The organism is Celeribacter neptunius, assembly GCF_900113955.1.
GTDB classification, from domain to species: domain Bacteria; phylum Pseudomonadota; class Alphaproteobacteria; order Rhodobacterales; family Rhodobacteraceae; genus Celeribacter; species Celeribacter neptunius.
Genome location: NZ_FORH01000010.1, coordinates 1 through 111587, shown reverse-complemented (window position 1 = coordinate 111587; position 111587 = coordinate 1). Strand labels below are relative to the sequence as shown.

Here is a 111587-nt window from a genome sequence, read left to right as displayed (position 1 = left end):
TAGTTCATTGTTTATGAAATTTGCGATCCGGCCCAAGAACAAGCCCGGAGGCGTTGCCAGAGCGAGAAGGTCAGCCATGCTCAGGAGCGGCATACGCTGACGGATGCCATAAACAAGCGCGGCAATGGTTACTCCAGCAAACCCACCATGAAATGACATTCCCCCTTGCCAGACCTTCAGAATTTCTAACGGATTGGCAAGATAGAACCCGCGCTGATAGAACATCACGAACCCTAACCGCCCGCCAACGATCACCCCGATGATAATCCAGGTCAAAAGATCCTCAATTTGGCGCGGTGTTAGCGGGGCGCCCGATGCAGGCCACAGAGCGGCGCGTTTGACCGTGGCAACACAAATTCTCCAGCCGACGAGAAGGCCGATGATATAGGCCAACGCATACCAGCGGAGAGTCAACGTAAACGTGCCGATCTCAACCGAAAATATATCCGGCCCGATATTTGGGAACGGAAGTGCGGACAAAGGCATGGACATTCTTTCTAGTCATTCGGGTGAGGTCGGATCGTGCACATACGCCGTTCGTGCTCTCTCATGGTTTGTTCATCGCGAGTGAAGCTTCCGCGGGCTATTGGCCCGACTGGAGTTCTTCCAAGGACTGCAAAATGACACTTTGGCGCGGGTCTTCGGAGGAAACGGGCACCAATAGCTCTTTGGCTCGACTGTACGCGTTCAAGGCGAGGTCAGTTTCGCCGAGCACCCTGTAGGCCCTGCCAAGACGCATCCATCCATCGATATCGTCTGGTTCAGCCTCAAGGCGTGTTGCCAAACGTTCCACCATGGATCGGATAAATGCATCTCGATCGACATCATCCATCTGGCTGGCCGCTTCGACATCTGCAGCAGTGGGGCCGGGCGAATTGCCTGACATTACTGGAGCATAATCCGACAAACTGATAGGCGCTCGGCCTAGTGCCGCACCTATCCGGTTTGCTTCCGCGACAAATGTTTCCATCCAGGGTGCGAACCCATCCACTTCGTCCAATCGCGTGAGAAGACGATTGTAGGCCTGCTCATTCGCACCCGCTTGCGCAAGCCCGACAGCATCGTAAAAAGTTCCAGCAGGATTGGTCGGATCGAGCTCAAGTGCTCTTGCAATGGCCCGCTTCGCTTGGGGTGTCACGATCCCCTGTTCGGAAACGATGAGAGCTTCCGCATAGATCGAAAACACAGCAGAATCGGCATTCATGGATTGTGTTGCACGCTCGTAGGCCGATGCGGCATCCGAAGCGCGGCCCAATTTCATGAAGGTCTGTCCAAGGAGCATCCAGCCCTCCAAGGCTCCGCCTTCTGAATCCGCCTGCAACCGCTGCAATAGCTTCTGCGCCAACGCTTCGATTTCACGATTTTGCGCGACCTCTGCCTGGCGATCCTCGAAAGCGATGCTGGATAGGTTTGGCGCTCCAGCAAAACTGTAATACCCCGCCGCGAACAGCGGCACAAAGACCGCAGCAGCCATGAGTATGACCCTGCCGCCGCCGCTGGATTCCCCGGTGTTTTTTACTCTCCCCACGGAGAGAACCCGCCGCTTGATTTCCTGTCGCGCCGCATGCGCCTCTGCGACTGAAAGCAGGCCGCGTTCAGCATCCCGATCGACTTCAGACAACTGGTCCTTCAAAACTGCGAGAGTCCTGTCTTCGGCCGGACCTTGCACCAAGGCAGGCTTCCACGCCGAAGCCGCAACAATCCCTGAGGCAGTCAAGGCGAGGACTGCCATTGCAATCCATATCATCGGTGGTCCCCTTCGCTGGATGAAGTGAAAATGCGTGCGACCTCGGCCTCCTCGTCATCGCTCAGGTCTGCGATTTTTTTTCTTTTTCGAGAGCCCATCAGGATGCCGCCACCGATCCCCAGAGCCAAGAGCCCAAGGAGTGGGGGGGTAAACCAGAGAGCGTAGGTCTCGGGTTTAAACGGAGGCTTCAGTAGAACGTAGTCGCCGTATCTCGCTTGGATGAAAGCAATTGCATCTTCGTTCGTGTCACCCGCAACCAACCGTTCCCGGACCAAAAGTCGTAGGTCGCGCGCAACGCCGGCGTTCGAGCTGTCAATATCCTGATTTTGGCAAACTACGCAGCGAAGCTGCCTGGAAACCTCCCGTGCCCGAGCCTCGAGGATTGGATCGGAGAGGATTTCGTCGGGCTCAACAGCCTGCGCAGACATTGGCATGATGAGTGCCAACACAAGGAAGAAACTACGCATGTCAGCTCCTCTCCTCTAACACACCCGCTTGTCGGAGAGCTTGGCGAAAGGCTGATACAGCCTCTTCACCGACGATCGGGCCGACGTATCGGTAGAGCACCGTTCCATCGCCTCCGACAATGAATGTCTCGGGCACACCCGAAATCCCCCACTCGATCCCGGCACGACCTGACAGATCCGAGCCAATACGTTCGTACGGGTTCCCGAGATTTCGAAGCCAATTGACCGCGTCTGCGGGTTGATCCTTGTAGTTGATCCCGAACAAACGCACGCCATCGCGCTCAACCAAAGCGCTCAGAACCGCGTGTTCGGCACGACAGGGAACGCACCAGGAAGCGAAGACATTGACGACGACTGGCGTTGGGTTTCCGAGCAGGTTTTCCCGAGACAGTCCCTGTACATCAAGACCCGGCACCGGCCCGAGATTGAACGAGGGAGCTGGCTGAGAAATGAGAACCGAAGGAATCTCGCTTGGGTCACGATTGGGATTCAGGCCCCACAAGAAAAATCCGCCGACAATCACTGCCAGTACCAAGGGAATAATCGCTACAGCTCGTTTCATTGCTCACTCCGCTGCGACCGGTTTCGTGGATCGTGCCTTGGAGCTTTGGGGTGCCCCGACACGGAAGCGGCGATCGGACAAGGACAGACTGCCGCCTATGACAAGCATGGCCGCACCCAACCAAAGCAAGCCGACGAATGGCTCATAGAGAATACGCAGAGTCCAGGCACCGCTCTCTTCGGCTTTGTCCAGAGAGGGTTCCGTGATCGAAGCGTATAGGTCTCCCGCCAGGGTTGACCGTATCGCCGATTCTGTTGTCGTACTTTGTGCGACCGGATAGCTGCGCCGCTCAGGTTTGAGAGCCGTCACGAAAGAGCCGCCCCTTTCGACGCGCAGGGTTCCCTGATCCGCAATATAGTTCGGGCCACGAACGCGCTGCACACCTTCAAATGTGACATCAAATCCCGCAATGTTGACACTCGTGCCGGGCTCTACAAATGCGATCTCTTCAGATTTCCAAACCGAAGAGCCAATCATGCCGATCATCAAGACCGCAACTCCCGCATGAGCGAGCGTCATTCCATGCGCCGCGCGGGGCAAATTGCGGGCACGCCGGATGCTTTCCTGGAGCGGAACCTCGAACAAACGAACCCGCAGCGCCCATTCACGTAAGGAAGCAAAAAACAACCAAAGCGCGATGAGGATCGAAAGATATGCCAACACGGGCCCGCCTTTGGCGAAATACCAAATTGCGAGCGTTGCCAGCACCGCCAGCACCACCACGAAGCGGACACGTTGAAGCACTCCGACCAGATCGGCTCGTTTCCAGGACAAAAACGGCCCGAGACCCATGACAAAAACCAAGGGGAGCATCATTGGTACGAACGCGCCATTGAAGAACGGCGGACCGACGGAAATCTTGTCACCAGAAACGGCTTCGAGAAACAGCGGATAAAGCGTACCGAACAGAACCGTGCCAGTCGCTGTAGCCAGGATCAGGTTGTTTAGCAACAACCCTGCCTCTCGACTAATCGGCTTAAACAACCCGCCACCTTCCATCATTGGCGCCCGCCACGCATAGAGTGCAAGTGAGCCACCAATTGAAATCGCAAGCAGGCCAAGAATGTATAGGCCTCGCTCCGGATCCACGGCAAAAGCATGCACAGAGGTCAGCAAGCCAGACCGAACCACAAATGTGCCGAGGAGTGACAGCGAAAACGTCAAGATCGCGAGCAGGATTGTCCAGCTTTTGAACGCGTCACGCTTTTCAGTGACAATCGCCGAATGGAGAAGTGCTGTCCCGAGAAGCCAGGGCATAAAACTGACATTTTCAACCGGGTCCCAGAACCACCATCCACCCCAACCCAGTTCGTAATATGCCCACCACGATCCGAGAGCTATCCCCGCAGTCAGGCTGATCCACGCGGCCAGTGTCCAGGGTCGAACCCATCTTGCCCAGGCTGTGTCGATCCGTCCCTCGATCAAGGCTGCGGCTGCAAACGAAAAGACGATCGAGAAGCCGACATATCCAAAATACAGCAGCGGCGGGTGCATCGCGAGGCCGATATCCTGGAGCAGAGGATTGAGGTCAGCGCCATCAAGCGGCGGAGGAAAGACGCGCTCGAACGGATTGGATGTAAAGAGAAGGAAGGACAGAAACCCGACGCTGATCCATGCCTGCATTGCCAAAGTTCGCGCTCGAAGTGTTTCCGGTAGGTTTGAGCCGAAAGCAGCAACCGCAGCACCGAAGATGGTCAGAATGAAGACCCAGAGCAGCAACGATCCTTCATGACTTCCCCAAGTCGCCGCGACTTTGAAGATCATTGGTTTCAGCGAATGCGAATTGTTCGCGACGTTCAAAACAGTGAAATCAGAGACAACAAAAGCGCGCATCAAGGCGGCAAAGGCAAGTCCGACGAAGACGACCTGCCCAAAAGCAGTTGACCGGGCTGAACGCATCCAGAGAAGATTGCCCCGGGCCGCGCCGAAAAGAGGAATAGTCGATTGGACGATGGCCAACGCCAATGCGAGGGCCAGCACAAAATGGCCGAGTTCCGGGGTCATAGGAGCCTCATGATCTTTGGCAGTGGGATCGACTGGTGATCAGTTTCTCAGTCGTCTAAAGCGGCCTTGCGCTTGCGATACTCGTCTTCATCAATCTCACCGCGCGCGAAGCGATCCCTGAGAATGTCCTGAGCACTAGACCCGGAAACACGGTCCTTTTCGCTGAACCAGCGAACGGCGAAGAATATCAGCGCAATAATCACGCCCCAGAACACGATCATCATCAGCCCTCCCAGCATTCCAAATCCACCGCCCCACATGTGGCCGTAATAATCTCCGCCTGGGTCCGCCATGGCGGCCGTCGCGAACAGCGTGAATGCTGCGGTTGTGTTGGTAAGTCTAAGCATGTCGGTTTCCTTTTCTGTCATTTCATGTTTCAGCAACTGGCAATCGAATTGTCGCGATAAGCCCGCCGTCCGGGTGGTTCGCCAGACTGATCTCCCCACCCTGCGCGCGAAGAATGGACCTTGCGATCGACAGGCCCAGCCCATGCCCGCCGGTTTCCAGAGATCGGCTTTCTTCAAGCCTGAAGAATGGGTCAAATACGCGTTCCAATTCTGCGGTTGGAATCCCCGGCCCTCTGTCAGTGACGGAAATTTCTATTTCCCCATCGGCTGATATCCAGCCCAGCGTTGCGGACCCGCCGTAGCGCACCGCGTTCTCGATCACGTTTCGCAATGCCCGTCGAATGGCATTGGGGCGCAATCGAACCGTGACTTCGGGGCCGTCAGAGAGCACAAACGGTACGACCATATCCCCCCGCAGAGCTTCTAGGAACGATTGCAGGTCAACATCCTGCATTGGTTCGTTCCCTGAGAGACCTTTCGCGAAGGTAAGGGTTGCTTCCACCATCGACTGCATTTCTTCGACGGTTGCGACGAGACTCTCTCGGGTTTCGTCTTCCTCTACCATTTCTGAATGTACTCTCATTGCGGTAAGCGGAGATCGAAGATCATGTCCAAGGGCCGCCAGAACCCTCGTTCGGTCGGCAACGAACCGTGTCAGCCTGTCCTGCATGCGGTTGAAACCAGCGGTCAGCTCCCGAACCTCCTGGGGTCCCCGTTCTGGCAACGCGTCTATGTCTTCTCCACGCCCCAATCGTTCCGACGCCCCGGCCAATCGCCGCAGAGGGCCCAGCAGTCCGGTCATGACAAACCAGCTCACTGCGACCAACAGGGCCATTGCCGTCAGACCAAATGTCAGCATGGAATAAAGCGGCCACTGGATCGGCGGACGCTCAAAGCGCGTACTTACGTTCAACCACTGGCCACCGGCGATCGAAATTGAAAGGTTCATCTCGATAGCGGACAGTTCACCTCGCATCATGGCCAAGTGCATCTCGGTCATTTCGTGCGACAGGTTCGGTAGCGGCAGGATCGCGCCTTGGATCTGGTGAAGCTCTACACGAATGTCGCGACTGTAGCTGTCGTTCAGGAGTGCGCGGACGCGGGTTTCAACCAACCCGCCATCCGAATGGTCGCTATGTTGCACAAGCGGCTTCGTCCCGAGGTCAAAGCGAACAAGGGGCGAGTTCGCCGCGCGGATAATTGATGGGCGCAGGTCAGCGGGTGCCTCTTCAATCAAGCGCGCAACATTTGCCGCTCGTCCAGCTGCCTCAAACCCAAGAGCAGCCCGTATGGCGAGGCTTCGTTCATCGGCGAAGAGCCACAGGCTGACAAACTGTGCGATCCCCAACGCGATAATGATGAGAAGAACGAGTTGGATCCGGAGAGATCGTAGGAGCCGCCAGATCATTCGGACACCTCGACGTCGACCGACAGGCAGTAGCCGCCGCTTCTGATCGTCTTGATAATACGTGGACGGAGAATGTCGGGCTCGAGCTTTCGCCGAAGGCGCGAAATCTGGTTGTCAATTTTCCTGTCCAACGGACCAGCGGAAATGCCCTGAGAAAGATCTAGCAACTGATCGCGGCTCAACACCATCCGAGGGCGCTCCAGAAGGACCGTCAGCAGTTTGAATTCTGCGACCGTAAGAGCGGTCTCTTGTCCCGCGTCGTCGAGAAGCACCTGCCGGTCTACATCCAAGGTAAGGTGTGCAAAGCGGACTTTGCGGCCGCTCAGAGATCCGGTGAAGGCTTCTTTGTGCTCGCTTCTTCGCAGGACGGCTTTGATCCTCGCAAGGAGTTCGCGTGGATTAAACGGCTTGGGAAGATAATCGTCCGCACCGATCTCCAAACCGACAATACGGTCCGCATCTTCACCGAGCGCGGTCAACATGATGATCGGCAGTCGCCCTTCGCTTGACAGACGTTGGCAAACGGAAAGGCCATCCTCGCCAGGCATCATGATATCCAGGACCAGTAGGTCGAAGCTTCCGACAGCCAGCTTCGCGTCCATCTCCGCCGCATCCTTGGCAGCGGTTGCTCGCATGCCATTCTTTTCCAGATAGCGGGTTACACTTTTCCGGATCTGTTCATGGTCATCCACGACGAGAATATGTGGCGCGTGTTGCATGGGGCCCTTCTAAAGCATTGGAAATCAGACGGTCAGGTTCCTTTTTGTCGCCAATTGTATCAGCCCCTGTCCATTGCGACAGACGGATACAAATCCACGGGTGTACGTCCTTACATTCAAATGTTTGATGCCAAGTTGTATGAGGTCAAAAGAAGGAAAGGCTTCAAAATGTCCTACTCAACAAAAATTTCTACCGGTCTTCTGGTTGCCGTTCTCACAGCAGGTGCTGCGCTCGCCGATGACAGCCATCACCAAGCTGCGGGCGCTGAAAGCGTCTCTCCCAATGTACTTGCTCAACCGATGGCAGGGACGGGCGGGCCCGGAATGCTGATGGGTGGCGGCATGATGGATCCCAGTCAGATGGCCGAGCATCTTCAGATGATGCACGGCATGATGCGCATGATGATGCAAATGCATTCGGGCATGATGAGCGGAAACGGCAGCATCATGGGACCAAGCACAACCGGTCAAGGTATGTTCCCGATGATGGGGGGCAACATGATGTCAATGTTCGATATGGATGGAAACGGCGCAGTGTCTCCCGAAGAGGCGCATGAGGGCCTTCAGTCGATGCTGTCGGACTATGACGCCGACGGTAACGGCACGCTCTCGATTGACGAATTCGCGTCGCTTCACGCCAAGGCGATGCGCGAGACCATGGTCGATCGTTTCCAGATGCTCGATGCTGATGGCGACGGCCAGATTTCTCAAGGCGAAATAGTCGCCCCTGCCGACAACATGGCACAGGGTATGACAGCAAATCCCGGAATGATGACGGACCAAGACAACTGAACCCCGTCGTTCAGAATTTCCCCATTCAGGCAAGCCCGTCAACGGTTCGGCGCTTTGGGTTTGCCTGAACAAGATCGAGAGGGCTCAAAATGAGTTATACCTACAACAGACATCTGCCCAATACGGCGATTGATGATGCGGAGATGCGCCTGCGCGAAGCCCTGAAAGAAAAGGGATTTGGTGTACTGACCGAAATCGACGTCCAGGCAACAATGAAGAAAAAGATTGACCGCGACATGGATGGATACCGCATTCTGGGTGCGTGCAACCCTCATATGGCATGGGAGGCCATTGGGCTGGAGCCCCGTATAGGATCGATGCTGCCTTGCAACGTGATCTTGCGGACGGTCGAAAACGGCACTGAAATCAGCGCTGTTGATCCTGTGGCTTCGATGGCCGCTGTCGAGAATGAGAAGCTGCACGAAGTCGCCGCGCAGGTGCGCGATATGCTGCGATCTGCGGTTGACAACGCATAAACTAAACTGAGGAGGCAGACCATGCTGAGCCGCCGTCAAACTTTTGGCCTGTTCGCATCGAGCACCTTGCTTGCCTATTCGCCAGCTTGGGCTGACAACCATGACGTATGGGCGCTCGATACTCTCCATGATGCGCTGAAAAGCGATTTGGCAAGGCTTGTGGACATCCGCAGACCCGAGGAATGGCAAGATACCGGCGTCGCGGAGGGGGCGTGGCCAATCGACATGACCCATCCGCGGTTCGGGGAGCGCCTCTTCGCCGCCCGCGATCTTGCTGCGGGACGCCCGGTCGCCCTGATTTGTCGGACCGGCCATCGCTCAGGTCTCGTAATGAGCAAGTTGCGTGAAGCGAAAGCTGCCGGCTTTGTTGACGCCGTAGGCGGGATGCTTGGCGCCCCGGGGAGATCCGGCTGGATCGAGCAAGGTCTGCCGACAGTAACAAGAGAAGCCGCACTGGCCGCCCTCCCAAGTGAGCTAGCGTGAGACACAAGCTATACCATGACCAATCGTAGAGCCTTCATCGCCGGCTTGGCTGGCCTGCCGTTTGCCACAGGTCCGCTGGCGGCCATCGCACAGGAGAGTGTCAGGGCGTTGGCTATGCCACCATTGCTCGACGCAACCCGCGATCGGCATTTCCGTCTGACTGCCCAAAAGGGCAAGACCGATTTTACAGGACTGGGCGGCGGCGAAACCTGGGGGTTCAACCAATCCTTTTTGGGGCCTACACTACGTCTTCCCGCAGGAGCTTCGACGCAAGCACAGATCGACAATACGCTGTCAGAGAAAATCTCGGTGCACTGGCACGGTATGCTGATACCCGGCGAAGTTGACGGCGGCCCACACCAGACGATTGAACCGGGCACGACTTGGTCTCCCGAACTGGATCTGACACAACCACCCGCTACTCTTTGGTACCACTCGCACGTTCATGGCGACACCGGACGACAAGTTCAAAGGGGATTGGCCGGTGTGATCCACGTTGATGACGGTCGGGACGATGCTCGGGGTCTCCCGATCTCATACGGCGTCGATGATTTGACATTGGTTCTGCAAGACCGCCGGTTCGACCGGCAGGGCCGCATCGATTATGGCCTGTCTATGCCAGATCAGATGATGGGTTTCATGGGAAATGTCATTCTTGTTAACGGTCAGCTAGGCACCCAGGCTGTCGTCCCTCGCGGTATTGTCCGTTTGCGCTTGCTCAACGGCTCGAACGCGAGGATTTATCCCCTATCGTTTTCTGACCGTCGCGAGATGCACCTCATCGCGACGGACAGTGGCTATCTTAATCAACCTGTCGCAATTGAGTCCCTCGTGATCGCTCCCGGCGAACGATACGAAGTCCTCGTCGATTTTTCGGGAGGAGAGGCTGGCACGCTGGTATCCTCTGCAAATCCCAATCAGATGATGGGTGGGATGATGGGCGGCGCGAGCACTGCTGGGGGGAGCTTCGTAGTTCTACCCTTTGGTGTGGATGTGAGACTTCCTGCCCGCATTCTGGAAATACCCGCCGACTTGGGCGGCGTCCTGCCTGACAGTGAGGCCCGATCAGTCAATACACGTCAGATCACACTCGATATGCCAATGGGGATGGGCATGATGATGCGTAGGTCGAATGATCGGTTTGCGATCAATGGGCAGTCCTTCGACATGGGGAGGATAGACTTGTCTCTTTCGAAGGGGGCGACCGAGATTTGGCAAGTCTCCTCAAACATGATGATGCACCCGTTTCATGTTCATGGCGTGAGGTTTCAGGTGCTCGCCGAAAACGGAAAGAAACCAAGCATACAAAATTCTGGCTGGAAGGATACCGTGCTCGTAAATGGCCGTGTCGATATCCTGGTCAGCTTTGAGCAGACGGCAGATCGCGCCAATCCCTTCATGTATCACTGTCACATCCTTGAACACGAAGATGGAGGAATGATGGCGCAGTTCACGGTCACATGATCGTGCAAGCATGGGGATATGGTCGCCTGATTGGTTGTTTGGCGATAGCAACTGTTCTGTCTCTTGCAGTTTTCGGCCTTTTTTCGGGCACGGTTTCTCTGAGCAATCTTGGGGTCGCCTTTTCACAGGCTGAAGTGCAGCGCCATATTGAAAATGCCGGAGCCGTTGGCCCCCTCGCGGTTATTGCACTCATGGCCCTCGCGATTGTCGCAAGCCCCATACCGAGCGCACCAATCGCACTAGCCGCCGGGGCTGCATTTGGCCACTATCTCGGAGCCGCCTACGTAGCCATAGGCTCGGAGCTCGGTGCTACAATCGCATTTGTCATCGCGCGAAAACTCGGTCGAAGCACAGTTCGGCGTTTTTTGGGTAAATATTCAGAGTTCGGGCTGTTGGGGTCGCAAAAGGCTCTGATGTTATCAGTGTTTGCGTCCCGCCTGCTTCCATTCGTTTCTTTCGATGCAATCAGCTATGTTGCGGGCTTGAGCCAACTTCATCTATGGCGCTTCATGCTGGCAACTTTTGCCGGGATTTTGCCGGCGAGTTTTGTTCTTGCCCATTTTGGAGCTGTGGCCATGTCAGGGGATTGGGGAACGGCTGAATGGATCACGATAGGACTTGGGGTTGTGACAGCACTGCCTTTTGTCTTTTTGACCCTCAAAAATAGAAAGCAGATCGACGATGAATAGCGACTATAAAGCGGGCAGCATTTCTCTTTGGGATGCCGTCGCCATGGGGACTGGTGTCATGATTGGCGCCGGAATTCTGGCACTCACAGGCCAAATTGCGGAACTGGCCGGCCCTACCTTTCCACTTGTGTTCATCGTTGGAGCCATCGTTACAGCCTTCAGCGCTTACACTTACATAAGAATGTCCAATGCCTACCCGTCAGCTGGCGGAATTGGAATGATCCTGCAAAAGGCCTATGGACCAACCGCCGTAGCCGCTGCAGCGGCTTTGCTTATGGCTCTGTCAATGGTCATTAACGAAAGCCTAGTCGCACGGACCTTCGCAAACTATTTGCTCCGTGGACTGGGCATTGCACCAGATGGCTTACTGGTTCCGGCAATAGGCGTTGCTCTCATTATCGCAGCCTATGTCGTCAACATCTCGGGCAACCGCTCTGTAGGCTGGATTTCCCAATTGCTCGCCGTACTGAAAGTTGGCGGTATCACTCTGTTTGGGATCTCTGCGCTTTGGGCCGGCGGGTTTACTTTTGGCACAACAGGAGATGGAACAGCTTCACAGGGTCTCAGTGGATTTGTTGGTGCCACAGCGTTGGCAATTCTGGCATTCAAAGGGTTCACGACAATCACCAACAGCGGCGCCGAGATAGTGGACCCACACCGCAACATCGGACGCGCGATCATCATTTCATTGGCGGTCTGCGTAGTGGTGTATCTCTTGGTAGCATTTGCGGTGGGAAGCAGCTTGCCGCTTGGCAAGATCGTCGAAGCAAAAGACTATGCGCTCGCGGAAGCGGCAGCACCGTCCCTTGGGGAAACGGGCTTCTATCTGACCGTCGCGCTCGCTTTGATCGCAACTGCATCAGGCGTGATTGCCAGCATCTTTGCGGTATCTCGTATGTTGGCAATGCTGACAGAGATGAAATTGATCCCGCACAGTCATTTTGGGATGTCAGGCGGAGTCCGCGACCATACACTGATCTACACAGTAGTGATTGCGAGCCTGCTGACCATTCTCTTCGACGTTAGCCGAATAGCTTCTATGGGGGCCTTCTTTTACCTTGTAATGGATATGGTTATTCACTGGGGAGTGTACCGAAACCTTAGGGCCGAGCTTTCTGCGCATGGATGGATCATGTTGACTGCAATCGGTCTCGACGCGATCGTGCTTGTCGTATTCGCTTCACTAAAGTGGCAGAGCGATCCAATGATTGTAGTGGTCGCATTCGCGATCATGGCTTGTGTATTGATCTTTGAGCATTGGTTTCTTCAGCGCACAAAAACCGAGCCACATCAACATGATCACAATGGGAATTGAGTGCTCGCGTGATGACCAGGTATCGAAGCAGTAATTCTTAGCGCTTCCAACATTCAAATTGGTCGGGTTTGAGCGATTTTGAGATCCACTTTGCCGATGTGTAGGACTACTTCCGTTGCCTCAATGCCGGGCGCCAACGCGCGTTTCACGAGGTCAGTGAAGACTATGGAAGACTGGTCGAGCCATTGAAATGAGGAAACGCAAGAGCTTAACCGCCGTCGAGACCCTCGTAGTAGACGAGCGCGGGCATGTTGCGGCGCTGGTGCACGATGCGCAGGATGACTGCCGCCCCATCCGCGGCATCTAGCCGCTTGTAGAAGATCACGTGACGTTGGCAGTTGACGGACCGCATCCCCGGAACGAAGAGACTCCTGTCCCGACCCCGGTCGGGATCCCCGGTGATCTGCTCGAAGGCGTTAACCAACTGGCGGTAATAGACGAGCCATTGATCCCTACCCCAAGTTTCGACGGTGTAGGCACGGATCTCTTCAAGGTCGGCCCTGGCCCGACCGGAAAGCCGAATAGTCATGTGGGTCAGCGATCAAACGCATCCGGTTCGAAGGCATGAGCATCGAACTCGGCGAAATCCCCATTTTCGGCCAGGGAGGCTGCTTCCTCTAGGTCGGCCTTGAGGGAATAGAACTGCCGGGCGCCATCCTTCTCCATCAGCATCCTTACGCCGGCGCGCACGACTTCGCTCAGATTGGCGTAGGCGCCGGACTCGATCTGCGCCTGCACATATTTCTGCATCGGTTCGGTCAGGTGGACGTTTGGCATCAGACTCTCCTATCCATGCTCAATCGTATCAGATACTGACATAGATATTCAAGCTCATGCTCGATCCCAACTTGGGCCCCAAATCGGCTCGCTGGCTGCTCCCGCCCTTCTGATCCCGGATTCCATGCGGAGAGCCGGGCCCGGCAGTTTCCCGATACAGCCCTTCCCGAGGCCACGAGCGCTGCGCCACGCGGTTTGGAGGGCTCATTCGATCTGTCCTTCCGTGACCACTTTCGCGGCCACATTGGAACACCCAATTTCCCCTTTGTAACAGACGTTTGTTTAGCAGCTAACGTGAAAGGGGTCCGCAATTTTGGCCACTTTCAAGACGCAGAAGCAGCCAGAACCGGCGTCAGATCTTGGAAGCGGTCAAGCGACACAAGCGAACAGTCGCAAGCAACCATCAATCAAATCTTCTTGCTATCATTAATGTTGTTTCGTATCGCTGCACCATTATAGATGGAGTCGGCATCATGAAGCACGTGATCCACAGCGTGGCAACAGCCACGGCACTAACCATATCCGGACTAATGGCCTCGTCAGGTCCGGCTCAAGCCTATCAGGTCGACTGTGCAATCCTCCTCTGCCTTGCGGGCGGCTGGCCTGCCTCCGCGCCCTGCGCGCATGCCAGAGCGGTCTTCATTCGGCGGATCACACCATGGCCGATCGAGCCGCCCTTACAAATCTGGCGGTGTCCGATGGGTGTGTCGTTCAACGATCCCAGCCCGATGTCGCCTATGGAACGCCTTAATGACACCACGTTCCGCGATCCGCCCGAACCGCAGGAATCGACTCCGATACCCCTTGTTCACGTCCAAGCAGATGAGCAAGCTGACATCGACATCTCAGGCGACGCCTTTGATTTCGTGCGCAGCATACGGGTCTATCACATCCAGTACCGCCAGCATGAAAACCGAGATGGCGACTGCAATCGCAGCGACTCGACGCGATTGGGGTCCTACGGCGTGCAGGGCGACTACCGATGGACAAGATCCACCGTGGGCCAGGTGCCAGCCGCATCCGGCCTGAGCATCCCGAATGGATGTGGCAGCTACTTCTACCGTTCCGTCTTCGTCGACTGGCGTGATCACGCCGGGAACTATGGTTCTGAAGAAGTTCGCTACTGACAAAATCTGCGCGCGGTTTTGCCGCGCGCGTCATCTCAACCCCGCACGTAAGGCTGTGCAAAACCCCCGAAAAGGAGACGACGCCAGACCGTGAAGCCTGACGCCGTGCTAGAAAACTCCGTGAACAAGAGTTTCCTAGCGCACCGCTAAAACACCTGCAACCAGCAAAGTTGTTTTGCTGGCAAGAATGTTGTTGTCTCACGACATGGCGTCGGTTCTCCAAGGAGACCTCGACCATGGAACCTACGACCGGCCTGATCCTGCGACGGATCACGCAGACAAATCTCTCTGTTGCAGCGCACAAGCTTGCTACCCTCATCCTCGATGCCATCGCCTGGAAGGATGGCTACAACGGTTTGTCGCGCGGAACGGCAGCCTTCACCCTCTCTGCCCTAGCGGAGAGGATGGGTGTTTCACGACAATATCTTTCGGTTCTTTTGAGCGAACTTGAGACGTCGGAGTTGCAGCTCGAGCGGGCGAAGCCGAATGGCAAGTTCGCGCCCTGGATCTTTCGGTTTTCCGCCTTCGACAAGGAGAGTGAACCCCATGATCTCGTGTCAGGTGAAGACGACACATCACTATCTAGAGATAATAATAACAAAACTATCTTCTCAGGGCTGATCGATATCACCGCGAGTTCGAACGTTTTTCAGACCAGTTGGGCAGAGCTCATCAAAGCGGCGAAGGCCACGTTGCCCTGCTGGAACATCGACACCCAGGTCATCTGGGATCGCTTCCTCGCCTTCAACCGATCCCGAGGCAACGGCAGGGTGCCGGCCGGCTTCCTGCTTGGCTTCATGCGCCGATGGCGAAATTCGTGGGGAACTCCAACTTGTCCCGCGGTCAAGCCGCCCGCGAGACCAATAACGGATCCCAAAGAGCGCGAATTGCTGAGACAGATGCAAGCCGCACCAACTGCGAACCGCCAGTTCCACGCGTCCGACTTGTGTCGCTTGATCGGACACGCTGCCTACGAAGCGCGGGTACTCGATGTGATCCGCAAGTTTGGGTGCCAGAGGTTTTCAGCAACTTTGGCGGTGCACGGACGGGCGGTGTTTGCTGGCGAGATTGCGCGGTGACTTTCACTCAGTTGGCCAATCAAGCTCGACTTCAGCCAGATTGTGGGCGCAATAGCCGGTGTGGTCGCGCAGTGAGTTCTTGAAGCACTGCATCGGCTTGAAGCCATGTGCCTTCCTATCCGAGGGGCCGAAGCCGGAAGGGATGGCCTGAATGTCGTATGAACGGCGGTTGCCTGAGAAAGGACTCCCGTCTCCCGCTACAAGCGGCGGTTCAGCGACCGGAGTTGATGATTGCCAGCCGAAGGGGCAATCCAGTTGGGGAGGTGAAGTCGCTGTGGGCGGCTTCGACGGCCACGTCAGCGCAGCCGCTTCTTCATGCGCTCGATCTGCTCGGGCGAGCCCTCGAAGCTGTAGCCTTCGCGGGTCTTCTTCATCCGCACGCCGGGACCGGCAGCCTTCTTGAGGCTGTCTTCAACGTGCTTCTCCATGCTGCGCGTCAGCTCACGCTGAAGCTGGGCGGCAGAGGCGATCTTGCGGCCATTGAACCGCATTTCGATGCGAGCCATCGCGTCGTTCCTTTTCTGTTAGCCCTTCGGAGGGAAGGGATCGTTGCCGTAGGTGTTACGCTCGCGGATGCGACCGTTCTCGCCGTGGATCAGCATCTCGCTGCCCTGGCGCATGGCGGATTCTCGCGCGGCCGCGATGGCCTCGCGCTGCGTGCCATGGACGGAAGACGCGCGGGAGTTGCCCGCCCCCTTCACTGCCCAACCGCCCTGATGCGGCACAACATGCTGATTTTTCTTAGACATTTTAAGCTCCATATGTCGATTTCGGTTGACGATTCTGCCAACCTTGTGTTTAAATATAGATTAGGAAATGGCGCTTATCAACCAAAACAACAACCGCCGGGAGAGGACCATGTTCGGACAAAGGCTCAGGCTTGCCCGCAAGCGGGCTGGCCTATCCATGCAAGCTCTCGCCGACCGCGTGACCCCAAGCGTGTCGGCGCAGGCCATCAGCAAATACGAAGCGGACAAGATGATGCCGTCCTCGTCGGTGTTGGTCGGCCTCGGAAAGGCGCTCGGCGTGTCGCTGGATTTTCTTGTCGGTGGCCAGGTCGAAGCTCTGGAAAGCGTCGAGTGGCGGAAGAACTCGACTGCCTCGGCGCAGGATCGCGCGATGGCGGAAGCCATCGTGATCGAGAAGCTCGAAGACTATCTCGCCATCGAGGACATCCTCGACCTGCATCCGGCTGAAGACCCGTTCGCCGCGCTGCGCGTGGACATGGTAGCCGATGAAGAGGCCATCGACGCCAAAGCGCGGGACGTGCGGCGCGAGTGGAAGCTCGGGATCGACCCCATCCCAAGCATGACCGCCCTGCTCGAAGACAAGGGGCTCAAGGTCATCGAGGCCGATCTACCTGAGCGCATCAACGGGCTGGCTTGTCATGTTGAGCGGGCGGAAGGTGCACCGACTGAGGTGATCGTCGTCTCGCGGCACACCAACGTCGAGCGCAAGCGCTTCAACCTCGCCCATGAGCTCGCGCATCGGATCATCATCGAGACCGGCAATGTCGCGCTGAAAAAGGAGCCGTCCATGCACCGCTTCGCGGGGGCGTTTCTTATCCCGCGCGAGCATCTGGAAGAGGAAGCTGGCCGGAACCGGCACGGCATGACCTGGATAGAGATCATGCGGCTCAAGCGCACCTACGGAGTCTCTGCCGCCGCGATGCTCGTGCGGCTCGGCCAAGTGGGCATTCTGTCGAAGAGCGCTGTGGAATATGCGTTCAAGACCTATGCGCGAAGCTGGCGGCGCGAAGAGCCGGAGCCTATCGGTCCCGGTGAGGGTTTCGCGGCCTTCGAGAAGCCGCAACGCTTCGAGCGCCTCGTTTGGCGCGCGCTCGGCGAGGAGTTGATTTCGCCTGTTCGCGCTGCCCAGATGCTCGGGCTCCCTTTGAGCGTTGTCGAACGTGACATCAGGGGGCCGCGTGACCAGTGACCTGTATCGTCGTCAATGATGCGTCCTGCCTGATCGACCTGAAGAAGGGAGAGTTGCTGCACGTCCTGCTGCGGCTGCCCTATCGGTTCATCGTGCCCCTGCCCATCCGTGAGGAGGAGCTCCTCGACTTCACGGCGCAGGAATGGCGGATGCTCGAAGATGGTGGCCTTGCCACCTATGATCTGCCGGGCGAAGAGGTCGCGCGGGTTTTCGCACTGAAGCGGGAACATAGCCGCTTGTCGGCCAACGACTGCTTCGCCCTCGTGACGACAACCTGCCAGGAGAACGGTATCCTCCTGACCGGCGACAACCTGCTGCGCAAGGTGGCCACCGCCCGCGCCGTGCGCGTTCATGGCGTACTCTGGATCATTGACGAACTGCACGCGGCCGGTGTCTGCGAGGTCGAGCTTCTCATCTCCGCGCTGCAGGTCTGGCGCGCGGATGATGCTGTCTTCCTGCCCGTGGCTGAGATCGACAAGCGGCTGCGCCGTCTCAGCGCATAGCTGCAGAGATTGCCGATCATCTCACCTTCTGGGCATAGGTCTATGGAGGACAGAAGTGCGTCAAGGAATTCGGAAATCCCATCAGCAGCATTCAGTTCGCGGTGCACCACATCCGATAGCGCCCTTGTCTCGTTACCTCACGGATTAGCCCTCGCGCTTCCATCCAAGCAAGGTTGCGCTGAACGGCAGTTCGACTGGCGCCTGTAATGGCCTCGGCCATTGGCGCAGAAACGAGTGGCCATTCCGTAAGTGTGGCGAGCAGCGCCGGAGGGGTCTTACCCGAGAGCGGCGACATTTCGGTTTCTGCCCGCACAAACCAAGACTCAATGTCATCTAGGTAACGCATCGCAGTCAGGCACGACGTCGCCATTCCCTCAAGCCAGCGAGCGAGGCGATCGACCGGCGGGCCACTAACACGGAGCCCCCCTGCCCCGCCCATGGCGAGCGGTGCGAAGATGGCGCCGCTTCCATCGCTGGCCGCGATCCTGGACGCGGTGACGGCGTGTCGCGTTGCCCTTAAATCTGAGACACGACGCGTTCGGGGATATTTTTTGCCCTTAATTATGAGATTCCACTGCCATCGCGCCTATGCTTTTCGCGCGCTGCCGGGCGATGTAATCGACCGCGGCAAGCAGACGTGGCTCCTTATCGAAGGCGCGCAATAGAGCAACCCTTGCATAGTCGTCGATGCCGGAGCTTGAGATGGCCGCTTTGACCAGTGGACGGGATTGGGCTGCATCAATTGCAGCAAGGCAAAACAGCCTTACTTCCAGCCTGTGGCCCTGAAGAGCGTGTAACGGATCTCCGCGGAAGGCCTTTAATGATATGGCAAAGGTGACCGCGCGCATTGCGCGCCGAAGTTGCTTGGAGCTGCGTAATCGCGCGGCGTATTCAAGCCGCGCGGCGCCGTTGCGCGCACGATTTATCAGCTTTTCGGGCATCTGTTCGCCACTGGCCTTGCCGAGCGTCGGTACAAGTCTCGTCCCACAAACCTGGCAGTCGAATGCCCAGGCTCGCCTCCAATGCTTGAGCGAAAGGCCCTCTCTGGAGCATTGCAGGCAATGCTGGAATGGTATCTGGGCCGTCAGCGAGGCTTCTCGTGTCGCCATTGCTGGGAAGGTCAAAGATCGCACAACATCTGGGTCAATCCGTGCGGCGTTGGCAATCTTCGCCGCCGCTGCCGCGTCGATGTTGAAGTCCAAGGACGTGCCATGAGTTGTATCGATTTCGATATGGGCCAGCAGTTCCGCATCATCACAGTAGTTGGCCGCCGCCAGCCGAGACAACCAACCTGACAACAACTCGTCTGGCAGCGGCGCGACAGTCTTGGGCAGCGGGTGCGGCTTCACACCCCGGACTTCTCGAGCCGCCGATGGGGGTTCGCATGGCGCGACCAAACCGGCGTCCATTTTACGATTGCGTCATCGGTGATGCATTCATCACCTGTTACAATGGCGTCGATGGAAAGATCCTTGATCAGGGCGAAAATGCGCGAGGTCACCCCACCGGTCAGTGCAAGTATCTGCTTGAGTGACTTGACCTTCAGGTTGGACTTCTTTTCCAGTGGCATGGCAGCAATAAGGGTCTGGATCATGTCCGAGAACTCGGCATCGTCGCGCCAGTTTGGCAAGTGATGTTCGTCCAGCCGTCGGGCAAGCTGGATATCACCACGGATGGCGTCGACGGCCTCGCTGACCCCAAGACAGACCAGTGACACCTCGAGCTCATTGCTGAGATAACGAAGAACATTGAGAAAGCGTCGCTGTTCGCGGTGGGTCCCGGCCAAGAGGTTGTGGACCTCGTCGATCATGATCATCCGCAGGCCAAGGTCGCGCAAAAGCGCAATAACACGGACTTCGAGGGAGGCCACATTTTGAGCGCGCGCGCCCAGTGCCGTGGCCGGTGCCCCGACGGACGCCAGGATGTGCAGATAGAACCGCCGTTCGTCGGGAGCTGGCGGTGCTTGTAACAGCAAGAGCGGCGTTCGCGTAATTCCCGATGCTGGGTCATATTCCGGTGCATATCTGCGCGACAGGTTGCGGGCGATCATCGTCTTGCCGATCCCAGACGCGCCATGCACAAGAAGGCCAGGCATACGGGTTTGCCTTGGCGCTTCGATCATACCCTGCAAACGGTCCAGAACTTGTTCGGCCCGCGGAAAGCCAATCCAGATATCCGATTGAATGAGGGCGATCCGACCGTCTTCCTCTGTTGTCCCTGCCCTCAATTCACCATCTCTCCACTTTGAACAATGGGCGCGATGTATCACCCGTGTCGATCGGGCGCAGCCTTTCGGTTTTCGAGACAGCCGAGTTGGTGCCCTCCAATGTCCCTTTTCTTTCACGGGATCGGCGTTCGGCCTTCGTTAGGCCCCGGCTTTCAAACTCGATCTGGCGTTGCTGTCGGATCAGCTCAGCCAGGACCAGCTCATTGGACCCGGATTTGCCAAGGGCACGGGCCTTCCTCATGGCTTCGCGATATTCCCAGAGCGGCACGGGCGGAATTTCCAAGTTTCTGTAACGCGCCTCAACATATCGGCCATCGTCCAATTCGACCCAGATCATTGAGATATCGCGAGGGTCGTAGCGAACGACCACCTTCCCATCCCCGCGCCCAATGTGGCCTGCAAGCGCATCCGACCAGTACCGTATCTGGAACAGATGGATGCCGTCACGCCTGACCTTGCGCAGTTCGCTCGGCAAGAAGCTCACCCGAAAGGCTTCCATCTCGAAGGGGATGTCGCCCATCATTTCCTCTGAGAGCACCTCCCATTTGGCGACGGGCGTACAGCCAAGACTTGAATGAATGCTGTTGTTGTAGCGGCAGATTTCCAGGGCAAACCAGCGATCAAATTCGCCTAAAGTCATCGCGGCCATGCCTTCGGCATCGTAGTCGCCCTTGGCCACGACCGAGGATTGCGTTGTTCCAGGCAACAGGTGCACGGCCCCCATCATCGTGCCGATCAATCGTTCGATGTGCCCTCCGAAATGAGGACTGCCTGGCGGCCGATAGACCAGATCGATCCCCCATTCCGCACATGCCGACCGAAAGGCATGCGACCGGAAATCGCGCCCGTTATCGACGTGGATGCTATGTGGTTTACCCTGCGCGGGCCAAGGAACATTGCACACCAATTCCGCCAGAAGTTCCGCCTTGGGGGCCACAGCCTGTGTCAGGCAAAGCGCCACCGACAGACGCGAAGGAGCCTCGAGAGAGGTGTAATATCCGGTCACCATCCGCGTTGCGACGTCGATCGCCAGCGTGACCCAAGGCCGCCCAATTGGTTGGCGTTCAAAACTGTCGACGAGAATGATGTCCGCAGGCGTATGGTCGATTTGCACGACCTCCAGTGGCCGGTTTGCCTTGTTGTCGCCTACGACCGGCGCAAATTTCTGGCGGGCCGCCTTTGCGCCTTCGCGTGCCTTGGCAATTGCGCGGGCGTCCATTGCATCCAGCCTGCGCTGAACCGTCCGACGCGTCGGCGGTTGCAAGCCCTCCTGCCAGCAAGCGCTGCGGATTTCTGTCACGACGCGCGACAAGCTCGAACGCTCCCGGCGCAAGAAATAGCGGCGAAGGTGCTCCTCGATTACCGCTTCGACTTTGCTGGATATTAACATCGTCCCGGTCGGGCGGCCCCGTTTCCGCGGAGCCAGAGCGCTGGTGCGCCCACCCTCTTCCGCCAACCGTTTTATCCAACGCCAGACCGTCGCCCTGCTGACACCAAGCTCCCAAACGGCGTCATTGATGCCACGTTCCAGGCTGCCAGTCCCATTGAGATATGCCTGAACAAGAGGGCGCAGCACCGCGGCCCTGCGCGCCTCTTCAGCACCAACGGCAACGGAGTCTTCGCCATCATCATTCATCGATATTTGCCGCAAATGTCTGTGAACCCTGTCTCAGGCTTAAGGGCAAAAATATCAGAATTAAAGGCAAAATCTCATATTTAAGGGCAAAGATCAGCCGTTGATTTCGTTGGATTTCCCATCTCACAATTAAGGGCTACGCGACATCTATCGACGCGGTGCAATGTCCGCAGTTCATGTCCGGCACGCTGAACCTGATCATCACGATCTCCTTCTTACTGCTGCCATCTAGGCCGTCCCCCTATGGGAAGGTCAATGCCCGAAAAAATTCCTCGATGCATCTGTTGACCTTCCAGCGAATGGAACCCTTATCTCTCGGAGGACCAGGATCAGGAGTCACCCATGTCGGATTCGCATACCCTTCGACTTTCCCTGCAGAACATGTCCTGCGCCTCTTGCGTCGGGCGGGTGGAGCGTGGGCTTTCCGGCCTGCCGGGCGTCAGCGACGTTCGAGTCAACCTCGCCAGCGAAACCGCTCAGGCGCAGATCGACGCGCCAGAGCGCATTTCGAACATCGTCGAAAAGCTGGAAGAGATTGGCTATCCGGCCCGTAAGCAGAGCACTCGCCTGAACGTGGCCTCCATGTCCTGCGCGTCCTGCGTCGGTCGGGTGGACAAGGCTTTGGCGGCGATGCCAGGCGTGCTGGCCGTGAACGTCAATCTGGCCTCGGAAACTGCGACGGTAACGTATCTCGAAGGCGCGGTTGCGGTTGCAGACCTGCTGAAGGCGGCGGGTGACGCAGGCTATCCCGCGACCTTGCCGCAGGACAGAGAGGCGGAAGACACGAGTGTCCGGAAGGATGAAGAGGCGCGGATGCTGGCCCGCAGGACCGCCCTGGCGGCGGCCCTCACCCTGCCGGTGTTTCTGCTGGAAATGGGCGCGCATCTGATCCCCGGCATGCATGGTCTGATCGGCGACACGATCGGCCATCGAGCAAGCTGGCTGATCCAGTTCGTCCTGACCACGGTGGTTCTGCTCTGGCCGGGGCGCAGCTTCTACACGCGCGGGTTTCCAGCCCTGCTCAAGCGTGCGCCGGACATGAACAGCCTTGTCGCGGTCGGCACTTCTGCCGCCTATCTCTATTCTCTCGTGGCGCTATTCGCGCCCGCGCTGCTGCCCGAACGGTCGCGTGCCGTCTATTTCGAGGCGGCGGCGGTCATCATCGTGCTAATCCTGCTGGGCCGGTGGCTGGAGGCGCGCGCCAAGGGCCGCACCGGCGCAGCGATCCAGAAGCTGCTGGGCCTTCAGGCCAAGACCGCCCGCGTGCTGGTGGACGGAGAGCCTGAGGACGTGGCCATCGAGCGCATCGCCGCGGGCGACATCCTGCTCGTGCGCCCCGGAGAGCGGATTGCCGTGGACGGTGAAGTGACCGAAGGCAGCGCCCGCGTCGATGAGAGCATGATCACCGGCGAGCCGGTGCCTGTCGCCAAGTTGGTGGGCGATCCCGTCACCGGCGGGACCGTCAACGGTTCCGGTGCCTTCCAGTTCCGTGCGACACGCGTGGGAGCGGATACGACGCTGGCGCAAATCATCCGCATGGTCGAAGAGGCGCAGAGCGCCAAGCTGCCGATCCAGGGGCTGGTCGACCGGATCACCCTGTTGTTCGTGCCGGCGGTCATGGCGCTGGCGCTGCTTACGGTTATCGTCTGGCTGCTGGTCGGCCCCTCGCCCGCCCTGTCCTATGCCCTCGTTGCGGGTGTATCCGTGCTGATCATCGCATGCCCTTGCGCGATGGGGCTGGCCACGCCGACCTCGATCATGGTCGGCACCGGCCGTGCCGCTGAAATGGGCGTGCTGTTCCGCAAGGGCGATGCGCTGCAACAGCTTTCGACAGTGGATGTGGTGGCGCTGGACAAGACCGGCACGGTGACCGAAGGGCGCCCCGAACTGACCGATCTGGTGCTGGCCGACGGCTTTGAACGGGCCGAGGTGCTGGCCCTGGTCGCGGCGGTCGAGGCGCAGTCGGAACACCCTATCGCCGAGGCCATTCTGCGGGCGGCGGAAGCCGAGACGGTCACTCGACACGACGCGCGGAACTTCACCTCCATCACGGGCCACGGTGTCCGGGCCGAGGTCGCAGGCCGCGACGTGCTGGTGGGGGCCGACCGTCTGATGACGCGCGAAGGGGTGGACATCGGCGCGTTGGCCGACGCCGAGCGCCGCCTGGCTGAACAGGGCCGCACCGCGCTTTATGCCGCCATCGACGGGCGGGTGGCCGCCGTCATCGCCGTGGCCGATCCGGTAAAGCCGTCCAGCGCGGCGGCCATCCGGGCGTTGCACGATCTGGGCCTGAAGGTCGCCATGATCACCGGCGACAAGCGAGAGACGGCAGAGGCCATCGGCCGCGAGACCGGCATCGACCATGTGATCGCGGGCGTGCTGCCCGATGGCAAGGTGGCGGCATTGGACGATCTGCGCGGCCCGAGCCAGCACATCGCCTTTGTAGGCGACGGCATCAACGATGCGCCCGCGCTTGCTCATGCGGACGTGGGCATCAGCATTGGCACCGGCACCGACGTCGCCATCGAATCCGCCGATGTGGTGCTAATGTCGGGCGATTTGCGCGGCGTGGTCAACGCGCTGGAAGTGTCGCGGCGTACGATGCGCAACATCAGCCAGAACCTGTTCTGGGCCTTCGGCTATAACGTGGCCCTCATTCCGGTGGCGGCGGGGCTGCTCTACCCGGTGTCGGGCCTGCTGCTGTCGCCGGTGCTGGCGGCTGGGGCAATGGCGCTCAGCTCGGTCTTCGTACTGACGAACGCGCTGCGCCTGCGCCGCGTCCGCCCGGCGATGCAGGAACAGGCGCAACCCGGCTCTGCCGCCAACCTGTCACCAGTCCCGGCTGAATAAGCTCAAGGAGGAAACTATCATGAACATCGGAGACGTGGCCGACATGTCCGGCCTTCCCGCGAAGACCATTCGCTACTACGAGGACATCGGGCTGGTCGAGCCGCTGCGCAGTGCCAACGGTTATCGCAGCTTTCGGCAGAGCGACGTCCACAAGCTGGCGTTTCTCGGCCGGGCGCGCGCCTTGGGCTTCACCATCGAGGACTGCCGGAGCCTGCTGAAACTCTATGCCGACACCGACCGCGCCAGCGCCGAGGTCAAGCAGATCGCCGAAGAACACCTCGACCGGATCGACCGGAAAATCGCAGAACTGACCGAGATGCGCGCGACGCTGTCGCACCTTGTCGATGCCTGCGCTGGCGATCACAGGCCTGATTGTCCGATTCTCGCAGATCTGGCTATGGAAGAGGATAAGACCCGGACCGCCAGGGCAGCGGATTAAGATATGTCCCGCAGCGGGCAGCGCCACCCATAAGGTGCGACTGGCTGCAGCTTTTTCGGAACATTCCAGCGCGGGAAAGTTGTTCTACCTCTATACTTCACGATTTCGAGAGAGGACAACTTCATGTCATATGGCCGCTTTTTCGCGATGATCGCGACATCTACCGTCGTCATGTTCGGTCTGATGTATCTCAATACCTACCTCTGGACGCATGTGTTCTGGTCGGAAACGCGGGTCTACATGGCTCTCCTGATGGGTGCCACCATGGCGATCATCATGCTGGGCTTCATGCTGTCGATGTATTCCAGCAAGACGGCTAACGCCGCCATCTTCATCGGTGCCGCTGTGGTCTTTGCCGCCTCGCTCTGGCTGGTCCGCAGCCAGGTGACGGTGGGCGACACCAGCTACATGCGGGCAATGATCCCGCACCACTCGATCGCGATCATGACCTCCAGCCGCGCCGATATCTCGGACCCGCGCGTGCGCAAGTTGGCGGATGAGATCATCTATGCGCAGGACAAGGAAATCGCCGAGATGCGTTATCTGGTGAACGATATCGACGCCAATGGTGACAGTCCGGCACAGTCAGAAAGCGGACCGGCGCAGATCGTGAGCCTTGACGAGGCGCTGTCCACGGCGGAGATCACCATTCTCGATCTTGAATTCCTGACCCGGGAGGACATCGCACAACTCTTCCCGGACGGCGCGGCGTGCACGTTCACCTACACCACCACAAGCAGGCCTGCGCTGGCGGTGGGCCGCATCGACGGTGGGAGTGTAGCTCTCGCCAAGATCAGCGGCGATCTGGTGCGGCTGGAGGCTGGCGACGCCGGAAGCACTTGGGGCAAGGAAGGCATGACAGTGGCGTTGAGCGCGCCGAGCGGAACCGGCACATTGGCCGCAAATAGTGGCGAAATGCAGGACGCCGATCTCGTTCTCGAACTTGGGCCCGGTCTGCGTGCAGGGTATCGCGGACATTACGGTTGCGGTGCCTGAACCAGAAACTGGAGGAAACACCATGCCGAAAGACGCATCGAAAACAGCCCAACTCTACCGGATGGTCATGCTGGATCACCTTTGCCCTTATGGTCTCAAGTCCAAAGACCTGCTCGAACGGGAAGGGTACGAGGTCGAGGATCACCACCTGACGACACGCGAGGAAACTGATGCTTTCATGGAAAATCACGGGGTCGAGACCACGCCGCAGACCTGGATCGGCGACAAGCGCATCGGCGGCTATGACGATCTGCGGGTCCATTTCGGCCTTGACGCACCGGAAAGCGAACGCTCGGACACCTCCTATCAACCGGTGATCGCGATCTTTGCCGTCGCGTTTTTGATGGCGCTCGGCTTGTCATGGTACAGCTTTGGAACCATCCTCAGCCTGCGCGCGCTGGAATGGTTCATCTCGATCTCGATGTGCTTGCTTGCAGTGCAGAAACTTCAGGATGTCGAAAGCTTTTCGACCATGTTCCTAAATTACGACCTGCTGGCGCACCGCTGGGTGCGCTACGGCTATCTCTATCCCTTCGGAGAGGCCTTCGCCGGTATCCTCATGGTCGCAGGGGCGCTCACCTGGCTGTCGGCACCCGTGGCCTTGTTCATCGGCACCGTCGGCGCGGTTTCGGTCTTCAAGGCGGTCTATATCGACAAGCGCGAGCTGAAATGCGCCTGCGTCGGGGGCGACAGCAAGGTGCCGCTCGGTTTTGTCTCGCTCACCGAGAACCTGATGATGATGGTCATGGGTATCTGGATGCCGATCCGGGTCTACCTGATCGGCTGACGGCACCGCGACCTCTACAGAGGCGCGGCGTGGATGACATTGATTGGCGGAGATAATCCCTACACTGCAGCCATCACACCTAGAGCTGGTTCGAGATTCGTCACCCGATCGTCGCGAGAAAGGGAAACGTCCCCAGCAGCCAATAGGCAAACCGTGACAATTGCCCGGTCATGATGGCAACTCCCATGATGATCATGGCAACACCCGCGCCCTTGTAGAGCCAGCGACCGGCTTTGCCGATCTGCCTTACCCGCGCGGCGATGGCGTCGGTGAAGAGCGCGGCCAGCAGGAAAGGCACCCCCAGTCCAGCGGAATAGATCGACAGCAGCCAGATGCCGTCCGACATGCCGCCGGAGGTCGAACTGAGCGTCAGGATTGCGCCGAGGATCGGACCGATGCAAGGTGTCCAGCCAAAGGCGAAGGCCAGTCCCAGCACGTAGGCCCCAAACGGGCGACCGCCGGGAATGTCGAGATTGAAACGGGTATCGCGCGAGAACGCATTGAGACGAAAGACACCCAGCATGACCAGTCCGAACAGAATGATGATCGCGCCGCCGAGATAGTTTAGCTCGGTGCGCCATGTCAGCAGCAGGGATCCGAGCGCGCTGGCCCGGGCCCCGAGGGCGACGAAGACCGTCGAAAAGCCCAGGACAAAGCAGGCACTCAACCCGAGCGCCCCGGCGCGCGCCCGCAAGCCGACCGACCGCGTCGTGCGCAAATCTGGTTGCCCTGCGATGTACGAGACGTAGCCAGGCACCAGTGGCAGGACACAGGGCGACAGGAACGAAATGGCACCCGCCAGGAAGGCCGCGAAGATGCCGATGCCGGAAATATCCATCATACATCACGATCGTTGTTGAAAGGCCGCCAGACCCACCAGAACGCGACCAGCGGTATCACGATCCATTGCAACACAGGTGACAGGCCCGCATCGAGGATCGGAATGATCGGCATCAGGTCCGAATAGGCCCAGGCCGCGCGGATCACGATGTTGAGCCATTCGCTGAACAGCGTGTATCCGAGCCCGAACACCACCGTCAGGACGGTCACAGACCGCCGCGTCGAGGCGACCAGGGGCCAGCCCCGGCCCGACAGCATGAGGGCAAGCATCAGCGCGCTCATGGCGATCAGGATATCGCCACCCGTGCAATGGACGGCTGCGAAGACAATCTCACCCCAAGTGCCCTCGTTCCAGATCGTGTAGAGCGGCATATGCGCGAACTCCCAGATCAAGTTGGCCGGGATGATCACCGCAAAATACCGACGCAGAGCTGTCAGGGAAACTCCGTCTGTCGAGGACAGCCTGACGCCAGTCGCGACGACACTCATTGAAACACACCTGTCAGCCGGTCCCACCAGTTGGGCTCCCGGCGTCGATGCTGGGCGTTGTTGATCAACTCGCTGACATAGAGGATCAGGTTCACGTTCTTGAAGTCCATGCCATGGAATTTTGCAGCGAACCGCCCGCCGATGTCCACGACATGGGTGACCGCTCCGTGCATCATCATGTCGCTGTCGGCGGTCATCGTGAACTCCAGCCCATATTCCCGCGCCAGAAGGCGCGTCGCGTCATTTGCCTGATCGGATCGTTTGGTCAGAATGACCCAGTTGCTCGGATCGAGCCCATGCCGGTCCGCGTAATCGCGCAGACGAGCCCGATGACATCATCATGCTCGGTCAGCGTTTCCTTGAACATTGGTCTTCTCCTTTTCACTTGCGTTGCCGTGACCGTAGAGATCGGCGTTCTGATGAGCGCGATCCTCATGCTCAAATTCGAGACTGGAATGGCTGATGCCGAACTCTTCCTTCAGCCGCTTCTTGATCGCGCTCTTGATCTCTTCGATCTTCGACCAGCCCTCGGCTGCCACGACGACATGGCAGTCGAGCGCAGCCTCGTGCTCTTGCATTTGCCAGAGATGGACGTAGTGGACGTCGGCGACGCCTTCGACTTTCCGCATCGCTTCGACGACGGCCTCGTTGTCGATGTCCGGCGGGCTCCCGAGCATCAGGGTTCGGATTGGGCCGCCTATTTCAGTGAAAGACAGATACAGGATGTAGATCGCGATGCCGATGGTGATGGCAGGATCGACCCAACGCATGTCGTAAAGGATGATCAGCGACCCACCGACGATAACCGCGACCGAAGCAAGCGCGTCCGACAGGTTATGCAGGAAAAGCGCGCGGATGTTCACGCTGCCCTTCTGCATCGAATAGGTCAGCATTGCGGTCAGCGTGTCGACCACAAGCGCAATTCCACCGAGAATGACGACGGTCCACCCCATGACTTCGGGTGGATCAATCATGCGCATGCCACCTTCGTAGATCAGATAGAAGCCGATCACGATGAGGGTGGTGTAGTTGATCAGGGCCGCCACGATTTCGACCCGGCCATAGCCGAAGGTCATGCGTTCATCGGCCGGGCGGCGCGCGATCTTGCGTGCGGCGAAGGCAATGACAAGCGAGGCCATATCGGAAAAGTTGTGCAGCGCATCGGCGATCAGTGCCAGACTGCCCGAGAATATGCCCCCGACGACTTGCGCAACGGTAAGTAGCCCGTTTGCCCAGATGGCGATGGCAACCCGCCGGTCCCCAGAATTCGGATCGATAGGCGCGTGCCCGTGGTCATGTGGCATTGGCAGGCTCCGCGTGCGCGTGTGTCGCGCGTCGGTCAGTCTTCAGGCGACCGCTGCGAAAACCACGTACGCGCGCATTCATCCAGTGGCGGATGATATGACGGTAAAGGGCACCACGCAGCCATCCAAAGGATTGCTCATGGGACAAATAGAAGGCGTCCGGCGTATCAAACACGCCGAAATCTTGCACGATGCCGGATTTCTGAATGTAGGTATCTTCTCCGTTCCAGGTGACGGGAGGCGCGCCAAGGCAATCCGTGCCCGCGCCATAACCGCAGAGACTGTCCGTGTCCGAGAAAGACGTTTGCAGGACTGTCAGGAAAGCGTCATCCAGGATGAAGCCTTCGAGGTTGAACCAAGCACCTTGATATTCGATCTCAACCCATGAGTGGAGAATTTCTTGCGGAGCAAGCGGATACACCAACTCTGGGACAACACCGCGCTGCAAGCCTTTGTGGATCGTAAACCCATGCAACCGGCAACGAATGCCAACACCACGCAGCAACGCCATCAAGAGCGTCCCTTTGGTATTGCACTGCCCGTAGCCGTCGGAAAGCACCTCGGAGGCGGGGATGTCGTCAGCTCGATTGTATCCGAACGCGATTTCATTCCGAACGAAATCATAGGCAGCTCCGATCCGATCGTATTCGGATAAGCCGCGCCAGCCGCGGGTCTCAATTAGATGCGCAAGAGGCGCGGCATCAAAATCCAGTAATTTGGTGGGTGCAAGTAGGGGGTCGGTCATCTGCAACGGAGTCGCTCCTCGAATCGTCTTGGAACAAGCCTAATTACTATAGTCACTATAGCTTCAACCCTTTCTTTCAGAAAGAATCTCCCGCAACTATTTGCCCGTATGAACTGCTTTGTGGTGTTCGCCGTGTGCGTCGCGCAGAATGTCGATACCTCCCCAGGCCGCGATCCCGGCGACAATCACGCCGACGACGAGGTCCGGCCAGTTGGTTCCCAGCCAGGCGACGAGGCCGCCAGCCAAGACGATTCCGAGGTTCGCGGCGAAATCGTTGTAACTGAAGGTGTTGGCCGCGCGGATGTTGACGTCCGGATCTTTGAGCTTAGCGAGCAGCCAGACGCAGACTGCGTTGATCGCCGCCGCAAACAGGGCCATGGCGATCATGATCGTCCCGAGCGGATCTGACCCGCCGATGTAGCGGCGCCATGCATCGTAGAGGATACCAGCGGCGAACAGGATCAGCAGCCCGCCGGAAACGTTCGCCGCCCCGCGTTTCCATTTGTCGGATCGGGACAAAGCGAAAAGGCTGATCGCGTAGACGAAGCTGTCGGAGAGGTTATCGAGCCCGTTGGCGATCAGGGCACTTGAGTCGCCGAAGGCGCCTGTTGCGAAAAAGGCCACGGCCAAACCGATATTGAGCGCCAGAACGATCCAAAGCGTCCGTCTCTCCATTGAATTTTGTCTAGCAGCCATTTTGTGGTTCCAGCCTGTGTTGTACGACACATTAACTTCTGCGGCTGATCTGCGTTCCAGCCGGAATGTTGGCTGAATTCCTTCAGGCCCCGATTTCCTCGTGCTCGGTCAGGCATTCCGAATGGTCCCGCAACACCTCAAGCACCTTGCAGTCTCCCGTCCGCCCGCCGCTGCATTCGTGAACCATGCGTTTCAGTTCCGTGCGCAGCGCCTTCAGGCGGGCCATGCGCTGCTCCACCTGTTTGAGCTGGCGACGCGCGATGGCATCTGCCTCGTCGCAGGGGCGGTTGGGATGGTCGCTGAGGTCGAGCAGCTCGCGGATCGCATCGAGCGAGAAACCGAGTTGCCGCGAATGGCGGATGAAGGACAGTCGGTCGAGCTGTGCATTGTCGTAGCGCCTCTGTCCGCCTTCGGTCCTGCCAGGTTCGGGCATGAGTCCGATCTGTTCGTAGTACCGGATGGTCTGCACTTTTGTGCCAGTCTTCTTTGACAGAGTACCGATCGTGAGCATTTTCGCCTCCATGAAAAAGATACAGTTTGTGTAGGTTTTGCCGTCGGAATAAACAAGTGTCGGATTCACAGACGCGTGAGTTCAAGCTATACCATGATTTCGTGCTTGAACCTCTAGCGGCTAGAGGATGTATCCGCACATGCAATAAGAATCAATAACAGGCGAACAGGATTGTCCCTTACATCGGCACAGAAGTTTCTTTGGGTTTTGGCAGGCGTGGCAGCGCTTGCCTTCGTATGGCTTTTGCTCTGGTCCGACTATCGTGCCGACCGCGCCCGAACCGACGCCGAACCGCCTTTTTTCGCTAAATTCGAACTGACGGACCACCAGGGTATGGTTCGAACCGAGGAGGACTTTGCGGGGCGCTGGATGCTGGTGTTTTTCGGCTTCACCAACTGTCCCGACGTCTGCCCGACGACCCTGTCAGAGGTCGCGGCGGTGATGGACGGTCTGGGCGACGATGCCGCCAAGGTCCAGCCGATTTTCATAACAATCGACCCCGAACGGGACACGCCCGCCGCACTCGCCGAATACGTCCCGCTGTTCGATGCGAGCATCATCGGGCTGACGGGCACGCCGGAACAAATCGCCGCCACATCCGAGACGTTTCCGATCTTCTTTGAACGCGTCGAAGAGGCTGCGGCGCCGGATGGTTACACGATGGGCCACACGTCGCATCTGTTCCTCTTCGATCCCGACGCGGGCTTTGCCGACTCCTGGCCCTACGGCACCCCGGCCGAAGAGATTCTCGCCGATCTGGAAGAGAGGATCTGATCGACATGAACCGCATATCCGGAGAAACAGCCCTCGGGCTGGCATGGATCATCGCGCTCGTCGCCTCGCTTGCCGTGCTTTTCATCGGCGAGGTGCTGGGGCAGACGCCCTGTGTGCTGTGCTGGTTCCAGCGCGCCTTCATGTTTCCCTTGGCCATTATCCTAGGGCTGGGCCTTTGGTGGCGGGACGGCCGTGTGGGGCGCTACGGCATCGCATTGGCGCTTGGCGGCGGCGCAATCGCCCTCTGGCACATGGGGCTGTACGTCGGTCTTGTTCCCGAACGCATCCAGCCCTGCACGGCCACCGGCCCCTCTTGCACCGATGACAACCAACTGGTCTTCGGCATCCCGATCCCGCTGATGGCCCTCGCCGCCTTCGCGCTGATCGGGGCGCTGTCGGCCCTTTCATTGAAGGACACACGAAAATGAACCGACGCGCCCTGATCCTGTCCGTTCTCGCCTTCGGCGTCGCCGGTTTCGGCGGAACCACCTGGTTTGCAACCCGCCCCGGCCCGGTGGCCGAAGCGGAGCCTGTTGCGCCGGAACTCGCGGACGCGATGATCCGCCCCTACTCGCCCATCCTCGGGCCTGCGGAAGCGCCCGTCACGATCGTCGAATTCTTCGATCCGGCCTGCGAGGCCTGTCGCGCCTTTCATCCCGTCGTGAAGGACATCATGGCCGAGCATGGGGATGCTGTCCGCGTCGTGATCCGCTACACGCCCTTCCACGGCGCGGCATCCGAGGAAGCGATCCGCGTGCTCGAGGCGGCACGCATGCAGGACGTTTACGTGCCGGTGCTTGAGGCCGTTCTGCGGGAACAGCCGAGATGGGCGTCGCACGGTGCCCCGGCGCCCGGCCTGATCCTTCAGATCGCCGCCACGGCCGGACTCGATGCCGAGGCCGCGCGCACGCAAATGATGGCGCCCGATGTCGTGGCGATCCTGAACCAGGATCGTGCCGACGTCGAGACCGTGGGAATTCGCCAGACGCCCACATTCTTCGTGAACGGCAAGCCGCTCGATCCATTCGGGGAGGCAGAATTGCGTCGTCTGGTGGCCGCCGAAGTCGCTGCCGCGCAAAGCTGAATACAAAGGGCAGGATCAGAACGATGAAAAAGTATATTTTGACCAGCACACTGGCGGCGCTTTTGACCCTTGGAGGGTTCTCAGCGCCCGCGCTGGCCGGACCCGAGGATGTTGTCGTCGAGAACGCGTGGTCCCGCGCCTCCATCGGGATGAACCGTCCCGGGGCCGCTTACATGACGATCCGCAACACTGGCGACGAGCCAGTGACGCTGATCGGCCTTACAACGCCGCTCGCGATGATGCCCGAAATTCACGAGACGAAGACAAATGCCGAAGGTGTGAGTTCCATGAACCCGGCGGGGGAGATCGCGATCGCCCCGGGCGAGAGCGTCGCGCTCGAACCGGGGGGCCTGCACGCAATGCTGATGCGGCTGCAAGAACTGATGACGGAAGGGGACACCTTTCCGCTGACCCTGCTTTTCGAAGACGGAGGCGAAGTGACGGTCGAGGTGCCGATCCTCGGAATCGCCGCGCGGGGGCCAGAGGACTGATGCGGCGACGGGCGATCCTGGGGTACGGGGCGGCTGGTGTCGGGGCGGTCGCCCTGATGCTCTTCGTCGGTTGGTGGCAGGTCGATGGACCCGGTGGACCTGAACCTGTCGGGCAGCGGCCTGTGGCCCTGACCGAGATGGATTTCCGTCTGACGGATCATGAGGGCAACGCGGTCGGGCCGGAAACCCTGATCGGTCGCCCGACGATGGCGTTCTTCGGCTTCACCTACTGTCCCGATGTCTGCCCGACCACGCTCTCGGACATTTCGGGATGGCTCGACGATCTGGGAAACGAGGCCGACGAGATGAACGTGGTTTTCATCACGGTCGATCCCGAGCGCGACACTGTCGAAACGATGGCCGAATATGTCGGCTACTTCCATCCTGCGCTCCGTGGCTGGACGGGGCCGGAAGAGCAGATCGCGCGCGTCGCGGACGGCTTCCGCGCCACCTACGAGCAAGTACCGACGGAGAGCGGCGATTACACGATGAACCACACCGCGAGCGTCTTCCTGTTCGCAGCCTCTGGGCGGTTCGTCACCATGATCGACTATCACGAAGCCAGAGAATTCGCGGTGCCGAAGATCCGTCGCGCGCTGGCAGAAGAAATGGAGGGGGCGACATGAGGCTCAGAACTTTGGCGGCGGGTGTCGCAATTGCGGGGACGGTTTCGGGAGCGGCTATCGCCATCTCTGATCTTTTGTCGAAAGAACCCGTGCCGCCGGAACTTGCCCAGGCAGGTAGCTGGATGCCCCAAGGTCCTGAAGCCCCTAGAAACGTTGACATCCTCGTGACGCTGCCCGCGACGGCATGGGCAGAGGATGCACCCGACCTCGGCTCCCTACCCCTTCTGCAGGTCGCGTTCGCCGACAGGCCGGTAAGCGCGATCGAGCCACCGCTGTCGACGTGGTCGCGCGACATTGCACCTGGCGAGACGCTCGATTTCTTGCTGTCCGAAGCTGGACTTGCGGCACCTGACAGAGCCGAAGTTGCCCTCGCGCTTGGCGCGGAATACGATCTGCGACGGCTGCGGCCGGGGCACTCGGTCACTGTTGCTTCGACCATGGACGGCAGCCCCCGCACCGTCGCACTTGCCGTCGAGGACGGGGTTCGGATCGAGGTGGTGTTCGGCGAGCGGTTGTCCACACAGGTCGTGACTCCGGATCCGGAGATCGTAACCCTTGCCGGCGAAGCGGTGATCGACAGCTCGATCTTCGCGGCACTCGAAGAAGCCGGCATACCCGCCCGTTTTTCCGTGGACCTTGCGCAGATGCTGGGTGGGACCGTGGATTTCCGCCGCGAGATGGCCGGCGGCGAAGCACTAAGGCTTCTCTGGCGTGAGGCGCGGGTCGGCGAGGACAGGATCGGACAGCCCGAACTCGCCTTCGCCGCACTGGAGATCGGCGGTTCGCTTTACGAGATCGTATGGCCGGACGACGGCAGCGGTCAGGCGACGATCTACGTCGATGGCGAGGTGCTGCGCGTCTTCGCACAGCCGGTCGAGGGTGCGCGCCTCAGCTCGGTGTTCGGACGCCGCACGCATCCGGTCTTTGGCAACGTCCGGATGCACACAGGCGTCGATTTCGCAGCGGCACGTGGGACACCGGTTCAATCGACGGCACCGGGGCGGGTTAGTTTCATTGGCTGGCGCGGTGGCTATGGCCGTGTGGTCGAAATCTCGCACGGCTCCGACACCATGACGCGCTACGCGCATCTGAGCGCCGTGCCGGAAGACCTGGCACAAGGCCAACGCGTTGCGGCGGGAGATGTGATCGGCCGCGTCGGCGCGACTGGCACGGCGACAGGTCCGAACCTGCACTACGAAGTCCTCGTGGATGGGCGCCCGACTGACCCCCTCACTGACGACCGGCTCGCCGAAGCAGCTGAGAGCGAAGCGGATGATACCGCCGCGCTCTCGCGTCTGGCCGAGGCGCGGGCGCTTCTGAATGAAAACCTCGGCAGCGAGATTGCCGAAACGACAACCGAAAGGCTCTGACCCATGAAACGCATGACCCAAGCTCTTGCCATCACGCTCGCCCTTTTCCCGGCGGCCCAGGCCCTCGCAGAGGCAACGGCGATCGACGTCCGCAAGACGAACGGTTGCGGCTGCTGCCTCTCGTGGATGAACCACCTCGAAGAGAACGGTTTTGTGCCGACCGGCCAGGACATGTTCGGTGGGTCGCTGGTTCGCTTCAAGCTCGACAACGGCGTGCCGCAGCGCATGGTCTCCTGCCACACCGCGCTCATTGACGGCTACGTGATCGAAGGCCATGTACCGGCCGCTGACATCCGCCGCCTTCTCGATGAGCGCCCGGACGCAGTCGGTCTCGCCGTGCCTGGGATGCCCTATGGCTCGCCCGGCATGGGGCCAGAAGACGACCGCGAGGCCTATGATGTCTTCCTCATCCGCGAGGACGGGTCGACGGAAGTCTTTTCGAGCTACGGCGAAGGATAACCTGGCCCGCCCATGGAAAACCTCTCTCCGATCATGCTCGGCTTCCTCGGAAGTCTGGCTGCCGGATCGCTCACGGCAGTCGGAGCAGTTCCCGTGTTGTTTGGACGCATCCCGTCGCGGGCCACACGCGATCTGTCGCTCGGCTTCGCTGCCGGTGTGATGCTCGCCGCTTCCTTCTTTTCGCTGATCATCCCGGCATTGGATGCGGCCGAGCCGATGTTCGAGAACGGCGCGATGCCTGCGGCCATCGTATGCGTCTCGATCCTCTTGGGCATGGGGGCTGTCGCGCTGATGAACGAAAAGCTGCCGCACGAGCATTTCAAGACGGGACGCGAAGGGCCCGAAGCGGCGTCTTTGCGGCGGGTCTGGCTTTTCATCATCGCGATCACGATCCACAACTTCCCCGAAGGCCTCGCGGTCGGGGTCGGCTTCGGATCCGGAGGTATGGAGGGCGGTTTGCCGCTTGCTGTCGGCATCGGGCTTCAGAATGCGCCCGAAGGATTGGCCGTCGCTGTATCTCTGCTGGGCGAGGGATATCCGAAGCTGCGCGCCTGGGGCATCGCGGCGCTGACGGGCATGGTCGAGCCGATTGGCGGCCTGCTCGGGGCCGGGATCATCACGCTGTCGGAACCGCTGCTGCCATGGGGACTGGCCTTTGCCGCGGGCGCAATGCTCTACGTCATCAGCCACGAAATCATCCCCGAAACCCATCGCAGCGGCCATCAGAACAGGGCGACGCTCGGTCTCGCAGTCGGGCTCGTTCTGATGCTGTTTCTCGATGTCTGGTTGGGATGAGGCAATGTCATCATACAAAGTATCTGCGATGATCGGCGTCTTTGCAGCGCTTGCTGCGTTCGCGATCGATCAGATCACCAAAGCCATTGTCGTTGCGAATGCCGTCACTTTAAGCGCCGGGATTTCCGTGTTTCCGGGATTCAACCTCGTCTTTTATCGTAATGACGGCGTGACTTTCGGGATGCTGGGCGGCGCTCCGTGGTGGAGCCTCATCGCTCTCGCTCTTGCCATCTGTGTTTGGCTGGGGGTTATGCTGTTTCGCGCCGAAAATGCGGTCGAAACACTTGCCTATGGCGCGATCATTGGCGGAGCCTTGGGCAATGTTATCGATCGTGTGCGGTATCGGGCTGTAACAGACTTTCTCGATTTCTACATTGGCACAACACATTGGCCTGCCTTCAACATGGCCGATATATTTGTTGTCAGTGGCGTGGGGCTCTTGCTCGCCGCGCCATGGATCAGCGCGCGGCGTTCGATCAAGTCGTGAAACCGAAAATTCTGAACCGCATCGCTCTGCGCCACCGTTTGCTTTCGCGGATGACGCTTGGTTTCGCCGCCGGGGCGCTGACCGTTCTGACTTTCCCGCCTTTCTCGCTTCTCCTGCTCGTTCCCGTTGCCTATTCCGCGTTCTTTGTCGGTCTTCGCGATCTCTCCCTAGGGCGTGCTTTCCTCGTCGGCTGGGCGTTTGGTCTTGGCCAGTTCGGTTTCGGGATTTCGTGGATTGCAGAGAGTTTCTACGTCGAGGCCGAGCGGTTCGGGGCGATGGCGATCCCGGCTGTCGCGGGATTGTCCGCAGGTCTCGCAATTTTCCCAGCCATTGCCGCAGCGCTCTTCGCCGAAATCGCGCGGCGCGGAGCCCTGGGTAGTCTCCTCGCCTGCCTCCTGTTCACGACCTCCTGGACCGCGACCGAGTGGTTGCGTGGTCACGTTCTGACAGGGTTTCCCTGGAACCTCGCCGGCTACGCACTTGCCGACTACGCCGCCCTTCGCCAGACCGCCGCCTGGGTCGGAAGCTATGGGTTAAGCTTTCTCAGCGTGTTCGTCGCGGCACTTCCCGGCGCGGCTGTCATGACGTCCGGGCGGCAACGATTGACCGTTTCGCTCATGGCGCTGGCCGGCATCGCGACGATGTGGGCTGTCGGTACGCTTCGCCTCCAGTCGGATGCACAACAGCCACCCGGTGTCGACCTGCGCATCGTCCAGGGCAACATTCCACAAGAGGAGAAATGGGCGCCCGAGAACCGCGAGGCGACCTTCGCGCGCTATGTTGAGCTTTCAACCCAGCCCGGCGATTTCGACGTTCTTCTTTGGCCGGAAACCGCCTTTCCGGGTTTCCTCGATGAGGATACGGAGGCGCGGGATCGCATTGCCGCAGCGCTACCAGACGGCAGCATGCTGCTCACCGGGGTGCCGGACCGTGTACCGAGCGAGGATGGCACCCGATATTTCAACACGGTCCAGGCTTTTGGCGAGACCGGCAGAATCCTGACCGGATACGCGAAACACCATCTCGTACCCTTCGGCGAATATGTGCCATTCCGTGGCTGGTTGCCCATCGAGCGACTCACGGCGGGTCTGGGCGATTTTACGCCCGGACCGGGCCCGCGAACGCTTGCGCTTCCGGGTGTGCCCCTGGTCGCCGTGGCGATCTGCTATGAGATCATCTTCCCAAGCCATGTGGTCGACGACCTGTTCAGGCCGGACTGGATTTTCAACGCGACAAACGACGCCTGGTTCGGCACCAGCATCGGACCCGAGCAGCATCTGGCTTCCGCACGGATGCGTGCCGTAGAGGAAGGCCTTCCTGTCATCCGAGCCGCGAATACGGGCATCTCCGCGGTCATCGACGCGAACGGTGACCTCGTCGCGCGGCTCGGCAACGGAGAAACCGGTGTAATAGATGCGGCTCTGCCCTCTGCTCATCCGTCAACGCTATATGCGCGCTTCGGCGACTGGGCGCTGCTGGCTCTCATCTTCACTACTTGGGCCGTGGGACTGGCTGCAGGTCTGGTCGGCACACACCGGTGCAACAAGAGAACACGAACGGAGAAAAAGTCATGCTGGTAATCGCGGGCATTGTCGCGGGTGCGATCTGGGGTGGATATCTGGCGCGACGCCGAAAAGGAAACCGGCTGGATATCCTCCAGTATGCGGCGAGTTCGGCGATCGCCTTCGGTCTTCTCACCTATTTCGTTTCGGTGGTCCTCTTGCGCATCTTTGCATGAGAAGGGTTTCGAAACGGCACCGACGTGAGACGTCTTTTCAACATATTACTGTACGGGTTCTTGGCGATCTGTATCACGGCATCGGTTGGTTCCGGGTTGGTCTATTTTCTGCTGAGCGCATCCGTTCCCGACTACAACGAGGACTTCTCGGTAGCAGGCTTAGGTGGACCGGTCGATATTCTGCGAGATGCCTCGGCAATCCCGCACATTACCGCGAGTTCCGCCGCGGATGTCTATTTCGCGATCGGCTTCGTTCATGCGCAAGACCGACTCGGTCAGCTGTTAAGGGCAAGGCGAATGGCCGAAGCTTCTTGGCCATCCGATGAGACATTGTCCGTTGCGCCAGCGGTCTCAGACGCGCTCGAATCCTATGCCGCCGGCGTCAATGCGTGGCTCGAGCTGGTGTCGGCGGGAGGGCGCGGCAGAGGCTCGCCGGAACTGTTGATCGCAGACGAACGGTCGATCGATGCCTGGACACCTGGCGATAGCCTGAGGATTGCCCGGTCTTTTCTGAATGGCCTGCGACCGGAAAGCGCACGGAAAGGAACGCCGAGCTTATCAAGTGCAATTATACCGTCGGATCGACCAAAAGTGCTCGAACTATTTGCGACTGATCCGCAGCAGCGCCTCGATGCATGGGCGATAGACGGTGACCGAACCGCTGCCGGGACACCAATTCTCGCCGCCGATATCAGCGGTTCCCTGTCGCTGCCCTCGGAATGGTATCTCGCCGATCTTCAGTTTTCGACAGGGCCGGCCATAGGGGCCACGATGCCGGGCGTACCTTTCGTTATTGTCGGTCGCAATACGCGCGTCGCCTGGGCCTTCCGGTCATTTCCCGTGCCAGACGAGGAGGCACCAAGGGGGCCGTCACCCGTGCAGGCGGCAGGTTTCCTGACGATGCTGGAGCTGTTCACGCGTTCGGCCGACGCGACCGATGCCATCGGAGTTGCCGCAGACATGTTGCCGAAAGGCATGGAGGCATTGGCCATTGACCGAGAGACCGTTGCCCGATGGCCAAAAGAGGAAGCCGTACGAGCGTTGTCATTTCGCGACATTCGACTGGCGGAGCTTGAAGCGCGGCAATCGATCTTCTCGACTGAAGGCGCCATCGGTGTTCAAAGGGACACCGTAAGTACCGTGGCGCGAACCCTGCTGCCCCTGATGGCGAAGGAGCTTTGGTTCGTGCAGTCCAGAGACAGCATCGAAGGCACCGATGCGAACGACCTTCGTCGTGAACTACTGGACAGGCTTGCGTCGTGGAATGGCGACATGGATCGCTATTCACCGGAACCTCTGCTGTTCTGGACTTGGCTCCGGGCTTTGCAGCAGCGCATTTTGAAAGACGAATTTCCGGCAGCGCAGCAACTCTGGACCCGTCCGAACCCGAACTTTCTTTATGCGGTACTCAGCGATCGTCGCGGTAGCGCAATCTGGTGCGACATCCGCCTATCCTCACCTCGCGAGACATGCGAGGAGCAGGTTCGCGTGGCCCTGGATGATGCCCTTGGCTGGCTGGTCGATCGATATGGGCGCGATCCCTCGACGTGGACCTGGGGGGAGGAGCATAGATTGGACATGCAGTGGTCGCCGATCAGTTCACGTGGGTTGCTGACCAACCTGCTGTCCCTTCAAGCGCCGATTTCAGGCGATCCGTTTACGCAATTCTTGACATCATTTGGTGTTGAAGAAGACCGTCCATTCCTTGTGAGTGCCGGAAGCAATTTTCAGGCGGTCATGTCGATATCGGAAGCAGCGGGATCATACTACATCACGCCCGCCGGACAGTCGGGACATCCGCTATCTCGATTCTACGACAATCTCTTTCCCTCGTGGATACAAGGCGAATACCTCGCCATGTCGACCGATCTGTCACTGGCCCGTGGCGGCGCTTCCGGGATCTCGCGGCTCACACCGGCTACCTCCGACAACCCTCGGATGAGCGAGGGCCAGAGCGAATGATCACAAACTTCTTCTTCCTTTACGACCCTTTCGGCTATGTGCTGTCACCGGTGTCGCTCATTGTTGTCGGTCTTACAGTATGGCTGTTTTTGCGTGGGCTCAAAATACACGCTCGCTGTCTCGGAAGGGTTTCTGGTTGGCGTCGAACCGCCTTCTTTGTCGGCCTCGCGGCCGTCCTCGTCGCGACGAATGGGCCGCTCGCGCCATTGGGGCACAGTCTGTTTTCGGTACATCAGGTCGAGCATCTTCTTCTGCGACTGGTAGGACCGCTTCTTATCGCGGTTTCTCAGCCCTGGCTTGGCCTTCAAGCCGGATTGAAAAGGGAATGGCGCCGACGCCTTGCCGCGATTGGGCGTGCGCGCATCCCGCGATTCTTGGCGCTTCCTGCATCTGCCACCTCCTTGTTGATTGGTGCGCTTTTCGTCTGGCAGATCCCGATGATCTACGCCCTTACACAACGTATTGCGGCGATGGAAGCGCTGGCACATCTGTCTATGGTGCTTGCTGGGCTTTGGTACTTTGCTATGCTGTTCGATCTGCGTGATCCGCCTGAAGGAGCGCGGCGCGGCGCTCGGCTGATGTCAGGGTTCGTGGTGATCGTTTCCAACATCTTTCTGGGCTCCCTGACAACGCTCAAGGAGGTGCCCCTCTATGGATCAGAAATCATCGCAGCGAGCGGTGGTCGACTTCGCGCCCTGGCTGACGAGACAATCGGTGGCTACGTAATCTGGGTCCCGTCGTCGATGGTTCTCATCGCGGCAATCATTCTGGTGCTGAACGGCTGGAACGCGGCGGAGGAACGGCGCTGGACGTCCCGCTACGACCTGATGCGCCAATCGAATGCGGCGGCGCTCGAGTTTCCGGAAACCGCGGAGGAACTGCGTCTGAAAGTAGAGAAGCCGAACCGGGACATGGGCCGTACGCTCGCCCTTGGCGCATTCTCCATGTTCATGGTTGTCATGATTACCGTCGTGACCATCGTCTATGCCCTCGGATAGATTGAATTCGACATGAGACCAGACGCATTCTTCTCCGCTAGGGCCCGCCTGTTTCGCCACTGCCACGGCTGGACACATATTGTAGTGTCCTTACGCGTACCGGGTGCTTGCGCTGGCCCCCGGCGGCGAGCGTCACTTTAGCCGTGATCGCCATCGAAGTGATCAACGTGGCCCTGTGCCGACGATTTTCCTGATCTGACGGAAGATCATCTCCTCCCATCAGGCGTAGATGTCGATCGGTGTTCCGTCTTTCACCATTGCATAGATGTCCTCGATCTGCCGATCTGTGACCGCGATGCAGCCAGCTGTCCAGTCGCGGACATCCGTTGGGTCGATCCCTGGGCGTGGACCACCATGGATGAAGATGTCGCCGCCGGGGGAAAGGCCCTGCGCTTCAGCGAAGGCTATGTCGGCCTCATTCGGATAGGAGATGCCAACCGAAAGATGATACGTACTGTCGGGGTTGCGCTTATCGACTACGTAAGCGCCCTCAGGGGTCCGGCCGTCTCCCTCGAATTGCTTGTGACCCTCAGGAGCGAAACCCAGCCCGACCGGATAGGTTTGCAATACGCGATCGGCTCCGTCCAGAACAAGCAAACGCTGCCCCTTGTAAAGCCGAACACGGGTCACCTCGGGTCCGCCATAGCTGCGGAACTTGCTGGCACAGCCAGACAAAAACGCTGCCAACCCGCCCAACAGGACGGCGCGGCGGGGAAATCGGATGGTTTTCACTGCTCGATGCCTCTTTCGTGAGGTCTGATATGGACATTACGTTACCTTGCAAATGCTGCGTGATCAATGTCCGTGGGCAAGCGCGGCCTTTGCGATCTCTGGACCAACCTGCTCACCGCTGAATGCCTTGCGGGCCTACCGCAGCGCCTTGAGGGCGACCGGCAGGGAGGCCACGGCAAGCCTTAATCGAACAACTCGTGAAGCCAGGATTTGCGCCGATAGCCGTGCTTTCCGCGCCGGTAGCCGCGATCATCGTCGTAGCCGCGCGGCTCAGGCACCCGCTGAGGCGCCACATCGGGTGCCGAACGCTCGATGATCTTGTCCAGTTCGCCCCGGTCGAGCCAGACACCCCGGCAATCGGGACAGAAGTCGATCTCGATCCCCTGGCGGTCGGTCATGCTCAAGGGCACCTCGCAAACCGGACACATCATCCTGCCCTTCACGCTCATGTCTCGTCTCGGCTCCTTTCCGGGTTCTCCCAGTTCAATGACCATGTGCCAGCGCCCCTTTGGCCAAGCCTTCGCCAACCTGTTCACCGCCGGACGGCGGCGCCTTGGCCTCTTGGCTGTTAAGCAGGCGCAGGGCGTTGGCCACCACCAGCAATGACACTCCTACGTCGGCTGCAATAGCGCCCCACATCGATGCCAGTCCGAACGCGGTAGCGACAACGAAAACGCCCTTGGTCGCCAAGGAAATACCGATGTTCTGATGGATAATCGACATTGTCCGGCGCGAATGACCGATCAGCCAAGGCACCTTGCCGAGGTCGTCGGTCATCAGGGCAATATCCGCCGTCTCGATTGCCGCGTCCGAACCAACAGCGCCCATCGCGATGGCGTAATGCGCGCGCGCCATGGCGGGGGCGTCGTTCACCCCGTCGCCGATCATGGCCACCATGTCATGCGTTTCGACCAGTTCTTCGATGGCTGTCACCTTGTCTTCGGGCAAAAGCTCGGCACGGACCTCGTCGATGCCGACCTCGGCTGCAACGGCGCGCGCTGTCCGCTCGTTGTCGCCCGTCAACATGACGATGGTCTTCACGCCTTGCGCGTGGAGCTGTGCCACGATGCCCTTGGCGTCGGGGCGGATACGGTCGCGCAATTCCAGGATGCCGGTCACGCCGGTGTCGTCGCCCACGGCAACAAGGGTGCTGCCAGCCCCTTCGATGCGGTCGCGCAGATCCTTCGGAATGGCGTCGCCGAAACCCTTCTCCTCGGCAAACCGGTCGGACCCTAGCCAGATCGACCGGCCGTCTGTGCGTCCTTCAAGTCCCCTACCGGGAACGGTTCGGGTGTCTTCCGCGGCGGACACATTGATGCCGTCGGCTTCTGCCCGCGCGAGAATGGCACGCGCCAAGGGATGCGAGGAACGTGCCTCCAGCCCAGCGGCGAGGGTCATCAGATCTTGCGCCGATGCTTTGCCCAGCGGATGCACCGCCGCCACCTCGGGCTCGCCCATGGTGATCGTGCCGGTCTTGTCCATGGCCAATGCAGTGGTCTTGCCCGGTGCCTCAACATATGCACCGCCCTTGATCAGCACCCCCGCCCGCGCAGAGGCGGTGAGTGCAGCGACGATGGAGACCGGTGTCGAGATGACCAGAGCACACGGGCAGGCGATCACCAGCAGCACGAGTGCATTGTAGAACCAATAATCCCAGGCCCCACCGAAAATGAGCGGCGGCAACAGGGCAATTGCGATGGCGAGAGCCATGACGATAGGCGTGTAGATGCGGGCAAATTTCGCCACCCACTGCTCCACCGGCGCGCGGCGGGCATGGGCGTCGCCGACCATGCGGATAATCTTGGCCAACACGGTGTCCGAGGCGGCCTTCGTGGCGCGCACCGTCAGTGTGCCTTCGCCGTTGATCGTACCGGCATAGACATCGTCGCCCCGTTCCTTTGGGACCAGCGCACTCTCTCCGGTGATTGGCGCCTGATCGACGGCCCCTGCCCCATCGACAACCTCACCATCCAATGGGATGCGGTCTCCGCCGCGCACGACGAAACGTGCGTTGATAGCAACCGCGGAAGCCGGTACGTCCGCTTCCGAACCGTCATCATAAAGAATTCTTGCCGTCGGCGGCGCCAGGTCCAGCAGAGCTGAAACCGCATTCCTCGCACGCCCGACGCTCCAGCTTTCGAGGAAAAGCGAGAGCGAGAAGAAGAACGCAACCGTCGCCGCCTCGAAAAATTCGCCGAGGCCAATTGCACCCGCGACTGCGACTACCATGAGCAGGTTCATGTCGGGCGACAGCCGCCGTGCGGACGACCATGCCTTGGGCGCCACGAGCCAAACACCGAACAGGATCGCAACCGCGAATAGCCCTGCCTCGACCAGTGGCATCGGCGCTTCGCCGTGCCCTGCGAAGAGGCCGAGTGCCCCCCCCATGCCGGTCTCGATGATGTGCCACAGAAATCCCGCGGCCCAGAAGCCGCCACTGAGCGCCGTAAACAGCCGCTGGCGTGCAAGATGGGCCGCCTGGTCGACCGACGCGTTTTCGGCATCCCAGGGCTTGGCGGTCATGCCGGTGCTTGCGACCAGCTCTGCAATTTCGCCGTCCGATACACTCTTGGCGCTGTCGAGAATAGTCATCCGTCCATTGATCACGTCGAACGCGAGATGCTCGGCCCCGCCGATCTTCGGGCCGACCACCTTGTTCAGGATTGCTACCTCCTCGGCGCAATCGAGGCCGGACACCTGAAAACTGCGCCCGCCCGCTGGCGCGGGCGTCGTCGGAACGATGTCGCCGCACGTTCCGGCGCTCCCGCAGCAGCTGCCGCCGCTTGTCTGGGCATCTTCGGCGTGATCGTGGTCGTGACGATGGGTGTCGGACGGCATGAATGGACCTCTGGATTCGGGTGCTTTACCATGACATAGCCCCTACAGTAGCTAGAGCTTCAAGAGCAAAATACGGTGGTATTTCAGTTTGTTTTATTGCTAGAGGATGCGGCGACCGGCTCCATCACGCCTTGAGGCATGAACAGCCGCTGCAAAGAAAAACAGTCACGAAAGGAAGCTTGATGCGGGTTTTGATGCTGAAGCAAAAAATGATGGTTGCAGTGGTGCTGTCGCTTACGGCCGGATGCGCAGTCCAGCCGACTGGGCCAGGCGACGCGGCAGACCAGCGGGGCAACGTTCCCGAAGCCGTGATTGCAATGGCTGCCCCGGATCAGGATGTTGCAACCGCGCGCTTGGTGCCCGAGGACGGGTGCTACTGGTACGAACACAGCGGCCCCGTTGAAACGACCTTGCTGCCGCTGCGCACGGCGAACGGCAACCCTATCTGCGTCGCGCGGGAAGTGTGACGACGACCCGCACGTCACATCAATGCGCTGAGAGCTAATTACCTCATTCAACTTCTCGCGGTAACGCTGTCCTCAGCCGAATAAAGATGTGCTGTCGATCCGATCTCGACGTTCGGATAAAGCTCGTTGATGTGTGCCATAACCATCCGCACGCAACCCGAACTCGCACGACCGCCGATGCTTCTCGGATAGGGTGTGCCGTGTATCCGAAGATAGGTGTCGCGATCACCGACATAGAGATAGAGCGCCCGCGATCCCAAGGCGTTTTGAGGCCCGGGTTCCATCCCGTCGGCCCATCTTGCGTTTTCGGGATCCCGCTCGATCATATTCTGTGTCGGCGTCCAGTGCGGCCACCTGACCTTGCGCTTGATGTTATAAACACCTGGCTCGTAGAGGTTGCCCCGCGCGATCGCCACGCCGTAGCGCATCGCGGTTCCACCCTCCTCAATGTGGTAGAGATACCGCGCGACCGCATCGACATGGATGTCTCCCGGCACGAGGCCGTCCTTCGCGTCCACACGCTGAGGCAAGAAACGTGGGTGTAGTCCCCAAGGGTTTGACGTGGCCGGATCGAAGCCGGGCGGGCTGACTTGCGCGTCCCATTCAGCCTTCTGCGCCTCGGTGGGCCAGCTATCGGCAAACACAGGGTTGGCCACAGTCGCCGAAAAGAGCGCTGTTGTCGTTTGAATGAAGTGTCGTCTTGTCAGCATGTCGTACCCTTTCGGTTCCCACCGGCGATCAATGGCAAGAACGATATACATTCTCGTCGACTAGATAGGACTTCTAGTGGCTAGAGGTTCAAGGGCAAATTTTCGTGAACGCATGCACGCGACCCTGGTAGCACATGCTTGCCTTGCGGTCGGGTTAACGGCCAACCAGGTCAGGTCCGAATTAGCGTGGTAAAGCGGGAGTCGGGGGGCGGAGTAGGACAGATTTGCCGAATTGGTCCCCCGGTGGATCGGCTTTGGTCGAAAGATACTATCCTGACACCCTGTCGAACTTCACCCGCCCGTGTCATTGGCCGAAACTTCGGCTTGGAACTCACGTTGTCGCTCAGGCCAGGTGCTCTTGATGTAGACGAGGATCGCCTCGATCTCTGCGTCTGTCAGATCCTCTCCGAAGGCCGGCATGTCGCTCTCGTATCCCGGCACGACGGCACCGACCCCGCCTTTAGTGATCTGAAAAAGCATGCGGTCTGAATGGTGCCAGGTGTGGCCTGTGTCATCATGCGGCGGGGCCGGCATTCTTCCGGTGTCAAGACGACGACGCCAATCGGGCTGGCCTTCAAGGTTCGCACCATGGCAACTGGCGCAGTTGTCCGCATAAAGCTGTTGCCCTGCCGTGACCTCGGATGCAAGCACGGGCTCTCCCAAGAACGTCAGTCCCTCGACACGCGGGTCCACCGGTTCCGATTGGGCCAGCACCACAACGCCGGTGGTCGCGAGCGTGGACACTAGGGCAGCGAGGTGCACTGACCGCCTGACCGTACCCTTCGCCAGTCGGTTTTTCGGCCCCTTATTCATCGGCATAGATTGAGATTCCTTCCGGGCCAAAGGCGTAGGTCCTTAGCGTGCCTGACTTGACCGCAGCCATCCCGGGTGCATTCGCGGGCATTCCCGGCAAGGTGATACCCGTTATCGCCGGACGGGTTTCCAGCAGCCGCTCGATGATGTCGACGGGGACGAGACCGCTGACATAGTAGCCGTCGATTTCGGCCAAGTGGCAGCCGATGCCCTGGGCGGGCACACCGACTTCGACCGAGCGTTTGTCGAAGTCGCGGTCATCCACACGCGTTACGGTAAAGCCGTGTTCTTCGAGATAATCCCCATAGGCATCACAGCAGCCGCAGCCCGGATCGCGCCAGATGGTGATCTGCCTTTCGCTGCCCGTCAGACCGGGCGCCACATCGCCTGTCGCTTGCGCCCAAGCCGATGTGGTCAGGCCCACCATTCCGACAATGCCGCTGCCAATCAGACCAAGCGCGTTTCTTCTCTGCATCATTTTCTCCATCATAGTTCTCCTGTTTCGATCCAGGTTGCGCCGCCGTCACGGCTGAATTTCAAGATGCCGCCCAACAGGGCAGCGATGTAGGTCTCGTCTCTTGGATGAACCGCAACAGCGGTCGCAGCTTTGCTGGCCCGCTTTTGCCAGATGACTCCGCCGTCCTGCGATGCCCAGAGGCCCGAACGCAGAGCGGCATACATCACTTCCGGCGCCGAGGGGGCACTGGCCAGCGACAGGATCGGTTGACCGCCTGGCAATGGCGCTTCGGACGGTGGGGCTTCACCCGCAACCAATGCGTCCATCGCGTTGCCTGGCTGCACGTCCTGCCAGCGACAAAAGCAATCGGGCACCCGCGCAAGGCCAACCTCGGTGCCCGCATAGATCCAGATCCCGCCCATGCCGGTTTCAAGCTCGACCGAAGCCAGAGCAAGAGGTTCGCGCTCTGCGTCGTCGAGCCAGGGGCGGTCCATGGCGAGCGACCAGGTTGCGCCGGCGTCCTCGCTCTTCCACAATCCGTCGCCGCGAACCGAGGCATAGATCATGTCCGAGTTCCGCGAGGCGATGGCAACGGCATTGATCTCTCCGTCAGGCAGCCCAGCGTCGCTGACGCGCCACGAAGCGCCCCCATCTTCGGAAGTGCTGACACCGCCCACGGCGAGCCCCGCAACCACACGGCCGGGCCGGTCGCGATGGGTCGCCAGCGACAGCACGTTCCCCGGTGTCTCTGCCGCGGTCCAAGTCCGGCCGTCATCGTCACTGACGAACAGCCCTCCTCTCGCCAGCAGAATGGTATCGCCATCAAAGGCAAGTGCCGCTGGATCACCATCGCTCGCCGCGAGTGCGAACCCCGGCAACATCGAAGCGACGCCGATACTGAGTGCCGCGGTGAGTACCTTGCGCCGGTTTGGCCGACATCCAATCTCAATCGACTTCAATCTGCATGCTCCTCTGCTCATGCGACGCGGATCACGCCCATCATCCCGGCCGCCTGGTGCTCAAGGATGTGGCAATGGAACATCCAGTCTCCGGGATTGTCGGCGACCAGGGCGATTTCGACCTGCTCGCGCGGCGCGATCAGCACGGTGTCCTGCCATTCACGGAATTCGGTCGGCACGCCATCGCGGCTGATGACGCGGAAGGAGTGGCCGTGCAGGTGGATCGGATGGTCGAAGGCAGTGGCGTTCGTCATTTGGAGGATATGGCTCGCGTCGCGCTCCAATGTCAGGAAGGGATCGAGCATGTGCCCTTCGGCCGCGACGCCATTGACGAACCACATGCCGCCACCCACAACGCCACCCATCATTCCGCCCATCATGCTGCCGGACTGGCTCGGGCCCATCTGGCGCTCGACCATGGCGCCCATCATGCCCCCGGTGAACAGGATTTCGTGACGACGGGCTGCGTTCAGATCAGGTTCGATCAGTGGATTGGCTGGAAGGGCAATTTCCCATTCCGGCGGCGTGGCACGCAGGGGCGTTTCGTCAAAGACGACATCCAGCAGGTTAAATTCATTATCGCGATAGGCGCGGTCGACGATTTGAAGCGTGGTTCCCGGGTCGGCAGGGCAATCGAGCATTATGTCGGCACGCATCGCCGGGCCCAGAACCACGACACCGTCAGGCGCGGCGTGCGGGGTGATCGGCTGGCCGTCGAGCGCAATGATGCGCGCGGAAAGGTCGCCGAAGTCGAGCGCGAAGATGCGGGCGTTGGCGGCATTGATCAGCCGCAACCGGATGCGTTCGCCTTGCCGCACCACGAAGACATCGGGAACACGCCCATTTATCGTGACAGTATTGCCCAGACGGCCCGCATGGCTCATGTCCATGGCTGCGCCGAAGTCATCCGCAATCGCCGCGTCCCGCGTCAGCCGCCAGTCGTCAAGCAGCCAGGTGACATCGCGGTCGACCCGCGGCGGGTTGGATTCGTCGATGATGAGTGGTCCGGCCAGCCCACGTCCGACCTGCTCGAAACTGCGCTGGTGGGGGTGATACCAAAAGGTCCCGGCATCGATCGCGTCGAACTCGTAGGTGAAGGTTTCTCCGGGTGCGATCGGCTTCTGCGTCAGGTGTGGAACCCCGTCCATCGCGTTCGGCAGACGAAGTCCGTGCCAATGGACGGTGGTTTCCTCGTCCAGACCGTTTGTGACGACGATGCGCAGCCGATCGCCTTGCCGAACCCGTAGCTCCGGGCCGGGAACCTGACCGTTGAAGCCCCAAACGGGGGTTGCGGGATAAGGTTCTGGGACCAGCCTTGCCTGTCCCGGCGCGGGGCGCAGCGAAAAGCTGCGGATTTGCGGCTCGGCGCGCAGAGGCTTTCCGAAAGCCGCGGCGCCGAAACCCGCCAAGGATGTTGCAAGAAAAGATCGGCGACTGAAACGGGAACTGATTTGGTAGGACATGGATAAACACTCTCTGATTTCACTGTACGCCGCCAAAGCAATTGCTCAGCGACGTTCATGGCCCCGCGCAAACGCCCATTTGGGGGCGTCCGGCACGGAGAAACACACGAAGCGCAATCAAGCGCCGTGTGTCAGATCAGAGGTAGACTCGAGGAGGTTGTTTGGCCGGGGGGCCAGATATTCCGTGCGGAACGTCCATTGGCCGGATTTCATGGGCCGCGGCGGCAGCGATCGGGCTGGTGCCAGCCGGAATCGAAAGAAGAGCGGCCATTCCCGCGGCATTGCACACAAAATCACAGACGGAACCCATCTTACCGTCTTCCAAGCTGCCGCAGGCGTCGCAATCGTCCATCGCCATCATGCCGCTGTCCGTGGAGACCATTGACGAGGCCATGGCAATTGAGCCCGCAGACTGCGCGACCGCGCCGATGGCAAAAGCCACCAGCGAGAGAATGCAGATAAGGCGCGCCCAACGTCTCATGATCTTGATCTACTACCCGCGCGATCCGAATGCCAGCGGCACAAAATCACGTTTCTTGGAACATCCAAAGATTGGCTCGTTCAAATCCTCGGCCAACCGACTTGTTGCAGCGGCAACCACCTGCCTATGACCGCTGGGCAAACGCCGCGAACAGGGCAAGCGTGCGCTCGCTCACATGATGCTCGATCCCTTCGGCATCGCGTTCAGCCGTCTCGGGGTCTAGCCCGAGGCTCAGGAGAAAGCGCAAGACGATCTCGTGGCGGTGCCTGCATTCCTTGGCAAGCGCCCGGCCTTCCTCGGTCAGAAAGACCGAACGGTATTTCGCGCGAGTGATCAGGCCGTCCCGCGCCAGACGGCCAAGGGTTTTGGCGACCGTCGGCGCGGTCACGCCCATCCGGGCCGAAATATCGACCGGTCGGGCTTCGCCGTTCTCGTGGATCAACTCAGCGATCAATTCGACATAGTCTTCCGCCACCTCGCTGCGCCGCGCCTCGCGCACACCGATGAAGGCCTCGGCGCGGGATTCGACCGCACGTGCCTCTGCCTCGGTTGATTCAAGGTTCTCATCATCAATCATGCCGTCACCCTCGCACGATCAGGATTGACTCGTAAAGCCTGAGCGATGATTATTAGCCTATGCTAACTTTTTGCGCCGGGACTTTGGCCTGCGTGTCATCTGAAGGGACAACGTCCATGCCTGTCGATACCAGCAAGCGAGGGCGCGAGGTGTCGTCCGCCGTGGAGACATCGCTGCCCACAGCGCCACCTGGCGTCGTCACGGAGCCAGTTTCGGCGTCGCGACGCGCGTTGTTGGTCGGCGGTCTGGTGGCTGCCGGCGGAGCGGCCGTGGCCGCGAGCCGCGCGCAATCCCAGGCAACGCCCGACCCGATGGCGGGGCATGCTATGCCCGGCGGGGCGGTCGATCCGTATTCGGCCCATGACAGTGGCATGGCGCATGGTAACATGACGATGGTCGGCCAGGTCGACCACGCCCGGAACGGGTTCGACCCGACGGCCATGCTGACCGACTGGGAGACCGGTCGCACCGAAGTTCTGCCGGATGGGCGCACGTTGCGAACGTTCGAGGTGGACGCCATCGACATGGAAATCGAGATCGCTCCCGGCGTGTTCTTCCCCGCCTGGACGTTCGATGGCCGCGTTCCCGGCCCCGCCCTGCGAGCGAAGGAGGGCGAACGGCTACGGATCGTCTTTCGCAACCTTGGTTCACATCCCCATTCCATGCACTTTCACGGCATTCATTCAGCGCGCATGGACGGTGTTCAAGGCGCCGGGCTGATCGATCCGGGCGAGGAGTTCGTTTACGAATTCGATGCCAAGCCCTTCGGCTGCCACCTCTACCATTGCCATGCCCTGCCACTGAAACGGCACATGCACAAGGGCATGTACGGCCTTTTCGTGGTCGATCCGGATCCGGCGCGCCACCCCGAATTTGCGGCCGTTGCGGCGTCGCGTGTGCTGGGCAGCCCGGAAAACGCCGAATGGCAGGAACTGGCGATGGTGATGAACGGCTTTGACACCAATTTCGATGGTGAGAACGAGGTCTATGCCGTAAACACGGTCGGCCAAGCTTACATGAACGCGCCGATCCGGATCGACAAGTCGCGCCCGGTGCGCATCTACCTCATGAACGCGACCGAGTTCGATCCGATCAACTCGTTCCACCTGCATGGGAATTTCTTCGACTATTACGACACCGGCACCCAGCTCACGCCGACCCTGCGCACGGTCGATGTGATCATGCAGTGTCAGGCGCAGCGCGGCATCCTCGAGTTCAGCTTCGCCGATCACGAGGACGGGATGTATATGTTCCATGCGCACCAGGCCGAGTTCACCGAACTTGGCTGGATGGGCTTTTTCGACGTGCGAGAGGCCGGAGCATGACCGATCATATCCAACGCAGCCGCCCGCCAATGACCCGCCTGCTTCTCGTCCTCGTGCCGCTGGCCGTCATGCTGGGGGCTTTCGTGTGGATTGCCTCGCTCGATCCGCTGCGCGGCTTCAACAATGGCGCGCCCCCGGTCGAGGCGTTGACCGTCGAACGGACGATCCTCGATGGGTCGGGGATTTCGCTCAGTGTGCGCGCCGGCGGATCGGAAGCAATGGTGGTCGCGCAGGTCGCAGTGGACGACGCCTACTGGACCTTCACGCAGGAGCCCGCGGGGCCGATTGCCCGCGGCGAAGCGGTCTGGTTGCGAATTCCCTATCCGTGGGTTCTCGGCGAGGCCCATCGCGTCAACCTGCTGACCAACACGGGCGCGACCTTCGGGCATGAGATCGGGGTCGCCGTCTCGACGCCAAGCGCCACCTGGGGGCAACTCCGGCTGCAGGCAGTGATCGGAGCGATCGTCGGCCTATTGCCGGTTGCGCTTGGTCTCATGTTCTTTCCGGCGATGAAGGGCGTCGGGCGAAGCGGGATGAACTTTCTGCTCGCACTGACGGTTGGGTTGCTGGCCTTCCTGCTGATCGACATGACTGCGGAAGCGGTGGAGTTGTCCGGCGATGCGGCGGCGATATTCCAAGGTTCTGCCATGGTCTGGCTGGCGGCGCTTACAAGCTTTCTTCTATTGATGGCTATCGGGCGCTGGCGCGGCAATCCGGAAGGCATCGCGCTTGCGTTCTACATTGCCCTCGGGATCGGGCTTCACAACTTCGGCGAAGGGCTGGCAATCGGCGGCGCATTCGCCGCCGGGTCGGCGGGGCTTGGAACTTTCCTCGTCCTAGGCTTTGCCTTGCACAATGTCACCGAGGGCATAGGCATCGCCGCCCCGATGCTTCGTGCCCGGCCAACGCTTTGGACGTTTGCCGCTCTGACCCTGCTCGCCGGTGGCCCGGCCATCCTCGGAATGTGGGCGGGCAGCCTTGCCTATGCGCCGCAATGGTCGGCACTGGCACTCGCCGTCGGAGCGGGTGCGATCCTGCAAGTCATGGTCGAGGTCAGCGCCTACCTTGTACGTCAAAACGCCGACAGGCAGGCGGCGCTGATGTCACCAGCCGTACTGGTCGGGTTTCTGGGCGGCATCGCCTTCATGTACGCGACGGCGGCATTGATCAAGATCTGAGCGGTGATCGGCTGTTTCGGCTTCATGGGGCGGTCGCCCAGCTCTATAAACTGACCCCGTCTGTCCACGGGTAGATCGCAATTTTCGTGCCCCAGTTTTTGCGCCCAAGAGACTTATTCTTTCGTGATTTCGAAATAAAGAATTTGAGGCTAGAGCGACTAGAGGATCCCACAGATAGGTGAAAACACCGCAAATCCATCTGACTACTATTTCTGAGCCGCACGTCGAAATCGACTGTCTCATATTTTTGGTCTGTCACGATTCTGGTCCTCCGTTGAACTATCAACAAATGTTACGCACCAAAACGAGTGCTTCTTTAGAGGTGTTTCATGGCATCGCCCGCCACATGCGGAAACGCACCTGTTCGGTCACCTCGCGGATTAGACCTTGCGCTTCCATCCAAGCAAGGTTGCGCTGGACGGCGGCGCGGCTGGCACCGGTCAGGGTCTCGGCCATTGGAGCGGAGACGACGGGCCATTCGGTCAGCACCGCGCGCAATGCAGGTGGTGTCTTGCCAGAGAGCGGTGCCATCATGTTGTCCGCCCGCGCTGACCATGCCTGGATATCGTCGAGGTGCCGCATCGCGGTCAGGCATGCTGTTTCCATTCCCTCGAGCCAACGCTGCAAGCGCTCGGCAGGTGGGCCACTGGCGCGCAGCCCCCCTGCCCCGCGCATAGCCAGAGGCGCAAAGATGGCCCCCCCATTCAAATTCGGGCCTTCGCTCGCGGCAATGCGTGCGGCGGTAACCGCCGCTTCCATCCGGTCGTCCTGTTGCCCGAGGCCCGCAAGGTTCCAGAGGTGAAACCCCATGCAGGCGCGTGTAATCGAATGCAGGTGGGCGGCTTGCGCCATCAGGTCAAGCCAACCGACCGCGCGATCCGCAAAGGGCTCGGCTTCATTGGCCATGTTTTCAGGGTCACGGCGATCGAGGAAAGCGGATAAGTCCACCTCTGGACCGGGACCGCCTGTCAGACGGCGCACCGCCCATCCGACACGCGCGAGCGCTGCGGTGTCGTCCTGCACCCCGGACAAGCGCATGGATATCCAAAGCGCCAGCCGATCCGGGCCAATTCGGTCACCCACAAACCAGCTGAGGTCTGCCGCCTCGATCAGGGCGAGCCTGAGCCGCCAGCCTTCCGGGCCACGGTGCAGACGGTCATCCAGCGCGCCAATCCGGCTAGCCACACGGGCAAGACGGGCGGCATTACCTGCCTCTGCCTTCCGCCAATCGTCGAGGACTGCGGTTTCAGGCAGCTCTGCCCTCGGTCTGGGCGGCAGATAATCCGGCTCCACTTCTATTGGACCGGGCAGGAACCACAGGTCGTCCTCGGACGTCTCTTCAATCCCCTCCGCATCAACTAGAGGATCGTCCAATTTACTATACTGCGTAGGTACTTGAGGCTTCATATGTGCAAAATATGGCGCTTTTGCATTTTACCAAAGTGTTTTGTTAGGGTGCGCCTGCACACCCTATATAGCACGCGCGCGCGGTGGTCTGCGATATCTCTCTGATCGCGCTCAGCATATGAAAACCAAGGGGTTTTTGATTTGCAGCACCACAAAGAGCGCCCTTGCCTCTGTTTACAAACGGTCGTTTATTGGTGGTACATAAAATTGCAAACGGCCCAGTTTCATGCCGCTGATTGGCTATGCGCGCGTCTCCACCGAGGATCAGACCCCCCTGCCCCAGTCTGAGGCACTGCAGTCTGCGGGATGCGCCGAGATCTTTGAAGAGCACGCCTCGGGCGGCAATCGCGCGCGGCCCGTGCTTGCACGTGTGCTGGAGCGGATTGTCAAGGGCGACACGCTGGTCGTCGTGCGGATCGACCGGCTTGCGCGGTCTTTGTCGCACCTACTTGAGGTGATCGAAAGACTGGAAGGCAAGGGGGCGTTCTTCCGCTCGCTCCAGGACCCGATCGATACTGCCTCGCCCCAGGGCAAGTTCACGTTGCAGGTTCTGGGCGCTGCGGCTGAGTTCGAACGCGCTCTGATCCGCGAGCGTACCAAAGCCGGACTTGCCTCGGCACACTCAAAGGGCCGCGTAGGCGGCAACCCAGGTCTTCGCGCCAAGGACCCTGAAGCGCTGCGCAAGGTGCGGGTGGCTCGACAGGACGGCTACATGGAGCGCTTGAACGAGACAGCGCAGGATTGGGTGCCCCATGTGCGCCGCTTGCGCCCCGATATGGCTTGGGAAGACGTCCTCCGGATTATCAATGGCCCCCTGCCCCCAGATCGCCATTGGACCCAAAGCCGCCTGCTCCGCGCCGTGAAGGCATATGTGCGCGACGGCTTTCTGCCTGATGAAGTTCTTGGCCGCGCCGGACGACGCGAAACTGACGATCGCCTGCCTGCGATAGTCGCTGCGATCAAAGGTGCTGACCCCGAGATCACCTTGCAGGCAATCTGCGACCGACTGGAATCCATGCGTGAGCGCACCCCTCGCGGTCGTACCAGCTGGCAGCCTTCCTCAGTCAGAATGCTGCTGGAGCGGGCAGAGCGTCTCGGCCTTTTGTAGGCGCCAATGGTCGGCAAACCACTCTGTTCGCTCGGCCCAAATCTTCCAGAATCATCACCTCAATTGGACGAAAGCCACGTAAATATCCAACAAAGCCTTGGGGTTAGTTCGCGCGAGCAGAAAATATCTCGAAGGGTATCGGCTTCGCCAGAAACGGTCTTTATCGTTGTTAATCAATGCGTTATCTGTCGCAAGCCCCGCGCGACCAAATTGGTGCTGTGGATAACTTTTCCACTACATCTAGATTCTTCTTGCCGGACACAGATGTTCGTGGCATCTCCATTCTGACGGCAAAACGCGTCAGACGCGGCTTCGACCGTCAGAACGACAAAGAGCCTTAGCAAAGGCCATGAGAGGCGGCAGAACATGGATGATCGAAATACGGGCTACACGCAAGGTATAGGCTCTTCCGACATCGGAGCATTCGCAGACAGTCTTGCTGAGTCGCTTGACCGGCAGATGAAAGTTGCGTTCGAGCCAGAAGAACGCAAGTCCTTGCGCCGCTTCAGCTCGACCGAGGTCGCCGAGTTGCTGCGCGTTAGTACGTCGAACCTGCGCAACCGCCACAAAGATGGCAGCTTCCCAGAAGTTCACACTGACGGTCGCGGTCATAGGTTCTACACGGCCGAAGAAGTTGACGACCTCCGCAACATTTTGGCGCGGACAGGCAAAAATGCTGACGCGTACAGACCTGGCCGCCGAGACGGCGACCGTCTTCAGGTCATTTCGGTCGTGAATTTCAAAGGCGGTAGCTCGAAGACAACAGCGACGATCCATTTGGCACACAGGTATGCCCTGCGTGGCTACCGCGTGCTTGTGCTGGACCTCGACCCACAAGCCAGTTTGACGACATTTTTCGGCTACCGGCCTGAGCTCGAATTTGCCGAAGGCGGCACAATCTACGACGCATTGAGATACGATGATCAAGTTCCGCTCTCGGAGGTCATCCAGAAAACATACTTCCACAAGCTCGACATGGTCCCGGCTGGCTTGATGTTGTCCGAGTACGAAACCGAGACAGCGAATGCCCTTGCGCGTAGGGTTCAGCCGATTTTTGCAGAGCGTCTTGCTCTGGCGCTAGAGGAAGTCGACTCAGACTATGACATCGTGCTGATTGATTGCCCTCCGCAGTTGGGCTTCCTGACATTGACAGCATTGGCAGCGTCCACGGGCTTACTTGTGACGGTCGTCCCCGGCATGCTCGACATCGCTTCGATGAGCCAGTTCCTCAAACTCGCTTCGGAAACGGTCAAAGCCGTCGAAGAGGCGATTGGACGACATGTCACTTGGGACTTCGTAAAGTTCCTGATCACACGCTACGAGCCGTCGGACGGACCACAAACGCAAATGGCCGGGTACCTGCGTTCAATCCTTGCGGGCCAAGTCATGACTGAACCGATGCTGAAGTCGACAGCCATTTCTGACGCCGGCATGACTCAGCAAACCATCTATGAGGTAGACCCGAGCCAGCTCATTCGGAAGACCATTGATCGGGCTTTGACCAGCGTGAACAGCGTTGCCGATGAGCTGGAGCAGACAATCCAAATGGCATGGGGGCGTCGCTGATGGCTCGAAATATCTTCAACCAGCCACCGAAAGACGAGAAAGAGTCGGCAGCCTCCTCCCCTGCCCCGGTCAAATCCTCGAAGCTACCTGGCTCGGTTGGCGGATTGCGGGATTCTCTCCGGGAAATCACTGCCAACTCAATCCGAGATATCGAACCCGACCGGATCGATATGGATGGTCTCCGGGATCGCCTGATCCTGGAAGATAGTAGCATTGAAGATCTCGCCGAAAGCATTCGCAAGCATGGTCAGCAAGTGCCGATCATGGTTCGCCCCTCTGACCAACCGGATCGATACCGCATCATCTACGGGCGTCGTAGACTTGCAGCCATTCGAAGAGTTGGTGGAACCGTCAAAGCGATCGTTCGAACGCTCGATGATGATGCTTCTCTGATCGCGCAAGGTCAGGAAAACAACCTGCGGCTGGATCCGTCCTTCATTGAAAAATCTCTTTTTATCAAAGAGATGCAGGAGGCCGGTTACAAGCCTGGCGTCATTCAGGACGCCCTAGGCCTCACCCGGCAAGGTGTGTCGAACCATCGTGTAGTCATCGAGCAGCTGCCTGACGAACTTGTCCGGCTTATCGGCCCGGCTCATGGCGTAGGTCGACGCCAATGGGGTGATCTTGCTGCACTTTCAGAGAAGGTTCCGCTTGTCGACATTGCGCTTGAGACACTTGCCTCTCTGCCTGACACCACTCCAAGCACGGACAAGTTTCAAGCCGTCTATGTTGCTTGCTCCAGCAAGGCGCGTGGCGCAGCCAACCAAAGCGCCCGTGGCCAAACGACCGTGGTAAAGGACAATAGTGGTAGCCCTGTCGGCACACTTTCAGTCGATGGCAAGTCGATCGCTATCAAGATCACCCGCAAGGACAACCCGGAATTCGGCCAATGGCTCGAAGAGCGCGCGGAAACCACGCTGCGACAGCTTTTTGAACAATGGCAGAATGAGAGAGGCTCGGGGAGCTGATCCCCGGTCATAACCAAAAACACGAGCAGAGGAGAAAGGCGAAGACCGAAAAGAAAAGAGCCCCCCAAGGTTTCCCCCGGAGAGCCCTCATCATCTGATTTGCACCTGTGATGTAGCAATCTCCGACATGCCGGTCAAGAGTCACCGATTCGGTGGACGTCTTTTTGTTGCCTTTTCTCGCCAAAAACAGCGAGAAGAGCCGGGGAAGTTGTGGGCCGCAACGGTCGTCGTTCAACAAACATGGCATTCACAAAGCTTTCCGTTCAGACCTTTGGCGTCGGCAAGGGCACCCCCCCCACGACCACACCTGAAACCGACATCTGGGCAGTCTTCCGCGCGCTCAGAGATAGTCGCTGCCTGTTCGGTCTCCGTCCAGGACATGTTCAAACGCTCCAAGCGATGCTGAGCTTTCTCAAGCCTGGGCATGGCGACACAGTCTTCGCTTCCAACGACGAGATCTGCCGTCGAGTTGGCGGGATCGATGAACGAACCCTCCGTAGGCACATCGATCGCTTTGTTGAACTCGGTTTTATGAAGCGCCACGACAGCCCAAATCGCAAAAGATACCGAGTGAAGTCGTCCGAAGGTCAGTCCATTAGCTATGGCTTGTCGCTGGCTCCGTTGCTCGCGCGTGCCGGCGAACTACTTGCAACAGCCCAAGCGATGGAAAACGCTCGTCGGGATCGCGTGTTTTTGCGAAAGCAAATCCTAACCAAACTTGCGCAGATCGACGAAGCTGACCCCGAGAACGAACTCACTCATCAGGTACGCCGAGTTCTTCGGAGGAAGCTCTCGATCACGGAGTATCGTGCTTTGCTCGGCGAACTGGAAGCTCAATGCAAACAGATGTCCACCGCGGTGGACGCACCAGAAACAATGAAACTGCCCGCCAATGACGGGCAAACTGTCCGCCACCATTCTAAGTCTAAAAAAGAACAAAAAGATTTAGAAAGCGGGACCGACAGCGAAACACTTCCCCTGCAAACACTCACAACCGTTTGTGATCAAGCTACATCGTTCGCGACGAACTCACTTAGAAACTGGCACGATGTCGAAAGCCACGCCAGAACGCTCGCTCCAATGATGGGAATCCACGAAAGCACCTTCGAAAAGGCTGCTAGAAAGATAGGCTCTCAAAAAGCATCGTGCGCCATCTTCATAATTCTCCAGATGAGCAACCGCATCCGAGACTTCGGAGCGTATTTCCACAGCATCACGCTCGGTCGCAGAGAAACTGACTTCAACCCATCAGTGTTGTTGGAGAGGCTTTCTCGTTCTGGGGCAGCTACTGCGTGATGTCCACCGCGGTGGACATGTTGAGAGGTAGAGATGGGCTGTGAAAGGGTTGACGGGAAGTGAGATCGGGAGAGTGGCTTCCGGCGCCCGTCGTGGAGAATATCTGATGGCGAAATCTACCCAGAAAGTCACCCTGTCCCCGTCCCGGGATATCCCCTTCGACAAACTCGTTCTGAGCCAGTCCAACGTCCGGCGCATCAAGGCTGGCATCTCGGTTGAGGAACTGGCCGAAGACATCGCCCGCCGCGGGTTGCTGCAGAGCCTGAGCGTTCGGCCCGTTCTGGCGGATGATGGATCCGAGACCGGCAAGTTCGAAATCCCCGCTGGTGGTCGGCGCTTCCAGGCCCTGTCTATCCTCGTGAAGCAGAAGCGTCTGGCCAAGACGACGCCCATTCCCTGCATCGTACGGGATGCCACTTCCGCGATCCTCGCCGAAGACGACTCGCTCGCTGAGAACATGCAGCGCGCAGCCCTGCATCCGCTCGATCAGTTCCGCGCCTTCGTTGCTTTGCGGGAGAAGGGTCAAGGCGATGAAGAGATCGCGGCCGCTTTCTTCGTCACGCCGCAGGTGGTCAAACAGCGCCTGAAACTCGCCGCCGTGGCCCCTGCCCTGCTCGAGCTCTATGCCGAGGACGAGATGACGCTGGAGCAGCTGATGGCCTTTACGGTCAATCCGGATCACGAGCGCCAAGTTCAGGTCTGGGAGGCAATTCGTTCGTCCTGGAATAAAGAGCCCTATCAGATCCGGCGCATGTTGACAGAAACCTCGGTGCGGGCCTCTGACCGTCGTGCTGTCTTTGTCGGCGTCGAGGCGTACGAGACGGCTGGTGGCACCATGTTGCATGACCTCTTTCAGGGCGATGACGGCGGCTGGCTGGAAAACCCTGCCCTGCTCGATCGTCTGGTCAGCGAGAAGCTTCAGGCTGAAGCCGAAGCGATTGCGACCGAAGGTTGGAAATGGATCGAGGTCTCGCTCGACCTGCCCTATGGCTATAGCCACGGTTTGCGGCGGCTGAGCGGAGACCCGGCGCCGATGACAGATGACGAAGGCGCGGCCCATGCCAAGCTGCTTGCCGAGTACCGGGCGCTCGAGGAGGAATACGAGGGCCAGGATGAATTCCCCGAAGAGATCGACGCGCGTCTTGGCGAGTTGGAAGTCGCGATGGAGAAACTCGATGCCCGGCCGCTGATTTTCGACGCGGAGGAGATCGCACGGGCAGGGGCGTTTGTGACGCTTGACCGCTATGGCGAGCTTGCAGTTTATCGGGGCTTCGTGCGGCCTGAGGATGAGCCTCGGGAAGACGCCAATGTCCACAGCGGTGAACTGGCGGCAGACGGGCAGCGCGCTGAGCTTTCAGCGCCGAACAGCGTAGATGGTATCGGCAATGGCACGGTGATCACTGCTGCCGGTCAAGCCCTCGGCGCGAACGTGCCCGAAGACGAGGACGACGGTGCCTTGAAGCCCTTGCCTGAGCGGCTGGTCATGGAGCTGACGGCGCACCGGACATTGGCACTGCGCGAAGCTGTCGGTCGCTCCCCTGACGTCGCGTTGACGCTTCTGCTCCTGAGGCTCGTCAATGATACCTTCCGGACGTCCAGTTCGGTCGGCAGCTGCCTCGAGGTCTCGGTACGTCACGTCTACATGTCCGCGCAGGCGAGCGATCTGAAAGACAGCGTGGTGGCCAAGCTGGTGGACGATCGCCACGCGGAGTGGGAGGCCGAGTTGCCGCTCGGCGACGATGCCGCGCTCTGGGACTTCCTGACCTCCCTTGATCAAGGGAGCCGGCTGTCGCTGCTCGCGCATTGCCTCAGCTTCGGGATCAACGCGCTCCACGAGAAGGTGAACCCCTATGGTGCCGGTATCACCGCCAGCGGTTTGACCAAGCGGATGACTCAGTCCGACTTGGTTGCACAGGCGGTCGAACTCGACATGGTCGAGGCAGGTTGGGAGCCGACTGCCGATACCTACCTGAACCGCGTGCCCAAGGCCCGGATCCTCGAGGCCGTGCGCGAGGCGAAAGGGGAAGGCACTGCCCAACTCCTCGATCACCTGAAGAAGGGCGAGATGGCGACTGAAGCCGAGCGTCTGCTGAAAGACAGCGGCTGGTTGCCGGAGGTTCTTCGCCGTCACGATCCGGCGGTACTGGACGGTGCAGAAGGGCAGGGGGCGTCTGAACCCGTTTCCGACATCGACCAGACCGAGGATGTCGACCTTCCCGCCTTCCTCACCGCTGACCTGCCGGGTGATGATGCGTCGATGATGGCTGCGGAGTGATCTGAGTCATCCGAGGGCGGGAAAACCCGCCCTCAATCTCATAAATCTCAACAATATCAACTAGATGAATGAAAAATCACGCATTCAGGATGAGGAATCATGTCTGCAACGACCATTCTCGACACCGCGCCCCTGGGGGCGCTCATTCGCTACACCGACAACAGTCCGAAACCGCCCGCGCGGTTCACAAAGAAGCTCGCGGCCTGGGAGCGCTCGAACGGCGTCGGCCGTCTTGTCAAGAAGGAGCCACCGCGACCCTATCCGACCTGGACTGCGCCGGCGTCGTTCACGCTGCACGAGGGGAATTTCTCTTCGGACGGGGTCATTCTCGTGACGATCATGCGAACGCATTCGGCTGACAGCGCCTTGACCTTCGAGGTCGCTGAGGAACCACAGCCCGGGCAGGTTCGCGTCCTTTTGGATTTCGGCGGTTGCACGGAGCTGCTCCACCTGGCCGAGTCTGTCACGGCTGCCGAGCTCTGGATCGCCAAAGAAGGCTATCGCAATGCGCGGCTGGAGATTGTCGGCGAAGAAGGCGCTGCTAGGGCAGGGGGCGCGGAGCTTGCCGCCTGAGCCTACGTAGAACCCAAGGGGCCCGCCAAAGCGCGGGCCTCTCACCCATCACGACCCTGTCCCGCGAGATCGCGGGGCACCATAGGTTCCAATCCAACACGGAACTAGATCTGGTACCAAATGTCTGCCGGGAGGCTGGCAGCGATGACATCAGTGGAACATACGGCTCCAGTCAGCGGTCGCACCATCCCCCGCTCGCCATTCCCTTCCTTGCCCCGAATCCTGTCTTCGAGATCAACCCGCGAGGGGGCGGACTACGGGCGAACCCGTGCCGCCGGGTGGATTCGGACGAGCCGAACGCACCCGGTGATGTCAGCCAGTCTTCGGGCCTGCGAGGTCCTGTCGCGCGGGGGATGGTCCCCCGCCTCCAAGACAGGAGCCAAACAGATGTCCCGCAAAGATGCTCACGCCTTCGCCGCCTCCCTCGCCGCCACGCTCATGGTTTCGATCGTCGTCTTCCAGGCCGGGGATGGAACCTATGGCGCTGTCCCCGCCGATGAGATCGACGGCGACGAGGTCGTGATCGTCTCGGAATACGATCCTTTCGGGTGAGGCTTCGGCCTCACGTTTCAGACGGCTCGGGTTCGGAGCAAGGCTCCGATCCGGGCCTTTCGCCTGTCCACCGTTCCGGCTGACCGGCAAAATGAGCCGACGATGGTCGGCATGCCTTTGCATAAAAACGAGCTCGAGCGTCAGCCAATCTGGCTTTGCCCAGACATCAGCGGTCAATTGCAGTGCCATGAAGACCGCTTGAATATCGTCAGGGTTCGTCGGAAACTGCGTCGTATTTGGTTCAGGTCACGTCGCATGCTCTACAAATCATTGATTTCCTTATACGGTTCATCGCTTGCGGGTAGATCGGCTCCTGCTGACGACCTTGTTTGGCACTTTGCGCCGTCCGAAGATCTGAGGCGCTTTCGCGAGTATGCGCTCGATGCCCTGCAGCAAGCGAAAGTGTACCTGCTCGACCATATGGCTGCAGCCTATGCCGATACGCTTCATGACGCAGTCGCCAAGCAGGCTTCGGAAACCGGTCTTCCCGCAATGGCCATTCTGGGTGAGGTAAAGCTCCCTGCCGACGTTGTTTGGGTCGAATTCGACGATCGAGAGCTGGGTGTCGCGCGCTTTGAACGGGCTTCACCTGTAACGAGACATGACGACAAACCCGTAGGCACTGGTCTACGCGGCTATCTCATCGATGATCGTAACAAGGGCCACTTGCGCATCACGATGTTCCATCGCCGCGAGAATTCGCGGGTCGTCGATCCAATCTGCGCTTTGCTCGTGAAGCGAATTCCGACAGGCGAGTTGAACTACGACAACGTCGAAGTCGAGTTGAGCCGTTCCATGGTCGAATTCCGTGTGCGGAGCGGTGATACGATGGAAATGATCAACGGTCGGCGCACGGTGCACCAAGTTGAAACAGGCTACGACCTGTTCATCCCTTACGCGCTCTTTGCGATGCTGGTTTCCCCGGACTTGGGTGGCATCATTCCCACGGAAAACGAGACGTTCACAGCCAAGGATGCCAAGACCGCTCGAAAATTCGGGAAGTCCTGGATTCTAGGTGCGCAGAAATCCCATCTTACAATCCGCATTGGTCCGCAGGCCGCGGCTCACATGCAGGAGCGGCAGGCTCGCCTTGAGTTCGAGCGTCAGGTCCAGGACGGGCGAAGCGGCCCTGTTCGCCATTGGGTGAGCGAACATGAGCGGCGCTATCGCAGCGGTAAAGTTGTGTTGGTGAAGGGGCACCACAGAGGGCAATTGCCTGCGCCTAATCTGCCAACGCGTGTGATGGGGCCGAAACCCGAGGCAACGATTTTCGAGTTGGACGCAGTTGATCGGTCCGACCCAGACTGAACCCGGAGTTTGCCGCGCGGTCATGTCGTCAGCCGTCAATCTATCGCCGCCACATCGACGAACCCCCGTAGTTTTCGGCCGTGACCTGACCAGGTCGGCGCCAAGAGCTCAGGGAGCCGGAAATCCAACAATGTTGGCGCAAAGCGGTATCCGCTCTCCCCGATCAGCTCGGCCAGGAAGTGGCCCATACCATGGCGATGGCTTCCGCCTTCGCGCAACCTTTCGCCATCTGCCAATCCAAGACCGTGAAGAATGCCCCGGCGACTTCCTTCTGCATTTTCTGTCCGCGTTAAGCGACAACGTCCCGAGATCCCACTCAGCTAGTGGGTGCGGTCCGTGTCCTGAATATTCCGGTATCGATAGCCTGTCGCGGCAAGGCCCTGCATTTCCCAGCGGGGAAGGGCAGGGGGGCGAGAGCCGGTGATGGACACTTGCGCCGCTGGTGGGGAGTTGGGCTTTGGGTCAAACAGTCCCGATTGGCAAGGGGACATGGTCTAGCAAGGGCTCCCCGCATCTCTCTGTCTTCTGGGCCATCCCTTCGACTGACAATCCCCTAATCCCGTTCGGGCTCTCGCGCGCAACCCCGCGTCAGTCCGGGCCGTGTTGGCCGCCTTTGGCGTCCTGCCCGCTCCACCCCGGTCCTTTGGGGGTTTCCGGTGTCCATGCTGTCCACCGTGCACGCGTCACCCGACGGGCTTTTTCAGGGTCTTGTCGAAGGGACGGTCCCGAAGACAGGACACACAGGAGCTTATCATGCAGAACATCGTCATCCTCGCCGGCAACATCGGTCAGACCCCCGAAGTCCGCACCACCCAGAGCGGCACCAAGATCACCAACTTCAGCCTCGCCACCTCGCGCCCCCGCCTCTCGGAAGGCCGTGTGATGCGCGACGAGAACGGCTACCGGGTCATGGACACCGAATGGCACCGCATCACCTGCTTCAACGGTCTCGGCAAGACGGTCGCTGAGCATTGCGAAAAGGGCATGAAGGTCCTCGTCCACGGCCGCATCCACTACACCAAGTGGATCGACAGCATGGGGAACGACCGCTACGGCTGCGAGATCATTGCCGAGAAGGTCGACTTCCTGAGCCGCCCGAAGTCGGCCGAGAACGAAAACCCCGAACTGGTCGACCGCGACGATGAGATCCCGTTCTGAGGAACGGGGTCTCCCCCCCTCAGGCCCGGCGGGGAAACCCGCCGGGTTCGCTGCACTGCTACAATGTAGCTTCGAGCCCACTTTGGCCGATGATGCAATGCAGCTATCTGCCGAGCAGTGCACGCATTAACGGGTTCGTCATGGCAATGTCGGGCATGCTTTCCGGTCGGTATGGAATATTGAATTTGATCAGGTCGTCGGACTCGCGCGACGCTTCGACACCAATGCTCTCAGCCATGTCCTCTAAGATATCGCCGATTGCCTCGAAGGCATCCAAATTCTTCCATCTCCCAAACTCGTTCCAAAGCGCCTCCTGCATTTCAATCAAGCGTTCGTAGAACGGAGAAAACCACCCAAACTCAGCCTCATCGGTGAGAGCAGGCGGATGCGTTTCTGGGGTTTCCTGCGCTGCTGCAGCACCCACAAAGTAAGATGAATACTTCAGCAGATCGCCGAGCTTCCCATATACTTCCCCTACAATCTGCCCAACATCCCCGTGGGTCCGATATGCCTTAATCAGCTCACAGCATTGGCCCCTGGTATCGCCCAACACCTTGACCAAGGTTTCGAGGTAACCCTCTACGGGATCATCTCCAATGGAGCCGGCGATGCGGCATACAGCATACTCATCCCACGTTGCCAGAATAACCTGCCAGCGCATGTTATCTAGGATATTGCTGTGTGTTTTCTGAAGAAGAAACCCGGGGAACGACTTGTCAAATGCTGCTGTCACCTCCACATGCGCGCATTCGTGTGCAATTAGGTGAAGTGATTGCCAAAAGTATTCGGTTTCCTCCCCAGGTCCTTCTAGGATGCTGAGCGCGTAGTTCGCGTTAAGTACTAGATGCGTTTTGATCACACCGTCGCGAATTACCGTGGGCGCCATTGCAACACCGATGGCGACACCTTTGGTGGCGGTGAGTGTGTAGGTTGTCTCATATCCACGATCAAGATCAGCCAGTGCTTCGTCGTAGTCGAAGGCGACCGTCACGCCATCCAGGTTAGTTAGGTCGATGGATTGACTGATGACGCTGAGAACGGAATGCAACTTGTACATCGCCTCCTTGGCGTAGTCCTCGTCTGGAAACATTCTGGCGGAAAACTGAAGGTCGCTCGGAATCGTAATGCCTTGTGGCAGTTCGTCGGTCTTGCCCTCTTCATCCTGCAACTTGCTCACCTTTCACCCCCTAAGTCTGAGATTCCCACGCACATCTAGAGATGGACACATACTGCGCTGGAACAACCGAATCTGGGTAGGAAATTCGGCGATTGCGCAATCGCAGCGAGCGCCCGCTTCGTCCCGCATTGCCGCCGCTCGTGCCTCTTTTGAAGAGTGAGAGAAAGGCTGATTGCTTTCGCGACAGGTTAAAGGCTGGGAGAGTGGCTCCCGGCGCCTGTCGCGGAGGAATGCCGATGGGCGTTGTGGAAGTTCTGGATCCGGTACAGCCGACGCGGGCTGGTGGCTGGAAGGTGGATGTGAGCCGGGGTGAGCGGAACGGGCGGGTGTCGTCCGAATGGTTCAACCGGCCCGATGACGAGCGGTATCTGTCGCTCGACGATCTCTGGGCGAGCGTGAAGGGTCGCTCCGAGCGCAGCCGCAGCCGCGTGGTGCAGACAGCGGACATCCGCGTCGAGGCCGCGCGCGACAGCGCCGAGCGATTGCATCTGGTCCTGCCGAAGGCGCATGAGCCGGTCGTGCCTACCCATTGGGCGTTTGGCCAGCTTGCCAGCATTGTCGGCGCTCCGGCCTCCTACCTGCGGCAGCTGCCCGCGCCGCTGGCGGGGATCAACCTGCAGTACGGTCTGACAAACCACCGTGCCGAGCAGGTTAAGACCTTCGAGACTGAGGATGGCCGCACGGAACTGCGCGCCGTCACCGGTCCCGACTACGGCCGCATCCACGACTTCGAGCTTGTCGAGGCGGTGCAGCGCATCGCGGGCAATGGCACGAGCGATACGCGCTGGAAGGTGCCGGGTGTGCTGGATTGGTCGACCGGGGTCTACAACCCCGATGTCGAGATCAGCCGCGACACGACCACGCTCTACGCCTCGGACCGCGACGTCTTCCTGTTCCTCGTCGACGATCGCAATCCGATCGAGGCGGGCAAGCTGGCGGACGGCTCTCCCGACCTCTACTTTCGGGGGTTTTACTGCTGGAACTCCGAGGTTGGGGCGAAGACCCTCGGTATGGCGAGCTTTTACCTTCGGGCGGTGTGCCAGAACCGCAACCTTTGGGGCGTCGAGGATTTCCAGGAGATCAAAATCCGCCACTCGAAATACGCGGCCTCGCGCTTCGCCCATGAGGCGGCCCCGGCGCTGACGCGGTTTGCCAACTCCTCGCCGCAGGGGTTCGTGAATGGGATCAGGGCGGCACGGCAGCAAGTCGTGGCGCGCAGCGACGAGGACCGCGCGGATTTCCTGCGCAAGCGCGGCTTCTCGAAGGCCGAATCCGGCAAGATCATCGAGAAGGTGCTGATGGAGGAAGGCCGACCGCCGGAAAGCATCTTCGACTTCGTGCAGGGCATCACGCGGCTCGCGCGAGACAAGACCCAGCAGGATGCCCGCCTTGATATGGAAGGGCGCGCCAAGAAGCTCCTCGACCGGGTCGGCTGACGCGAAGCCCGGCACAGCGACCGCCTGCATCCGCGGCGGTCGCGTTTTCCTCTTCCACATGCACGCCACCGGCCCCGCCCCGAGAGGGAAGGGGCGTCGAGGTGGGTAACTCAGCGAGACCCCCATGACCCCCCAGGAAGAAACCGTCATCCTCGAGGCCCGAGACATCCTCGGCCGCTATCTCAGCCGAAACCCCGTCATCGACAGCTGGCAGGCGCTTCTTGACTATTGCGCGCTGACGGTGCGCGGGCCGATCGAGCGGTTCCACGTTCTCTATCTCGACCGCAAGAACTGCATCATCGCCGATGAGCTCTTGTCGATCGGCACGGTCGACCATGTCCCGGTCTATCCGCGCGAGGTGATCAAACGGGCTCTGATGCTGAACGCCAGCGCCCTGATCCTGATCCACAACCACCCGTCGGGAGATCCAACGCCGTCGGAGGCCGATCTCAGCATGACCAAGGAGATCCAGAAGGGTTGTCGCTATCTCGGCCTCACGCTGCACGACCACATCATCGTCGGCGCCGGGACGGAACTGAGCCTGCGGGCCCTGGGCAAGCTCTGACGCGCCTTTCGTACCCGCCGCCGTCGCCCCTTCGAGGAAGAGGGCGGCGGTTCGGTCTTTGACGGTTTGAAGCGGTGAGAGAGGCTTTCCGCACCGTCGGAGATATGCCCATGTTCGACCTTCCTTGCCAAACTCAGCCGGAAACGCAGAACACAAGTTTGCCGCCGAGCCTCCTGACCGATTTTAAAGATCAAGACTTGCCGTTTGCGCTCACGACGACTTGCCATACGCCCGGGGCTCTCATGTCCGGGCAGGCACACCCCATGGTACTGGAGCGGTTTGCCACGCTGGCCGAGGCCATGCAGGGGGCAATCGTTCACGCCGAAGATATCACACCTGAAGACGCTCCGCGCATCCTGGCAATCCTCGATCGGGAGGGCCGTCTCGTTCTGGCCGGAGCTACCTGTGATGGCGGGGTCGCATGGTGCCACCCGGTCTCGGATGCCGCCGAAGCCCGCGCCGTCGTGTCCGAGGCAAGCCAGACCCGCGCGCAGGCCATGCGGGCGGCCGAATGGCATGAACATGGCCTCGCGCGACGGCTGCGGCACCACGCCGACGTTCTCGATGCCCGTCTTGTCGATCCGCTCTGGCGTGTCTTCGCGTCTCGCGCCCTGCAGATCGCGGCGTGACGCCCGAGAGTCAGAGAAGGGCTGGGGAGGATGTGAGCCTAGGAGGACGAGAGAGAGCCTCGGGGTTCAGATCCATTCCCTCATTTCGGAGTTTCCAATGTCCAAGATCGAACCCACTCTGGCCGCGCCGATGGCGCCGTCCAGGATTGATTTCGCCGCCGTGCTGGCTCGGCAGTCCGAGCGTGACGCGCGGATCGCAGCTTTGCGTCCGGCCAACAAGGAGCGCCTCTTCGATGGCCTGACTGCCGCGGGCATCACCCATGTGACCGTGAGCTTTGACGGCTATGGCGATAGCGGCCAGGTTGAAAGCATCGAAGCCTACGCTGGCGACGCCGAAGTCACTTTCCCCAAGACCCAGATCGCCTATGCCGCATTGACCTGGGACGACCCCGAAGTCGAGATGCGGGCGCTTTCGCTCGAAGATGTCGTGGAGCAACTGGCGTACGACTTGCTGTCTGACACTCACGGCGGTTGGGAAAACAACGACGGGGCCTACGGCGAATTCTGCTTCGACGCGCGCGCTCGCTCCATTCACCTCGAGTTCAACGAGCGCTTCACCTCGTCCGAACTCTACACGCACGATTTCTGAGGGGGCGGCGATGGCACATCCCTACCACCACGCCCTGTCCTCGGTGAAGAAATGGGGCGGCACGGTCGAGGATTTCCTCGCCGTGCATTCCTGGTTCGACCAGAGCAAGGAGATCACAGCCGATTTTCGGCACCGGGCGCTGCGCCACCATGCCGAGGGCATCTTCATGGCCGAGACCATCTTTGGTCAGACCCTCACGCTCTCGACTGGGCGCATCATCCCTACCCGGTGGGTCGGCGAGCAGCATGTTAAGGAGGACCTCGGCTTCATCCCGAGCTTCGCCGATTGGGTGAAGGCCATTCGGCCTGAGCCTTGGATGGGTCGAACCGAACGGATCGAGGCACAGGTCGATCCGTATCTCGCTTCGCCCGTAGTCGAGGTCATGTGACATGACCGATCCCACTTATCGACGTCTTGGCTTGCCGCCGGCCGCTTCGCGACTGGCAGTGGTTCGCGCGGCGGTCCGGGCGCTACACCCCGACACGCGCGCTGTTTGCAGTCTCCGGCTGGCGCGCAAGCGCTTCTACCGGCAGATGCTCTGCGCTCATGCCGCACGACAGGCGGCGGGCGACACGTCGACCGGCTGATCGTTCCCAACTACCCCTTCATCCCAATCGATCGCCCGGCCTCCTGGCCGGGTCTTCCCCATTAAGGAGGTCCCCATGGCGGATTACTTCACCCATTTCTCATGCCTGATCGACGTCGGCAGCCCCGACAAGGCCGCCCGCGCGCTCGCACTGTTTCAGGAACTTCGCGCTGCGGATCAGGACGCTGACGACCCAGATGTCGCTGGCTTCGATCTCGTGCACCAGGATGCCCCCGAGGGCAGCAGCCTCTGGATCCATGACGACGAACACGGCGATGTCGAAGCCGTCATCCGCTTCGTCTTGCGGCTCGCCGAAGACCTCGACCTCACCGGCCTTTGGGGGTTCCAGTATGCTCTGACCTGCTCCCGGCCGCGGCTCGACGCCTTTGGCGGCGGTGCGCATGCCATCGATCTCGGCGCTCGTAAATCCATCGGCTGGTCCAGCACGCAAGAATGGTTGGTCGCGGCGCTGAACGGGGAGGACGCCGATGCCTGAGATCATCTGCGCCACTGTCTACCAGTTCCCCGAGCTCTCGGATGCGGCCAAAGAGAAGGCCCGATGCTGGTATCGCGACCTCGGGCCCCACGACGACTGGTGGGACGCGGTCTATGAAGATTTCGAGCGGGTCTGCGAAATCCTCGGCATCAGCCTGAAGACCACGCCCGTCCGCCTGATGGGCGGCGGGACGCGCCAAAAGCCATGCATCTGGTTCTCCGGGTTCTGGAGTCAGGGCGACGGGGCCTGTTTCGAAGGATACTGGTCCCACGCCAAGGGCGCGGCCGCGCGCATTCGGGACTACGCGCCCACGGACGCGACGTTGCACGGCATCGCCGACCGGCTGCAGGCCATCCAGCGGCGAAACTTCTACCAGCTCGCCGCCGAGGCCAGCCACCGTGGTCGCTACTACCATGAATGCACCATGTCGGTGGACATCACGCGGGACAGCGCGACCTGGCAGCCGCCGACTGAGGACGTGGAACAAGTCGTGACCGAGGCGCTGCGTGATCTGGCCCGCTGGCTCTACCGCCAGCTTGAAGCCGAATACGACCACCTCACCTCGGACCAGGCCATCGAGGAGGGTATCATCGTCAACGCGTATACGTTCACGGAAGGAGGGCGGCGGTTCGGGTGAGCTGATCTCGTTCCACGCTGACAAGCGGGGGCTAGTCTGTTGTCAGTCGGCAATGCTCACGGCTTCTGCCGCACGACCGTCATGACCCGGGAATATTGTTTGATCCAGATGGCCTTATCTGGGCTCAACCATTTGATCAGTTCCATGATCTGACTATACTCAGCGGTGATATTTCGATGAAGAATTGGTTCATGATGAAAGACGCGGTTGCGAAATTCACGGACATCGTCACAGCGCTTGTATAGTTGTGCATAGGAAACAGGCCCCGGCAGGTGAGGGAAGTCTCCATGCAGATTTGCCCAGAAGACGGGTTCGTGCCTTGGCAGCAGCATTTTCACCCAGAATCCAAAATTAAGCTCTGCGGTCATTCGCCCTGAGGTAACCGCGCCCGTTGTGACGAGCTTGTCGCGTGCTGTTTTTACTATGCGCTTGCCGTGGCTCTTGATCTGCAAGAGAAAGGCAGGGTCATCCCACCATTGCGGACCATAGAGCGCGATGAGGCGAACGACGATTATGTTCCTTAGACTGACCTCGGCTGCGCTCAGTACAGGGAAGAAAGCCTCACTGAGCTGAATGTTCCAGCCATAGAGGGCGAGAGCGCGATCTGGATTGTGACCAGCAGCAACGAGGTACTTCGTGAGGCGTTCTTGAGAAATTATATTTGTTACCAAGTACTTAATGCTCCGATCGACTGTTCGCACGACTTTCACACTGCGCTTGACAGTCGTGCGAAGATACCCATATATGAGAGCAATCGAAGGCAAAGTCAGGCCTTCAAACCCTTAGAAGCCCGCGACAGCCGTTACAGGTCCTCGCGGGTTTTCGCTTTTTATACATCTACTTACGGAAATCCAAGAAGATTTGGCGAGGCAAACTCTCAGCCCAATATGGTGCGGTGGCGCTTGGTCATCCCACTATTCTGCTTCTAGTCGACCTTCACCAGGAATAGCTTTTCCAAGCTCAGAGTTATGACGTGTGAAGATACCGCAGGCCTGTGACCCCGTTCGTCGGGGGGCGAGCGCCCCGTTCCTGTCACTTGTTCCCGTCGATCCACTTCGACATGAGCCCCTTGTCGCGGAAGCATTCGTCCGGTACGGCGCGCCTTTTGATCCGGGCGAGTTTCTCAGCGAAGGCCACCTGCTTGGACGTGGGCAGCTGGTCCATGTCCGATACCGGCTTCAGCTGGGCCTGAGCCTCGATCCAAGCGCTCAAAGAGCTGAACCTCCCAGGGCAGGAGCGTCCGGTTGCGCAGGGCGAGCGACCGCGCATAGGCAATCTGCTTGGGCGTTACGGGCAGGACGTGCTTGGTGCTTTCCATGGTGAAACCCCCTTTCTGGCTTGGCTCCAAAATAGAACATAACAAGAACAACATCAAGCTAAGCGTCGGGAACACTTTGGTGCGAGAGGGAGAGAGGGGCCGGGAAAGATCAGGTCCGAGGCTGCCCGAGAGAGGGTGTCCGGGCCTGATCCTGTCCTTCATTCCGGAGTTTCCCGATGACCCATCTTGCCCCCGTTGCGCAGGCGTCCTTGCCTGCGCCTATTGTCCCGTTGGCAGCAAATCCTGCCCCTGCGATCGTTGCTGTTGCCGAAGCGCTGCAGCCCGATCTGGCGCAAGGGCATCAGATCGACGCGCTGCGCCTGCGCCGCGAGATGGAACATGCCTTTGGCGGTTCCGATGCGACCGGTGCCTGGGACTGGAAGCTCGCCTATGAGGCGGGCGAGGTGGCGCTAATCCTCTTCCTGCGAAAGTTCGGTCGGGCGCTGCTCGCGCGTGCCGGCGCGCCTGCGGCGCTCTTGCCGATCCTCGCCAAGGTGGCAGGCCTCTTGCCCACGCACACCCGGCGGTCGGAAGAGATGGAGCGCTTTCAGCAATTCTCGACGCCGCTGCCCATGGGGCTCGCGGCTGTGGCGGCAGCACAGATCACGCCCCGTGATCTTGTCCTAGAGCCGTCTGCCGGGACCGGGCTCCTGGCGATCCTCGCCGAGATCGCCGGCGGCACTCTGGCTCTGAACGAGTTGGCGGACACCCGCGCCGACCTTCTTCGCTTGCTGTTCCCGGGCCGACCAGTCACGGGGTTTGATGCCGCGCAGATCGACGATCATCTCGATGCCTGCTCAAGCCCGAGCGTCATTCTGATGAACCCGCCCTTCTCGGCCCAAGCCAATGTCGATGGTCGGTCGACCGAGGCGACGGCCCGACATCTGCGCTCGGCCCTTGCGCGCTTAGTTCCCGGCGGACGGCTCGTCGCCATCACCGGAGCCGGTTTCGCGCCGGATGCGCCTGCCTGGGCCGAGACCTTCGGCCGTCTGACCGAGACCGCCCATCTCGTCTTCACCGGCGCGGTGTCGGGCGCGGCTTTCGCCAAGCACGGCACCAGCTTCGAGACGCGGATTTCTGTCTTTGACAAATGCCGCGGCGGTGAGCCGGGCGGCATCACCGCAGACCTGCGCCAACCCACATCCTCGGACGTGGCACATCTGATGTCCCGGGTCACTGCCGAGGTTCCGCCGCGCCTCGAACTGGATCTAGCTCCTGCTGCGGGGCAGGGCCATTCTTCCCCCTTTCCGGGAAATTCTCACCTCACCACCCGCAAACCCGTCCGCCGACCGCACGCGACCTCTGCAGCCAATCCGGCGAAGCCTGAAACCCAGACTGAGGCCGAGGACCTAAACTACGCACTCCGCGACGCCGCCGAGGACGAAGACGCCGCACGGCTGTCCGATGCGATCTACGAGACCTTCCGTCTGCAGGCTATCGACATCCCAGACGCCGCATCGCACCCGACCAAGCTTGTGCAATCGGCGGCCATGGCCTCTGTCGCACCGCCGAAACCCACGTACCGCCCCAAGCTGCCCCCGGCCGTCCTGCGCGACGGCCTGCTGTCCGACGCGCAGCTCGAGACCGTCATCTACGCGGGCGAGGCGCATGGCGCGCATCTCACTGGGTCTTGGACCGTCGATGAGACCGGAGACGTGGTCTCCGCTGCACCGGACGATGCCGCTGACGCCGTCCGCTTCCGCCGCGGCTTCTTCCTCGGCGATGGCACCGGGGCGGGAAAGGGCCGTCAGTCGGCCGGGATTCTGCTCGACAACTGGGCCCGAGGAAGACGCAAGGCGCTCTGGATCTCGAAGAGCGACAAGCTTCTGGAGGATGCGCAGCGCGACTGGTCGGCGCTTGGCCAGGAGCGGCTTCTGGTGACGCCGCTGTCGCGTTTCGCACAAGGGCGCGACATCCCTCTGACCGAGGGCATTCTCTTCACCACCTATGCGACGCTGCGCTCGGAAGAACGGGGGGCCAAGAAATCCCGCGTTGAACAGATCGTCGACTGGCTCGGGACGGATTTTGACGGGGTGATCATCTTCGACGAAAGCCATGCCATGGCCAATGCCGCCGGGGGCAAAGGCGAGCGGGGCGATACCATGGCATCGCAGCAGGGCAGGGCGGGTCTGCGCCTGCAGCACAAACTTCCGAATGCCCGCGTGGTCTATGTCTCGGCCACGGGCGCGACGACGGTCCACAACCTTGCCTATGCTCAGCGTCTCGGGCTCTGGGGCGGGGAGGATTTCCCCTTTCAGACCCGGTCGGAATTCGTGGAAGCCATTGAGGCTGGCGGGGTCGCGGCGATGGAGGTTCTGGCCCGCGACCTCCGGGCGCTCGGCCTCTACACAGCGCGGTCGCTTTCCTATGACGGTGTCGAATACGAGATGCTGGAACATGCTCTTAGCTCCGAGCAGCGCGGCATTTACGATGCCTATGCCGGGGCCTTCGCCATCATTCACAACAACCTGACCGCGGCGTTGGAGGCGGCGAACATTTCTGGCGCGGCCGACGGGCCGAGCGGGTCGGGCACGCTGAACCGCCAGGCGAAATCCGCTGCGCGGTCAGCCTTCGAGTCAGCCAAGCAGCGCTTCTTCGGCCATTTGCTCACCTCGATGAAGACCCCCATGCTTATCGCATCCATCGATGCAGATATGGCTGCGGGTCACGCGGCGGTCATCCAGATCGTCTCGACGGGTGAGGCACTGATGGAACGCCGCCTGTCGGAGATTCCGACCGAGGAGTGGAACGACATCCGGGTCGACATCACGCCCAGGGAATACGTTCTGGACTACCTCGCCCATTCCTTCCCGGTGCAGCTCTACGAGCCTTTCACCGACAGCGAGGGTAACCTCTCGTCGCGCCCCGTCACGCGCGACGGCCAACCGGTGGAGTGCCGCGAAGCCGTCCGCCGTCGTGACGCGCTGATCGAGAAACTGGCTTCGCTTCCGCCGGTGCCGGGTGCACTCGACCAGATCGTCCAGCGCTTCGGCACGGATCTCGTGGCCGAAGTCACGGGGCGCTCGCGGCGCATCGTGCGGAAGGGCGAAGGGCATTCGGCACGGCTCGTGGTGGAGAACCGGGCTGGAGCCGCGAACCTCGCGGAAACCCAAGCCTTCATGGATGACGAAAAGCGTATCCTGATCTTCTCGGATGCCGGCGGCACCGGGCGCAGCTATCACGCCGATCTCGCGGCGAAGAACCAGCGCCTGCGGGTCCACTACCTCCTGGAGCCCGGCTGGAAGGCAGACGCGGCGATTCAGGGCCTCGGGCGCACCAACCGCACCAATCAGGCGCAGCCGCCGCTCTTTCGGCCGGTCGCCACCGATGTGAAGGCGGAAAAGCGGTTCCTGTCGACCATTGCGCGACGTCTCGACACGCTTGGCGCTATAACGCGCGGCCAGCGCCAGACCGGCGGGCAAGGGCTGTTCCGGCCCGAAGACAACCTCGAGTCGCCCTACGCCCGCGACGCCCTGCGCCAGCTTTACCGCCGCATCTATCGCGGCGATCTGGCCGGATGTTCGCTCGGGGCTTTCGAGGATGCGACCGGGCTCAGCCTGACCGATGAAAACGGGCTGAAGGATGACCTGCCGCCGATCACGACCTTCCTCAATCGCCTGCTGGCGCTGACGATCGACATGCAGGCCGTGCTGTTCGCGGGTTTCGAAGAACTCCTCGATCAGCGAATTGAGGGCGCCATCGCCGCCGGGGTCTATGATCTCGGGCTCGAGACACTCCGTGCCGAGAGCTTCCGGGTGACCGACGTACAGGTCATCTACACCCATCCGGGCTCCGGCGCGGAAACCCAGCTGCTGACCATCGCGGAAAAGCGCCGCAACACGCCTACCGCGCTCGCGGATGCGCTGGACTGGCTCGATGACCCGAAGGCACGCTTGCTGGTCAACAGCCGCTCGGGTCGGGCTGCAGTGCAGGTGCCCGCCACCAGCCTGATGCTCGATGATGGCACCATCGAGCCGCGCCTGCGCCTGATCCGCCCGCTTGATGCCAGCACGGTCCCGGCCAAGGTCATGGAGGACACCCACTGGCTCGAGGCCGACCGCGCGGCCTTCACTGCGGCGTGGACTGCGGAACTGGCCGAGGTGCCGGAGTTTTCGGTCTCCACACTGCACATCGTGGCAGGTCTGCTGCTGCCGATCTGGAAGCAGCTCCCCCAGGATGAAACCCGCGTCTACCGCCTGCAGACCGATGACGGTCAGCGCATCATCGGTCGACGAGTCTCGCCTGCCTGGGTCGCGACCACGCTGGCCGCCGATGCGCCCAAGCTCTCGGCCGCGCAGGTCCATGCCCTCGTTCTGGAGGGAAAGACTGTGGTGCGCTTGGCCGAAGGGATGGAGTTGCACCGCTCCCGTGTCATGGGCGTGAACCGGATCGAACTCTCGGGCTTCTCGGAGGCCGCCAAGGATCGGCTCAAGGCCGATGGCTTCTTCTCGGAGATCATCAGCTGGAAGCTTCGGCTGTTTTGCCCGACCGACGCCGATGGCATCGAGATACTGGATCGTCTGCTTGCACGTTGTCCTGTCGCAAGGCTACATGATCGCGGAGGTTGTTGACCCATGTATTCCGAGACCGAAGACCTCGTGCGCGATCTGGCTGAAAATGCCGAAGGCGTCTGTCGTGCCTACCTTCCCGCCGGACGGCGGGAAGGATCCTACTGGATCGTCGGCGATCTGCAGAACAACCCCGGCCGGTCGCTCTTCGTGCGGTTGACGGGCCCTGCGTCGGGACCAGGGGCAGCGGGCAAGTTTACGGATGGGGCCACAGGCGAGCATGGCGATCTCTTGGACATCATCCGCGCCCGGATGGGGATCACGCGCTTCCCCGACCTTCTCGCCGAGGCCCGAGCGCATCTTGGCCGTCCGCAGCCGGTCGTCCCGGATAGGCAAGAGCCGAGGAAGGCCAAGGCGCTCGGTGGCACTCCTGCGGCGGCGGCGCGTTTGTTCGCTGCCTCGAACCCGATCACAGGCACGCTTGCTGAGACCTACCTCCGTTCCCGAGGCATCACCCAATTCGGGGCGAACGGCGCCTTACGCTTCCACCCGAAGTGCTGGCATCGGGAAGAGGGGCAGACCCGGAACATCCCCAGACCGGCGATGATCGCGGCGGTTACCGATGGGGCAGGGGCCGTTCAGGGCGTGCATCGCACCTGGTTGGCCGCTGACGGGCAGGGGAAGGCGGCAGTGAAGCCAGAGCGTCGGGCTATGGGTCACCTCCTCGGCAATGCTGTCAGGCTGACCCCGCAGGATGACATCCTCGTCATCGGCGAAGGCATCGAGACCATGCTGTCCCTGTCCGAGGCAATCCCAGGTCTGCCCGTCTGGGCGGCGCTCTCGTCGGGACACCTCGGGGCGGTTCTGCTGCCGGAGGGGCTCCAGCGCCTCTACATCGCCATCGATCGCGATCCGGCCGGGCATCGCGCGGCAGAGAAGTTGAGCGCCAGAGCCTCCGAGGTCGGGGTGCACGTGCGCGTGCTGGAGCCGCGGCTCGGGGATTTCAACGATGATCTTCGGGCAAACGGCAAGGACGCGCTGCGCCAGCATCTGGCGGGTCAGATCGGGCCAGAGGATCGGCATCGCCTGCCCAGCTGAGCTGCATCGCGCAGGGGGGGCTGGGAGTACGGGGAAGGGGGCTGCATCCCAGTCGTGGCTTTGGATCGTCGTCCTCACCCCATCCCGGGCCTTCCGCATCCACCCGTCACCCGAGCGGCCTTCAAGAGATGGGCAGGCCGTCAAAGCAGTTGCCCCTGCAAGGTCGGAAGGGAAGCTATTTCCGCCGGCGGCAAAGCCGCCTTTGCATCGCGAGACAAATAGCTTCCCTGCCGACCTCCTCCACGTTGTTCCGGCCCCGGTGAAGCCGGGGTGAAGGGGCAACCGCCCCGACGGCTCGGGTCTGCCCATGAAGGCCGCGCGGGATGACGCGCGGACGAGACAGGCCCGGAGGCAAGAAACCGATGACGATCCACACCCACGACGACGCGTATGAACCCGCCCATAGCGCATCCCAGACCGCCCATGCGCTCGACGAGCTCCAGCTCTACGGCTATCGCCCCTTTGACGGGCCCGATCCGCGCCCGATGCCCGATGGGCAGCGCCTCGCCGTCGCCGTCGCCGACATCTTCGACGCCCTCGTCGCGACCCTGGAAGACACCCGTATGGAACCCGACCTCGAAGAGGTGCTCTGGGGCCAGGTCAACCTCTTCCACCGCGCCACGGCCCGGATCGAGCGGACGCTCGATGAGAACGAGCAGGCGCAGCGCCGCCTCCAGCGCGAGCAGGACGGCTCCGAAGTGAAGTCCGTCGAACTCGAGCGCCTGACGGCCGAAGGCCTGACTCTCGTTGAACGGCGCAACTGCATGGACATGATGCGCGATCACGCCGCCACCGAGTTCGTCCATCACACGGGATCGACCTGGCGCCCCCGCACCGGATCAATCGTGAACCGCCAGCACATGACCGCCGCTCTGATCGACAGCCGCGATTTCCTGGCCGCCAAGCGCCGCGCCGAGACCGAAGTGATGCTGCCCGCTGGTCCCAAGGTCGCCCTCACCGGCGGGACCGATTTCAACGATCACCGCCTGATCTGGGGCAAGCTCGACCAGGTCCGGACCAAGTATCCCGACATGGTCCTCCTGCACGGTGGCAGCCCCAAAGGCGCAGAGCTCATCGCCGCCAAATGGGCCGAGGCTCGCAGCGTGACGCAGGTGGCCTTCAAGCCCGACTGGACCAAGCACGCCAAGGCAGCGCCCTTCAAGCGCAACGACGCGATGCTGGATGTGCTCCCGGTCGGGGTCCTCGTCTTCCCCGGAACCGGTATCCAGGAAAACCTCGCCGACAAGGCCAAGAAGCTCGGCATCCCGGTCATGAAGTTCGAGAAGGGGGCGTGAGCCCTCTCTTTCTTTTCGGGACAGAACAATGTGGAAACGTCGAAGAGCGCTTGATATTGTGGTCTGGAGAGAGGCGCCAACAACATGTTCGACACGTCGCAGCAAATGGAAGTGTTCCCGACAACGGTCGATCTCAAGCGGATCGACCCGTCTCTCAACATGCGGCGCTTCTATCGAATGAGCGTTCAGCCGGACCTGTTTGGCGGCGCATGCCTTGTGCGGGAATGGGGCCGTATCGGGCTTCGAGGGCAGATGCTAATCGAACAGCATGATGACGAGGGCAGGGCGGTCAACGCTCTGATGAAGCTGTCGGCGACGAAGAAGCGGCGGGGCTACAAATTATTGGGCGAAATTTGAAGAAGCGGCCCGATGCAGCCACTGACTTTGAACTCAAACGCTGCACGGTCATTTCCCAAGAGATGTATTGCTTTGAAGCGATACGCGAAAGGCTGTGAACGTGAAGCGCAAGCCGACCAAGCACGTGATCTAGAGCAGGAGCGGCAGGTGTACGAACGCATGCTTGGGAGACAGTCTGAGGCATCTCGTCAATACAGCGTGGGTAAATTTAAGTCAGCTTGAGCACTTGCTGGGTGAAGAAGCTATTGAAGTTGTGAATTTTTATCGCGCCATCATGTATTCGCTCTTCAGGACCAGCAAGGTCATGACCTCGTCGTCACCCACACGGAACGACTGCTCAGCAAGCTCATACCGATCGGCGCCCTCTGTATCGAACCAGGTGTCCGCGTCCATAAGAGACAGCGAGATGTCGTCCCGGGCTCCCTTGTGCAGGATATCGTGAGCGTTGCTCTGCGGGTCAAGTGTTCGACGCAGGAACCATCGCTCCCCGACGCTCTTCGATCTCTTGAACCAGTTGAGGCCGCCGCGGCTGTAAGAGGCCAGGAGGCTCGGCTCGAAATCCAGATCCACCAAGCGATACGCCATGGCCGTCTTGCTGACAGAAAAGGCGTCCGAAAGAAGACGGACGGTGCGCATATCGAATTTCTTGAAGTCATTCAGAGCGCTCTTGAGCATGAACTCCGGCATCAACAGCTCTGAGGCGAACCGGTTGGCGCCCTTCTCTCGGGACATTCCTCGTTCCCGCCCCTTGCTACCCCCGATATCCTCTTTTGCACAAAACAGATGTTCTCCCCTGTGCCATTCCCAGTGCCCCAGTTCGTGTGCGAGGGAGAACCTCTGGCGCCGTAGATTTCCATGCGCGTCATTCACGGCGATTATCGCGCGGCCGACGTCAGCTCGACCATGGATGCAAGCCTCACATCCGTCCATTTCCCGGTAGTCAACCTTGGCACCTTGAAGCCAGGCAATGGCTTCAAGGTTGATGTCTTCCGGTCGCTTCAGGCGCAAAGCCTGGAGGATCTCCTCAGCACGACGCGGAGAATGAGTCATTCTTCATCGCCGTTTTTGTCAGGCCAAGCGTCATCGTCGAACAGGTCTTCCAAGTCCTTCTCGATCCCTTTTCTGTCTCTCTCCGACAGCTTCTTTCCATGACGAGCGGCCACCGTATCGGGCATGAAGTTGCCAGGCCTGTTCGCAGGCCTGCGTTGAGCCATGGAGACGACATTTTGGTCGCGCGTTGCACGATCTTGCTCAGCTGCGGCCTTGGCTTCCTTCATTGCCATTTCGGCGACCTCGTCTTTCGCGGTCTCCAGCCAAGCTCTCATGCGATCACCGAAAGCAGCAATGTCCTCCCCGGCCTCTTCAGCCTCTTTTCGAATATCCTCGTCTGAAGCGTTCGTGATAGCTTCGTCGATTTCCTCCGCCAGGCGATCTTGAAAGGTTTTCTTATCCTTCGCCATTGAGCATCTCTTTCATTTCCGGGTGTGCGTTGCGTGTCCTTTTGACCCGCTGCACCACCGTGTTGTATTCCCTTTCATTCCAGTCGAGGCCCGTCATGATCTCGGACTTCGATTGCCCTTCCTCCAGAGCCAGGAGGTATAGCTGTGAATCGTCATCACCCTCGAAGAGCGCCATGAAGCGGGCCATAAATTCTTTCTCGAAGAGCTGCCCTTCTTGGTTGCACGACGAGGCAATGTCCTTCGCGGCCTCCATGTCTTTGTCGGCGTTCTTGCGAAACCCGATCTTAGGCCGCTCCGATGCAATGCTCCGCATCACGCCGGAGAGAAAGTCCATAAGTGCAACACCTTTGGGCCATTGGCGTGTCCCGGTGATCTCACTTTTCATCACCCTCATGACGGCCTCTTGAAGGACCTCCTCCTCGTCGCCGACTCGGTTGTTCCGAATGCACCAGTTACGCGCCTTCTGAAGGAGCTTTCTGAGTGCGACATCATCGCGGAAGAGAAGGTCCAGTTCGTCAGTGAATTCCTTGAGGGTATTGAACTCTTGGGGTGTGTCTTTCGCCATGCCAATCGCCATCTTCGCTGCTCTTAATATACATATGCGCACGCAGCGACCTATCGCAGTCAAGAAAATTCAAAAAAATATTAAGGCTACGAACGCGAACACTCTTGTGCCGCGCATACACCATTGATGGCGCCTGCTGCGGGCGTCGAGCAGACAAGAAAAGGATTTGCTGCCATGACTACCGAACAGATGGAAATCGAAGATCTCCAGGCCGCCCTGAAGGCCGGCCGCAAGCCCCGCGACCACGGACCCTACAAGGTCAAAGTCGGCGACCACGACCTGAAGTTCACCGACGCCGTCATCGACGATCCGACGCCCACCGGCCGCCAGATCATCGAGGGGGCCGACTTCCGTAAGGCCGAGGAACACCTCGTGTTCCAGGTGCTGCGCAACGGTGAACTTGAAGAACTGCGCCTCGAGGAAACCACGGATCTGCGCCCTGGCCAGGTCGAGCGCTTCCTGGTCTTCCCGAGCGCGGAATCCTTCCGCTTCGACATCGATGGCAAACGCCTCGAGTGGGGCCACAAGGTCATCAGCGGGCGCGTGCTCAAGAAGCTGGCCGGGGTCGATCCCGCGAAGTTCGCCGTCTGGCAGGTGATCCCCGGCAAGGATGACATCCTGGTCGGCGACACCGATCTGATCTGCCTCGCGGATGCTGGCCTGGAGCACTTCTTCACCGGCGTGCCCCAGACCACGGAAGGGGGTGCGGCATGAGCCTCCTCCCCCGTCAGGATCGCCTCTACCTCGAGGGTCGCGGCATCACCGTTCGCGAGGTCATCGAAGGCGGAAAGAAGGGCGTGATCCTCACCGGGATCACGCTGCCGGAAGGCAAGTATCAGGTCGCCCAGGTGGATATCCTGATCCTGCTGCCGCCCTCGTATCCCGAGGTCGCCCCCGACATGTTCTACGCCGTGCCGCATCTGAAGCTCCTTGCCGGCCAGCGTGAGCCCCGCTGCACGCAGGCACGCCAGGCCTTTGATGGCCAGAACTGGCAGCGCTGGTCTCGCCATAACAACCAGTGGCGTCCCGGCACCGACGGCATCTGGACCATGCTGAAGCGGGTCGAAGAGGCCCTGGAGGTGGCGGCATGAAGCGCAGCGACATCACCCTCCACGCCCGTCACCGCGACAAGCTGCAGGCGCTGCTCGCGCACCCCCGTGGGCACGAGGGCGCCGCCTACATGCTGCTCGGCAAAAGCGAGATCGCGCAGGACCCCTGGGACCTCGAGCCGCGGACCCGTTACACCTCCTACGAGGTCATCGCGATCCCGCAGGAGGACCGCGTCGATGCCAGCGACAAGCACGTCACCTGGAATACCAACTCCTTCGCCCAGCTCTGTCGCCGGGCCAAGGAGGAAGGCCTGGTGCCGGCGATCGTTCATAGTCACCCGGGAGGCTTCGACGGTTTCTCGGACCAGGACGATCGCAACGAGCGCGACCTCTTCACCATGGCTCGGAACCGTAACGGCGAGGGGACACGCTTGGTGAGCGTCGTGCAAGTCGGTGACGGCCTCTACCGGGCACGGGTCTGGGAAGACGACATGGCACCCTTGCCCTGTCACCGCGTGACCGTCATCGGCATTCGGCTCGAGATCCAGTCGACCGACGTGCCGACCCCGTCGGAAGCCTTGGCCCGGCAGGCACTGGCCTTCGGGCCGGAGGTCAACGGACTCCTCAAACAGCTCTCCGTTGCCGTGGTCGGCTGCGGCGGCACCGGCAGCCCGGTGGTCCATCTCCTCGCTCGCCTCGGCGTGGGGCGCATCTTGGTCATCGACGATGACGTGGTCGAGCATTCCAACCTGAACCGCCTGTATGGCGCGACCCGAAAGGATGCCGAAAACGCGGTGCCCAAGGTCGACGTCATGGCGCGCGAGGTGACGATGATGGGCCTCGACGTCGAGATCCGGTCGATGAACGGCTGGGTGGATGCGCCGCATATCCGTGACGCGCTGAAATCCTGCGACGTCATCTTCGGATGCACGGACGATCACGCCGGGCGCCTCTACCTGAACCGCGTGGCGCACTTCTACCTGATCCCGGTCATCGATGTCGGGCTGGTCCTCATGCCCCGTGACGATGGTGAGCCCGGCCTCCTCGAGATGGCCGCGCGGGTCAGCGTGCTGTTTCCCACGTCGGCGTGCCACGGCTGCCGCGGCACAGTCGATCGCGTCAGGGCTCGCGAGGAGGACCTCCAGCGATCGGACCCCGCCGAATATGAACGGCAGAAGACCGAAGCCTACGTCCGCGGCGGAGGTAATCCCGCGCCGGCCGTCGTGACCTTCACCTCCGAGGCCGCCACCATGGCAGTGAACGAACTTCTTGCCGGTCTCGTCGACTTCCGCGGCGGCGGTGGATGGACATGGCAACGCTATCGCAAGCTCGACAAGGGTTTAGAGCGTTCGCAGGCGGCGCAGCCCCGGTCCGACTGCCCGGTCTGCGGCAGCGAGGAATACTGGGGTCTCGGCGACATCGATCCGTTCCTGGATCGCATCGGGTGAGCGGGATGATGATCGACATTCTGCGGAAGAGCCTCGAGCTCTTCCGCCTCATTCCACGAAGTGATCTGCTTGCCAGGGTAACACCCACACACCCGACGCCGGATCAGATCGTGCCGGGGGAGATGACCATCGTGCGCGATGGCGTCGACAAATGGGCCTGCTTCCACTGCCCTGGTGGGTGCGGCGAGACCATCAAACTGTCCCTCAGCAAGAACCGGAGGCCCAGGTGGACGGCCATGTCAGACTGGCTGAGGCGCCCGACCATCTCGCCGTCGGTCCGCCAGACGAACGAATGCCGGTGTCACTTCTGGATCCGGCAGGGGCGGATTGACTGGTGCAAGGACAGCGGCCCCGGGGCGGGATAACAGTCGAGCGTTCGGGTTGCGTTCGGGGCCCCCCCAGAGCCGGCGTGCCATGCTATTCCTGTCAGCAACATGGAGTGATCTGATGGAAACGATGGAACGAGACGCCGAGTATATCGCCAACCAGTGCAAGTATATCCGCAAGATGTTCTCTCTAACCCAGGAGAACCTTGCGGACACCTCCGGGTTGACGGTCCGCACGATCCAGAAGGTGGAAAGCGGACGGCACGTGCCCGAGGTGCAGACCTTGCGAAGCCTCGCGCGCGGCCTCGGGTTCGACATCAAGGTCTTCTCCAAGCCCACCCCCGAGGAGGAGAAGCGCCAGCAGGAAGAAATGGAGCGCGCGCTGAAAAAGACGGTGCTTGTGCCCACGTCCCCCATCAGGAAGCCCAACGACTTCTATTCCCGTAACCGCGAATGGCACGGGCTCCTGATCAACGCCGGCGCGGTGGAGGCCGGCAATGCCCTCGAACTGACTGCCGCGATTTCGGACTGGATGACCGATCTGGACGGGATCTGGGATATGAGCAGCGCCGGCCAGCGGCTTGAGTATTCGGCCGCGATCTCTGCGCTGTGTCTCGAGTTGGAGGGCCTCGGATATCTCATGCACTTCGGTCACTTCCGACAGCAGCACATGCACGACAAGGGGATGATCCTGGATATCGGGATGATCACCTTTCTTCCGAAGGCCGGCCACGACGGCGTCCGCTACGGCATCGTCACCCTGGAAGACCCGTGGGAGGTTCCAGAACAGGATCGCCCCAAGCTGTGATTTGTTCTCGACGGGCCTCTCTGTCTGGTCATGACCATCATCTGCACGTCTGTCGCAGGCCTGGCCATATCGGCCGGGCCTCTACTTTTCAGAGCTGACCGTCATGAGACGACAGGCGAGCTCACGGTCGCCCCATCGGGCCGCGAAGGCCTCGCTTGTCGAGAACCAGCCGCCATCGTCGCCCTGGCCGTGGTTGGCCCCCATACAGGAACACTGGCACTCATGGCCGATGGCGTTCATGCAGGCCGGAGCGCAGATCTCCTGCTCCCGGTAGGGTTGGATGACATAGATCAGGCCCCAGCGGCGAAGACAGCGGTTCACGAGGTCATTGAACCATGCCTTGGGACTCTCCCAGCATCCCAGTGCCGAGTTCCAGCTTGGCCGGATACGCCGGCCATTCCTGAGCCAGGCATAGTTGTCGTCCGCATAAGGAAGGCGGACCCTGACCCGTTCGCCCTTGCCGTCACGGCGAAGCGCGACAGGGATTGTCTTCTGGTTCCATGCCGCCTTCAGGCGGCCTTCGTCCTGTATCGTCATGCTCGTTGCAGCTCAAACAGGCTGAATCCGGGGAAGCATTCTCAATAAAGCGCTACTTGGAGCTATTTTACCGCGCTGGTTTTTTCAGATTCTTAGCTAGCCCGATTCAAATATCAATAGGGCAAAAAAATTACATAAAACGAATTATCGGATTTTTTATAAATTGTTGTTTTCATGCAATTTTTATTCACTCCAGTCGAGTTTCAACCAGTATCGCGTGTGCCTCCGCTCGCCGGTTCGAGCGAGCACGCCCTTCTCGACCAGATCCTGCAGATCGCGGGTCGCGGTCGCGCGTGAGGTTCCGGTGATCTTGAGGTAGTTGTCGGCGCTGAGGCCGCCTTTGAAACCGCCAGGGCCTTCCCGCAACATTCGAGCGATGGCCTTGGCCTGGCGTTCGTTCAAGTGGTCTCTGTGACGATCGTAGAAGTGTGCCTTGCTGATGAAGAAGCCGACGCGGTCGAGTGTTGCCTGTTGGGCTTTCAAGACAACTTCCGCGAACCAGACGAGCCAATCGGTCACATCGAGCGTTTTTTGATGCTGCTCGAGCTGGTCGTAGTATGCCTTGCGCTGCTTCTCGATGGTGAAGGCGAGCGAGATGAGGGTCGGCTGGCCAATATTCTGCGCCAGCGACTTTTCAGCGAGGGCGCGACCCAAGCGTCCGTTGCCGTCTTCGAATGGGTGGATGCTCTCGAAATAGAGGTGGCTTAGCCCTGCGCGCGTCAGCGCTGGAAGCGGCTCTGCTCCCCCCGGCCCGGTCTTGTTGTACCAATCCGCGTATCGCTCCATCTCAGGCATGACCCGCTCCGAGGGCGGCGCTTCGAAATGGATCGTGGGCCGGTCAAGGCGGCCGGAAACGATTTGCATCGCCTCGGCGTGTTGTCGGTAGGCCCCGATGGTTTCCAACCGACTGTCATGGGACAGGAGCATTCGATGCCAGCGGTACAGCGTCTCATGGGTCAGCGGCTCTGCAAAACTGGAATAGACGTCGACCATCATTTCCGCGACGCCCTGTTCGCGCGGTTTGGCAGGGTAGCTGTCCGGATCGAGGCCCAGATGGCGGCGCAACGAAGACTGGACACTGAGCCGGTCGAGGATTTCACCCTCGATGGCGCTCGTCTGCATTGCTTCCTCGCTGAGCAGTTCGATGCGGAGTTGCTCGCGCTCCGGCTGGCTGACATGATGGACCGCGCCGAGGATTTCTCCGGACGACAGCAGGAACGTCTGCTCAAACGGCTCCAGCGCGGAGGCGTCATACCGGAAATCCGGCCAATCAGGCAGCGTCCAGTTCCAAGCCATGAGTTATAGATATCCTTTCTATAACTCACAGATAGATCACTTTTGAGGCATAGAAGTCAACTCTATCGCTCAAAGGACCTGCGGGATGGGATGACCCACAAACCGACGCGAGGCCTTGAGCTAGGCCTTTTCAAGGTGCGTCAGATCTTGCTGACGCGGTCTGGGGGTCTTCGGATCGACTGGGTTCTGTTCCGTCGCTTGAATGAATGGTTCATAGCGAACGTCCGCCATGGCGCCGTCGAACCAGGCAGGCTGCACGTCGCCATTGTTCCATTGGTACAGGTAGCCAACCAGATTTTCAGATGTCTTGCAGAGGATGCGCATGATCGGTTCGCCAGTCAGGCGGGGCTTCGTGTTCATAATGCGTTCCTCCTAAATGGACCTCGTAACTCGTCACCACTGAGGTCTGAAAATCTATATGACGCTCAATAGCGCCACGTTTTCCGCAACTGCAAGGCGAGCTTCTGCCGTTGGGCGAAAATCCACCGGCGAAATGCAAGTTATCTTTTCAGATAGATCTCTTACGGTGTGTGCTGCTCATGCGGCGATGCAGCGCGAACGGCAATTTCTTCCAAGATTTTGTCGATCTCGCCCCATATGCGTGGTTCCACTTGGCCGCGGATCAGAGCCCATTTACTCAAGACGTCGAGGGGGTCGTGGTCCCGAAGGAGCATACCCAGGCTGGCCGCATCGACTGCCAGTGATGTCCGGGCCTGCCACTGCGTGTTTCGAGTGCGCCGCTCCTCAGCAATTGGCGCGAAGACCGGCGACAGTTGCCAGCCTTTGACTGCACGGCGCAGGGCGGCACGCACCACATGTGCCGGCTCAACACCACAAGTTTCCAGCGCTGCTTCCTGTCGTTCGAGTGCGTTGACCCTGATGTCGATCTTCCGGGTCGGGCTCAAAGCTCGTGCCGAAACGGGAGCTCTCAGGCTGGTATGCGGGTCAGAGCTTTCCGCGGTGACTTGGTGCGGCGCCACGGCACTTTTCGGCGCACGCTCTGACTCGTGCCGATCAGCGCCAACGTCAGCGACTGGGGTGCCTGTCTTTGTTGCTGTGACCTGTACCTCTTCCTCCTTCTCGGGAACCTCGCGGTCACCCTGTTGCAGGGTGGCGGCGTAGGCTGGGTCGGGCCTAGTGATGGTCGGGATCTTCTTGCGCAATCGACTGTCCTCACGCAGCAAGAATGTTGTTGAGAATGTCCGTCGCCTCCTCAAGCGCCTCGACGACATGACGTACATGTGGACGCATAAGGGGGTTCGGATCGGATTGCTTTTCCAGCGCCAAGGCGTGGAGAAGCCCCTTCTGATCCATCTCCTTGTAAGTGTTTCGTCGCATCATGACGGTCTCAATCACCGGAAAACGGGTGAGCGCTTCTTCAATCAGGGCGGCGTCAGCACGGGTCGTTTTCGGGTCGACCATGTTGAGGACGACGTGGTGGCGCGGAAGGCTGGAGGGGTCGTCAACACGGGATTTCAGTTTCTCAAACCAATCAGAAGTCTGCGCTCCGACATCGAAATCAGACGTCGACAGCATGACGGGCGTCACGATGTGGTCCGCAAGCACCGCAATGCCGTCTGACCATTCGGCACCGACCCCTGCGGTATCGATGAAGATGAAGTCTGCCGTGCCTGCCATGTAGACCTGATTGATCTGATCCTCGACACCCGCCACGCTTTCGACGGTGACCGAGCAGAGAAGCGGCGAACTCAGCCCACCGGTTTCCGCCCGAGCATGCCAGGCACCGAGTACTCTCGTGCTGTCCGTGTCGATCAACATCACTCTGCGTCCGGCGGCGATCGCGGCGCTGATCAAGGCGCGCGAAAGCGTCGTTTTTCCACTGCCCCCTTTCCGGGCCATCGCTGCGATCACCACAAGATTTTCGTTCGGCATTCTGATCCTCCGCAAAAATAGTGAATCGCAACGATAATACCCAAATGTCGCTAAACGCATGAGGCGGAGGGGTCAAGCAGAAGTCGGGATGCGACCCGCGTTTGGCATGCAGCGGGCGGCGTTGTGCGATGACCGTGCGACGTCTGCCGTGGCGCCATCAGCATTCGCCGCGGGGCATCACACACCCTCCAAGTGTCGGGATACGCTTGGCGATGCGCTTCGGACAGAATGCAGGTGACGGTTAGCGCGCTCCAGACGACGGGAGGCAGTCTCGCGTATGTCGTTCTGCGGGTGACGCGAGCCGGTTAGCACGCAGCAAAACCCGTCTTGCGGGGTGCAAGAGACGGGGCGCGAAAGACGCGATGCGCGATGCGGAGACCGCATCGCGTGGTGCAATGAGCGCGACGCGCGATCCATTTGACAAAGGACGGAAAATCGCCCCTGCAGGGCGATTTTCTACATTGAGTACAAGCCCGCCGACTCCACTTGCGTTGGGAGTCGGCGGGCTTGTACGAAGTTGGCAAGAAATAGGAACGTTAACTTCAAAATGCCCCGCCGCCGCAGACTGTCAGAGATCGAACGATCGACCATCGCCCAAGAGCGCCGGAACGGCGTCTCCGCGGCGGCATTGGCCGCGGGCTACGATGTCAGCCTGAAGACGATCTACAACGTGGTGAACCACCGGGATGAGCGTCAGACAGCGAACGGCAGCCGATCGCGGGTTGTGGGGATCCGGGTCTCGGACGACGACCTGCGCCGGTTCGACGCGGCGCTGTCGCGGCGCGGGATTGCGCACCGCTCGGATGCCATGCGCCGCCTGATGCTGGCGGCCGAAGGTGTTTTCCTGCCCGACGACGAGATGTGTGACGAGTTGCGCAACCTCGGCGCCGCTCTCAACCGGGTCGGCAACAACGTGAACCAGATCGCGCGACGTCTGAACGAGGCCAAGGTGCGGGGCGAGAGACTGTCCTACCCGGCCTCAAGTCACCGTGACGTCCGCGCCCTTGCGGGTCTGGTCTTCGATCTGGCCGACCAGGTCCAGGAGATGTCGCGTGCGCGGCGCAGCGTGCTGGACCTTGAGATCAGCTCTGCCCTAGCGGACCTCGCCGAGAGGGATGAGAATGGCGCGGAGTGACCGGGTCCGTGGCATCGACCCGGCGCTCTTTGACCGCGGCTGGAGCCGAGTTTCGGGATCTTGGCAGGGGCTTTCCAAGGGCGCGCAGATGGTTCGGGCCGCGCGCGGCTATTCGCCAGCGATCTTCAAGGCTATCTCGAAAGGGGGTTGCCACACCGGGGCGCAGCTACGGGCGCAGCTCACATATCTCACGACAAAGTCGACCCATATCCTCGACAGTCGCGGCACCCATGACGGGAAGAAGCAGCTCTCGGAAGCCGAGATCAACCGCGTGGCGCGGCGGTTCGAGAACCAGTGGAACGAGCGCTACAGCCCAAAGCTTGGCCATACGTCGCATCTGCTGATGGCATTCCCTGTTGGGACCAGTGGTGAAGAGGTGCGCGATATCACCCAGGCCGTCTGCGAGAAGTTCTTTCAAGGTGAGGGCTCGCAATTCGACTATATTGCTGCAATACACCAAGATCGCGCGCATCCACATGCGCATATCGTTCTGAACCGCCGCAGCAAGGATGGCGAAATGTTCTTTCTCGGGAAGGATCATCACTTCAACTACGACGCCTTTCGCGAGGCGATGGTCGAGGCGGCCCGGGTTCATGGGATCCGCCTTGAGGCGACGCGTCGTCTGGATCGCGGCGTCACGACCTACCGCGCCGAGATCGATGAAATCTACAAGGCTCGCGACGAAGGTCGTCCCCCAGTTGAGCGCCAGAGAACCGGCGCGGACCTGGGGGCCGCTCTGGAAACCGTCAGGCACAAGGCGTTGATCTACCGTGGGCTCGCGGCGGAGGCGTCACGTTCGAATTTCGACGACGTGGCCGAAGCGCTCGAGCGGGCCAGCACCATCCTTGCCAGTGGCGGTCAGATGCAAGCTGACGGAGCCATCTACATGTCCCAAGACGAAGCAGCGTTCGACACGCTGATCACCGAGTTTTCTCAGAACATTCGCCAGATCGAGGCGGCGATCGACAGGGCGCCGGCGGCCGAGAGGCCGGTGATCGAGCGCAAGCTGACCGACGTTCTGGCCTCGGTCGCGCATTTGAACCCGCTCGGGGATCGCTCCGCCGCCCTGGTCGATGCTCCGTCCCGGGACGGCATCTATGCAAGGCCAAACGCCAGTGAAGATCACCTCGCGCGTCTTGACGATGGAGAGGTGGCACCAAAGCTGGCCGAAGCGTTGCAAGGCACGGGCATCGATGCCGAGGCTGTGGCCGCGCGCCTGCGGGAGGGGGCAGGCAATGCCGCATTGGAGCGCCAGTGGCTGGCACAGGATCTGCAGGGGATTGCCAAAGCAAGCGACCTCGATCTGGAGAAATCTGCGGACCGGGAAGACGCGCTCGACCGGCTGGAAGCCGTGCATGTTCGGCTGGGCGATGTTTTGACCGATGTACGCGTCCTGCGCGCGCCAACCGAGGTCGACGAGGTGGATGACGCTGAGGCAGCGCTTGGTGAACGGTTGACGACACCTGGGAGTGATCTCGCGCAAGATGGGTCCGACATCTTTGCCCCATCGGAGCGGCAGGCGTTCAGAGCGCTGGTGGCGCAGTTCCGCCGGACGGATTTCGATCATCCGTTCTCCGACGACCCGTCCGTCCGGCGGGCAGGTGCCGTGGAGGTTGAAGAGGCCCGCGTCGCGTTCGACGCCTATGCGCAGAGATCTCCGCAGCATGCCGAATTGGCCTCGATGGCTTGGGAACAGATAACTGACAGTCGAATGCCGCCGCAATATGCGGTATCGGAGCAGGACCGCACGCTGCATGCTGGCGACATGGACCTCGCCTTGCGGGATCCTTCGGATCATCTCGGTCCGATCACGGAAGAGCTCCGCACCCTCGCCCGCTATCGCACGGAGATGCCGGATGATGAATTCGGGCAGGCCGTTAGGGGCGAAATCAATCACCTTCGTTCGATCGGTGCGTCGCGTGCCTATATCAGCGAGCGCAGTTTCGAGATTGAGGACCAGGCGCGACAAGACTACGCCGAGCGCCGGTATCTGGAAGAGACAGCGCCAACCGTCATGGCCTTTGTGCGAAACGCCGAAGGCGTGGCCCCGCTCTCCGAGGCAGAGCAGCAGGACATCGTCCAACAGGTCAACGACCGACTAGGCCCCGACGCAATCGACGCGCTGCGGGCCGGCAATGCAGAAGTTCTCGACAAGTTCACGGAGGATCCGCTGCGCCAGCTGGAGCTCGCCAGGACTTATCTTCAAAGCAGCGAGGTCACTGCGCACGGTCCGGCGATGGAGCGCGTTCTAGATGCATTGGCCGAAGAGCAGATCGAGGCGCAGCGCGCGCGCCACGCCGCGGCACATGGTGAGAAGGGGATCACCCATGGATAAAGGCAAGATCGCCATCGGAGTGTTGAGCCTCGTGCTGGTCGGCCTCGCCATGGGCTATGTCGTGGCGACTGGGTTTGTCATGTTCCGCTATGGGCTTTCACCCACGCGTTTCGACGTCACCCTGCTCGCCCGCGAATATCGGGGTCTGTCTCAGTCTGCGCCGAAGGACTTCCTCTGGGTGAACCTCATCCTCGGCGGCTTCGGCCTGGCATCGCTGATGCTGAGCGTCACGCTTCTGGGGGAAGCATTGACTCGCTTCGGGACGACGCATTGGCAGACTCGCAGCGAGATGAAGAGGAACGGTTTCTTTGCCAAGCCCGGCGGCGGCTTCCTTCTGGGCAAGCTCGGCTCCCCGAAAACCAAGCGCCCGTTCCTAGTCTCAAAAACCTTCCCCCACGCGCTGATCGTTGCGCCAACGGGCCGGGGCAAGGGCGTGGGTTTCGTGATCCCGAACCTGCTGACCTATAAGGGCTCGGCCGTGGTTCTCGACGTGAAAGGCGAGAACTTCCGCGAGACCTCGCGCTTCCGCGCCAGCATGGGCGACAAGGTGTTCCGCTTCGCGCCTACCGACTGGGACCGCCCGACCCACCGTTACAACCCGCTGGTCCGTATCGCAGCCATGACTAACCCCGATCGGCAGCAGATGGAGTTGAAGCTCACCGCCAAGCTCTTCCTGCAGACCGACAACGAAAAGCTGAGCGGCCTTCTTGCTGGCGGCATCGATCTCTTCGTGGCGGCCGGCCTTCTGGCCTTTGAACGTGGCGTGCCGACCATTGGCGAGATCTACCGCATCACCGCCTCGGGCGGCGACAAGCAGAAGGAGTATCTCAAACGTGCGCATGAGGTGAAGAACACCTCGGCCAAGCTGATCTTCGAGCGCATGGCCTCGACCAACAACGACACCCTGACCTCGTACCTATCGCTCCTGATGACCTCGGGTCTCGACACCTGGGACAACCGTGCCATCGACGCGGCCACCGCGACCTCGGATTTCTCCTTCCGGGACATCCGGCGGCGGCCACACGCGATCTATCTCGTTGTCGAGTCCGAGATGATCCGCCCGCTGGCCCCGCTGATCCGGCTGTTTTTCTCCGACCTAATCGCATCGCTCCAGGCGCAGGAGCCGGGGGACGACGAGCCTTGGCCGGTGATGATCATGCTCGACGAATTCGACCGGCTCGGGAAGATGCCAATCGTCGCCGAGAGCATCAAGACGCTGCGCTCCTTCGGCGGGAACCTCGCCATCGTCACCCAAACCATCCCGGCGCTGGACGAGATCTATGGTGAAAACACCCGCAGGTCGCTGCAGGGCGGCGCCGGCGTGAAACTCTACCTCACCCCCTCCGAGCAGAAGACCATCGAGGAGCTCAGCCAGGCTGTCGGCAAGACCACCAAACGCGTGGTGACCCGGTCGCGCGCCGTCGGGCGCAACCCGTTCGAGGGACGTAGCGTCTCTGAACGGACGGAGGACACGCCGCTCCTGACGGAAGACCAGGCCCGCCGCATGGACCTCGACGAGGTGATCCTTGTGATCGATGCGCAGATGCCGATCCGGGCTCGGCGGATCAAGTATTTCGAGGACCCGGCGCTGAAGGTTCTGCACGCCGGTCAATCGGGGAGTTTCCCGTATCCGGACGAGGACGGCCTGCGGCGGGATCGGCAGATGACCGAGACCCGCGAGACGGTGGAGAGGCTGAAGCAGGAACTGCAAGAGATGCGGGCGGCAAATGTCGCGCGGGACGTCGGCGCGAATGCGCCGAGCGCAAAGACGACTAATCCAGGGAGTTCAGGGAAAGCCCGCAGCCGAGCGGCTCGGGCTGCTGCGACAGGTGGTGGCCAGGGTCAGCTGTCACTTGATGTCGAGGGATTGGGGATCAGGGGTGCTAACCGGGCGGCGCTGGAATCCGCCGTTCAAACGACTAGGACGATAATTGCGGAGCATGGATGAGTTTCTCAACTGCGGACCTTCGCGCAAGGCGCGGCGAATAACGGCTCCGAGCCCACAACGACCGATGCTGTGCGGTAGATGAACGGCGGCTATTTGCAAACTGCCTATGGCACGTTATCCGATTGCGCGCCTATGTTGTCGCACGTGATCAACGAGCGCGCGCAGTTTCGGCGCCATGTTTCGCCGGTTCGGAAAGTACAGGTAGAACCCTGTGAACGGCGGCAGATAATCTTGTAGAAGAGACACAAGCTCGCCGCGCTCAAGATAAGGACGTAGCGTCTCTTCGGTCGCAAAAGTAATGCCTCCGCCAGCTATCGTCGTTCGGATCATCGTAAGCAGATCGTTGGTGGTGATCTGCGGATCGACTGCGACATCGAAGGCGCGACCGTTCTCTTCAAATTCCCATCTGTACGGCGCGACCCCGGGAGTGGGACGCCATCCGATGCAGCGGTGGTTGGCCAGATCACTGGGGTGCTGCGGCACGCCATGAATTTCGAGATAAGAGGGTGCCGCAACGACGGCCTCGCGCTGATCTCCGGTCAAGGAGACCGCGATCATATCTTGCTCGATCACCTCGCCCAACCTGACACCCGCATCAAAACCGGCGGCTACAATGTCAAACTCGTCATCTGTGACCGTGATGTCGATGGTGACCTCCGGACATGCTTCTGCAAAGGATGCGATCAAAGGTCCGGACAGAAACTGCTCGGCGATGGAGGTTGCCGCGATCCGTAGCAGACCGCGCGGGGCGGTGGTGCTCATCACCTCTTCCACTGCCGATTGCACATCCGCCAACGGCTGTATCAATGAATCGCGCAATTGTTCGCCCGCTTCGGTCAGGCGCACGCTGCGTGTGGTTCGGGTGACAAGCGCTATACCAAAATTATCTTCAAGCCGCCTGACTCCCTGACTGACGGCCGAGCGGGTGACGCCTAGCCGGTCGGCAGCCGCGCGGAAATTCGCCTCTTCGGCGACCGCCAGAAACAGGGTCAACAGGTTCAGATCAAATGCCATTGTCGCTTTCTGCTAACCAACGAGGTTAACAATGAGAGGATACCGACGACAATCAGCTGCGTCTACCTTCCGGTTGTGACTTGAAGACTTCAACCTGAAAGGAGCAATACATGGACAAGGTTATTTTGATCACGGGTGCATCCAGCGGCATTGGCGCTGCTCTTGCGCGAGAGATCGGTTCCACCGGGGCACGCCTTCTGCTCGGCGCACGTAGGCTGGACCGGATCGAGGCACTGGCCGCTGAAATCCGGGAAACCGGTGGGATCGCACACGCCGTGTCGCTCGATGTCACCGATCGCAAAGCCGTGACGGCATTTGCCGATGAAGCGGTCAACCGCTGGGGCCGCATCGACGTGCTCATCAACAATGCTGGGGTCATGCCACTTTCGCCGCTCGCCGCGGGCAAGTTCGACGAATGGGAGACCATGGTAGACGTCAACATAAAGGGCGTTCTGTGGGGCATTGGGGCCGTATTGCCGATGATGACTCGGCAACGCTCTGGCCAGATCATCAATCTCGGATCAATCGGTGGGTTCCGCGTTGTTCCAACGGCTGCCGTCTATAGCGCAACCAAGTTCGCGGTCCGGGCCCTTTCTGAGGGCTTGCGTCAGGAAAGCGACACGATCCGCGTGACCTGTGTGCAGCCCGGCGTTGTCGAATCCGAACTAGCCTCGACCATCACCGACCCGGAAACCGCCAAGGCGATGGCGCAGTGGCGACAAGTAGCACTTCAGCCTGCGGATATCGCCGTGGCCGTGAGGCATGTCATCGAAGCACCGGAGGGTGTCGACACAAGCGAGATTACCATCCGGCCGACAGCATCGGCCAACTGAAACCCTCTCATACCCAAAGGAAAAAACATGTTCAAACACAAGACTCAAAAACTGGCACTTGCTGCCTCCTCGATGATGGCAGCGGTCGTCCTTGCAACTGCCAGCCCGGTTCTGGCGCAGGGCAACGCCTGTCCAAAGGACGGCCCGGATGCGCCGCTGGCCCTCCATGCCGACTGGATCATGGACGGATGGGAGCGCCGCGAGGGCGACCCCGATTTTGTCTTCACGAACAAGATGGCACGCTACTACGATCTCGAAGACCCCGCTGGTGTGTTCTACGACAACTTCGCACCGGGCGAGACCCAACTTTTCCGCAATGGTGTCCGATATGGCGCCAACTGGGAAGACTTGCAAAATGCTGCGCGGTCTATTCGGCACGGTTTGACCGATGGTTACGAACAGATGGTCGATGACAACGTCGCTTCAACCACGCTGGGATTCGTCGGCTTGATCGACCGACTGGACGGTGAGGAGATCGCCTTTGATGGCCGCTCCCAGCTGGGGTGGAAATGCGACGGCGGCGCATGGAAAATCCGCCACGAGCTCAACTATGCTTGGGTCGTTGAACCCAAGGAGATCGCTTCTTTTCTGGAACAACCGAAGGCGAAATGATGGCTGAGGCAGACGCGACCCACCGCTATGTGGGCATGTGGATCACACAAGACGGCCGAATTCGGCATGAGCTTCTGGCAAACGGTCGTTACGTGGAAGCCCGTGGAACACGGGAGCGTGCCTATCTTGGCCGCTATGACATCACGGGTGACCACATTGAGTACTGGGACGACACCGGTTTCACGGCGGACGGCGATTTCATCGACGGCGTCCTGCATCACGCTGGCATGATCCTATATCGAAAGTAGTCTGTAAGGGTCGCACATGCCGCCAGATTGCAGGCAGGTGGGTGGGTTCTGAATCGCTCACCTGTCGCAATGTCACGTCAGTCGGATGGTTCCTCCTCTATGATGTCTAATGTGAGAACGGGCAGAATTCCACCCTAAGGTCCGCCCCGCCATTGAGGTCTATGTGGCGACTTCATTGGCAGAGCCCTGACTACCGGGTGCTGCACAGCATACAAAGGTCCGCCACGCACAGCGACTGGGGCTTCGATCAAAATTGGCTGTAAAGAATGAAACTTGGATTTCCGCTACTCTGCATGATCAACAACAATGCGACATTCTGTGAACCCGATTGTTGCGGCATTGCAGTATACGACTTTTCGCCGTTTAATAGTGCTTCATTTCTTTTGCGGTATACGGGGCGCATCGATCAAAGCGATCTGGACCTGATCAGAAATCAACTCTTGTCCTTGGATGCCAATTACGGATCGGCAGGAGCCAGTCGGATTAGATGCACGCTCGACGTAAATGAACCAGATTGTCTCCGGATATGACATCAGTGCCTTGGTACGCACCATAGATGCTGCGCTGAACAGAACATGCGAAATTGTCGCCGCAGAAGCACCGCAAACCGGTCCTCCAAACCAAGGCCGCCGGCGTCAGCTTTGTCTCGCGACTTTCGTGTCCGGGCGTTGTGTGGCGAAATGACACTCTAAGCCTTTGTTCGACTTAGCCGCCGTTCGTTCCTCACGCGGCGAAAGAGGGGAAAGCGCCCGTCTCAACGGATAATGCAGTCAAATCCAATGGCCGCTTGTACCAACTTACTGGATGACAAGAAATCACGTCTTTACTCACTTTCGCTGCTGATCCATGCAATATCGTCCCTGCGAAATGCCAAATTAACGCCTGAATACCAGCCCAAGTATCGGACTTTATGCATGGCACTGGAGGCGTATTAATATGCATACGCCTCCAGTGCGGAGGATCAGATTATGCCCCCGTTTGCGCGCAAGGTCTGGCCATTGACCCAAGCGGCATCTGGTCCTGCGAGAAACGCCACAACACTTGCGATATCCTGCGGTGTCCCGAGCCGTTCCAGGGGCGCCATTTTTGACATACGATCAACGACCTCTTGTGGCTTGCCGTCTAGGAAAAGCTGCGTTGCTGTTGGGCCAGGGGCGACTGTGTTTACAGTGATCGACCGCCCACGAAGTTCCTTGGCCATAATGCTTGTCATTGATTCAACGGCAGCTTTGGTCGCAGCGTAGACGCCGTAAGTCTCAAGTTTCAATCCGACGACGCTCGTCGATAAGTTAACGATTGCACCGCCATCACGAAGGCGATTTGCGGCTTCGCGCAACAGGTTGAACGTGCCTTTGAAATTGATTGCGACTTGAGTGTCAAAGAGAGCGTCATCGCTACCTGCAATAGGTGCTAACTTCATAATGCCCGCATTGTTGACTAGGATGTCGATTCCGCCAAAGGCAGCTTCAGCGGAGTCGAACATCCGTTTGACAGCGACCGCATCCGACACGTCGGCTTGAGCTGCGATGGCTTTACCGCCTGCTGTTTCGATCTTTTCAACAATTTGATGTGCGGCTGCTTCGCTTCCAGCATAGTTGACGATGACATTGAAACCATCCGCTGCAAACCTTTCGGCTATCGACGCGCCAATCCCACGTGAAGCACCAGTCACCAATGCTGTTCTGTTTTCGTTAGTAGCCATATTTTTTCCTTTCTCTGATCGGCCCTATGCCGACCTTTTAGGAACAATAGGCATTTCTATAGTTTGGATAATCCACTACAATCTGACATCACTATTCTTCTTGATCGGATAATAAATGGACCGTCTTGATGCCATGAACGTCTTCGTGCGAATTGTAGAAGTGCGAAGCTTTTCTAAAGTCGCAACTGATCTGGGGTTGCCAAGATCAACGGTCACAGATGCGATCAAAGCACTTGAGGCCCGATTGGGCGTGAGCCTGCTGCACCGTACTACAAGGGTCGTGCGCCCAACGCTGGATGGTGAAGCGTATTATCAACGCTGCCTGTCAATCCTATCCGAGATTGAAGATGCCGAAGACGCCTTTGCAAGAACTACGCCGAAAGGCTCGCTGCGTATCGAAACCCATGGTGTCCTAGCGCGGCATTTTCTGTTGCCTTCGCTGCCAGACTTCATGGCGCGTTTTCCTAACATTGAGATCCATATCGGAGAAGGGGATCGACTGGTTGATCTGGTCCGCGAAGGTATAGACTGCGCGATACGGGTGGGTGATCCGGTCGACAGCAACATGACCGGTCGCAAATTGACGGACCTTGAAGAGGTCACCTGTGCGGCCCCGACCTACCTTGAACGGTTCGGCACACCGCAAAACATTGACGCGCTCAAAGGCCACCAGATGATCGGATTCCGCTCTACCGCGACAGGGTCTATCTTGCCGCTCGAATTTGTTCAGAATGGTATCCTGCGCACGGTCTCACTCCCGACACCAATCACTGTAAGCGGCGCAGACACATTGGCACATTGCGCCCGGCTTGGCCTCGGCATTATCCAAAAACCACGCTATTCTGCTGCCGAAGATCTTGCCGCAGGGCGCTTGATCGAACTCCTCAGCGACACACCACCGGCCCCGTCCCCTGTTTCGATCTTTTATCCAAGCAACCGATACCTGTCGCCGCGCGTGCGCGTGTTCATTGACTGGGCCGTACAAGCATTTTCGCATCGATGACCAAGGGTGATCAGCATATCGAGACTCGGCAGTTTCTTTATGCGGATAACGTGCTGGCGAGGGTATGCTTACGCTTCAGCGGGTGTAGCCTGACATATCTCGATAAAGGCCCGCAGGGGTTTTGGTGCAAAGCGGCTCGGATAGTAGAGGTGTGGCCCCTCAATGTAGGGCCACCAACTCGGCAGCACGGGCAACAGCTTTCCACTTTCGAAATCATCCTCCAGCCAGTTGCGGAAGGTATATATGATTCCCATTCCCGCTTGCGCATATCGCAGGCCAGTGTTGAGCGCGCCTACGCTAAGGATAAGCGCGTTTTGGGGTTCCACTTTCACGGACTGTCCTTTGCATTGCAGTGTCCATGGAAGCAAAGGGCCCGCGTCCAGCCGGTAACGGATCGCGACGTGGGCGGTGAGGTCTTTGGGAACTTGCGGCACCCCGTGCGCATCAAGATAAGCTGGCGACGCGGCCATCGCCATTTGTTGCCTGCGCGGCCCGATCGGTATCGAGATCATGTCCTGCTCCAGCACGCTGCCGTAGCGAATGCCCGCATCACAGCCTGCCGCAACAATATCGACGAGATCGCTCTCTACCGTGATCTCAACCTCCACATCTGGATGCTGCGTCCGATATGCGGCAAGCAGAGGCGGCAATATATCCGGCATGACCGCCCCAGGCACGTTGAGGGTCAACCGCCCCTGTACCTGCCCTCCAAGCGTTGCAACGTCATGGCAGGCAGCATTCACTGCGGATAACAATGGACCCACACGATCCACCAAAAGTTGCCCCGCTTGCGTCAGGTGCAGACTGCGCGTTGTGCGGCGCAGCACGGGGGTGCCAAGTTGCGATTCTATCCGCGAGACCGTGGTGCTAACCTTTGAGGCTGCTATGCCGAGCCGCTGTGAAGCTGCGCGGAAGCCGCCCTCACGGACAACAGCCAGAAGAACGGCGAGATCATCAGCAGAAACATTGTTCTTCATTGAGAACAGTCCAATCTAATTTCCATACCTTATCCTATAAATGCAGAACAGTCATCTTGTCGATCATCACTACGTATTGCGCCACCTGGCGCGTTTCAGAAAATGGAGACTGACAATGCTCATCATTACAGGAGCCTCGGGAAAACTAGGCGGACTTGTGGTTGAGGCTCTGCAGCGCCTCGTGACAGCGGACCAAATCGGAGTCAGCGTACGTGACCCGGAAAAACTGGCCGATGTCGCTGCTCGTGGTGTACGCGTAAGGCGTGGGGATTACGAAGACGCTGACAGCCTGCGCCACGCGTGGGAAGGGGCCAGCCGAGTACTGCTGGTGTCCTCAAATGCAGCTTCCAGTGGAGGCGACCCGTTGCAACAGCACGAAACGGCGATTTCTGTGGCCAAGGAACTGGGTGTCGAACGGCTACTCTACACCAGCCAGGTGTCGGCCAATGAGCAGTCGCATTTCCCGCCTGGGCGCCATCATGCCGCAACGGAAACAATGTTGGCTGCATCAGGTCTGGCGTGGACGTCCATGCGGCACGGGTTCTATGCGGACAGCGCCATGAATATGAATGCGCAGGGATTTGCGAATGGCAATTTGGTGGGGCCGGCGGATGGCAAGGTGGCTTGGACGACCCATGAAGACTTGGCTCAAGCCGATGCGCTTCTGCTGGCTGGAAAAGAGACGTTCGAAGGCGTAACGCCCCCCCTCACCGGCAGCGTGGGGCTTGACCTTGCTGACCTCGCGCAGATGGCAAGCGGGGCGACTGGAAGGACAATCAAGCGCCAGATCGTCAGCGAAGAAGATATGATCGAAAACTTGGAGCGAGCCAACCTACCCGGAGCGGTCAAAAGCGTCATTCTGGGTTACTACCGCGCCGCACAGGCAGGGGAATTCGCAATAGTAGACCCTACGCTTGAGCGACTGCTGGGTCGAGAACCACGTCCGATGCAGGATGTTGTGAGACGACATCTGGGACGAGGATGAACAGGGACTGCCTCGGAAAGGCAACCGTTTCAGGGCAACACTCTGATACGGTTGCCGGATACGGTAATTAAAACTGGGTGGCAAACTGTCTGGGTGTGCCGCCCACGACACGTTTAAAGGCGGTATTGAAAGCATTCCCAGACTGATGCCCGACGCGCTCGGCAACCTCTGAAATCGTGTTGTTTGAGGTCATGAGTTGCTCGCTTGCTTTCGCCATGCGCAAGTTTGCCAGATAGTCCATTGGCGTTTCACCCAGTACGTCTTGGAAGCGCCGCGCGAATACGGACCGGGACATGCTTGCGTTTTCAGCGAGAGACTTGAGTGTCCATTTGCGCCTCATGTCTTCGTGGATAGCCGTCAACGTCAGAGAAAGTTGTGCATCCGCCAAAGCGGACATAGGCGCACATGCAGCGAATTCGCACTTTGTCCCGCATTGTGTGAGTTCATGCACAGTGCGGCGAAAGGCTGTTTTCTCCTTTCTACTCTCGCAAACGTTTTGCCCGTTCCGCCATCCTGACCACCTGCGCGCTCGCCGTCGCCGCGGCGCTCTTTACCGCAGCAGGAGCGTGTACAGTTCCACGTCCAATCGCCTCCCCCGTCGTGAGCGCCCCTATCCGCGCCCTGCCCTGGACACCAGATGTGTTAGCCAGCCCTCGCAGTACCCCTGCGGACCCGCTGACGATCGCCGGTGGCGCCGCCACCATTAGGTTTCCCGAGATGCCGCGAACGATCAGGGGTGTTGCTGCTACAAATCCTTTGGCCAGGAAAACCATGACGAAGAACGGCACGAGCGATCCGATGTTGGTTGCCGAGTTCGGATCACCGAGCTGGGCTAGCAGCGAATTCGCCATGCCGACGACGGTAGAGAACATTGCTGCGATTACGATGGGGTAGAAGGCATAGCTGACTGTCGTCGAGACCCATCTGTGGAAGAAATCCTTGGTTGCATCGAAGAGCGACAGCGCGATCATGATCGGTGCGAGGCCCAGCATCAGGGTCAGCATCATCTTGGCGAAGATGAGGACGATCCCGGTCATGAAGCCAAGGAGGCTGAGGAGCACCAGGCCGATCCCACCCAGGATCGCGCCTGTCATCCAGTTCAGGTTGCTGCCGATCGCGTTCAGATATGTCGCGAAGCGCTCGATCAGGTTGTCGAACTCTCCTGCGAAATGGGTTGCGCCTGCGCCACCCCCGCCAACGGACGACACCAGCGCGCCCGCCACATAGTCGAGGCCCCCGATCACAGCGTTGGATACCGCGTTGAAATTGGCCCAGTTGAAGGCGAAGAGGCCTATCAGTGTCAGCTTGATGAGATACCAGAAGAAGCTGGCCCCATCCATGCTGCGGAACTGGAATGCCATGTTGATGCAGACGCCAATCAGAGAGAGGGTAACCATCAGCAGGACGATCGTGCCGGTATTGCTTGCCACTGCCCCGAACTGGGACTCGGCCGCATCGACAAGGAACGCGTCTGCGGTTCCGACCATCCAGCTGACGACGCCCATTACCAGTTGCCCTGAGCTTCGCAGATTTCCTGAACTGCCAACCGTAGATCATTCCGCTGCCTTCTGATGTCCCGCTGCGCGGTTGTGTGTTCCGCAGCCGAGTCCAGAAGGTACTTTTCATCGAATTCCTCAGAGGCATCTTCCCAGGACGGGAAGCGGACATCGCAAGCACAGTTGCCTGTCTCGACAATCTGTTCCCATGCCCGAAGTTCATAAAGGTCCATCAACGTCAGCGCCTTGTAGGCTTCACGCGGATTGATTTCGTCCATCCAGGTCGGGCGCGCCGGACGATCGTTGCAGATCCGGTACTGTTGAGGCGACATATCGACCGTGAGATCGCTTGAGACCTGAGGCGAAGTCTGCGCCACAAGGGGGCCCGCCAAGGCGGCAAGCATGAGTGCGAGAATTGGTTTTCGCATCTGGGGTGTTCCTTTTTTACTCAGCGGCAACGGAGGGGCTCTTGTTGCCTCTGCCGTCGACCGTGTCGAGGTTCAAATCTGTGGTTTGACCCGGGAGGAAGAACTCGGTGATCCCGCGCGCGCCTTCATGGCGGCCTGCCTGAATGATCACGTCGATCGAGCCCTCAATGTAATCGATCATGTCGGCATAGGTCATCGGCACATCGGTTTTCAGGGCGGCGATGGCGAGGCGGCGAACAGCAAGTTGTGGGGTCTCGGCATGCAGCGTAGTCAGCGATCCACCGTGGCCGGTGTTGATTGCCTCGAGAAACGTCATCGCCTCGCGACCGCGGACTTCGCCTAGGACAATCCGGTCGGGTCGCATGCGAAGCGTTGAGGCCAAGAGCACATCGGCACTGCGGGCATCCGTGTCCCGGTCCGCGATCAACGTCACGGCATTGGGCTGCTCGGGGCGCAGCTCGGCCGCCTCCTCGATGGTGATGATCCGCTCTTCGGGCGGAATCAGCGAAAGGATCTTGCGCGCCGCAACCGTCTTGCCGGTCGACGTGCCACCCGAGACGATCATGTTGAGCTTGTTCTCGACGCAAAACCGCAGCGCGGCGCCGATGTCGCCGGATGTCACCACATCGCGCAGTGCGGCGTTACGTTCGCGGCGCAAGCCTTCGAGGCTGCGCTCCTTGCCATAGAGAAATCCGAGCCGGATCGCCTCTAGCGGCAGGGAGGAGAAAAACCGCAGTGATATCGAAAACCCGCCCTCGACTGCCGGCGGCTGGATCACCTGCGCGCGGATCGGGCGATCTCGATATAGGATCGAGACCGAGACGATAGGCTTCTTGGTGCTGAGTGTGGTCGAGGCGGCGGAGGCAATCTGGTTGCCGAGGTCCTTGATCTCGGTTGGGCTCAGCGGGCTGCCGAGACCTCGCATGAAGTGGTCGCCCTGGAATTCGCCCCAGACTTGTCCGTCGGGATTGATGCAGATCTCGATCGTGTCGTCGCGCAGGACCTCGGGGCCGAAACGGTCGAGCGACGCTTCCAGATAACTTGCAGCCATGTCAGAAAATCTCGAGGTCACGATCAACCATGACCGTGATCCGTGTACCCTGATCGACATGTATCACTGGCCGGATCGCCAGATAGTCCTGCATCACGCTTTGCGTGCTATCGCGCAGGTCGCTGCCGACATCACTCGCAACATCGGCCGCCGCCTCGCTGTCGATTTGACCCGCTGCAGCCGCAGGCAAGGCGCCGATCAAGGAGATCAGCGCGGCGGAGCCGAAGCGTTGCGCGAAACGGGTGTCGACAAACCCGGTGGTGCCAGTACGGCCGAGTTCGTCTCCACCGAAGGCGCTGATCTGCACGGTCTGATTATCGGGCAAGATGATCCGATCCCATGCCACCATGACGCGCGATTGGGCAAGTGCGACATCGGAGCGGTAGCGCCCGATCAGCCGCGCGCCGCGCGGGATCAGGATACGCGTTCCATCGAAAGAATGGACGTCTTCCGAGACGATGGCGCGGATCGCGCCGGGCAGTGTGCTGTCGAGGGCCGTCTCTGTCACAGCCTGAATCATGGTGCCTTGAACAACCGTGTTCGATGGGTTCGCGATCACTTCGGCACGTGTCACCTGTGCTGGTTGCGCGCCCGAACGAACAAAGGCTTCATCTGCATTCAGACGCGCGGCTTCCAGCGTATTCTCCCTATCCGCACCCGCGCCCATCCCGGAGAACGCGATCATAGGAGACGCGATGCGCTCTGCGCGGGCCTCAGCTTCGGCTGCGCGCCGCCTTTCGAGTTCGGCCAGCCGCAATTCTTCTTCACTTGGTCCCAATGAGCTCGGCTCTGGTGGTACAAGCCGTGCAAGCTCCAAGTCCATGCGGAGCTGATTCAATTCGCGATCCCGCTCGGTCAGTTGCCGCTCGAGGGCACGCTGCGCCTCGGCGGATGCTTCCTGTAAGGTGGCAATTTGCGCCGTCAGGTCGGCAATAGCCTGCTCCGCCCCGCTATCCGCGGCCTCGGCCGGTCTTGCGCGCAGTTCCTCGAGTTCCGCTCTCAATGTCGCAAGACTTTCCATCAGCGCGAGTTCCGACTCGCTCGGACCTGTGTCCGCAGGCGGGGCTTGGCTGGGCTCCGGGGCAGAAATCAGCGCCAGATCTCCGAATCCGGGGCCGCTGCTCTGGAACTCTTCCGGCGCGGCGGTCGCCATTGGCGCTTCTGCCGACGGCTGCAGGGCAGCCCATGCCAGACCGCCTGCTGCCGCGATGCCGACGACCCCAAGGATCGCGGCAAGCGGCGCAGGCCGCTTGCTTGCCTTCGCTTTGCCTGTCGAGCCTTCGAGAGCCGCGAGGCGCGCGGCGAGGTCTTCCGTACCTTCGGTCATGATGTGGCCTGTCCTGCGTCCTGGACGCAAACCACCTCTTCGCCAAGTCGAAGGACCCATTGTCGGTTGACGCCGGACACGCGGATGACGCCGTCACTCAAGGCTTGGCTGTTCACCGCGCGTTCCCTGCCGTTCGAATAACGGAAGATGGCGGGCACCGGCGCATTCCGTGCGAACCGGAAATACGTGAAGGTACCATCATCCCAGATGGCCGTCGGCGTGAACTCTTCTCGGGCGCTGACCGCATAGTTCGCATTCGGCGCATCGGCCGCAACCGCCCTGGTGGGTTGCACGCGGTTTTCAGGATAGCGGAACTGCACGACATAATGCGGCGTCTCCCGGGCTTCGACGACATGGAAGTAGTAGGAGCGGCGGTTGGTGTAGACGGTGATGTTGGTGGCGACGCCAGATGCTGTCGGCTTAATGGCGAAGGCACGGCCACCCGGGACACCGTCGAATTGAAACCCGACCGTATCGCCGGCGATGATCGAGCGGATGGTTTCACCCTCACCGAATTCGACCGTGGTGACGCGGGTTAGAGTCGTGACGACACGGTAAACTTGGCCTTCAGTCCAGGTCGCTACGCGCACGCGGTTGTCATGAGAACCTGGGCGGGGCGTGGTCTCGGCCAAGGCAGTCGATCCCGCGAACGTGAGAAAACTGGCGGCCAACAAGGTAAAGATTGGAGTGCTAGTCATTCGGAACGGTCCGATCGGATGGCATATTGGGTGACGGTGAAACCGAAAGGGTTTTGCCAGACATCGTCGATCGCGCGGGTCCGCTCGGGCCGGAATTCGAACATCAACGTGGCAGTGAACGATCCATCCTGTACCCCCTGCGGGCTTGTCAGGCGCTTTCTGAGCCGGACCTGGGCGCGGTTATCGCCAATAAGGGTGATCGATGCGATCTCAACGGCCATCTCGGCCGCAGCCCCGTATCGCGTCGGCGGATAGTTCTCCTGACCCGATGTCCACATCTCGCGCATGCTGGCCTCGGCCGACCCGGAAGACTGCGCCAGGACACGGCGGACACGAAGATCGTTGTCGAGCTGGTTGTAGGTTTCGCGGTCGAGAATGTAGCGGTAGATTTGCGCTTCGATCACGGCAGGGCGTTCGGCGAGCGACACGGTTTCAACCGTGGCATTGGGGAGCGCCATCCCGGTCGCGGGATCGTAGGGGACAACCACGGGAGGCGGCGTCTCGACCATCAGCGCGACAGCCGCAGCTGTCAAACAGCCGAATACACCAAAGCCTGCTCCAGAAAGGCCGATCATCCGCCAAAGCTGTTCCCGGCGCAGGGCACCGTAGACAAGTTCCTCTTCCACGAGTTCGCGCGCAGTCATCACCCCTGCCCTACTCATGGCTCAAGGTCCGGCAAGGTGAAGTCCATGTAGCGGCGTTCTTCGGCAACGGTGGCGGCGTCAACCACGCCTGCATTGCCTGCGCCTAGGGTTTGAATCGCTTCCAGCTCCCACATCCGGGTCATAGCGATGGCGAGTTCCGCCGTGACGCGGGTGTTGTGATCCATCGAGGCTTTGAGATCCTCCATGTCCGGGATCATCTCGACCAGACGTTCCACCCGTTCGAGAGACTGTTCCGCCTCTGCGTGGCTGTTCTGCGCCGCTGCCGACATCACAGCACCTGTGGTTGCCCGCGTGGCCACGCCTTCAGCGCCCGGATTGCCGCTGGTGGCGATTTCGCGGAGAGAATCCTCGTCGAACCCGGCACTTGCCAGCGCCTGTTCCATCTGCGTGCGCATGGGCCCGGCATTGGGCCCGATGAGAGCGCTCCAATCGCCCGCCTGGATGCCTCGGATCAGGCCGGGGATGTCTTCGAAGTTGGCCTCAAGCAAGGTGTCGAGGTCCCCGCCCATGGCAAGTCCGAGGATGCTGCGCGGCCCGGTGAGCGAGGCATACATCTCGTTCAGCTGATCGAGTTGGCTTTGCAGCATGTCCAGTTGCTCCAACGCATTGTCCAGAAGATCCGTCTGGATCCCGAAATCCTGCAGCATCTGTTGAAGCTGGCGGATTTCCTGAGCAATGTTCTGAGTGTCCACCGTGGGCACACCCTGTGCCGCGACAGGTCCGGTGACATTGAGGGTGAGCGCGAGAGCAATGCTACCGGCGAAAAGGGAACGGGGCAGGCGCAGGTTCAACGCAAATCCTCCTGACTGAAATCCATGAATTGCCGCTCGGCAGCCTGGGCCGCCGCCAAGGCGATCTGCTCGGCACTGAGTGGCTCGGTTCGGGCGGCCTTGATCCGGGTCCGGATTGCGACCAGCCGGGCCTGTTCGGCCCGGGCATAGGTGTTGAGCGCGATGGCCTCGTGGAGATCCTCGGTCTCGCCAATGCGGGTGATGATGTCCTGCACGCGCAGGGCGGCCGCGCGGACTGAGACCAGCGAGTAGTCGCCATAGACCCCTGCGCCGTGGGCCGAGAGGCTGAAACTCGCATTCGCCAGAAGGACCGGGTCGATGGTGCCGAGCGCATCGATGCCGCCCATGGCCGCGAGGTAGCTGTTGTACTGCTGCGGGATCACCACGACATAGTGCTGGGTTTCCGCGAAAGGCGGCACACCGCCATAATCCTGCACATTGCCAGGACCGGCGTTATAGGCGGCGAGCGCATGGATAATGTTGCCATCGAACATGTTCAGCATTTGTGCGAGGTATCGCGCACCGCCGGTGACCTGCAGATAGGGATCGTCGTAATAGGCCGGGTAGATCCCGAGATCGCCCGCGGTACCGGGCATGATCTGGGTAAGTCCGAAGGCCCCCACGGGTGAGCGTGCCCCGATCTGGAAACGACTTTCCTGCCAGATCAGCGCCTGCAAGAGACAGCGCCATTGCACGAGCGAAAGACCTGCGCGGCCGACCCCGGACAGACTATGGGTGTCGCGTGCTGCGCGGATGATCAGCTCCTCGATCCCCTCCCTGGCATCGCCGAACATCCGCGCTGCCGCTGGATTGGTGTCCTCGGGCGCATAAAGACTGGCGGCCGCGCTTTCGACGTCGTCGACCGCCCCCTGCCCCGCCTCGAGCCCCGCCACGGTTCCGGCCACGTCTCCAGCGCCAAGCGACATGGCATCCATCAGCCCTTCGAGGGAGGCGAGTTGCTGGCGCTCGATTTCGGCCAGTTCCTCCTCTCGGCTTAGCCGGACCTGCTGCAGTGCCAGGTCCCGATCGGTCTGCTCAAGGATGGCCTGCCGCTCTGCGAAGAGGCGCAGATCGAAGGTCGGCACGCCTTGGGCGACCGCTGGCCCCGCCGTGGGACCTGCCAGTGCAAAGCCGATCATCGAGAGAGGAAGCCAGGTCCGCATTGGCTCAGCCGCCCGCCCCCAAGAGGACGAAATCGCAGGCCGTGTCGCGGCGCGTGACCTCCGCCCCCATGGTCGAGATCGTGGCGGTGGCGGTTCCTGCCTGCGCAGGAGCCTCGCGAAAATTGAAGCAGTTGGCTTGCGGGGGGTTATGCTGCGCACAGGCTGTCAGGGTCAGGCCGAGCCCGAGCAGCACTACGCTGCGAATGATGGTACGGGTCATGTCACTCTCCAGAAATCAGGACGTTCGCGATAATCGGCGCCGACAAGCGCTTCGCCCTTCTCCATTCCGCCAAGGATGGTCACGAGCGGGCCGAGCGCGCTGAGATCGGCATCGATCACGACGGAACCACGGTCGTCGCGTACAAGCGCGAGCCGCGAGGCCGAGCCGACGCCCAGAAGCACGTCGAGCTCTTTCTCGGTCAGGCCGAGCATCGCGTAGTCAGCGGCGGAAGCACGAATGTTGGGCAAGAGCACCTGCGTCGGCACCGCTTCCACGATGGTCTTGCCGGTGCGCGTGCGCTCGAGCTGGCTGGCATATTGCGTCATCATCACGACGACGGCGTTCTGCTTGCGGGCGGTCACCAGCCAGTTGCTGAGGCGCTCCGCAAAGTAGGCGTTGTCGAGGGCTTTCCATGCCTCGTCGATGACGATGATGGTGGGCTTGCGGTCCTCGATCACCCGCTCGACCCGG

General features: G+C 60.2%; 121 protein-coding genes and 2 pseudogenes (1 of these 123 running past the window's edge). 65 read left to right on the top strand and 58 right to left on the bottom strand.

Features of this window, described 5'->3' with window-relative positions; all coding sequences use genetic code 11:
* From lgt to BM151_RS20250, 8 genes are all read right to left on the bottom strand, one after another.
* Window positions 1-486 carry the 5' portion of a prolipoprotein diacylglyceryl transferase gene (lgt, locus tag BM151_RS20285; protein WP_028095401.1) on the bottom strand. Its footprint begins 420 nt before the window's first position, so the window shows 486 of its 906 coding nt (coding positions 1-486); its start codon is at window positions 484-486; its stop codon lies off the left edge, out of view.
* Window positions 487-583: 97 nt separating this feature from the next.
* Window positions 584-1747, bottom strand: coding sequence for a c-type cytochrome biogenesis protein CcmI (ccmI, locus tag BM151_RS20280; protein WP_038068299.1), 1164 nt, complete (start codon window positions 1745-1747; stop codon window positions 584-586).
* Window positions 1744-2214 carry a cytochrome c-type biogenesis protein gene (locus tag BM151_RS20275; RefSeq protein WP_028095417.1) on the bottom strand — a complete coding sequence of 157 codons (471 nt, stop codon included), beginning with the start codon at window positions 2212-2214 and terminating at the stop codon, window positions 1744-1746. The genes ccmI and BM151_RS20275 overlap by 4 nt, the downstream gene beginning before the upstream one ends.
* 1 nt (window position 2215) lies before the next feature.
* Window positions 2216-2776 carry a DsbE family thiol:disulfide interchange protein gene (locus BM151_RS20270; RefSeq protein WP_038068298.1) on the bottom strand — a complete coding sequence of 187 codons (561 nt, stop codon included), beginning with the start codon at window positions 2774-2776 and terminating at the stop codon, window positions 2216-2218.
* Between the two features lie 3 nt (window positions 2777-2779).
* Window positions 2780-4780 (bottom strand): heme lyase CcmF/NrfE family subunit, encoded by a 2001-nt coding sequence (locus BM151_RS20265; RefSeq protein WP_028095416.1) that lies wholly within the window; start codon window positions 4778-4780, stop codon window positions 2780-2782.
* 47 nt (window positions 4781-4827) lie between these two features.
* Window positions 4828-5127 carry an SHOCT domain-containing protein gene (locus BM151_RS20260; protein WP_198431755.1) on the bottom strand — a complete coding sequence of 100 codons (300 nt, stop codon included), beginning with the start codon at window positions 5125-5127 and terminating at the stop codon, window positions 4828-4830.
* A gap of 22 nt (window positions 5128-5149) precedes the next feature.
* Entirely contained in the window at window positions 5150-6535 is a 1386-nt protein-coding gene (locus tag BM151_RS20255) for an ATP-binding protein (RefSeq protein ID WP_028095414.1), read from the bottom strand.
* Entirely contained in the window at window positions 6532-7254 is a 723-nt protein-coding gene (locus BM151_RS20250; RefSeq protein WP_009573615.1) for a response regulator, read from the bottom strand. Before BM151_RS20250 ends, BM151_RS20255 begins: the two co-directional genes overlap by 4 nt.
* Between BM151_RS20250 and BM151_RS21910 the strand changes: the two genes are divergently transcribed.
* The 6 genes from BM151_RS21910 (at window position 7216) to BM151_RS20220 (ending at window position 12473) form a co-directional block, all read left to right on the top strand.
* Entirely contained in the window at window positions 7216-8046 is an 831-nt protein-coding gene (locus BM151_RS21910) for an EF-hand domain-containing protein (protein WP_229861857.1), read from the top strand. The genes BM151_RS20250 and BM151_RS21910 overlap by 39 nt on opposite strands.
* An 89-nt stretch (window positions 8047-8135) precedes the next feature.
* A complete protein-coding gene (locus BM151_RS20240; protein ID WP_009573613.1) occupies window positions 8136-8522 on the top strand; it encodes a DUF302 domain-containing protein in 387 nt (128 codons plus the stop codon).
* A gap of 21 nt (window positions 8523-8543) precedes the next feature.
* A complete protein-coding gene (locus BM151_RS20235; RefSeq protein ID WP_035367136.1) occupies window positions 8544-9005 on the top strand; it encodes a rhodanese-like domain-containing protein in 462 nt (153 codons plus the stop codon).
* 15 nt (window positions 9006-9020) lie between these two features.
* Window positions 9021-10469, top strand: coding sequence for a multicopper oxidase family protein (locus BM151_RS20230; protein WP_028095412.1), 1449 nt, complete (start codon window positions 9021-9023; stop codon window positions 10467-10469).
* On the top strand, window positions 10466-11158 hold the full coding sequence (locus tag BM151_RS20225) for a TVP38/TMEM64 family protein (protein ID WP_028095411.1): 693 nt from the start codon (window positions 10466-10468) through the stop codon (window positions 11156-11158). The genes BM151_RS20230 and BM151_RS20225 overlap by 4 nt, the downstream gene beginning before the upstream one ends.
* On the top strand, window positions 11151-12473 hold the full coding sequence (locus tag BM151_RS20220) for an APC family permease (RefSeq protein ID WP_028095410.1): 1323 nt from the start codon (window positions 11151-11153) through the stop codon (window positions 12471-12473). The genes BM151_RS20225 and BM151_RS20220 overlap by 8 nt, the downstream gene beginning before the upstream one ends.
* A gap of 208 nt (window positions 12474-12681) precedes the next feature.
* Here BM151_RS20220 and BM151_RS20215 read toward each other — a convergent pair whose 3' ends face one another.
* Both BM151_RS20215 and BM151_RS20210 read right to left on the bottom strand, forming a co-directional pair.
* Window positions 12682-13002, bottom strand: coding sequence for a type II toxin-antitoxin system RelE/ParE family toxin (locus tag BM151_RS20215; RefSeq protein WP_028095409.1), 321 nt, complete (start codon window positions 13000-13002; stop codon window positions 12682-12684).
* Window positions 13003-13007: 5 nt separating this feature from the next.
* Entirely contained in the window at window positions 13008-13250 is a 243-nt protein-coding gene (locus BM151_RS20210; protein ID WP_028095408.1) for a type II toxin-antitoxin system ParD family antitoxin, read from the bottom strand.
* Window positions 13251-13723: 473 nt separating this feature from the next.
* Here BM151_RS20210 and BM151_RS20205 point away from each other — a divergent pair, with 473 nt between their 5' ends.
* The gene (locus BM151_RS20205) at window positions 13724-14377 is read left to right on the top strand and encodes a hypothetical protein (RefSeq protein ID WP_051693628.1); all 654 of its coding nucleotides are present in this window, start codon (window positions 13724-13726) and stop codon (window positions 14375-14377) included.
* A 236-nt stretch (window positions 14378-14613) separates the two neighbouring features.
* Window positions 14614-15456, top strand: a complete 843-nt coding sequence (locus tag BM151_RS20200; protein ID WP_028095406.1) for a hypothetical protein — start codon at window positions 14614-14616, stop codon at window positions 15454-15456.
* A gap of 296 nt (window positions 15457-15752) precedes the next feature.
* On the opposite strand, the gene BM151_RS20195 is transcribed toward BM151_RS20200, so the two are convergent.
* Together BM151_RS20195 and BM151_RS20190 are read right to left on the bottom strand one after the other, a co-directional pair.
* Entirely contained in the window at window positions 15753-15962 is a 210-nt protein-coding gene (locus BM151_RS20195; RefSeq protein ID WP_028095405.1) for a hypothetical protein, read from the bottom strand.
* Window positions 15963-15980: 18 nt separating this feature from the next.
* On the bottom strand, window positions 15981-16205 hold the full coding sequence (locus BM151_RS20190; RefSeq protein ID WP_028095404.1) for a DUF2188 domain-containing protein: 225 nt from the start codon (window positions 16203-16205) through the stop codon (window positions 15981-15983).
* A 67-nt stretch (window positions 16206-16272) separates the two neighbouring features.
* On the opposite strand from BM151_RS20190, the gene BM151_RS20185 reads away from it, so the two are divergent.
* Both BM151_RS20185 and BM151_RS20180 read left to right on the top strand, forming a co-directional pair.
* Window positions 16273-17394: a helix-turn-helix domain-containing protein gene (locus BM151_RS20185; RefSeq protein WP_028095403.1), complete on the top strand. Its 1122-nt coding sequence runs from the start codon at window positions 16273-16275 to the stop codon at window positions 17392-17394.
* Complete coding sequence (locus BM151_RS20180) at window positions 17391-17897, top strand: PIN domain-containing protein (protein ID WP_028095402.1); 507 nt, start codon at window positions 17391-17393, stop codon at window positions 17895-17897. The genes BM151_RS20185 and BM151_RS20180 overlap by 4 nt, the downstream gene beginning before the upstream one ends.
* A 91-nt stretch (window positions 17898-17988) precedes the next feature.
* Here BM151_RS20180 and BM151_RS21905 read toward each other — a convergent pair.
* The 4 genes and pseudogenes from BM151_RS21905 to BM151_RS20160 form a co-directional block, all read right to left on the bottom strand.
* Window positions 17989-18399: pseudogene (locus BM151_RS21905) on the bottom strand (hypothetical protein); the annotation flags it as partial.
* 55 nt (window positions 18400-18454) lie between these two features.
* The gene (locus BM151_RS20170) at window positions 18455-19246 is read right to left on the bottom strand and encodes a TniQ family protein (RefSeq protein WP_009808026.1); all 792 of its coding nucleotides are present in this window, start codon (window positions 19244-19246) and stop codon (window positions 18455-18457) included.
* Window positions 19243-20166: a TniB family NTP-binding protein gene (locus BM151_RS20165; protein ID WP_245781275.1), complete on the bottom strand. Its 924-nt coding sequence runs from the start codon at window positions 20164-20166 to the stop codon at window positions 19243-19245. The genes BM151_RS20170 and BM151_RS20165 overlap by 4 nt, the downstream gene beginning before the upstream one ends.
* Window positions 20126-21760: a Mu transposase C-terminal domain-containing protein gene (locus BM151_RS20160; RefSeq protein ID WP_028095480.1), complete on the bottom strand. Its 1635-nt coding sequence runs from the start codon at window positions 21758-21760 to the stop codon at window positions 20126-20128. Before BM151_RS20160 ends, BM151_RS20165 begins: the two co-directional genes overlap by 41 nt.
* 342 nt (window positions 21761-22102) lie before the next feature.
* On the opposite strand from BM151_RS20160, the gene BM151_RS20155 reads away from it, so the two are divergent.
* From BM151_RS20155 to BM151_RS20140, 4 genes are all read left to right on the top strand, one after another.
* The gene (locus BM151_RS20155; protein WP_054540801.1) at window positions 22103-24610 is read left to right on the top strand and encodes a heavy metal translocating P-type ATPase; all 2508 of its coding nucleotides are present in this window, start codon (window positions 22103-22105) and stop codon (window positions 24608-24610) included.
* Between the two features lie 19 nt (window positions 24611-24629).
* Window positions 24630-25049, top strand: a complete 420-nt coding sequence (cueR, locus tag BM151_RS20150) for a Cu(I)-responsive transcriptional regulator (protein WP_009503818.1) — start codon at window positions 24630-24632, stop codon at window positions 25047-25049.
* Between the two features lie 123 nt (window positions 25050-25172).
* Entirely contained in the window at window positions 25173-26045 is an 873-nt protein-coding gene (locus BM151_RS20145) for a DUF305 domain-containing protein (protein ID WP_009503819.1), read from the top strand.
* Between the two features lie 22 nt (window positions 26046-26067).
* Entirely contained in the window at window positions 26068-26832 is a 765-nt protein-coding gene (locus BM151_RS20140) for a MauE/DoxX family redox-associated membrane protein (protein ID WP_170317858.1), read from the top strand.
* Window positions 26833-26932: 100 nt separating this feature from the next.
* Here BM151_RS20140 and BM151_RS20135 read toward each other — a convergent pair whose 3' ends face one another.
* The 7 genes from BM151_RS20135 to BM151_RS20105 form a co-directional block, all read right to left on the bottom strand.
* A complete protein-coding gene (locus BM151_RS20135; protein ID WP_028095358.1) occupies window positions 26933-27673 on the bottom strand; it encodes a cytochrome c biogenesis CcdA family protein in 741 nt (246 codons plus the stop codon).
* Window positions 27670-28161 (bottom strand): hypothetical protein, encoded by a 492-nt coding sequence (locus BM151_RS20130; RefSeq protein WP_009503822.1) that lies wholly within the window; start codon window positions 28159-28161, stop codon window positions 27670-27672. The genes BM151_RS20135 and BM151_RS20130 overlap by 4 nt, the downstream gene beginning before the upstream one ends.
* Window positions 28158-28358, bottom strand: a complete 201-nt coding sequence (locus BM151_RS21900; RefSeq protein WP_028095359.1) for a hypothetical protein — start codon at window positions 28356-28358, stop codon at window positions 28158-28160. Before BM151_RS21900 ends, BM151_RS20130 begins: the two co-directional genes overlap by 4 nt.
* A 141-nt stretch (window positions 28359-28499) precedes the next feature.
* Window positions 28500-29465, bottom strand: a complete 966-nt coding sequence (locus BM151_RS20120) for a cation diffusion facilitator family transporter (protein ID WP_028095360.1) — start codon at window positions 29463-29465, stop codon at window positions 28500-28502.
* Window positions 29455-30210 (bottom strand): transglutaminase-like domain-containing protein, encoded by a 756-nt coding sequence (locus BM151_RS20115; RefSeq protein WP_028095361.1) that lies wholly within the window; start codon window positions 30208-30210, stop codon window positions 29455-29457. The genes BM151_RS20120 and BM151_RS20115 overlap by 11 nt, the downstream gene beginning before the upstream one ends.
* Window positions 30211-30306: 96 nt before the next feature.
* Complete coding sequence (locus tag BM151_RS20110) at window positions 30307-30885, bottom strand: cation efflux transmembrane domain-containing protein (protein WP_028095362.1); 579 nt, start codon at window positions 30883-30885, stop codon at window positions 30307-30309.
* A gap of 103 nt (window positions 30886-30988) precedes the next feature.
* Entirely contained in the window at window positions 30989-31417 is a 429-nt protein-coding gene (locus BM151_RS20105) for a MerR family transcriptional regulator (RefSeq protein ID WP_013959865.1), read from the bottom strand.
* A 207-nt stretch (window positions 31418-31624) separates the two neighbouring features.
* Between BM151_RS20105 and BM151_RS20100 the strand changes: the two genes are divergently transcribed.
* From BM151_RS20100 to BM151_RS20040, 13 genes are read left to right on the top strand one after another with little or no spacing between them, the layout of a single operon-like run.
* A complete protein-coding gene (locus BM151_RS20100) occupies window positions 31625-32191 on the top strand; it encodes an SCO family protein (RefSeq protein ID WP_028095363.1) in 567 nt (188 codons plus the stop codon).
* 5 nt (window positions 32192-32196) lie between these two features.
* Window positions 32197-32619: a disulfide bond formation protein B gene (locus tag BM151_RS20095; protein ID WP_028095364.1), complete on the top strand. Its 423-nt coding sequence runs from the start codon at window positions 32197-32199 to the stop codon at window positions 32617-32619.
* Window positions 32616-33275: a DsbA family protein gene (locus BM151_RS20090; RefSeq protein WP_028095365.1), complete on the top strand. Its 660-nt coding sequence runs from the start codon at window positions 32616-32618 to the stop codon at window positions 33273-33275. Before BM151_RS20095 ends, BM151_RS20090 begins: the two co-directional genes overlap by 4 nt.
* A gap of 23 nt (window positions 33276-33298) precedes the next feature.
* Window positions 33299-33766: a copper chaperone PCu(A)C gene (locus tag BM151_RS20085; RefSeq protein ID WP_028095366.1), complete on the top strand. Its 468-nt coding sequence runs from the start codon at window positions 33299-33301 to the stop codon at window positions 33764-33766.
* Window positions 33766-34392: an SCO family protein gene (locus BM151_RS20080; RefSeq protein WP_028095367.1), complete on the top strand. Its 627-nt coding sequence runs from the start codon at window positions 33766-33768 to the stop codon at window positions 34390-34392. Before BM151_RS20085 ends, BM151_RS20080 begins: the two co-directional genes overlap by 1 nt.
* A complete protein-coding gene (locus tag BM151_RS20075; RefSeq protein ID WP_028095368.1) occupies window positions 34389-35762 on the top strand; it encodes a M23 family metallopeptidase in 1374 nt (457 codons plus the stop codon). The genes BM151_RS20080 and BM151_RS20075 overlap by 4 nt, the downstream gene beginning before the upstream one ends.
* Before the next feature lie 3 nt (window positions 35763-35765).
* Entirely contained in the window at window positions 35766-36221 is a 456-nt protein-coding gene (locus tag BM151_RS20070; RefSeq protein WP_028095369.1) for a DUF411 domain-containing protein, read from the top strand.
* Between the two features lie 12 nt (window positions 36222-36233).
* Complete coding sequence (locus BM151_RS20065) at window positions 36234-37016, top strand: ZIP family metal transporter (protein ID WP_028095370.1); 783 nt, start codon at window positions 36234-36236, stop codon at window positions 37014-37016.
* A 28-nt stretch (window positions 37017-37044) separates the two neighbouring features.
* Entirely contained in the window at window positions 37045-37503 is a 459-nt protein-coding gene (lspA, locus tag BM151_RS20060; protein WP_009503845.1) for a signal peptidase II, read from the top strand.
* Window positions 37470-39083, top strand: a complete 1614-nt coding sequence (lnt, locus tag BM151_RS20055; protein WP_028095371.1) for an apolipoprotein N-acyltransferase — start codon at window positions 37470-37472, stop codon at window positions 39081-39083. Before lspA ends, lnt begins: the two co-directional genes overlap by 34 nt.
* The gene (locus BM151_RS21735; RefSeq protein ID WP_009503847.1) at window positions 39074-39241 is read left to right on the top strand and encodes a hypothetical protein; all 168 of its coding nucleotides are present in this window, start codon (window positions 39074-39076) and stop codon (window positions 39239-39241) included. Before lnt ends, BM151_RS21735 begins: the two co-directional genes overlap by 10 nt.
* Window positions 39242-39301: 60 nt before the next feature.
* Window positions 39302-41203: a penicillin acylase family protein gene (locus tag BM151_RS20045; protein WP_223870726.1), complete on the top strand. Its 1902-nt coding sequence runs from the start codon at window positions 39302-39304 to the stop codon at window positions 41201-41203.
* A complete protein-coding gene (locus BM151_RS20040) occupies window positions 41200-42201 on the top strand; it encodes a cytochrome c oxidase assembly protein (protein WP_028095373.1) in 1002 nt (333 codons plus the stop codon). Before BM151_RS20045 ends, BM151_RS20040 begins: the two co-directional genes overlap by 4 nt.
* 219 nt (window positions 42202-42420) lie before the next feature.
* On the opposite strand, the gene BM151_RS20035 is transcribed toward BM151_RS20040, so the two are convergent.
* The 3 genes from BM151_RS20035 to BM151_RS20025 form a co-directional block, all read right to left on the bottom strand.
* The gene (locus BM151_RS20035) at window positions 42421-42933 is read right to left on the bottom strand and encodes a L,D-transpeptidase family protein (protein ID WP_035367119.1); all 513 of its coding nucleotides are present in this window, start codon (window positions 42931-42933) and stop codon (window positions 42421-42423) included.
* A gap of 182 nt (window positions 42934-43115) precedes the next feature.
* Window positions 43116-43382 (bottom strand): TFIIB-type zinc ribbon-containing protein, encoded by a 267-nt coding sequence (locus tag BM151_RS20030; protein WP_035367121.1) that lies wholly within the window; start codon window positions 43380-43382, stop codon window positions 43116-43118.
* Between the two features lie 34 nt (window positions 43383-43416).
* A complete protein-coding gene (locus BM151_RS20025; protein ID WP_028095376.1) occupies window positions 43417-45771 on the bottom strand; it encodes a heavy metal translocating P-type ATPase in 2355 nt (784 codons plus the stop codon).
* 182 nt (window positions 45772-45953) lie between these two features.
* Between BM151_RS20025 and BM151_RS20020 the strand changes: the two genes are divergently transcribed.
* Complete coding sequence (locus BM151_RS20020; protein WP_028095377.1) at window positions 45954-46238, top strand: hypothetical protein; 285 nt, start codon at window positions 45954-45956, stop codon at window positions 46236-46238.
* 47 nt (window positions 46239-46285) lie between these two features.
* Here the strand turns inward: BM151_RS20020 and BM151_RS20015 are convergent, their stop codons facing one another.
* From BM151_RS20015 to BM151_RS19995, 5 genes are all read right to left on the bottom strand, one after another.
* Window positions 46286-46948 carry a L,D-transpeptidase gene (locus tag BM151_RS20015; protein WP_009503854.1) on the bottom strand — a complete coding sequence of 221 codons (663 nt, stop codon included), beginning with the start codon at window positions 46946-46948 and terminating at the stop codon, window positions 46286-46288.
* A 291-nt stretch (window positions 46949-47239) separates the two neighbouring features.
* A complete protein-coding gene (locus tag BM151_RS20010; protein WP_138578426.1) occupies window positions 47240-47761 on the bottom strand; it encodes a c-type cytochrome in 522 nt (173 codons plus the stop codon).
* The gene (locus BM151_RS20005; protein WP_028095379.1) at window positions 47754-48248 is read right to left on the bottom strand and encodes a DUF411 domain-containing protein; all 495 of its coding nucleotides are present in this window, start codon (window positions 48246-48248) and stop codon (window positions 47754-47756) included. Before BM151_RS20005 ends, BM151_RS20010 begins: the two co-directional genes overlap by 8 nt.
* A complete protein-coding gene (locus tag BM151_RS20000; RefSeq protein WP_223870725.1) occupies window positions 48248-49177 on the bottom strand; it encodes a WD40/YVTN/BNR-like repeat-containing protein in 930 nt (309 codons plus the stop codon). Before BM151_RS20000 ends, BM151_RS20005 begins: the two co-directional genes overlap by 1 nt.
* 17 nt (window positions 49178-49194) lie before the next feature.
* A complete protein-coding gene (locus BM151_RS19995) occupies window positions 49195-50640 on the bottom strand; it encodes a multicopper oxidase family protein (RefSeq protein WP_054540800.1) in 1446 nt (481 codons plus the stop codon).
* A gap of 161 nt (window positions 50641-50801) precedes the next feature.
* Here BM151_RS19995 and BM151_RS21730 point away from each other — a divergent pair, with 161 nt between their 5' ends.
* Complete coding sequence (locus BM151_RS21730) at window positions 50802-51251, top strand: hypothetical protein (protein ID WP_176441066.1); 450 nt, start codon at window positions 50802-50804, stop codon at window positions 51249-51251.
* Here the strand turns inward: BM151_RS21730 and mntR are convergent.
* Window positions 51246-51698: a manganese-binding transcriptional regulator MntR gene (mntR, locus tag BM151_RS19985; RefSeq protein WP_054540798.1), complete on the bottom strand. Its 453-nt coding sequence runs from the start codon at window positions 51696-51698 to the stop codon at window positions 51246-51248. The genes BM151_RS21730 and mntR overlap by 6 nt on opposite strands.
* A 116-nt stretch (window positions 51699-51814) precedes the next feature.
* Here mntR and BM151_RS19980 point away from each other — a divergent pair, with 116 nt between their 5' ends.
* Both BM151_RS19980 and BM151_RS19975 read left to right on the top strand, forming a co-directional pair.
* On the top strand, window positions 51815-53023 hold the full coding sequence (locus BM151_RS19980) for a multicopper oxidase domain-containing protein (protein ID WP_223870724.1): 1209 nt from the start codon (window positions 51815-51817) through the stop codon (window positions 53021-53023).
* Window positions 53020-54201 (top strand): ZIP family metal transporter, encoded by a 1182-nt coding sequence (locus BM151_RS19975; protein ID WP_054540797.1) that lies wholly within the window; start codon window positions 53020-53022, stop codon window positions 54199-54201. Before BM151_RS19980 ends, BM151_RS19975 begins: the two co-directional genes overlap by 4 nt.
* A 327-nt stretch (window positions 54202-54528) precedes the next feature.
* Here the strand turns inward: BM151_RS19975 and BM151_RS19970 are convergent, their stop codons facing one another.
* Window positions 54529-55608, bottom strand: a complete 1080-nt coding sequence (locus BM151_RS19970; protein WP_009503863.1) for a hypothetical protein — start codon at window positions 55606-55608, stop codon at window positions 54529-54531.
* Window positions 55609-55834: 226 nt separating this feature from the next.
* Here BM151_RS19970 and BM151_RS19965 point away from each other — a divergent pair, with 226 nt between their 5' ends.
* The 9 genes from BM151_RS19965 (at window position 55835) to BM151_RS19930 (ending at window position 66412) form a co-directional block, all read left to right on the top strand.
* Window positions 55835-56716 carry a recombinase family protein gene (locus tag BM151_RS19965; protein ID WP_009574210.1) on the top strand — a complete coding sequence of 294 codons (882 nt, stop codon included), beginning with the start codon at window positions 55835-55837 and terminating at the stop codon, window positions 56714-56716.
* Window positions 56717-57082: 366 nt separating this feature from the next.
* On the top strand, window positions 57083-58282 hold the full coding sequence (repA, locus tag BM151_RS19960) for a plasmid partitioning protein RepA (protein WP_009574209.1): 1200 nt from the start codon (window positions 57083-57085) through the stop codon (window positions 58280-58282).
* The gene (repB, locus tag BM151_RS19955; protein ID WP_226562387.1) at window positions 58282-59250 is read left to right on the top strand and encodes a plasmid partitioning protein RepB; all 969 of its coding nucleotides are present in this window, start codon (window positions 58282-58284) and stop codon (window positions 59248-59250) included. The genes repA and repB overlap by 1 nt, the downstream gene beginning before the upstream one ends.
* Before the next feature lie 210 nt (window positions 59251-59460).
* Entirely contained in the window at window positions 59461-60546 is a 1086-nt protein-coding gene (repC, locus tag BM151_RS19950; RefSeq protein ID WP_233545060.1) for a plasmid replication protein RepC, read from the top strand.
* A 106-nt stretch (window positions 60547-60652) separates the two neighbouring features.
* Window positions 60653-62821 carry a ParB/RepB/Spo0J family partition protein gene (locus BM151_RS19945; protein ID WP_009574206.1) on the top strand — a complete coding sequence of 723 codons (2169 nt, stop codon included), beginning with the start codon at window positions 60653-60655 and terminating at the stop codon, window positions 62819-62821.
* A gap of 99 nt (window positions 62822-62920) precedes the next feature.
* Window positions 62921-63394, top strand: a complete 474-nt coding sequence (locus BM151_RS19940; RefSeq protein WP_009574205.1) for a hypothetical protein — start codon at window positions 62921-62923, stop codon at window positions 63392-63394.
* Window positions 63395-63781: 387 nt separating this feature from the next.
* A complete protein-coding gene (locus BM151_RS21725; protein ID WP_009574204.1) occupies window positions 63782-63946 on the top strand; it encodes a hypothetical protein in 165 nt (54 codons plus the stop codon).
* A 102-nt stretch (window positions 63947-64048) separates the two neighbouring features.
* The gene (locus BM151_RS19935; protein ID WP_009574203.1) at window positions 64049-65254 is read left to right on the top strand and encodes a hypothetical protein; all 1206 of its coding nucleotides are present in this window, start codon (window positions 64049-64051) and stop codon (window positions 65252-65254) included.
* Window positions 65255-66007: 753 nt separating this feature from the next.
* Entirely contained in the window at window positions 66008-66412 is a 405-nt protein-coding gene (locus BM151_RS19930) for a single-stranded DNA-binding protein (RefSeq protein WP_008335991.1), read from the top strand.
* A 103-nt stretch (window positions 66413-66515) separates the two neighbouring features.
* Here BM151_RS19930 and BM151_RS19925 read toward each other — a convergent pair whose 3' ends face one another.
* Complete coding sequence (locus BM151_RS19925) at window positions 66516-67589, bottom strand: hypothetical protein (RefSeq protein WP_143093134.1); 1074 nt, start codon at window positions 67587-67589, stop codon at window positions 66516-66518.
* A 236-nt stretch (window positions 67590-67825) separates the two neighbouring features.
* Here BM151_RS19925 and BM151_RS19920 point away from each other — a divergent pair, with 236 nt between their 5' ends.
* The 8 genes from BM151_RS19920 (at window position 67826) to BM151_RS19885 (ending at window position 72527) form a co-directional block, all read left to right on the top strand.
* Window positions 67826-69025 carry a hypothetical protein gene (locus BM151_RS19920; protein ID WP_009574201.1) on the top strand — a complete coding sequence of 400 codons (1200 nt, stop codon included), beginning with the start codon at window positions 67826-67828 and terminating at the stop codon, window positions 69023-69025.
* A gap of 124 nt (window positions 69026-69149) precedes the next feature.
* A complete protein-coding gene (locus tag BM151_RS19915; protein ID WP_009574200.1) occupies window positions 69150-69590 on the top strand; it encodes a JAB domain-containing protein in 441 nt (146 codons plus the stop codon).
* Between the two features lie 110 nt (window positions 69591-69700).
* Window positions 69701-70219, top strand: a complete 519-nt coding sequence (locus tag BM151_RS19910) for a hypothetical protein (RefSeq protein WP_009574199.1) — start codon at window positions 69701-69703, stop codon at window positions 70217-70219.
* Window positions 70220-70316: 97 nt separating this feature from the next.
* Entirely contained in the window at window positions 70317-70808 is a 492-nt protein-coding gene (locus tag BM151_RS19905) for a DUF6878 family protein (protein ID WP_009574198.1), read from the top strand.
* 10 nt (window positions 70809-70818) lie between these two features.
* Complete coding sequence (locus BM151_RS19900) at window positions 70819-71196, top strand: DUF6915 family protein (protein ID WP_009574197.1); 378 nt, start codon at window positions 70819-70821, stop codon at window positions 71194-71196.
* Between the two features lies 1 nt (window position 71197).
* Window positions 71198-71395: a hypothetical protein gene (locus tag BM151_RS19895; RefSeq protein WP_009574196.1), complete on the top strand. Its 198-nt coding sequence runs from the start codon at window positions 71198-71200 to the stop codon at window positions 71393-71395.
* Window positions 71396-71470: 75 nt separating this feature from the next.
* Entirely contained in the window at window positions 71471-71890 is a 420-nt protein-coding gene (locus tag BM151_RS19890) for a hypothetical protein (RefSeq protein ID WP_009574195.1), read from the top strand.
* Complete coding sequence (locus BM151_RS19885) at window positions 71883-72527, top strand: hypothetical protein (RefSeq protein WP_009574194.1); 645 nt, start codon at window positions 71883-71885, stop codon at window positions 72525-72527. The genes BM151_RS19890 and BM151_RS19885 overlap by 8 nt, the downstream gene beginning before the upstream one ends.
* A 56-nt stretch (window positions 72528-72583) precedes the next feature.
* On the opposite strand, the gene BM151_RS19880 is transcribed toward BM151_RS19885, so the two are convergent.
* Together BM151_RS19880 and BM151_RS19875 are read right to left on the bottom strand one after the other, a co-directional pair.
* Window positions 72584-73228 (bottom strand): Abi family protein, encoded by a 645-nt coding sequence (locus BM151_RS19880; protein ID WP_245781274.1) that lies wholly within the window; start codon window positions 73226-73228, stop codon window positions 72584-72586.
* A 331-nt stretch (window positions 73229-73559) separates the two neighbouring features.
* Window positions 73560-73845: pseudogene (locus BM151_RS19875) on the bottom strand (hypothetical protein).
* Window positions 73846-74021: 176 nt separating this feature from the next.
* Here BM151_RS19875 and BM151_RS19870 point away from each other — a divergent pair.
* From BM151_RS19870 to BM151_RS19855, 4 genes are all read left to right on the top strand, one after another.
* Window positions 74022-78416, top strand: coding sequence for a bifunctional class I SAM-dependent methyltransferase/DEAD/DEAH box helicase (locus tag BM151_RS19870; RefSeq protein ID WP_090062984.1), 4395 nt, complete (start codon window positions 74022-74024; stop codon window positions 78414-78416).
* Window positions 78417-78419: 3 nt separating this feature from the next.
* Entirely contained in the window at window positions 78420-79451 is a 1032-nt protein-coding gene (locus tag BM151_RS19865; RefSeq protein ID WP_074646426.1) for a DUF7146 domain-containing protein, read from the top strand.
* Between the two features lie 362 nt (window positions 79452-79813).
* The gene (locus BM151_RS19860; protein WP_009574188.1) at window positions 79814-80746 is read left to right on the top strand and encodes a DUF2493 domain-containing protein; all 933 of its coding nucleotides are present in this window, start codon (window positions 79814-79816) and stop codon (window positions 80744-80746) included.
* A gap of 84 nt (window positions 80747-80830) precedes the next feature.
* Complete coding sequence (locus BM151_RS19855) at window positions 80831-81103, top strand: WGR domain-containing protein (protein ID WP_074646427.1); 273 nt, start codon at window positions 80831-80833, stop codon at window positions 81101-81103.
* 261 nt (window positions 81104-81364) lie between these two features.
* Here BM151_RS19855 and BM151_RS19850 read toward each other — a convergent pair whose 3' ends face one another.
* From BM151_RS19850 to BM151_RS19840, 3 genes are read right to left on the bottom strand one after another with little or no spacing between them, the layout of a single operon-like run.
* Complete coding sequence (locus BM151_RS19850) at window positions 81365-82153, bottom strand: ImmA/IrrE family metallo-endopeptidase (RefSeq protein WP_009574185.1); 789 nt, start codon at window positions 82151-82153, stop codon at window positions 81365-81367.
* Window positions 82150-82563, bottom strand: coding sequence for a hypothetical protein (locus tag BM151_RS19845; RefSeq protein WP_074646428.1), 414 nt, complete (start codon window positions 82561-82563; stop codon window positions 82150-82152). Before BM151_RS19845 ends, BM151_RS19850 begins: the two co-directional genes overlap by 4 nt.
* A complete protein-coding gene (locus BM151_RS19840; protein WP_009574182.1) occupies window positions 82550-83140 on the bottom strand; it encodes a hypothetical protein in 591 nt (196 codons plus the stop codon). Before BM151_RS19840 ends, BM151_RS19845 begins: the two co-directional genes overlap by 14 nt.
* Before the next feature lie 162 nt (window positions 83141-83302).
* Between BM151_RS19840 and BM151_RS19835 the strand changes: the two genes are divergently transcribed.
* From BM151_RS19835 to BM151_RS19815, 5 genes are all read left to right on the top strand, one after another.
* Window positions 83303-83842, top strand: a complete 540-nt coding sequence (locus BM151_RS19835; RefSeq protein WP_051130673.1) for a multiubiquitin domain-containing protein — start codon at window positions 83303-83305, stop codon at window positions 83840-83842.
* Window positions 83839-84219, top strand: coding sequence for an E2/UBC family protein (locus tag BM151_RS19830; protein ID WP_040403102.1), 381 nt, complete (start codon window positions 83839-83841; stop codon window positions 84217-84219). The genes BM151_RS19835 and BM151_RS19830 overlap by 4 nt, the downstream gene beginning before the upstream one ends.
* Window positions 84216-85625 carry a ThiF family adenylyltransferase gene (locus tag BM151_RS19825; protein WP_009574181.1) on the top strand — a complete coding sequence of 470 codons (1410 nt, stop codon included), beginning with the start codon at window positions 84216-84218 and terminating at the stop codon, window positions 85623-85625. The genes BM151_RS19830 and BM151_RS19825 overlap by 4 nt, the downstream gene beginning before the upstream one ends.
* 8 nt (window positions 85626-85633) lie before the next feature.
* Window positions 85634-85990 (top strand): ubiquitination-like system serine protease family protein, encoded by a 357-nt coding sequence (locus BM151_RS19820; protein ID WP_090062982.1) that lies wholly within the window; start codon window positions 85634-85636, stop codon window positions 85988-85990.
* Window positions 85991-86072: 82 nt separating this feature from the next.
* Window positions 86073-86759 carry a helix-turn-helix domain-containing protein gene (locus BM151_RS19815; protein ID WP_040403100.1) on the top strand — a complete coding sequence of 229 codons (687 nt, stop codon included), beginning with the start codon at window positions 86073-86075 and terminating at the stop codon, window positions 86757-86759.
* A gap of 81 nt (window positions 86760-86840) precedes the next feature.
* Here BM151_RS19815 and BM151_RS19810 read toward each other — a convergent pair whose 3' ends face one another.
* From BM151_RS19810 to BM151_RS19790, 5 genes are all read right to left on the bottom strand, one after another.
* Window positions 86841-87296 carry a hypothetical protein gene (locus BM151_RS19810; RefSeq protein WP_009574178.1) on the bottom strand — a complete coding sequence of 152 codons (456 nt, stop codon included), beginning with the start codon at window positions 87294-87296 and terminating at the stop codon, window positions 86841-86843.
* Window positions 87297-87479: 183 nt separating this feature from the next.
* On the bottom strand, window positions 87480-88592 hold the full coding sequence (locus tag BM151_RS19805; RefSeq protein WP_007803314.1) for a Fic family protein: 1113 nt from the start codon (window positions 88590-88592) through the stop codon (window positions 87480-87482).
* Window positions 88593-88712: 120 nt separating this feature from the next.
* The gene (locus tag BM151_RS19800; protein ID WP_043754644.1) at window positions 88713-88952 is read right to left on the bottom strand and encodes a hypothetical protein; all 240 of its coding nucleotides are present in this window, start codon (window positions 88950-88952) and stop codon (window positions 88713-88715) included.
* 161 nt (window positions 88953-89113) lie between these two features.
* The gene (locus tag BM151_RS19795; RefSeq protein WP_040545943.1) at window positions 89114-89755 is read right to left on the bottom strand and encodes a hypothetical protein; all 642 of its coding nucleotides are present in this window, start codon (window positions 89753-89755) and stop codon (window positions 89114-89116) included.
* Between the two features lie 10 nt (window positions 89756-89765).
* Window positions 89766-90485, bottom strand: coding sequence for a ParA family protein (locus BM151_RS19790; RefSeq protein WP_007803318.1), 720 nt, complete (start codon window positions 90483-90485; stop codon window positions 89766-89768).
* Between the two features lie 547 nt (window positions 90486-91032).
* On the opposite strand from BM151_RS19790, the gene mobC reads away from it, so the two are divergent.
* Genes mobC through BM151_RS19775 form a run of 3 tightly spaced genes read left to right on the top strand, consistent with a single transcriptional unit; the run spans window position 91033 to window position 95903 of the window.
* Window positions 91033-91620, top strand: coding sequence for a plasmid mobilization relaxosome protein MobC (gene mobC, locus BM151_RS19785; RefSeq protein WP_090062979.1), 588 nt, complete (start codon window positions 91033-91035; stop codon window positions 91618-91620).
* On the top strand, window positions 91607-93955 hold the full coding sequence (locus BM151_RS19780) for a relaxase/mobilization nuclease domain-containing protein (protein ID WP_090062978.1): 2349 nt from the start codon (window positions 91607-91609) through the stop codon (window positions 93953-93955). Before mobC ends, BM151_RS19780 begins: the two co-directional genes overlap by 14 nt.
* A complete protein-coding gene (locus BM151_RS19775; RefSeq protein ID WP_090062975.1) occupies window positions 93948-95903 on the top strand; it encodes a type IV secretory system conjugative DNA transfer family protein in 1956 nt (651 codons plus the stop codon). Before BM151_RS19780 ends, BM151_RS19775 begins: the two co-directional genes overlap by 8 nt.
* 114 nt (window positions 95904-96017) lie before the next feature.
* On the opposite strand, the gene BM151_RS19770 is transcribed toward BM151_RS19775, so the two are convergent.
* A complete protein-coding gene (locus tag BM151_RS19770; protein ID WP_090062972.1) occupies window positions 96018-96917 on the bottom strand; it encodes a LysR family transcriptional regulator in 900 nt (299 codons plus the stop codon).
* A gap of 110 nt (window positions 96918-97027) precedes the next feature.
* Between BM151_RS19770 and BM151_RS19765 the strand changes: the two genes are divergently transcribed.
* From BM151_RS19765 to BM151_RS19755, 3 genes are read left to right on the top strand one after another with little or no spacing between them, the layout of a single operon-like run.
* Entirely contained in the window at window positions 97028-97750 is a 723-nt protein-coding gene (locus tag BM151_RS19765) for an SDR family oxidoreductase (protein WP_090062969.1), read from the top strand.
* A 27-nt stretch (window positions 97751-97777) separates the two neighbouring features.
* Entirely contained in the window at window positions 97778-98362 is a 585-nt protein-coding gene (locus BM151_RS19760; protein WP_218151391.1) for a hypothetical protein, read from the top strand.
* On the top strand, window positions 98362-98610 hold the full coding sequence (locus tag BM151_RS19755; RefSeq protein WP_177213235.1) for an Atu4866 domain-containing protein: 249 nt from the start codon (window positions 98362-98364) through the stop codon (window positions 98608-98610). The genes BM151_RS19760 and BM151_RS19755 overlap by 1 nt, the downstream gene beginning before the upstream one ends.
* A gap of 961 nt (window positions 98611-99571) precedes the next feature.
* Here the strand turns inward: BM151_RS19755 and BM151_RS19750 are convergent.
* Window positions 99572-100312: an SDR family oxidoreductase gene (locus BM151_RS19750; RefSeq protein WP_090062964.1), complete on the bottom strand. Its 741-nt coding sequence runs from the start codon at window positions 100310-100312 to the stop codon at window positions 99572-99574.
* Window positions 100313-100427: 115 nt separating this feature from the next.
* On the opposite strand from BM151_RS19750, the gene BM151_RS19745 reads away from it, so the two are divergent.
* Complete coding sequence (locus BM151_RS19745) at window positions 100428-101315, top strand: LysR family transcriptional regulator (RefSeq protein WP_090062962.1); 888 nt, start codon at window positions 100428-100430, stop codon at window positions 101313-101315.
* Between the two features lie 68 nt (window positions 101316-101383).
* On the opposite strand, the gene BM151_RS19740 is transcribed toward BM151_RS19745, so the two are convergent.
* Window positions 101384-102292 carry a LysR family transcriptional regulator gene (locus BM151_RS19740; RefSeq protein ID WP_090062959.1) on the bottom strand — a complete coding sequence of 303 codons (909 nt, stop codon included), beginning with the start codon at window positions 102290-102292 and terminating at the stop codon, window positions 101384-101386.
* 115 nt (window positions 102293-102407) lie between these two features.
* On the opposite strand from BM151_RS19740, the gene BM151_RS19735 reads away from it, so the two are divergent.
* Complete coding sequence (locus BM151_RS19735; RefSeq protein ID WP_090062956.1) at window positions 102408-103277, top strand: NAD(P)H-binding protein; 870 nt, start codon at window positions 102408-102410, stop codon at window positions 103275-103277.
* 67 nt (window positions 103278-103344) lie between these two features.
* Here BM151_RS19735 and BM151_RS19730 read toward each other — a convergent pair whose 3' ends face one another.
* From BM151_RS19730 to BM151_RS19680, 11 genes are all read right to left on the bottom strand, one after another.
* Window positions 103345-103617, bottom strand: coding sequence for a helix-turn-helix transcriptional regulator (locus tag BM151_RS19730; protein WP_281245339.1), 273 nt, complete (start codon window positions 103615-103617; stop codon window positions 103345-103347).
* Window positions 103618-103756: 139 nt separating this feature from the next.
* Window positions 103757-104782, bottom strand: a complete 1026-nt coding sequence (locus tag BM151_RS19725) for a TrbL/VirB6 family protein (protein WP_090062951.1) — start codon at window positions 104780-104782, stop codon at window positions 103757-103759.
* On the bottom strand, window positions 104782-105201 hold the full coding sequence (locus BM151_RS19720) for a hypothetical protein (RefSeq protein WP_090062948.1): 420 nt from the start codon (window positions 105199-105201) through the stop codon (window positions 104782-104784). Before BM151_RS19720 ends, BM151_RS19725 begins: the two co-directional genes overlap by 1 nt.
* Before the next feature lie 16 nt (window positions 105202-105217).
* Window positions 105218-106252, bottom strand: a complete 1035-nt coding sequence (locus BM151_RS19715) for an ATPase, T2SS/T4P/T4SS family (RefSeq protein ID WP_090062945.1) — start codon at window positions 106250-106252, stop codon at window positions 105218-105220.
* Between the two features lies 1 nt (window position 106253).
* The gene (locus BM151_RS19710) at window positions 106254-107579 is read right to left on the bottom strand and encodes a TraB/TrbI/VirB10 family type IV secretion system protein (protein WP_090062942.1); all 1326 of its coding nucleotides are present in this window, start codon (window positions 107577-107579) and stop codon (window positions 106254-106256) included.
* A complete protein-coding gene (locus tag BM151_RS19705) occupies window positions 107576-108277 on the bottom strand; it encodes a TrbG/VirB9 family P-type conjugative transfer protein (RefSeq protein ID WP_149884459.1) in 702 nt (233 codons plus the stop codon). Before BM151_RS19705 ends, BM151_RS19710 begins: the two co-directional genes overlap by 4 nt.
* A complete protein-coding gene (locus tag BM151_RS19700; protein ID WP_090062939.1) occupies window positions 108274-108921 on the bottom strand; it encodes a VirB8 family type IV secretion system protein in 648 nt (215 codons plus the stop codon). The genes BM151_RS19705 and BM151_RS19700 overlap by 4 nt, the downstream gene beginning before the upstream one ends.
* A 14-nt stretch (window positions 108922-108935) precedes the next feature.
* Window positions 108936-109733: a type IV secretion system protein gene (locus tag BM151_RS19695; RefSeq protein WP_057796681.1), complete on the bottom strand. Its 798-nt coding sequence runs from the start codon at window positions 109731-109733 to the stop codon at window positions 108936-108938.
* Window positions 109730-110896 carry a lytic transglycosylase domain-containing protein gene (locus BM151_RS19690; protein WP_090062937.1) on the bottom strand — a complete coding sequence of 389 codons (1167 nt, stop codon included), beginning with the start codon at window positions 110894-110896 and terminating at the stop codon, window positions 109730-109732. Before BM151_RS19690 ends, BM151_RS19695 begins: the two co-directional genes overlap by 4 nt.
* A gap of 4 nt (window positions 110897-110900) precedes the next feature.
* Window positions 110901-111116, bottom strand: coding sequence for a hypothetical protein (locus BM151_RS19685; protein WP_028095514.1), 216 nt, complete (start codon window positions 111114-111116; stop codon window positions 110901-110903).
* On the bottom strand, window positions 111113-111587 hold a 475-nt coding region (locus BM151_RS19680; RefSeq protein ID WP_483862378.1), incomplete at its 5' end, for a VirB4 family type IV secretion/conjugal transfer ATPase. The genes BM151_RS19685 and BM151_RS19680, both read right to left, overlap by 4 nt.

Bases quoted from the DNA above. Each gene is read 5' to 3' on its own strand.
- ccmI (WP_038068299.1), bottom strand. From the start codon at position 1,747: ATGATATGGATTGCAATGGCAGTCCTCGCCTTGACTGCCTCAGGGATT.
- BM151_RS20275 (WP_028095417.1), bottom strand. From the start codon at position 2,214: ATGCGTAGTTTCTTCCTTGTGTTGGCACTCATCATGCCAATGTCTGCG.
- BM151_RS20270 (WP_038068298.1), bottom strand. From the start codon at position 2,776: ATGAAACGAGCTGTAGCGATTATTCCCTTGGTACTGGCAGTGATTGTC.
- BM151_RS20265 (WP_028095416.1), bottom strand. From the start codon at position 4,780: ATGACCCCGGAACTCGGCCATTTTGTGCTGGCCCTCGCATTGGCGTTG.
- BM151_RS20260 (WP_198431755.1), bottom strand. From the start codon at position 5,127: ATGCTTAGACTTACCAACACAACCGCAGCATTCACGCTGTTCGCGACG.
- BM151_RS20255 (WP_028095414.1), bottom strand. From the start codon at position 6,535: ATGATCTGGCGGCTCCTACGATCTCTCCGGATCCAACTCGTTCTTCTC.
- BM151_RS21910 (WP_229861857.1), top strand. From the start codon at position 7,216: ATGGTCATCCACGACGAGAATATGTGGCGCGTGTTGCATGGGGCCCTT.
- BM151_RS20250 (WP_009573615.1), bottom strand. From the start codon at position 7,254: ATGCAACACGCGCCACATATTCTCGTCGTGGATGACCATGAACAGATC.
- BM151_RS20240 (WP_009573613.1), top strand. From the start codon at position 8,136: ATGAGTTATACCTACAACAGACATCTGCCCAATACGGCGATTGATGAT.
- BM151_RS20235 (WP_035367136.1), top strand. From the start codon at position 8,544: ATGCTGAGCCGCCGTCAAACTTTTGGCCTGTTCGCATCGAGCACCTTG.
- BM151_RS20230 (WP_028095412.1), top strand. From the start codon at position 9,021: ATGACCAATCGTAGAGCCTTCATCGCCGGCTTGGCTGGCCTGCCGTTT.
- BM151_RS20225 (WP_028095411.1), top strand. From the start codon at position 10,466: ATGATCGTGCAAGCATGGGGATATGGTCGCCTGATTGGTTGTTTGGCG.
- BM151_RS20220 (WP_028095410.1), top strand. From the start codon at position 11,151: ATGAATAGCGACTATAAAGCGGGCAGCATTTCTCTTTGGGATGCCGTC.
- BM151_RS20215 (WP_028095409.1), bottom strand. From the start codon at position 13,002: ATGACTATTCGGCTTTCCGGTCGGGCCAGGGCCGACCTTGAAGAGATC.
- BM151_RS20210 (WP_028095408.1), bottom strand. From the start codon at position 13,250: ATGCCAAACGTCCACCTGACCGAACCGATGCAGAAATATGTGCAGGCG.
- BM151_RS20205 (WP_051693628.1), top strand. From the start codon at position 13,724: ATGAAGCACGTGATCCACAGCGTGGCAACAGCCACGGCACTAACCATA.
- BM151_RS20200 (WP_028095406.1), top strand. From the start codon at position 14,614: ATGGAACCTACGACCGGCCTGATCCTGCGACGGATCACGCAGACAAAT.
- BM151_RS20195 (WP_028095405.1), bottom strand. From the start codon at position 15,962: ATGGCTCGCATCGAAATGCGGTTCAATGGCCGCAAGATCGCCTCTGCC.
- BM151_RS20190 (WP_028095404.1), bottom strand. From the start codon at position 16,205: ATGTCTAAGAAAAATCAGCATGTTGTGCCGCATCAGGGCGGTTGGGCA.
- BM151_RS20185 (WP_028095403.1), top strand. From the start codon at position 16,273: ATGGCGCTTATCAACCAAAACAACAACCGCCGGGAGAGGACCATGTTC.
- BM151_RS20160 (WP_028095480.1), bottom strand. From the start codon at position 21,760: ATGAATGATGATGGCGAAGACTCCGTTGCCGTTGGTGCTGAAGAGGCG.
- BM151_RS20155 (WP_054540801.1), top strand. From the start codon at position 22,103: ATGTCGGATTCGCATACCCTTCGACTTTCCCTGCAGAACATGTCCTGC.
- cueR (WP_009503818.1), top strand. From the start codon at position 24,630: ATGAACATCGGAGACGTGGCCGACATGTCCGGCCTTCCCGCGAAGACC.
- BM151_RS20145 (WP_009503819.1), top strand. From the start codon at position 25,173: ATGTCATATGGCCGCTTTTTCGCGATGATCGCGACATCTACCGTCGTC.
- BM151_RS20140 (WP_170317858.1), top strand. From the start codon at position 26,068: ATGCCGAAAGACGCATCGAAAACAGCCCAACTCTACCGGATGGTCATG.
- BM151_RS20135 (WP_028095358.1), bottom strand. From the start codon at position 27,673: ATGATGGATATTTCCGGCATCGGCATCTTCGCGGCCTTCCTGGCGGGT.
- BM151_RS20130 (WP_009503822.1), bottom strand. From the start codon at position 28,161: ATGAGTGTCGTCGCGACTGGCGTCAGGCTGTCCTCGACAGACGGAGTT.
- BM151_RS21900 (WP_028095359.1), bottom strand. From the start codon at position 28,358: ATGACCGCCGACAGCGACATGATGATGCACGGAGCGGTCACCCATGTC.
- BM151_RS20120 (WP_028095360.1), bottom strand. From the start codon at position 29,465: ATGCCACATGACCACGGGCACGCGCCTATCGATCCGAATTCTGGGGAC.
- BM151_RS20115 (WP_028095361.1), bottom strand. From the start codon at position 30,210: ATGACCGACCCCCTACTTGCACCCACCAAATTACTGGATTTTGATGCC.
- BM151_RS20110 (WP_028095362.1), bottom strand. From the start codon at position 30,885: ATGGAGAGACGGACGCTTTGGATCGTTCTGGCGCTCAATATCGGTTTG.
- BM151_RS20105 (WP_013959865.1), bottom strand. From the start codon at position 31,417: ATGCTCACGATCGGTACTCTGTCAAAGAAGACTGGCACAAAAGTGCAG.
- BM151_RS20095 (WP_028095364.1), top strand. From the start codon at position 32,197: ATGAACCGCATATCCGGAGAAACAGCCCTCGGGCTGGCATGGATCATC.
- BM151_RS20090 (WP_028095365.1), top strand. From the start codon at position 32,616: ATGAACCGACGCGCCCTGATCCTGTCCGTTCTCGCCTTCGGCGTCGCC.
- BM151_RS20085 (WP_028095366.1), top strand. From the start codon at position 33,299: ATGAAAAAGTATATTTTGACCAGCACACTGGCGGCGCTTTTGACCCTT.
- BM151_RS20080 (WP_028095367.1), top strand. From the start codon at position 33,766: ATGCGGCGACGGGCGATCCTGGGGTACGGGGCGGCTGGTGTCGGGGCG.
- BM151_RS20075 (WP_028095368.1), top strand. From the start codon at position 34,389: ATGAGGCTCAGAACTTTGGCGGCGGGTGTCGCAATTGCGGGGACGGTT.
- BM151_RS20070 (WP_028095369.1), top strand. From the start codon at position 35,766: ATGAAACGCATGACCCAAGCTCTTGCCATCACGCTCGCCCTTTTCCCG.
- BM151_RS20065 (WP_028095370.1), top strand. From the start codon at position 36,234: ATGGAAAACCTCTCTCCGATCATGCTCGGCTTCCTCGGAAGTCTGGCT.
- lspA (WP_009503845.1), top strand. From the start codon at position 37,045: ATGATCGGCGTCTTTGCAGCGCTTGCTGCGTTCGCGATCGATCAGATC.
- lnt (WP_028095371.1), top strand. From the start codon at position 37,470: ATGGATCAGCGCGCGGCGTTCGATCAAGTCGTGAAACCGAAAATTCTG.
- BM151_RS21735 (WP_009503847.1), top strand. From the start codon at position 39,074: ATGCTGGTAATCGCGGGCATTGTCGCGGGTGCGATCTGGGGTGGATAT.
- BM151_RS20040 (WP_028095373.1), top strand. From the start codon at position 41,200: ATGATCACAAACTTCTTCTTCCTTTACGACCCTTTCGGCTATGTGCTG.
- BM151_RS20030 (WP_035367121.1), bottom strand. From the start codon at position 43,382: ATGAGCGTGAAGGGCAGGATGATGTGTCCGGTTTGCGAGGTGCCCTTG.
- BM151_RS20025 (WP_028095376.1), bottom strand. From the start codon at position 45,771: ATGCCGTCCGACACCCATCGTCACGACCACGATCACGCCGAAGATGCC.
- BM151_RS20020 (WP_028095377.1), top strand. From the start codon at position 45,954: ATGCGGGTTTTGATGCTGAAGCAAAAAATGATGGTTGCAGTGGTGCTG.
- BM151_RS20015 (WP_009503854.1), bottom strand. From the start codon at position 46,948: ATGCTGACAAGACGACACTTCATTCAAACGACAACAGCGCTCTTTTCG.
- BM151_RS20010 (WP_138578426.1), bottom strand. From the start codon at position 47,761: ATGAATAAGGGGCCGAAAAACCGACTGGCGAAGGGTACGGTCAGGCGG.
- BM151_RS20005 (WP_028095379.1), bottom strand. From the start codon at position 48,248: ATGGAGAAAATGATGCAGAGAAGAAACGCGCTTGGTCTGATTGGCAGC.
- BM151_RS19995 (WP_054540800.1), bottom strand. From the start codon at position 50,640: ATGTCCTACCAAATCAGTTCCCGTTTCAGTCGCCGATCTTTTCTTGCA.
- mntR (WP_054540798.1), bottom strand. From the start codon at position 51,698: ATGATTGATGATGAGAACCTTGAATCAACCGAGGCAGAGGCACGTGCG.
- BM151_RS19980 (WP_223870724.1), top strand. From the start codon at position 51,815: ATGCCTGTCGATACCAGCAAGCGAGGGCGCGAGGTGTCGTCCGCCGTG.
- BM151_RS19975 (WP_054540797.1), top strand. From the start codon at position 53,020: ATGACCGATCATATCCAACGCAGCCGCCCGCCAATGACCCGCCTGCTT.
- BM151_RS19970 (WP_009503863.1), bottom strand. From the start codon at position 55,608: ATGAAGCCTCAAGTACCTACGCAGTATAGTAAATTGGACGATCCTCTA.
- BM151_RS19965 (WP_009574210.1), top strand. From the start codon at position 55,835: ATGCCGCTGATTGGCTATGCGCGCGTCTCCACCGAGGATCAGACCCCC.
- repA (WP_009574209.1), top strand. From the start codon at position 57,083: ATGGATGATCGAAATACGGGCTACACGCAAGGTATAGGCTCTTCCGAC.
- repB (WP_226562387.1), top strand. From the start codon at position 58,282: ATGGCTCGAAATATCTTCAACCAGCCACCGAAAGACGAGAAAGAGTCG.
- BM151_RS19945 (WP_009574206.1), top strand. From the start codon at position 60,653: ATGGCGAAATCTACCCAGAAAGTCACCCTGTCCCCGTCCCGGGATATC.
- BM151_RS19940 (WP_009574205.1), top strand. From the start codon at position 62,921: ATGTCTGCAACGACCATTCTCGACACCGCGCCCCTGGGGGCGCTCATT.
- BM151_RS21725 (WP_009574204.1), top strand. From the start codon at position 63,782: ATGTCCCGCAAAGATGCTCACGCCTTCGCCGCCTCCCTCGCCGCCACG.
- BM151_RS19935 (WP_009574203.1), top strand. From the start codon at position 64,049: ATGGTCGGCATGCCTTTGCATAAAAACGAGCTCGAGCGTCAGCCAATC.
- BM151_RS19930 (WP_008335991.1), top strand. From the start codon at position 66,008: ATGCAGAACATCGTCATCCTCGCCGGCAACATCGGTCAGACCCCCGAA.
- BM151_RS19920 (WP_009574201.1), top strand. From the start codon at position 67,826: ATGGGCGTTGTGGAAGTTCTGGATCCGGTACAGCCGACGCGGGCTGGT.
- BM151_RS19915 (WP_009574200.1), top strand. From the start codon at position 69,150: ATGACCCCCCAGGAAGAAACCGTCATCCTCGAGGCCCGAGACATCCTC.
- BM151_RS19910 (WP_009574199.1), top strand. From the start codon at position 69,701: ATGTTCGACCTTCCTTGCCAAACTCAGCCGGAAACGCAGAACACAAGT.
- BM151_RS19905 (WP_009574198.1), top strand. From the start codon at position 70,317: ATGTCCAAGATCGAACCCACTCTGGCCGCGCCGATGGCGCCGTCCAGG.
- BM151_RS19900 (WP_009574197.1), top strand. From the start codon at position 70,819: ATGGCACATCCCTACCACCACGCCCTGTCCTCGGTGAAGAAATGGGGC.
- BM151_RS19895 (WP_009574196.1), top strand. From the start codon at position 71,198: ATGACCGATCCCACTTATCGACGTCTTGGCTTGCCGCCGGCCGCTTCG.
- BM151_RS19890 (WP_009574195.1), top strand. From the start codon at position 71,471: ATGGCGGATTACTTCACCCATTTCTCATGCCTGATCGACGTCGGCAGC.
- BM151_RS19885 (WP_009574194.1), top strand. From the start codon at position 71,883: ATGCCTGAGATCATCTGCGCCACTGTCTACCAGTTCCCCGAGCTCTCG.
- BM151_RS19870 (WP_090062984.1), top strand. From the start codon at position 74,022: ATGACCCATCTTGCCCCCGTTGCGCAGGCGTCCTTGCCTGCGCCTATT.
- BM151_RS19865 (WP_074646426.1), top strand. From the start codon at position 78,420: ATGTATTCCGAGACCGAAGACCTCGTGCGCGATCTGGCTGAAAATGCC.
- BM151_RS19860 (WP_009574188.1), top strand. From the start codon at position 79,814: ATGACGATCCACACCCACGACGACGCGTATGAACCCGCCCATAGCGCA.
- BM151_RS19855 (WP_074646427.1), top strand. From the start codon at position 80,831: ATGTTCGACACGTCGCAGCAAATGGAAGTGTTCCCGACAACGGTCGAT.
- BM151_RS19850 (WP_009574185.1), bottom strand. From the start codon at position 82,153: ATGACTCATTCTCCGCGTCGTGCTGAGGAGATCCTCCAGGCTTTGCGC.
- BM151_RS19845 (WP_074646428.1), bottom strand. From the start codon at position 82,563: ATGGCGAAGGATAAGAAAACCTTTCAAGATCGCCTGGCGGAGGAAATC.
- BM151_RS19840 (WP_009574182.1), bottom strand. From the start codon at position 83,140: ATGGCGATTGGCATGGCGAAAGACACACCCCAAGAGTTCAATACCCTC.
- BM151_RS19835 (WP_051130673.1), top strand. From the start codon at position 83,303: ATGACTACCGAACAGATGGAAATCGAAGATCTCCAGGCCGCCCTGAAG.
- BM151_RS19830 (WP_040403102.1), top strand. From the start codon at position 83,839: ATGAGCCTCCTCCCCCGTCAGGATCGCCTCTACCTCGAGGGTCGCGGC.
- BM151_RS19825 (WP_009574181.1), top strand. From the start codon at position 84,216: ATGAAGCGCAGCGACATCACCCTCCACGCCCGTCACCGCGACAAGCTG.
- BM151_RS19820 (WP_090062982.1), top strand. From the start codon at position 85,634: ATGATCGACATTCTGCGGAAGAGCCTCGAGCTCTTCCGCCTCATTCCA.
- BM151_RS19815 (WP_040403100.1), top strand. From the start codon at position 86,073: ATGGAAACGATGGAACGAGACGCCGAGTATATCGCCAACCAGTGCAAG.
- BM151_RS19810 (WP_009574178.1), bottom strand. From the start codon at position 87,296: ATGACGATACAGGACGAAGGCCGCCTGAAGGCGGCATGGAACCAGAAG.
- BM151_RS19805 (WP_007803314.1), bottom strand. From the start codon at position 88,592: ATGGCTTGGAACTGGACGCTGCCTGATTGGCCGGATTTCCGGTATGAC.
- BM151_RS19800 (WP_043754644.1), bottom strand. From the start codon at position 88,952: ATGAACACGAAGCCCCGCCTGACTGGCGAACCGATCATGCGCATCCTC.
- BM151_RS19790 (WP_007803318.1), bottom strand. From the start codon at position 90,485: ATGCCGAACGAAAATCTTGTGGTGATCGCAGCGATGGCCCGGAAAGGG.
- mobC (WP_090062979.1), top strand. From the start codon at position 91,033: ATGCCCCGCCGCCGCAGACTGTCAGAGATCGAACGATCGACCATCGCC.
- BM151_RS19780 (WP_090062978.1), top strand. From the start codon at position 91,607: ATGGCGCGGAGTGACCGGGTCCGTGGCATCGACCCGGCGCTCTTTGAC.
- BM151_RS19775 (WP_090062975.1), top strand. From the start codon at position 93,948: ATGGATAAAGGCAAGATCGCCATCGGAGTGTTGAGCCTCGTGCTGGTC.
- BM151_RS19770 (WP_090062972.1), bottom strand. From the start codon at position 96,917: ATGGCATTTGATCTGAACCTGTTGACCCTGTTTCTGGCGGTCGCCGAA.
- BM151_RS19765 (WP_090062969.1), top strand. From the start codon at position 97,028: ATGGACAAGGTTATTTTGATCACGGGTGCATCCAGCGGCATTGGCGCT.
- BM151_RS19760 (WP_218151391.1), top strand. From the start codon at position 97,778: ATGTTCAAACACAAGACTCAAAAACTGGCACTTGCTGCCTCCTCGATG.
- BM151_RS19755 (WP_177213235.1), top strand. From the start codon at position 98,362: ATGGCTGAGGCAGACGCGACCCACCGCTATGTGGGCATGTGGATCACA.
- BM151_RS19750 (WP_090062964.1), bottom strand. From the start codon at position 100,312: ATGGCTACTAACGAAAACAGAACAGCATTGGTGACTGGTGCTTCACGT.
- BM151_RS19745 (WP_090062962.1), top strand. From the start codon at position 100,428: ATGGACCGTCTTGATGCCATGAACGTCTTCGTGCGAATTGTAGAAGTG.
- BM151_RS19740 (WP_090062959.1), bottom strand. From the start codon at position 102,292: ATGAAGAACAATGTTTCTGCTGATGATCTCGCCGTTCTTCTGGCTGTT.
- BM151_RS19735 (WP_090062956.1), top strand. From the start codon at position 102,408: ATGCTCATCATTACAGGAGCCTCGGGAAAACTAGGCGGACTTGTGGTT.
- BM151_RS19730 (WP_281245339.1), bottom strand. From the start codon at position 103,617: ATGAGGCGCAAATGGACACTCAAGTCTCTCGCTGAAAACGCAAGCATG.
- BM151_RS19725 (WP_090062951.1), bottom strand. From the start codon at position 104,782: ATGGGCGTCGTCAGCTGGATGGTCGGAACCGCAGACGCGTTCCTTGTC.
- BM151_RS19720 (WP_090062948.1), bottom strand. From the start codon at position 105,201: ATGCGAAAACCAATTCTCGCACTCATGCTTGCCGCCTTGGCGGGCCCC.
- BM151_RS19715 (WP_090062945.1), bottom strand. From the start codon at position 106,252: ATGGCTGCAAGTTATCTGGAAGCGTCGCTCGACCGTTTCGGCCCCGAG.
- BM151_RS19710 (WP_090062942.1), bottom strand. From the start codon at position 107,579: ATGACCGAAGGTACGGAAGACCTCGCCGCGCGCCTCGCGGCTCTCGAA.
- BM151_RS19705 (WP_149884459.1), bottom strand. From the start codon at position 108,277: ATGACTAGCACTCCAATCTTTACCTTGTTGGCCGCCAGTTTTCTCACG.
- BM151_RS19700 (WP_090062939.1), bottom strand. From the start codon at position 108,921: ATGACTGCGCGCGAACTCGTGGAAGAGGAACTTGTCTACGGTGCCCTG.
- BM151_RS19690 (WP_090062937.1), bottom strand. From the start codon at position 110,896: ATGCGGACCTGGCTTCCTCTCTCGATGATCGGCTTTGCACTGGCAGGT.
- BM151_RS19685 (WP_028095514.1), bottom strand. From the start codon at position 111,116: ATGACCCGTACCATCATTCGCAGCGTAGTGCTGCTCGGGCTCGGCCTG.